This window comes from Sphingomonas sp. BK481 (genome assembly GCF_014194875.1).
GTDB classification, from domain to species: domain Bacteria; phylum Pseudomonadota; class Alphaproteobacteria; order Sphingomonadales; family Sphingomonadaceae; genus Sphingomonas; species Sphingomonas aerolata.
The window spans coordinates 1-115,343 of record NZ_JACIAP010000004.1; the positions used below are offsets into that span (position 1 = coordinate 1).

105 protein-coding genes and 6 tRNA genes (1 of these 111 running past the window's edge) are annotated in these 115,343 nt (G+C 67.0%); 57 read left to right on the forward strand and 54 right to left on the reverse strand.

The window, feature by feature from the left end; all coding sequences use genetic code 11:
- Nucleotides 1-305: 305 nt before the first annotated feature.
- On the forward strand, nt 306-1,109 hold the full coding sequence (locus tag FHY04_RS08995; protein ID WP_183936202.1) for a Crp/Fnr family transcriptional regulator: 804 nt from the start codon (nt 306-308) through the stop codon (nt 1,107-1,109).
- A 197-nt stretch (nt 1,110-1,306) separates the two neighbouring features.
- Here the strand turns inward: FHY04_RS08995 and FHY04_RS09000 are convergent, their stop codons facing one another.
- Nucleotides 1,307-4,141 carry a TonB-dependent receptor gene (locus FHY04_RS09000; protein ID WP_260171425.1) on the reverse strand — a complete coding sequence of 945 codons (2,835 nt, stop codon included), beginning with the start codon at nt 4,139-4,141 and terminating at the stop codon, nt 1,307-1,309.
- Between the two features lie 873 nt (nt 4,142-5,014).
- On the opposite strand from FHY04_RS09000, the gene FHY04_RS09005 reads away from it, so the two are divergent.
- The 4 genes from FHY04_RS09005 to FHY04_RS09020 all read left to right on the forward strand — a co-directional run bounded on the left by FHY04_RS09005 (nt 5,015) and on the right by FHY04_RS09020 (nt 8,544).
- Nucleotides 5,015-5,665, forward strand: coding sequence for a carbonic anhydrase (locus FHY04_RS09005; RefSeq protein ID WP_031394264.1), 651 nt, complete (start codon nt 5,015-5,017; stop codon nt 5,663-5,665).
- Between the two features lie 170 nt (nt 5,666-5,835).
- On the forward strand, nt 5,836-6,636 hold the full coding sequence (locus tag FHY04_RS09010; RefSeq protein WP_183936203.1) for a class I SAM-dependent methyltransferase: 801 nt from the start codon (nt 5,836-5,838) through the stop codon (nt 6,634-6,636).
- Between the two features lie 70 nt (nt 6,637-6,706).
- Nucleotides 6,707-7,765 (forward strand): sensor histidine kinase, encoded by a 1,059-nt coding sequence (locus FHY04_RS09015; RefSeq protein WP_183936204.1) that lies wholly within the window; start codon nt 6,707-6,709, stop codon nt 7,763-7,765.
- Nucleotides 7,766-7,851: 86 nt separating this feature from the next.
- Entirely contained in the window at nt 7,852-8,544 is a 693-nt protein-coding gene (locus FHY04_RS09020; RefSeq protein ID WP_260171426.1) for a dienelactone hydrolase family protein, read from the forward strand.
- 54 nt (nt 8,545-8,598) lie between these two features.
- On the opposite strand, the gene FHY04_RS09025 is transcribed toward FHY04_RS09020, so the two are convergent.
- The gene (locus FHY04_RS09025) at nt 8,599-9,495 is read right to left on the reverse strand and encodes an ROK family protein (RefSeq protein ID WP_183936206.1); all 897 of its coding nucleotides are present in this window, start codon (nt 9,493-9,495) and stop codon (nt 8,599-8,601) included.
- 71 nt (nt 9,496-9,566) lie between these two features.
- Complete coding sequence (locus tag FHY04_RS09030) at nt 9,567-10,796, reverse strand: ROK family transcriptional regulator (RefSeq protein WP_183936207.1); 1,230 nt, start codon at nt 10,794-10,796, stop codon at nt 9,567-9,569.
- A 263-nt stretch (nt 10,797-11,059) separates the two neighbouring features.
- On the opposite strand from FHY04_RS09030, the gene FHY04_RS09035 reads away from it, so the two are divergent.
- Both FHY04_RS09035 and FHY04_RS09040 read left to right on the forward strand, forming a co-directional pair.
- A complete protein-coding gene (locus FHY04_RS09035) occupies nt 11,060-11,569 on the forward strand; it encodes a DUF697 domain-containing protein (protein ID WP_052149412.1) in 510 nt (169 codons plus the stop codon).
- Between the two features lie 37 nt (nt 11,570-11,606).
- Nucleotides 11,607-11,906, forward strand: coding sequence for a hypothetical protein (locus FHY04_RS09040; protein WP_056675025.1), 300 nt, complete (start codon nt 11,607-11,609; stop codon nt 11,904-11,906).
- Nucleotides 11,907-11,975: 69 nt separating this feature from the next.
- Here FHY04_RS09040 and FHY04_RS09045 read toward each other — a convergent pair whose 3' ends face one another.
- The 7 genes from FHY04_RS09045 to FHY04_RS09075 form a co-directional block, all read right to left on the reverse strand.
- On the reverse strand, nt 11,976-12,926 hold the full coding sequence (locus FHY04_RS09045; protein ID WP_244649069.1) for a D-alanyl-D-alanine carboxypeptidase family protein: 951 nt from the start codon (nt 12,924-12,926) through the stop codon (nt 11,976-11,978).
- Nucleotides 12,927-12,931: 5 nt separating this feature from the next.
- Nucleotides 12,932-13,285: a hypothetical protein gene (locus tag FHY04_RS09050; protein WP_183936208.1), complete on the reverse strand. Its 354-nt coding sequence runs from the start codon at nt 13,283-13,285 to the stop codon at nt 12,932-12,934.
- An 11-nt stretch (nt 13,286-13,296) separates the two neighbouring features.
- Nucleotides 13,297-14,874, reverse strand: coding sequence for a murein L,D-transpeptidase (locus tag FHY04_RS09055; protein ID WP_260171427.1), 1,578 nt, complete (start codon nt 14,872-14,874; stop codon nt 13,297-13,299).
- A gap of 145 nt (nt 14,875-15,019) precedes the next feature.
- Nucleotides 15,020-16,651 (reverse strand): M28 family peptidase, encoded by a 1,632-nt coding sequence (locus tag FHY04_RS09060; protein ID WP_183936209.1) that lies wholly within the window; start codon nt 16,649-16,651, stop codon nt 15,020-15,022.
- An 83-nt stretch (nt 16,652-16,734) separates the two neighbouring features.
- A complete protein-coding gene (locus FHY04_RS09065; protein WP_183936210.1) occupies nt 16,735-17,547 on the reverse strand; it encodes a DUF1206 domain-containing protein in 813 nt (270 codons plus the stop codon).
- A gap of 139 nt (nt 17,548-17,686) precedes the next feature.
- Nucleotides 17,687-18,532, reverse strand: coding sequence for an EAL domain-containing protein (locus tag FHY04_RS09070; RefSeq protein WP_311724298.1), 846 nt, complete (start codon nt 18,530-18,532; stop codon nt 17,687-17,689).
- A 167-nt stretch (nt 18,533-18,699) separates the two neighbouring features.
- Nucleotides 18,700-20,208, reverse strand: a complete 1,509-nt coding sequence (locus FHY04_RS09075; RefSeq protein WP_183936211.1) for a YifB family Mg chelatase-like AAA ATPase — start codon at nt 20,206-20,208, stop codon at nt 18,700-18,702.
- 137 nt (nt 20,209-20,345) lie between these two features.
- Here FHY04_RS09075 and FHY04_RS09080 point away from each other — a divergent pair, with 137 nt between their 5' ends.
- The 8 genes from FHY04_RS09080 (at nt 20,346) to dapE (ending at nt 26,009) form a co-directional block, all read left to right on the forward strand.
- Nucleotides 20,346-20,663 (forward strand): hypothetical protein, encoded by a 318-nt coding sequence (locus FHY04_RS09080; RefSeq protein WP_311724300.1) that lies wholly within the window; start codon nt 20,346-20,348, stop codon nt 20,661-20,663.
- Nucleotides 20,664-20,750: 87 nt separating this feature from the next.
- Nucleotides 20,751-20,885 carry a 50S ribosomal protein L34 gene (gene rpmH, locus FHY04_RS09085; protein ID WP_031393806.1) on the forward strand — a complete coding sequence of 45 codons (135 nt, stop codon included), beginning with the start codon at nt 20,751-20,753 and terminating at the stop codon, nt 20,883-20,885.
- Between the two features lie 5 nt (nt 20,886-20,890).
- Nucleotides 20,891-21,310 carry a ribonuclease P protein component gene (rnpA, locus tag FHY04_RS09090; RefSeq protein WP_409349156.1) on the forward strand — a complete coding sequence of 140 codons (420 nt, stop codon included), beginning with the start codon at nt 20,891-20,893 and terminating at the stop codon, nt 21,308-21,310.
- A 196-nt stretch (nt 21,311-21,506) separates the two neighbouring features.
- A complete protein-coding gene (gene yidD, locus FHY04_RS09095) occupies nt 21,507-21,755 on the forward strand; it encodes a membrane protein insertion efficiency factor YidD (RefSeq protein ID WP_159512503.1) in 249 nt (82 codons plus the stop codon).
- Nucleotides 21,752-23,461: a membrane protein insertase YidC gene (gene yidC / locus FHY04_RS09100; protein WP_183936213.1), complete on the forward strand. Its 1,710-nt coding sequence runs from the start codon at nt 21,752-21,754 to the stop codon at nt 23,459-23,461. Before yidD ends, yidC begins: the two co-directional genes overlap by 4 nt.
- Nucleotides 23,462-23,487: 26 nt before the next feature.
- The gene (yihA, locus tag FHY04_RS09105; protein ID WP_031393803.1) at nt 23,488-24,150 is read left to right on the forward strand and encodes a ribosome biogenesis GTP-binding protein YihA/YsxC; all 663 of its coding nucleotides are present in this window, start codon (nt 23,488-23,490) and stop codon (nt 24,148-24,150) included.
- Between the two features lie 66 nt (nt 24,151-24,216).
- Entirely contained in the window at nt 24,217-24,891 is a 675-nt protein-coding gene (locus tag FHY04_RS09110) for a glutathione S-transferase (RefSeq protein ID WP_183936214.1), read from the forward strand.
- Nucleotides 24,888-26,009 (forward strand): succinyl-diaminopimelate desuccinylase, encoded by a 1,122-nt coding sequence (gene dapE / locus FHY04_RS09115; RefSeq protein WP_183936215.1) that lies wholly within the window; start codon nt 24,888-24,890, stop codon nt 26,007-26,009. The genes FHY04_RS09110 and dapE overlap by 4 nt, the downstream gene beginning before the upstream one ends.
- 13 nt (nt 26,010-26,022) lie before the next feature.
- Here the strand turns inward: dapE and FHY04_RS09120 are convergent, their stop codons facing one another.
- Genes FHY04_RS09120 through FHY04_RS09130 form a run of 3 tightly spaced genes read right to left on the reverse strand, consistent with a single transcriptional unit; the run spans nt 26,023 to nt 28,581 of the window.
- The gene (locus FHY04_RS09120; RefSeq protein WP_183936216.1) at nt 26,023-26,592 is read right to left on the reverse strand and encodes a Smr/MutS family protein; all 570 of its coding nucleotides are present in this window, start codon (nt 26,590-26,592) and stop codon (nt 26,023-26,025) included.
- The gene (locus FHY04_RS09125; RefSeq protein WP_311724308.1) at nt 26,567-27,937 is read right to left on the reverse strand and encodes an MltA domain-containing protein; all 1,371 of its coding nucleotides are present in this window, start codon (nt 27,935-27,937) and stop codon (nt 26,567-26,569) included. Before FHY04_RS09125 ends, FHY04_RS09120 begins: the two co-directional genes overlap by 26 nt.
- The gene (locus tag FHY04_RS09130; protein WP_183936217.1) at nt 27,934-28,581 is read right to left on the reverse strand and encodes a Tim44/TimA family putative adaptor protein; all 648 of its coding nucleotides are present in this window, start codon (nt 28,579-28,581) and stop codon (nt 27,934-27,936) included. The genes FHY04_RS09125 and FHY04_RS09130 overlap by 4 nt, the downstream gene beginning before the upstream one ends.
- Before the next feature lie 184 nt (nt 28,582-28,765).
- Between FHY04_RS09130 and secB the strand changes: the two genes are divergently transcribed.
- The 3 genes from secB to trpS are packed head-to-tail and all read left to right on the forward strand — an operon-like array spanning nt 28,766 to nt 31,881.
- On the forward strand, nt 28,766-29,275 hold the full coding sequence (gene secB / locus FHY04_RS09135) for a protein-export chaperone SecB (protein ID WP_031394740.1): 510 nt from the start codon (nt 28,766-28,768) through the stop codon (nt 29,273-29,275).
- 23 nt (nt 29,276-29,298) lie between these two features.
- Nucleotides 29,299-30,864, forward strand: a complete 1,566-nt coding sequence (gene murJ, locus FHY04_RS09140) for a murein biosynthesis integral membrane protein MurJ (protein ID WP_183936218.1) — start codon at nt 29,299-29,301, stop codon at nt 30,862-30,864.
- Between the two features lie 9 nt (nt 30,865-30,873).
- On the forward strand, nt 30,874-31,881 hold the full coding sequence (trpS, locus tag FHY04_RS09145; RefSeq protein ID WP_056675004.1) for a tryptophan--tRNA ligase: 1,008 nt from the start codon (nt 30,874-30,876) through the stop codon (nt 31,879-31,881).
- Between the two features lie 156 nt (nt 31,882-32,037).
- On the opposite strand, the gene dnaA is transcribed toward trpS, so the two are convergent.
- From dnaA to mutM, 3 genes are all read right to left on the reverse strand, one after another.
- Nucleotides 32,038-33,498, reverse strand: coding sequence for a chromosomal replication initiator protein DnaA (gene dnaA, locus FHY04_RS09150; protein ID WP_311724311.1), 1,461 nt, complete (start codon nt 33,496-33,498; stop codon nt 32,038-32,040).
- 461 nt (nt 33,499-33,959) lie between these two features.
- Complete coding sequence (gene rpsT / locus FHY04_RS09155) at nt 33,960-34,223, reverse strand: 30S ribosomal protein S20 (protein ID WP_031394736.1); 264 nt, start codon at nt 34,221-34,223, stop codon at nt 33,960-33,962.
- 107 nt (nt 34,224-34,330) lie between these two features.
- Entirely contained in the window at nt 34,331-35,146 is an 816-nt protein-coding gene (mutM, locus tag FHY04_RS09160; protein ID WP_183936220.1) for a bifunctional DNA-formamidopyrimidine glycosylase/DNA-(apurinic or apyrimidinic site) lyase, read from the reverse strand.
- Nucleotides 35,147-35,202: 56 nt separating this feature from the next.
- Here mutM and FHY04_RS09165 point away from each other — a divergent pair, with 56 nt between their 5' ends.
- From FHY04_RS09165 to FHY04_RS09195, 7 genes are all read left to right on the forward strand, one after another.
- Nucleotides 35,203-35,982, forward strand: coding sequence for a class I SAM-dependent methyltransferase (locus FHY04_RS09165; RefSeq protein ID WP_183936221.1), 780 nt, complete (start codon nt 35,203-35,205; stop codon nt 35,980-35,982).
- 241 nt (nt 35,983-36,223) lie between these two features.
- A complete protein-coding gene (ubiB, locus tag FHY04_RS09170) occupies nt 36,224-37,756 on the forward strand; it encodes a 2-polyprenylphenol 6-hydroxylase (protein WP_159512496.1) in 1,533 nt (510 codons plus the stop codon).
- A gap of 13 nt (nt 37,757-37,769) precedes the next feature.
- The gene (locus FHY04_RS09175) at nt 37,770-38,891 is read left to right on the forward strand and encodes a hypothetical protein (protein WP_183936222.1); all 1,122 of its coding nucleotides are present in this window, start codon (nt 37,770-37,772) and stop codon (nt 38,889-38,891) included.
- A gap of 10 nt (nt 38,892-38,901) precedes the next feature.
- A complete protein-coding gene (gene coaBC / locus FHY04_RS09180; protein WP_183936223.1) occupies nt 38,902-40,095 on the forward strand; it encodes a bifunctional phosphopantothenoylcysteine decarboxylase/phosphopantothenate--cysteine ligase CoaBC in 1,194 nt (397 codons plus the stop codon).
- A 10-nt stretch (nt 40,096-40,105) separates the two neighbouring features.
- Complete coding sequence (dut, locus tag FHY04_RS09185) at nt 40,106-40,546, forward strand: dUTP diphosphatase (RefSeq protein WP_183936224.1); 441 nt, start codon at nt 40,106-40,108, stop codon at nt 40,544-40,546.
- Nucleotides 40,543-41,058: a hypothetical protein gene (locus FHY04_RS09190; RefSeq protein WP_183936225.1), complete on the forward strand. Its 516-nt coding sequence runs from the start codon at nt 40,543-40,545 to the stop codon at nt 41,056-41,058. Before dut ends, FHY04_RS09190 begins: the two co-directional genes overlap by 4 nt.
- Nucleotides 41,055-41,810 carry a molybdopterin-synthase adenylyltransferase MoeB gene (locus tag FHY04_RS09195; protein ID WP_183936226.1) on the forward strand — a complete coding sequence of 252 codons (756 nt, stop codon included), beginning with the start codon at nt 41,055-41,057 and terminating at the stop codon, nt 41,808-41,810. Before FHY04_RS09190 ends, FHY04_RS09195 begins: the two co-directional genes overlap by 4 nt.
- Nucleotides 41,811-41,867: 57 nt before the next feature.
- On the opposite strand, the gene galU is transcribed toward FHY04_RS09195, so the two are convergent.
- Nucleotides 41,868-42,737 (reverse strand): UTP--glucose-1-phosphate uridylyltransferase GalU, encoded by an 870-nt coding sequence (gene galU, locus FHY04_RS09200; RefSeq protein WP_031394718.1) that lies wholly within the window; start codon nt 42,735-42,737, stop codon nt 41,868-41,870.
- 124 nt (nt 42,738-42,861) lie between these two features.
- On the opposite strand from galU, the gene wecB reads away from it, so the two are divergent.
- Complete coding sequence (wecB, locus tag FHY04_RS09205; protein WP_183936227.1) at nt 42,862-44,013, forward strand: non-hydrolyzing UDP-N-acetylglucosamine 2-epimerase; 1,152 nt, start codon at nt 42,862-42,864, stop codon at nt 44,011-44,013.
- 12 nt (nt 44,014-44,025) lie between these two features.
- Complete coding sequence (wecC, locus tag FHY04_RS09210) at nt 44,026-45,321, forward strand: UDP-N-acetyl-D-mannosamine dehydrogenase (protein WP_183936228.1); 1,296 nt, start codon at nt 44,026-44,028, stop codon at nt 45,319-45,321.
- Here wecC and FHY04_RS09215 read toward each other — a convergent pair.
- Entirely contained in the window at nt 45,318-46,400 is a 1,083-nt protein-coding gene (locus tag FHY04_RS09215) for a M48 family metallopeptidase (RefSeq protein ID WP_183936229.1), read from the reverse strand. The two genes, wecC and FHY04_RS09215, sit on opposite strands and share 4 nt — an antisense overlap.
- Before the next feature lie 92 nt (nt 46,401-46,492).
- Here FHY04_RS09215 and FHY04_RS09220 point away from each other — a divergent pair, with 92 nt between their 5' ends.
- Together FHY04_RS09220 and FHY04_RS09225 are read left to right on the forward strand one after the other, a co-directional pair.
- Nucleotides 46,493-47,293 (forward strand): metallophosphoesterase family protein, encoded by an 801-nt coding sequence (locus tag FHY04_RS09220; protein WP_183936230.1) that lies wholly within the window; start codon nt 46,493-46,495, stop codon nt 47,291-47,293.
- 169 nt (nt 47,294-47,462) lie between these two features.
- The gene (locus FHY04_RS09225) at nt 47,463-47,708 is read left to right on the forward strand and encodes a hypothetical protein (RefSeq protein WP_183936231.1); all 246 of its coding nucleotides are present in this window, start codon (nt 47,463-47,465) and stop codon (nt 47,706-47,708) included.
- Between the two features lie 455 nt (nt 47,709-48,163).
- Here FHY04_RS09225 and FHY04_RS09230 read toward each other — a convergent pair whose 3' ends face one another.
- Both FHY04_RS09230 and rpsU read right to left on the reverse strand, forming a co-directional pair.
- Nucleotides 48,164-48,733: an FKBP-type peptidyl-prolyl cis-trans isomerase gene (locus tag FHY04_RS09230; protein WP_031394634.1), complete on the reverse strand. Its 570-nt coding sequence runs from the start codon at nt 48,731-48,733 to the stop codon at nt 48,164-48,166.
- Nucleotides 48,734-48,866: 133 nt separating this feature from the next.
- Nucleotides 48,867-49,073: a 30S ribosomal protein S21 gene (gene rpsU / locus FHY04_RS09235; protein WP_031394635.1), complete on the reverse strand. Its 207-nt coding sequence runs from the start codon at nt 49,071-49,073 to the stop codon at nt 48,867-48,869.
- A 186-nt stretch (nt 49,074-49,259) separates the two neighbouring features.
- Here rpsU and cysS point away from each other — a divergent pair, with 186 nt between their 5' ends.
- A complete protein-coding gene (gene cysS, locus FHY04_RS09240; protein WP_183936232.1) occupies nt 49,260-50,714 on the forward strand; it encodes a cysteine--tRNA ligase in 1,455 nt (484 codons plus the stop codon).
- Between the two features lie 62 nt (nt 50,715-50,776).
- Complete coding sequence (locus tag FHY04_RS09245) at nt 50,777-51,715, forward strand: D-2-hydroxyacid dehydrogenase (protein ID WP_183936233.1); 939 nt, start codon at nt 50,777-50,779, stop codon at nt 51,713-51,715.
- A gap of 37 nt (nt 51,716-51,752) precedes the next feature.
- Here FHY04_RS09245 and FHY04_RS09250 read toward each other — a convergent pair whose 3' ends face one another.
- Entirely contained in the window at nt 51,753-51,908 is a 156-nt protein-coding gene (locus FHY04_RS09250) for a hypothetical protein (RefSeq protein WP_183936458.1), read from the reverse strand.
- Nucleotides 51,909-52,116: 208 nt separating this feature from the next.
- Between FHY04_RS09250 and FHY04_RS09255 the strand changes: the two genes are divergently transcribed.
- The 6 genes from FHY04_RS09255 to FHY04_RS09280 all read left to right on the forward strand — a co-directional run bounded on the left by FHY04_RS09255 (nt 52,117) and on the right by FHY04_RS09280 (nt 57,262).
- Nucleotides 52,117-53,490 carry a class II 3-deoxy-7-phosphoheptulonate synthase gene (locus FHY04_RS09255; protein ID WP_031441317.1) on the forward strand — a complete coding sequence of 458 codons (1,374 nt, stop codon included), beginning with the start codon at nt 52,117-52,119 and terminating at the stop codon, nt 53,488-53,490.
- 113 nt (nt 53,491-53,603) lie between these two features.
- Nucleotides 53,604-53,678: transfer RNA gene (locus FHY04_RS09260), tRNA-Glu, on the forward strand.
- Nucleotides 53,679-53,842: 164 nt separating this feature from the next.
- Nucleotides 53,843-54,418 (forward strand): GNAT family N-acetyltransferase, encoded by a 576-nt coding sequence (locus FHY04_RS09265; protein WP_183936234.1) that lies wholly within the window; start codon nt 53,843-53,845, stop codon nt 54,416-54,418.
- Nucleotides 54,419-54,605: 187 nt separating this feature from the next.
- Nucleotides 54,606-56,153 carry a PAS domain S-box protein gene (locus FHY04_RS09270; RefSeq protein ID WP_260171429.1) on the forward strand — a complete coding sequence of 516 codons (1,548 nt, stop codon included), beginning with the start codon at nt 54,606-54,608 and terminating at the stop codon, nt 56,151-56,153.
- Nucleotides 56,146-56,778 carry a response regulator transcription factor gene (locus FHY04_RS09275; protein WP_183936235.1) on the forward strand — a complete coding sequence of 211 codons (633 nt, stop codon included), beginning with the start codon at nt 56,146-56,148 and terminating at the stop codon, nt 56,776-56,778. The genes FHY04_RS09270 and FHY04_RS09275 overlap by 8 nt, the downstream gene beginning before the upstream one ends.
- Before the next feature lie 70 nt (nt 56,779-56,848).
- Nucleotides 56,849-57,262, forward strand: a complete 414-nt coding sequence (locus tag FHY04_RS09280; RefSeq protein ID WP_183936236.1) for a response regulator — start codon at nt 56,849-56,851, stop codon at nt 57,260-57,262.
- Nucleotides 57,263-57,285: 23 nt separating this feature from the next.
- On the opposite strand, the gene FHY04_RS09285 is transcribed toward FHY04_RS09280, so the two are convergent.
- The 6 genes from FHY04_RS09285 to FHY04_RS09310 all read right to left on the reverse strand — a co-directional run bounded on the left by FHY04_RS09285 (nt 57,286) and on the right by FHY04_RS09310 (nt 62,291).
- The gene (locus tag FHY04_RS09285; RefSeq protein WP_183936237.1) at nt 57,286-58,332 is read right to left on the reverse strand and encodes an acetate/propionate family kinase; all 1,047 of its coding nucleotides are present in this window, start codon (nt 58,330-58,332) and stop codon (nt 57,286-57,288) included.
- Nucleotides 58,320-60,716: a phosphoketolase gene (locus tag FHY04_RS09290; protein WP_260171430.1), complete on the reverse strand. Its 2,397-nt coding sequence runs from the start codon at nt 60,714-60,716 to the stop codon at nt 58,320-58,322. Before FHY04_RS09290 ends, FHY04_RS09285 begins: the two co-directional genes overlap by 13 nt.
- Before the next feature lie 79 nt (nt 60,717-60,795).
- Complete coding sequence (locus FHY04_RS09295; RefSeq protein ID WP_183936239.1) at nt 60,796-61,479, reverse strand: NAD(P)H-dependent oxidoreductase; 684 nt, start codon at nt 61,477-61,479, stop codon at nt 60,796-60,798.
- 286 nt (nt 61,480-61,765) lie between these two features.
- Nucleotides 61,766-61,842: transfer RNA gene (locus tag FHY04_RS09300), tRNA-Pro, on the reverse strand.
- Between the two features lie 230 nt (nt 61,843-62,072).
- Nucleotides 62,073-62,149 (reverse strand) — tRNA-Arg (locus tag FHY04_RS09305).
- Between the two features lie 65 nt (nt 62,150-62,214).
- Nucleotides 62,215-62,291, reverse strand: a tRNA-Arg gene (locus tag FHY04_RS09310).
- Nucleotides 62,292-62,385: 94 nt separating this feature from the next.
- On the opposite strand from FHY04_RS09310, the gene FHY04_RS09315 reads away from it, so the two are divergent.
- Nucleotides 62,386-62,901: a hypothetical protein gene (locus FHY04_RS09315; protein WP_183936240.1), complete on the forward strand. Its 516-nt coding sequence runs from the start codon at nt 62,386-62,388 to the stop codon at nt 62,899-62,901.
- Between the two features lie 16 nt (nt 62,902-62,917).
- Here the strand turns inward: FHY04_RS09315 and FHY04_RS09320 are convergent, their stop codons facing one another.
- The 3 genes from FHY04_RS09320 to hemB are packed head-to-tail and all read right to left on the reverse strand — an operon-like array spanning nt 62,918 to nt 66,654.
- A complete protein-coding gene (locus FHY04_RS09320; protein WP_260171431.1) occupies nt 62,918-65,131 on the reverse strand; it encodes a spermidine synthase in 2,214 nt (737 codons plus the stop codon).
- The gene (locus FHY04_RS09325) at nt 65,124-65,669 is read right to left on the reverse strand and encodes a GNAT family N-acetyltransferase (RefSeq protein WP_183936241.1); all 546 of its coding nucleotides are present in this window, start codon (nt 65,667-65,669) and stop codon (nt 65,124-65,126) included. Before FHY04_RS09325 ends, FHY04_RS09320 begins: the two co-directional genes overlap by 8 nt.
- Nucleotides 65,662-66,654, reverse strand: coding sequence for a porphobilinogen synthase (gene hemB / locus FHY04_RS09330; RefSeq protein ID WP_031396015.1), 993 nt, complete (start codon nt 66,652-66,654; stop codon nt 65,662-65,664). The genes FHY04_RS09325 and hemB overlap by 8 nt, the downstream gene beginning before the upstream one ends.
- 118 nt (nt 66,655-66,772) lie before the next feature.
- Here hemB and FHY04_RS09335 point away from each other — a divergent pair, with 118 nt between their 5' ends.
- Entirely contained in the window at nt 66,773-67,720 is a 948-nt protein-coding gene (locus FHY04_RS09335; RefSeq protein WP_183936242.1) for a diacylglycerol kinase family protein, read from the forward strand.
- Between the two features lie 8 nt (nt 67,721-67,728).
- Here FHY04_RS09335 and FHY04_RS09340 read toward each other — a convergent pair whose 3' ends face one another.
- The 7 genes from FHY04_RS09340 to FHY04_RS09370 form a co-directional block, all read right to left on the reverse strand.
- Nucleotides 67,729-69,198, reverse strand: a complete 1,470-nt coding sequence (locus FHY04_RS09340; protein WP_183936243.1) for an MATE family efflux transporter — start codon at nt 69,196-69,198, stop codon at nt 67,729-67,731.
- A 115-nt stretch (nt 69,199-69,313) separates the two neighbouring features.
- Nucleotides 69,314-72,115, reverse strand: a complete 2,802-nt coding sequence (locus FHY04_RS09345) for a valine--tRNA ligase (protein ID WP_183936244.1) — start codon at nt 72,113-72,115, stop codon at nt 69,314-69,316.
- A 39-nt stretch (nt 72,116-72,154) separates the two neighbouring features.
- Nucleotides 72,155-73,756, reverse strand: coding sequence for a histidine kinase famiy protein (locus tag FHY04_RS09350; protein ID WP_183936245.1), 1,602 nt, complete (start codon nt 73,754-73,756; stop codon nt 72,155-72,157).
- A 148-nt stretch (nt 73,757-73,904) separates the two neighbouring features.
- On the reverse strand, nt 73,905-74,504 hold the full coding sequence (locus FHY04_RS09355) for a DUF2497 domain-containing protein (RefSeq protein WP_183936246.1): 600 nt from the start codon (nt 74,502-74,504) through the stop codon (nt 73,905-73,907).
- 35 nt (nt 74,505-74,539) lie between these two features.
- Nucleotides 74,540-76,069 carry a TolC family outer membrane protein gene (locus FHY04_RS09360; protein WP_056406288.1) on the reverse strand — a complete coding sequence of 510 codons (1,530 nt, stop codon included), beginning with the start codon at nt 76,067-76,069 and terminating at the stop codon, nt 74,540-74,542.
- Between the two features lie 8 nt (nt 76,070-76,077).
- Complete coding sequence (locus FHY04_RS09365) at nt 76,078-76,707, reverse strand: protein-L-isoaspartate O-methyltransferase (protein ID WP_107046053.1); 630 nt, start codon at nt 76,705-76,707, stop codon at nt 76,078-76,080.
- Nucleotides 76,708-77,046: 339 nt separating this feature from the next.
- Nucleotides 77,047-78,132 (reverse strand): AraC family transcriptional regulator, encoded by a 1,086-nt coding sequence (locus FHY04_RS09370; protein WP_183936247.1) that lies wholly within the window; start codon nt 78,130-78,132, stop codon nt 77,047-77,049.
- 170 nt (nt 78,133-78,302) lie between these two features.
- On the opposite strand from FHY04_RS09370, the gene FHY04_RS09375 reads away from it, so the two are divergent.
- Nucleotides 78,303-78,376 (forward strand) — tRNA-Cys (locus FHY04_RS09375).
- Nucleotides 78,377-78,789: 413 nt separating this feature from the next.
- Nucleotides 78,790-79,713: a cellulase family glycosylhydrolase gene (locus FHY04_RS09380; protein ID WP_183936248.1), complete on the forward strand. Its 924-nt coding sequence runs from the start codon at nt 78,790-78,792 to the stop codon at nt 79,711-79,713.
- A gap of 209 nt (nt 79,714-79,922) precedes the next feature.
- Here FHY04_RS09380 and FHY04_RS09385 read toward each other — a convergent pair whose 3' ends face one another.
- From FHY04_RS09385 to FHY04_RS09395, 3 genes are all read right to left on the reverse strand, one after another.
- The gene (locus tag FHY04_RS09385; protein ID WP_183936249.1) at nt 79,923-81,176 is read right to left on the reverse strand and encodes a glycosyltransferase; all 1,254 of its coding nucleotides are present in this window, start codon (nt 81,174-81,176) and stop codon (nt 79,923-79,925) included.
- A gap of 268 nt (nt 81,177-81,444) precedes the next feature.
- On the reverse strand, nt 81,445-81,765 hold the full coding sequence (locus FHY04_RS09390) for a hypothetical protein (RefSeq protein WP_183936250.1): 321 nt from the start codon (nt 81,763-81,765) through the stop codon (nt 81,445-81,447).
- A gap of 203 nt (nt 81,766-81,968) precedes the next feature.
- Nucleotides 81,969-82,058: transfer RNA gene (locus tag FHY04_RS09395), tRNA-Ser, on the reverse strand.
- 145 nt (nt 82,059-82,203) lie between these two features.
- On the opposite strand from FHY04_RS09395, the gene hspQ reads away from it, so the two are divergent.
- The 4 genes from hspQ (at nt 82,204) to FHY04_RS09415 (ending at nt 84,186) form a co-directional block, all read left to right on the forward strand.
- Entirely contained in the window at nt 82,204-82,638 is a 435-nt protein-coding gene (hspQ, locus tag FHY04_RS09400; protein WP_081874363.1) for a heat shock protein HspQ, read from the forward strand.
- Nucleotides 82,639-82,810: 172 nt separating this feature from the next.
- Complete coding sequence (gene rplU, locus FHY04_RS09405; RefSeq protein ID WP_031393729.1) at nt 82,811-83,155, forward strand: 50S ribosomal protein L21; 345 nt, start codon at nt 82,811-82,813, stop codon at nt 83,153-83,155.
- Nucleotides 83,156-83,168: 13 nt separating this feature from the next.
- Nucleotides 83,169-83,459 (forward strand): 50S ribosomal protein L27, encoded by a 291-nt coding sequence (gene rpmA / locus FHY04_RS09410; protein WP_031393730.1) that lies wholly within the window; start codon nt 83,169-83,171, stop codon nt 83,457-83,459.
- 175 nt (nt 83,460-83,634) lie between these two features.
- Nucleotides 83,635-84,186 (forward strand): GNAT family N-acetyltransferase, encoded by a 552-nt coding sequence (locus FHY04_RS09415; protein ID WP_183936251.1) that lies wholly within the window; start codon nt 83,635-83,637, stop codon nt 84,184-84,186.
- Between the two features lie 201 nt (nt 84,187-84,387).
- On the opposite strand, the gene FHY04_RS09420 is transcribed toward FHY04_RS09415, so the two are convergent.
- Nucleotides 84,388-85,287: a metal-dependent hydrolase gene (locus tag FHY04_RS09420; protein WP_183936252.1), complete on the reverse strand. Its 900-nt coding sequence runs from the start codon at nt 85,285-85,287 to the stop codon at nt 84,388-84,390.
- 33 nt (nt 85,288-85,320) lie between these two features.
- Between FHY04_RS09420 and FHY04_RS09425 the strand changes: the two genes are divergently transcribed.
- The 10 genes from FHY04_RS09425 to FHY04_RS09470 all read left to right on the forward strand — a co-directional run bounded on the left by FHY04_RS09425 (nt 85,321) and on the right by FHY04_RS09470 (nt 96,597).
- Nucleotides 85,321-85,920: a TetR/AcrR family transcriptional regulator gene (locus FHY04_RS09425; protein WP_031441339.1), complete on the forward strand. Its 600-nt coding sequence runs from the start codon at nt 85,321-85,323 to the stop codon at nt 85,918-85,920.
- A 66-nt stretch (nt 85,921-85,986) separates the two neighbouring features.
- Entirely contained in the window at nt 85,987-87,033 is a 1,047-nt protein-coding gene (gene obgE / locus FHY04_RS09430; protein WP_037529084.1) for a GTPase ObgE, read from the forward strand.
- Between the two features lie 187 nt (nt 87,034-87,220).
- Nucleotides 87,221-88,321, forward strand: coding sequence for a glutamate 5-kinase (proB, locus tag FHY04_RS09435; RefSeq protein WP_183936253.1), 1,101 nt, complete (start codon nt 87,221-87,223; stop codon nt 88,319-88,321).
- A 34-nt stretch (nt 88,322-88,355) separates the two neighbouring features.
- Nucleotides 88,356-89,255 carry an NAD(P)-dependent oxidoreductase gene (locus FHY04_RS09440; protein ID WP_107931347.1) on the forward strand — a complete coding sequence of 300 codons (900 nt, stop codon included), beginning with the start codon at nt 88,356-88,358 and terminating at the stop codon, nt 89,253-89,255.
- A gap of 58 nt (nt 89,256-89,313) precedes the next feature.
- The gene (locus FHY04_RS09445; protein WP_031394130.1) at nt 89,314-89,559 is read left to right on the forward strand and encodes an acyl carrier protein; all 246 of its coding nucleotides are present in this window, start codon (nt 89,314-89,316) and stop codon (nt 89,557-89,559) included.
- Nucleotides 89,560-89,694: 135 nt separating this feature from the next.
- The gene (spt, locus tag FHY04_RS09450) at nt 89,695-90,957 is read left to right on the forward strand and encodes a serine palmitoyltransferase (RefSeq protein ID WP_183936254.1); all 1,263 of its coding nucleotides are present in this window, start codon (nt 89,695-89,697) and stop codon (nt 90,955-90,957) included.
- 124 nt (nt 90,958-91,081) lie between these two features.
- On the forward strand, nt 91,082-92,971 hold the full coding sequence (locus FHY04_RS09455) for an ATP-binding protein (RefSeq protein WP_183936433.1): 1,890 nt from the start codon (nt 91,082-91,084) through the stop codon (nt 92,969-92,971).
- A 115-nt stretch (nt 92,972-93,086) separates the two neighbouring features.
- A complete protein-coding gene (gene lptF, locus FHY04_RS09460) occupies nt 93,087-94,280 on the forward strand; it encodes an LPS export ABC transporter permease LptF (RefSeq protein WP_031394134.1) in 1,194 nt (397 codons plus the stop codon).
- Nucleotides 94,277-95,374 carry an LPS export ABC transporter permease LptG gene (gene lptG, locus FHY04_RS09465; RefSeq protein ID WP_031394135.1) on the forward strand — a complete coding sequence of 366 codons (1,098 nt, stop codon included), beginning with the start codon at nt 94,277-94,279 and terminating at the stop codon, nt 95,372-95,374. The genes lptF and lptG overlap by 4 nt, the downstream gene beginning before the upstream one ends.
- Nucleotides 95,375-95,442: 68 nt before the next feature.
- Nucleotides 95,443-96,597 carry a GNAT family N-acetyltransferase gene (locus tag FHY04_RS09470; protein WP_183936255.1) on the forward strand — a complete coding sequence of 385 codons (1,155 nt, stop codon included), beginning with the start codon at nt 95,443-95,445 and terminating at the stop codon, nt 96,595-96,597.
- A gap of 43 nt (nt 96,598-96,640) precedes the next feature.
- Here FHY04_RS09470 and FHY04_RS09475 read toward each other — a convergent pair whose 3' ends face one another.
- From FHY04_RS09475 to FHY04_RS09515, 9 genes are all read right to left on the reverse strand, one after another.
- Nucleotides 96,641-97,033: a response regulator gene (locus tag FHY04_RS09475; RefSeq protein WP_031394137.1), complete on the reverse strand. Its 393-nt coding sequence runs from the start codon at nt 97,031-97,033 to the stop codon at nt 96,641-96,643.
- Nucleotides 97,034-97,097: 64 nt separating this feature from the next.
- Nucleotides 97,098-99,572, reverse strand: a complete 2,475-nt coding sequence (locus tag FHY04_RS09480) for an ATP-binding protein (protein ID WP_183936256.1) — start codon at nt 99,570-99,572, stop codon at nt 97,098-97,100.
- Nucleotides 99,573-100,862 carry an EAL domain-containing protein gene (locus FHY04_RS09485; protein WP_260171432.1) on the reverse strand — a complete coding sequence of 430 codons (1,290 nt, stop codon included), beginning with the start codon at nt 100,860-100,862 and terminating at the stop codon, nt 99,573-99,575. It abuts the gene before it with no gap.
- A 725-nt stretch (nt 100,863-101,587) separates the two neighbouring features.
- Nucleotides 101,588-105,844: a translocation/assembly module TamB domain-containing protein gene (locus FHY04_RS09490; protein ID WP_183936257.1), complete on the reverse strand. Its 4,257-nt coding sequence runs from the start codon at nt 105,842-105,844 to the stop codon at nt 101,588-101,590.
- On the reverse strand, nt 105,844-108,015 hold the full coding sequence (locus FHY04_RS09495) for a BamA/TamA family outer membrane protein (RefSeq protein ID WP_183936258.1): 2,172 nt from the start codon (nt 108,013-108,015) through the stop codon (nt 105,844-105,846). Before FHY04_RS09495 ends, FHY04_RS09490 begins: the two co-directional genes overlap by 1 nt.
- A 100-nt stretch (nt 108,016-108,115) precedes the next feature.
- On the reverse strand, nt 108,116-108,559 hold the full coding sequence (locus FHY04_RS09500) for a hypothetical protein (protein WP_052380969.1): 444 nt from the start codon (nt 108,557-108,559) through the stop codon (nt 108,116-108,118).
- Nucleotides 108,556-109,329, reverse strand: coding sequence for an A24 family peptidase (locus FHY04_RS09505; protein ID WP_260171433.1), 774 nt, complete (start codon nt 109,327-109,329; stop codon nt 108,556-108,558). The genes FHY04_RS09500 and FHY04_RS09505 overlap by 4 nt, the downstream gene beginning before the upstream one ends.
- A gap of 61 nt (nt 109,330-109,390) precedes the next feature.
- A complete protein-coding gene (locus FHY04_RS09510; RefSeq protein ID WP_183936259.1) occupies nt 109,391-109,858 on the reverse strand; it encodes a GNAT family N-acetyltransferase in 468 nt (155 codons plus the stop codon).
- 32 nt (nt 109,859-109,890) lie between these two features.
- A complete protein-coding gene (locus FHY04_RS09515; protein WP_183936260.1) occupies nt 109,891-110,382 on the reverse strand; it encodes an SH3 domain-containing protein in 492 nt (163 codons plus the stop codon).
- Between the two features lie 162 nt (nt 110,383-110,544).
- On the opposite strand from FHY04_RS09515, the gene FHY04_RS09520 reads away from it, so the two are divergent.
- Nucleotides 110,545-111,567 (forward strand): D-glycerate dehydrogenase, encoded by a 1,023-nt coding sequence (locus FHY04_RS09520; protein ID WP_183936261.1) that lies wholly within the window; start codon nt 110,545-110,547, stop codon nt 111,565-111,567.
- A 91-nt stretch (nt 111,568-111,658) separates the two neighbouring features.
- A complete protein-coding gene (locus FHY04_RS09525; RefSeq protein ID WP_031395371.1) occupies nt 111,659-111,850 on the forward strand; it encodes a hypothetical protein in 192 nt (63 codons plus the stop codon).
- Nucleotides 111,851-111,897: 47 nt separating this feature from the next.
- Here FHY04_RS09525 and FHY04_RS09530 read toward each other — a convergent pair whose 3' ends face one another.
- From FHY04_RS09530 to FHY04_RS09545, 4 genes are all read right to left on the reverse strand, one after another.
- Nucleotides 111,898-112,146, reverse strand: a complete 249-nt coding sequence (locus FHY04_RS09530) for a hypothetical protein (RefSeq protein ID WP_197977766.1) — start codon at nt 112,144-112,146, stop codon at nt 111,898-111,900.
- Between the two features lie 122 nt (nt 112,147-112,268).
- Complete coding sequence (locus FHY04_RS09535) at nt 112,269-112,895, reverse strand: LysE family translocator (protein WP_031441353.1); 627 nt, start codon at nt 112,893-112,895, stop codon at nt 112,269-112,271.
- 25 nt (nt 112,896-112,920) lie between these two features.
- On the reverse strand, nt 112,921-114,324 hold the full coding sequence (locus FHY04_RS09540) for a nitronate monooxygenase (RefSeq protein WP_183936262.1): 1,404 nt from the start codon (nt 114,322-114,324) through the stop codon (nt 112,921-112,923).
- Between the two features lie 68 nt (nt 114,325-114,392).
- A protein-coding gene (locus tag FHY04_RS09545) for a glycosyltransferase family 4 protein (RefSeq protein ID WP_183936263.1) crosses the window boundary here: on the reverse strand, nt 114,393-115,343 show its 3' portion. 186 nt of this gene lie beyond the right edge of the window; the window shows 951 of its 1,137 coding nt (coding positions 187-1,137); its start codon lies off the right edge, out of view — the gene reads right to left on this strand; its stop codon occupies nt 114,393-114,395.

A 115,343-nucleotide genomic window follows, 5' to 3' on the forward strand; every position in this document is an offset into this window, starting at 1 on the left:
GCAACCAGACCGTGTGGCCGTTCGCTGCGGTGACACCCCTCTAGGCCCACTCCCCAACCCCGTCAAATGCAAATTTCACTTTTATGGCAATTTTTGCGCCCTGGCGCGTTCTGCGCCCCCAACGGCGCGGAACAGGGTCCGGCCGGCGATATTGTACGAGCCCGGCCGCAGGAACGACGCGATCCAAGTGCGTTGCCACTGAGCGGGATCAGGATATTCCATAAGTCGAGCGATTCGAACGGTGAGCCGAGCGCATCACACACTTCCTCGGTCATCCCCCTCAGAGGCGTTCTCGTTCCTACTTGATGACCAGCGTCTTATCCGAACATCGCCCCGGCAGCACCTCAGGCCCACGCGCGTCTTTTGCGACGCGGAGTCCCGCGGCGGACAAGCTCGTCCGGAAGCTGCGCGACCGGCACCCCCTGTCGGCTGCCGAGGAGGTCGCGCTTAACACGTTGCTTGCAGCCAAAGCCGGGCCAATTTCCGGACGGACGGTGTTGCTCGACCGGGGAACGCGTCCAAGCGGGATCCATGTCCTGCTTGACGGTTGGGCGTGCCGCTACACGTTGCTCGCCGATGGGCGCCGCCGGATCGTCGCCTTTTATCTTCCGGGCGATGTCTGTGATTTCGACGTCTTCCTGCTGGCGGGGATGGACCAAACGATCGCCGCGATCACCCCTGCACGCGTCGCGGTGGTCGATGCCCCGATGCTGGCCGGGCTTGCGATCGACCATCCGCCCCTGACGCAGGCCCTGTGGTGGGAATCGCTGACCGCCGCCGCGATCCAGCGCGCCTGGACGCTCAATGTCGGGCAACGCAGTGCCAAACAGCGAATCGCACATCTGTTGTGCGAGCTATATCTGCGAATGGACCGGGTTGGGCTCGTACAGGACGGCAGCTGTGCGCTGCCGTTGACCCAGTTCCATCTGGGGGATGCCTGTGCGCTGACGTCCATCCACACCAATCGTGCGCTTCAAGAGCTGCGCCGTGACGGCTTGCTGTCGCTCGAGGCCCGACGCCTGACGATCCACGACTGGCCGGCGCTGGTCGATTTGGCCGCGTTCGCCCCCGCCTATCTCCAACTGTCCAAGCAGCCCGGTACCTCGTGATAGTGCGGCCCTTGGCTGAACAGCGGCCCGGGTGGTGGTCTGCTTCTTCATAGACGTCCAGCTAAGGCGGCGTTACCGCTCCAGCGTGCCACGCCACCCCGTTAAGCCATTAACGCCCGCTCGCCACAGAGCCGTCTGCAGACAGGCGGTCTCCGGGCGAGCGAGACTAGACGCGGCCTATTTAACGGCCGCCAGACCTACAGCCGGAAGGACAGCGACGCGACATAGGTCCGCCCGTTCTTGTAGAAGGCCGTGGGCCGATCGGGCGTCGCGTTATACTGGCGATAGGTCTCGTCGAGCAGGTTCTGCGCGTTGAGCGACAGCGTGACCTGCTTGGTCAGGTTGAACCCTGCCGACAGATCGAGCTGGTTATACGCGGCGACCATTTCGCGCGAGCCGAGACGGCCAATCGTGCGGAAATACTTCGTCCGGTAATTGTAGCTCAACCGCGCCTGGAACGGTCCGCTTTCGAAATAGGGGATCACGTTGACGGTGTGCTTCGACAGATAGGGAAGGTTGAGATCGGCGCCCGACGCGTCGGTCGAGGAGGTCGTGCTGTCCTGATAGGTATAATTCGCCTGGAGCCCGAACCCGCCCCAGATCTCGCTCTGCCCGGAAACGAGGATCCCGTTCACCTTCGCCTTGCCGCCGTTGATCGGCTGCGAAACGCTGTAATTGTTCTCCAGCCGCCCGGTCAGCGAATTGAACAGCGTCACCCCCTCGGTCCGGGTCGTGATGATGTAGTTGCTGATGTCGCGACGGAAGGCCTCGACCGCGAGCAGGCTGCCCGGACGCGGGTAGAATTCCGCGGTCAGCTCGTAATTGGTCGACTCATACGGCTTCAGATTGGGATTGCCGCCACCCGCATCGCGCGTCGTATCGTTTTGCGAGATCGATGCCGCCAGATCCTGATAGCGTGGCCGCGAGATCACCTTGGCGACCGCACCGCGGAAGATGAGCGACGAACTCGCCTCATAGGCGATATTGAAGCTCGGCAGGAACTTCAAATAGTCGGTCGATGTCGTCGTCGGGGTCGGCACGGGGTTGGGGTTGGCCGCGGTCGACAGCGTCAGCGCATAGTCCGACACGTCCTTGGTATAGACCAGCCGGCCGCCGATATTGCCGCGAAAGCCGCTCTGCTCGAAATTGAGCTGCGCATAGCTCGCCGCGACGGTTTCCTTGACCCGGGTCGACGCGCCGATCTTGCGGATCAGCGGCGAATTGATCGCATTCGCCAGGATGTCGATCACCGACTGTTCGGACAGGTTCAGATACTGAGTCGCGTTGCCCAACCCGCCGCTGCCGCTGAATGTGCCGTCCGGGGTCGACGCAGTCGGCACGTTGAGCTGCGATGCGAGCTGGGACGTGGTGAGATAGGTGTTGATGCCGCGGCCGTCGATGCGGTTGACATGGTCGGTGACGCGCGCGCCGAGCATCAGCTGCGTGAACGGCCCGAACGAAACCGGGATCGTCGCATCATAGCCGCCGAAGATGTCGCGATCGGTCGTCACGCTATAATCGAGTCCGCCGATCTGCGCGGCGTTCAACTGCGTGCCGCCGACCAGCACCGGGCTGCCCTCGATCTGTGCGGGATTGTTGTTCGGGTTGGTGAAGTAGTTTGCAGGGTTGGTCGGGTCGCCGGTGAAGTTGACCGTCGCCGTATCGTTGGTGAAGGCATAGCTGAACGGCAGTCTGGTCTGCACGTTGAACAGATATTCGGGATTGCGCCCGCCCCTCGCCCGGCTCCAGCCACCCGCGAACGACACCTTGGCGCCGTCATCGCCTTCCCAATCCGCGAACAGGTTCAGATTATCGGTGGTCAGCTTGGTCTTGCGGACGAGCGTGTCGAGCTGCGCGCTCTGGCTCGTGGCAGCACCGAAGGTCGCGGCGTTGACGACCCCGTTGCTGATATTGGCCGACTGCAGCACGTTACCCGTCCAGGCCCCGGGAATGGTGTACATCGACTGGCTGTAATTGTCGTAATTGCCGTTGATGTGCAGGCCGTTGAGCGTCAGCGTCAGCTCCGAGCTGGGGCGGTACTGCACGGTGCCGGACACGCTCTTGCGCTCGCGCGTCTGCTGGAAATAGGCATAGTTGATGCCGAACGGCGAAGCGGCCTTGTAGAGATCCGCAATTGTTCCGCCGGTGATGGTCGCACCCGGGCTCTTCAGGCTGAGCGTGCCGTCCTGCGCGCGGTTGACGAACGGGCTGTTATAGGTGCCGTCCGCATTCGCCGCGGCATTGTCATAGCCGAAGAATTCCACGCCGGCGCGCGTCAGGCTCTGCTTGTCATAGGTCGCGGCGACCAACACACCGAACGTCTCCGCATCGTTTTTCCAGCTGTACAGCCCCGAGCCGCGGACATTGCCCTTGTCCGAACGGTCGTTGTACGAATAGCCGCCCGACGCGAAAATCGAATTGGCCTTGAGCTCGAGCGGCCGGCGGGTGCGGACGATGACGGTGCCGCCAAGGCTACCCTCCTCGATCCGCGGCTCGGGCGACTTGTACACCTCCAGCCGGTCGACGAGTTCGGGCGCGAGCAACGAATAGTTGAAGGTGCGGCTCGACGGGTCATTGTCGTTGCCGCCCCAATCCGCCGACGCGAGCGCATGACCGTCGAGCAGCATCCGGTTCAGCGCGGGATCGGTACCAAGGATGGCGACCTTCTCGCCCTCGCCGAAGCGCCGATCGATGCTCACGCCCGGGATGTGCGACAGCGATTCAGCGACGTTGCGGTCGGGAAACTTGCCGATCGCTTCGGCGCTAATCACGTCGACCACGGCATTGGCCTCGCGCTTGACCGCGATCGCGCTGCGCAGGCTGCCGCGGATACCGGTGACGACGATGTCGCTGTCCGCGTCTCCCGAGGGGGCGGCCTGCGTGGGGGGTGTCTGCGCGGATGCGGGCTGCTCGGCGGCGGCTGGCGGGGCCGACGACGGCGCGGTCTGTGCACCCGCAGGCGCGATCAGCCCGGCGATCGCGCTGGCGACCACGCCGGTGGATGCGAGCAACATCTGCTTAGGAAAAACCATTGGTCAAAGCCCCTTTTCATAGGCGCCATCGCGCCATCCCGATGCAGCCCATGCCTGCACCCGTAAATCCCGCGAATCGCCCGGTATTCTTTTGGTAGCCAGGTCGATGTCTAGGCGTCGCTACCTATATCAAATTCATTTTCCGAATCTAATGCGAAAATTACCTTTTTATTACCAATTCTGGGAGGGACGCATTTCAGTCCGGCGATTGCCCCGTGGCTGCGGACCTGACATCAGCGAGACCCGGGCCGAATCCGTTCGACAAGGCAAGACGCGTCAGCGCATCAATCCGCCCATATACTCCACGCCTCCAAAGATGGTGTGAGGCGCGGATCAACGGCACATTCTTTCGCCTTTCGAGGGACTTACCCGCGCTTACTGACAGGCGCTAGCGCATCATGACCCCGGAAGCCGACGCCAGGGCCGACCGCAGCGGATCGAATACTCACTTAGGCTCGAGTAGTATTCGCTGGCGAACTGCAAATAAGGGCAACATTCCATACCAAAGTAGGATATTTGGGGTGTTCAACGAGCCATGCGGTTCGCGCACAGCGGATCGCGCTACCACCCCTAGCGTAAGCGCTGATCAGGCGAGCGCGGAACATCCGCGTTGCGAGATGCTGCGCGCGGCAGCGCACTGTCTATGGCGCCGGAGCCCCTGCCCATGGCATAGGGCCTGATCAACCCCATGGTCGCGCAATTCATCCGTGTGGGGGGCGTGCCTACGATTCCCCCGCACCTGCGCCACTCGCGGGGCAGATCGCTCGCCCTATCGCAGGATCGGCAGTGTTGCGGGCTTCCCGGGGAACCGCTCGCATGACAAGGGGTTTCTGAAATTGGCCGTTTTGGCCGTATCCCGGGAGACGATACACAATGACTGATTTTGCCGATCTTGTAGATGGATACCAGCGGTTTCGGACGTCTGACTGGCGCCGCCAGCATGACCGTTGGGAGAAATTGAAAGTCGGACAGGAACCGCGCGTCATGGTGATCGCCTGTTCGGACAGCCGGGTCGAACCCGCGCAGATCTTCGACACGTTGCCTGGTGAGATGTTCGTCGTCCGCAATGTCGCCAACCTTGTTCCGCCGTTCGAGACGGGTGGCGGCTATCACGGCGTTTCTGCCGCGGTGGAATTTGCGGTCACGCAGCTCAAGGTCGGCGAGATCGTCGTACTCGGCCATGGCCAGTGCGGCGGCTGCAAGGCGGCGCTCGCAGGCACGTTCGACAAGGCAGAGCGCGGCCAGGGTGGCTTCATCAGTGACTGGGTGCATCTGCTCGACGGCGCACGCGAGTCCGTCGCCAAGGATCATGCCGATCTGAAGTCTGAAGAGGCTCGCGAGGCGATGGAGCAGGCTGCCGTTCGGACGTCGATTGAAAATCTGCGGACCTTCCCGTTCGTCCGCGATGCAGAGGCTGCCGGCGATCTCGAGATCCGCGGCGCGGTGTTTGCGATCGACGACGGCATTCTGCGCGTGATGGACGAGGATGGCGGGTTCACGCCGGCTCAGCCCCGCGCGGACTGATGCCGAGGCCGGGCCGGCGAAAGTCTCGTCGGCCCGGCGCATCTTTACTTCAAACCTTATCTGCTGGCCGCTGCGAGCTCTCGCAAATGGTCAGGGGAGACCGAGACTGTAGGCGGGTTGCGGCCCGTCAGATTAGGGCGCTATGTTGCTGGCTTCTGACTGGAGGTCCTATGACGCGCCTTGCCTTGGTTATCGCTGCCGGTCTGTCGGCCGCCACAGCGGCATATGCCGCACCCGATCCCGCGCCGAGCGCCGCCCTGGTCGCGGCAACCAAAGCCGGGACGCGAACGCCCGCGACGATCGCGCGTGACGCCTTCCGCCATCCCGCTCAGACGCTCGCGTTTTTCGGTGTGAAGCCTGGTGACACGGTCGTCGAGATCTGGCCCAGCGGCGGCTGGTATACAGAGATCCTTGCGCCCTATCTCGCGGCCCGCGGCACGCTTTATGCCGCCGCGCCGACCGAGAAGGGTCTCGCAGCTGTCCGGGCCAAGCGGCAGGCGATGCCCGAAGCCTATCGCGCGCTGCGCTATGCCATGTTCCCGGCAGTCGCCGGCCAGCCGACCGTTCCCGCAGGCTCGGCGGACGTCGTGCTGACCTTCCGCAACGTGCACAACTGGCGGTTCGGGGCCGCCGATCAGACCCAGGCCGCGTTCGACCAGATGTTCGCGATGCTGAAGCCCGGCGGCACGCTTGGCCTTGTCGAACACCATCTGCCCGAAGCGTCGGGCAAGATCGAGGAAGGCAAGAGCGGCTATATGAAGCGGTCGTCGGTTATCGCCTATGCCACCAAGGCAGGATTCAAGCTGGCAGGCGAGAGTGCGGTCAATGCGAACCCGAAGGATACGCATGACTATCCCAAGGGCGTGTGGACCCTGCCGCCCAATTACGCCGAGGGCGATGTTGGCCGCGCGCGCTATACCGCGATCGGCGAAAGCGACCGGATGACGCTCAAGTTCGTCAAACCCCGTTGATCGCCGCGCAGAGTGTCGCCCGTCGCATCCAAGATTTGGAAGCGGCGGGCTACGCTGTTACGACACCCGTGTGACCGCCACCCCACTCCGTTTCCTCGAACGTCTGCCGCTGCTATGGGATCGCCGCGCCATCGCGTACGGCGTTGCGGTCGCCCTCTCCATCGCCGCCTGCGCGATCCGGATCGGCGTCGATCACCTGCTGCCGCCCGGTTTTCCGTTCCTGACCTTCTTCCCGGCGGTCATCATCTCGTCCTTCCTGCTCGGGCGCGGTCCCGGTTCAGCGGCTGCACTGTTGTGCGGTGTGCTGGCCTGGTATTATTTCATCGCGCCACGCCAAGGGTTCACACTCGGCGTCGATACCGCGGTAGCACTGCTCTTCTATGCCGCAGTAGCTGCCGTCGACATCGCGCTGGTCCACTGGATGCAGCAGGCCAATCACCGGCTGCGCGACGAGCGCGAACGCAACGCCGACCTTGCGCTGCGCAGCGGGCTGCTGGCTGATCGGACCGAAGTGCTGTTCCGCGAATTGCAGCACCGCGTATCGAATAATCTCCAGATGATCGGGGCCGTCCTGGCGTTGCAGAAGCGCGGTATCGCCGACCCCGCCGCGGCTCTCGCGCTCGACAATGCGGCGACCAAGATCACGCTGATCGGCCGGATCCAGCGGCAGCTCTACGATACCAGCGGATCGCTGATCGCGCTCGACCAGTTCCTCCACCAACTGACTGCCGACGTGATCGAGGCGGGCGGCAATCCCGGTATCGTCCACTCCGTTTCCGCACCGCCCGGCGTCATGCTCCCCCCTGACGCGCTGATCCCCGTTGCGCTGATCATGGCGGAGGCGATCGCCAACGCGATCGAGCATGGGCTGGTGGGACGCGATCATGGCAGCATCCGGGTCGATCTCGTCCAGACCACCACGGGGTTGCAACTCTGCGTGACCGACGACGGCGCCGGATTGCCCGAGGGATTCGATATGCGCGGCTCGACGAGCCTCGGTCTGAAGATCGCCACCACGCTAGCGCGACAGCTCGGTGGCAGCTTCGACGTCAGAAGCGCCGATCCGGTCGGCGCACAGAGCGTGCTGACCATCCCCCATTCCCCCGCAGGACAGCCCCCTACCCCATGATCATCCGCAGCGACGAATTCATCGATATCCCTCGCATCGCCAGCGGCACTCCTTCGGATGATGCCATGCCGTCACCAGGCGGCGTCATGCGCACGCACCTGTTCCGCCCCGCGGTCGAGGGACGCTATCCCGGCGTTCTACTGTTCTCGGAAATCTACCAGGTCACGGATCCGATCCGCCGACTCGCCGCCTATGTCGCCGGCCACGGCTTCTGTGTCGCGGTGCCCGAGGTCTATCATGAGTATGAGCGACCCGGGACGGTGCTGCGCTACGACGTGGCCGGCACCGATCGCGGCAACGCGCTGAAGGTCACGAAACCGGTTCACGCCTTCGACGCGGATGCGGTCGCGGCGCTCGACGGCCTCGCCATGCACCCCGCCTGTACCGGGCGGCTCGCGACGATGGGCGTCTGCCTGGGGGGACATCTTGCCTACCGCGCCGCACTCGATCCCCGCGTCTCAGCAGCGGCGTGCTTTTACGCGACCGACATCCACAGCGGCACGCTGGGTGAAGGCAAGCAGGATGACAGTCTGGCGCGCATGGAGGAGCTGAAGGCGGAAACGCTGTTCATCTGGGGGCGGCAGGACCCGCATGTCCCGTTTGCCGCGCGCGAGACGATCCGCGCACGGCTGGAGGCGGTCGGCGCCAATTATGGCTGGCTCGAGGTCAACGGCCAGCACGCGTTTCTGCGTGACGAGGGACCACGCTATGATCCCGCCCTGTTCACCCAGACGCTGAACGCGGTCATCGCTCTATTTAACCGCACCCTAGCCGGATGACGGCGCACCGCCGGTCAGCCGGCTAGGCGCCTCGCGGGCTCCGACGCAGGAGGCTCAGCGCGGCCACAACCGCGCTGCGCCGCGCACGCCCGAGGAATCACCCCAACGGGCCGGCACCACCTGCCCCTTCCAGTCGCCACCGAAGCTGTAGCGATCGATCACCGCGGGAAGCCGGGCGTAGATCGCCTCGACATTCGACATGCCGCCGCCGAACACGAAGACGTCCGGGTCGACGATATTGGCGATCATCGCCAGCGCGCGTCCGAGCCGATCGACATAGGTGTCGAGCGATGCGACCGCGTCGGCTTCGCCGTGTCGCGCGGCCTCGACGATCGCGGCGCCGTCGAGCATCTGCCCGGACCGGGCGGCATGCTCCTGCCGGAAACCGGTCCCCGATATCAGCATGTCGAGGCACCCGCTTTGTCCGCACCAGCAGGACGGACCGGGATATTCCGCCGCGGTCATCCATGGAAGCGGAACATGGCCCCATTCGCCGCCCATGCCGTTCGCGCCCTCGACGATGTGCCCGTCGACGACCAGTCCGCCTCCGACGCCGGTCCCGACGATCACCGCAAAGGCGGACCGCGCCCCCGCTGCCGCCCCGTCGACCGCCTCGGACAGCGCCATGCAATTCGCGTCATTGGCCATCCGGACCTGACGGCCGAGCGCAGTCTCCAGATCCTCGCGAAAGGCGCGGCCGTTGAGGAAGGTGGCGTTCGAGTTGCGCATCAGCCCGTCGCGCGGACTGATCGATCCGGGCGTACCGACCCCGATCGAGCCCATGGCGCCCGCCTCGCTCTCGGCGCGAGCGATCAGCTCGCCGATCGTCCCGATGGCGTCGTCGTAATTTCCCGGGTTCGGGCTGCGCACGCGGGCGAGGAACTGGCCGTCGGCGTCAAGGGCCGCTGCCTCGATCTTCGTGCCGCCGACATCGATACCGATCTGGATCACTGCATCTCTCTCTGACTTTGGTTTGGAGGCACCCTGCCCGCGAGAAATATAAAGTCAATTTGCTTTAACAATCAGCCCTTAATCAGGATGGCGTCCGACGGCAGGATCCGGTCGAGAAACGGCAGGATCGCAGCGCCCACGGCGGGCGCATCGCGCGACAGTGTGGCGCGCCGGATCGGTGCACGCGCCGGGATCGTCGGCGCCGCCGCGATCAGCTTGCGCGTCGTTTCCGACGCCAGTCGGTCGAGCACCAAGTCGGGGAGACGTCCGCCGATCAGCACCGCGGCCGGGTTGATCAGGCAGTTGACGGCGGTCAGCGCAGGCACGAGGGCGCTCGCGCACTCGTCGACCCATGCACTCAATGTGCTGCCGAACTGCTCGGCAAGCTCCAGCGCCGGGTCGAACGGCGTGGTCAGGCCCGCCTGTTCGAGCCGCGCGGCAAGTGCGGACAAGGACACCACGTCCTGAAGCACCTGTCCCGGCATGCCCGCCAGCGGCAGAAAGCCGAGCTCCCCGCTGCGGGCGTCGGCGCCGCGATAATAGGATCCGTCGATGACGACCCCGCCCCCAAGCCCTGCGCTGACCAGAATGTAGAAGAAGCTCGCATGGTCGAGCCCGCCACCGAACTGCGCCTCGCCGATCGCCGCCGCCGCCGCGTCATTATCGATATGGACCGACCAGGGAACGACACCGGCGAGCAGCGCCTGGAGGTCGACAGCACCCCAGCATTCATAGCCCGCCGGACGATGCGGCAACGCCACCTGCCCCAGATCGTCGGGCAGTGCCACGCCGACGCCGAGGATGCGATCGGCGCGCAGCACGTCCGATCGCCGGATCTCCGCGATCTCCTTGCCGACGATACCAATGATGTCGTCGGGCATCGCGAACGCGATCTGCTGTGTGAACCGGGACCGGACCTGCCCCGCCAGATCGAGCGATACGAGCGTGACGTTATCACGGTCGATGTTCAGCCCGATCGCGAAGCATCCATCGGGGTTGATCCGCAACCGCACCGCCGGCTGGCCGCGTCCGCCCTTGCGGCGCCCGGCATCGACGATGAGATCGGCCTCGAACAGGCGCCCGGTGATATTCGCGATCGTCGGCGCGGTGAGGTTGGTCATCGTCGCGATCTCGGTCCGTGTGATGTCCGGATTTCGACGGATGACCTGGAGCACGACGCGCTGGTTATAGTCGCCGGCCCGTTCGAGATTGGTGCCCGACAGGCTTGGGCCGAGCCGCACCGCGCGTTCCTCCGCAGTCACCCCGCCACCGGCATGCGGCTCGAAATCCGAGAAATCCACGGCTTGCTCCCTCCCCGGAACGTCGAGGCGCGCATCGATGTGACTTCGCGCGCCGCCCCGTCAGTCGTGCGTGCCGACGGCCCCAAATGCGATCCTATAGTCCGACATCCACCCCAGCCGGTCAATTGAATATGCCAAGTTGGTTATATCTCCGCACCGGCCCGGCACGGCAGCCTGCAGCCGGCCCCGAACAAGCCACGTCGCGCAGTTGCAAAGCCTGTGGTATCGCGCCGCAATTCAACCATTTGGAAAGATCGACATCGATGATTACACGGCTCGAAGATCTGGAGCGGGTCCGCGCCGAAAGCCGGTCGCTTGTCACCCGGCGATCCTTGATGTCGGCGGGCGCCGCGGTCGTTCCGATTCCGGGCGTCGACCTGGTCGCCGATGTCGGCCTGTTGACGACCCTGCTGCCGAAGATCAGCGAAATGTTCCAGCTCGATCACGAACAGGTGCAAAAGCTCGAGCCGCATCTCGCGCAGCAGGTGCTGGTGATGGCGTCGAGCATGGGTAACAACGTGATCGGCCGCATGGTCACCAAACGGGTGGTCGCCGCGCTGCTGCGGCGCGTCGGTGCGCGGGTCGCGGCGGGATCACTTGCCAAATATGTACCGTTCGTCGGTTCTGCCTTCGCCGCCACGATCAGCTTCGGCGCGATGAAGCTGGTCGGCAACGCGCATATCGAGGATTGCTACAAGACGGCGCTGGCCTTGCTGCCCGCGTCGGGGCAAATCGCTCCGGTCTCGACCCCGGCGGGCGGTATCGCACGCTGACCCGGCGCACGCAGCGCCCCACGAAGAGGACCGACACATGGCGAAACAATATTGGGCACAGTTGATCGACTTCGAAGAGGAGATGCAGTCCGCGTGCATCTCCGGCGCGACCGATCACGAGGATGCCGCCGAGACGCTCATCTCCGACTTTGTTGGGCAGATGGGTGGAGAAATCACCAAGGGCGCTGTGCGCGTCTGGGTGCAGGGCGAAAACCGCGAGAAGGTCTATGACTGGACCGTCGACCTGATCATCCCAGAGGATGACGGCACGCACGGCGGCGACGAGGATGAAGAGATCGAGGTCGAGGCCGAGATCGAGTTGATCGAACGCACCTGACGCCCCCGCGCCAATCAGGCACCCCGTGCACCGTGGCGTACGGGGTGCCCTGGCTTGAGCCGCAACAGATTAGCTCGGGGCGCCCTCGCCGCCGTTGAACCCGCGCTCGAGAATCTGCGCGACCAGCCGATCGCGTGAGCGTGCGGTTCGCTCGCCCAGGACGACGGCGATCAGTCGGCGGTTGCCGCGCTTGGCCGATGCCGCCAGATTGAACCCGGCCTCGACCGTATAGCCCGTCTTGATGCCGTCGAGCCCGTCGAAGGCGCCGAGCATGTGATTATGGTTCTGCAACTGCCGTCCCGCCCAGCGAAACGACCGGGTGCTGAAATAGGCATAGCGATCCGCATGCTGGTCGATCAGCGCCTTGGACAACATGGCCATGTCGGTGGCGGTCGTGAGATTGGCGCCGGGCAATCCAGTGACGTTGGTGAACGACGTCCGCCGCATGCCGAGCGTCCGCGCCTTTGCGGTCATCCGCCGCGCGAAGCCGGCTTCGCTGCCACCCAGTTTTTCGGAAAGTGCCACCGCCACGTCATTGGCCGAACTCACCGCGATCGCCCGGATCGCTTCGCCGACGGTCAGCCCGGCACCGGGTCGCAGACCGAGCCGTGACGGCGGCTGGTTTGCCGCAGCGCGTGAGAATTTGACGGTGTCGGACAGCTGCAGCTTGTTCGCGTCGAGCGCGTCGAACGCGAGGAACAGCGTCATCATCTTGGTCAGCGACGCGGGTCGACGGACCAGATTGGCCCCTTGCGCATATAATACCCGGCCGTCGCGCGCGTCGATCAGGATGGCCGACACGGTCCGCGCCGCCGCGGGCGATGGCGCGGCGAGCACGGGTTCAGCCAAAGCCGGAACCGCCATTGCCGTCCCGGGAATCGCGGCCAGCGGCACCGGCGCGGCGCGGCTCGCCACCCCGGCGGGCGACGCCGTCGATACCGCAGACGACATGGGCAGAACCAGCGTGGCCAGCGCCGCCAGCACTGCCGGGATACGGCGCTGATAGGCGCCGGTCGGCATCGGCCTCACTGCGGCTCCATCTCGTTCGTGGCGGGCACGTCATCGGTGGGTTCGCTCGCGCTGCTGCCATCGCGGCGGACGCGCGCAGTCATGCCCGTCGCATCGGCATCGTCCTGCATCTGAACGTCCGGCGCGATTTCCGGAGCGGGAGGGGCTTCGGCCTTGACCTCCGCAGGGGCGGGCGCAGGCGCTTCCTCGACCACCGCCGGCGCCTCGGCTTCGGCGGGGGCCTCTTCCTCATACGCGCTGTTTTCTGTCACGGGTGCGGTGTCCGGCTCCGACGGGGAACAGCCGCCGAGCGCGGTCGCCAACAGGCTCGCGCCGAGCGCGAAGCGGATCGCATATGCCTTGGTCATCATGGTCATGTCCCTCATCGTGCTGCCATCGCCTGCGCCGCCGACCGTGCCTCGATCTTGGAGGCCAGTGTCGAATCCCAGCTATAGGGATCCGCGCGGAAGTTCATCTGGCCGTTACCACTGGCGAATGCCGTCCAATAGAGGAGATAGACCGATACGGGCTTGCTAAGCCGCGCCCGCACCGTCGCGCCCTTATCGACCGTCGCCGCGACCGTCTCGGGGGTCCATTGCGGATCACCCGCCAGCAGGAGGTTGGCAAGCTCGGCGGGCTTTTCGAGCCGGACGCACCCATGGCTCGCCAGACGGCTGAAGCTCGCAAACTTCGCGCGTGACGGGGTGTCGTGCAGATACACCGAATAGGGATTGTCGAAATCGAACTTGTACCGCCCCAGCGCGCTCTGCGTACCAGCGGCCTGCTGCAGCCGCGTGCCGCCGATCACCTTGAAGCCGTTGCGCTTCAGGTATCCCGGATTGGCCTTTTCCTTCGGCCAGAGCTCGCGTGTCGCGATCGAGGTCGGGACGTTCCAGGGCGGATTGATCACGACGCTGTGAATCGTCGAGGTCAGCATCGGCGTCTCGTCACCCGGTCGCCCGGTGACCGCGCGCATCGACGTGATCGGCCGGTCGCCGTCGAATACCGTCAGGACCGCGGCGGCAATATTCACCTGAATGCGATCCTTGGGCAGTTCCTGCGGCAGCCAGCGCCAGCGTTCCATGTTCGCCATGATCTGGCGGACGCGATCGGTCGCCGAGACGTTCAGCGCACCCAGCGTCTGCCCCGACACGATCCCGCTCGGATTGAGCCCGTAGCGCCGCTGCGCGCGACGTACCCCCTCGAGCAGCGCAGCGTCGAACCGGTCACCACCAGTCGATACGTCCTTGTCCTCGACCGCAAGCCGCTGGCGGAGCGCAGTCACACGCGGGCCCGTCGCGCCGATCGTCATATCCGGGCCACTCGCCAGCATGGACCAACCGCCCGCCGCAGCGATCGCGCGATAGCGCTCGAGCCCGGCCTTGAGCCCGTCATACCCTGAATAGGGTGGCGGCAACGCAGCGAACCACGCGGCGATCCGGTCACGCTTCACCGCATCGGCAAAGCCCGGCAGCGGATCGAAGGCCGGCGGGCGCATGCCCCAGTCCCGCTGGAAGTCGGCTTCGGACAAGCGCCCGGCATGGACGGCGCGGGCATGGTCGAGCGCTTCGCGGACCAATGTGTCATTGTCGACGTCGAGTACGAGCGACGGCCGCGCGAACGCGAGCCCCTGCCCCATCGTGTCCGACGCAAGCAGCTTCTGCAGCTGCTTGACCTGGGCAACGGACAGCACCGGCATGCGAACGGTAGGAACCACTGGCGGCACCGCCATGCGCGGCGTCATCGCCTGCGCCGGAAGCGCAGGCTGGACGGCCGGCGGGTTCGATGGGGCGACGGGCCTTTGCGGCTGGGTCTGGAACAGTTGCGGCGGCACCAGCTGCTCCTGCGCCGCTCGGGCCGAAACGGCGTCGACCGGGAGCAACAGGGCCACCACCGCGGCACCGCTCAGCATCGTGCCGAACCAGGGGGCGTTCGTCTTTGTCTTTGAAAGGCTTTGCATAGCGTCCCTATAGCGATCGCGTCCTGCGTCGCACGGGCAATATCGCCCTAGCCTGAATAAAGCCCGGACGACGCGATATTTCCCGCCGCCTCGCCGAATATCGCAGGGCCCAACGCCCCCTTCGGCCTGGGCGCGGCCGTGCCCGTCATTTGCGCGCCGCCCGAGTCGCGTCGCGCTCCGCCGCGAACGGCTCGGACGCGTTCCAGACTGGCCATGCCGTCCCCTCGGCGACCTCGCGGCCCAGCGCATAGGCGACGCTACCCTCCTGCGCGGCGCCAGTCATGTCCCAGCGCGCGTCGAACTCGTCGCAGGTCTGGTGATAGCATCGTGCGTTGAACCGATCGCGCATCGCCTCGCCTGCCTTCGTCCCGCCCGTCACCAGATCGCGGCCCGCGCGGAAATACACCCCCGGCACGCCCTTCTGCGCCAGCGCGTAATGGTCCGAGCGGTAATACCAGCCCGCCTCGGTATTCTCCTCGGGCACGATCCGCAGCCCCTGCGCCGCCGCAACCCGCGTGAGGTCACGCTCCATCGGCGTTCGCCCGACGCCGATCAGTTCGAGATCGCGGGTTCGCCCCAGCACGACATGCGGGTCGAGACTGAACTGTGCTGCGGTCATCGCGAGCGGCAGGACCGGATGGTCGGCGTACCAGCTTGCACCAAGCAGCCCCTTTTCTTCCGCAGTCCACAGCGCGAACACGACCGAACGCCGCGGCCGGGCGGCGCCCGCATAGGCGTGCGCGATCTCGAGCAGCGTCGCGGTGCCGGTCCCGTTGTCGATCGCACCGTTGCGGATCCGGTCCGCGGGCGGATCGAACGCGTTCTCCCCATAGGCATCCCAATGCGCGCCATAGAGAATGCTGCCCGCCGCGGGATCGGTGCCCGGAAGAACGCCGACGACATTGTGGCTCGCGACATGTTCCATCCGCGTTTCGACGCGCGCCGACAGGGTCGCCCCCTTCAACGTGATCGCGGCAAAGTCTGCGCGCTGTGCGGCAGCCTTTGCCGTGGCATAATCCATGCCCGCCTGCCCCAGCAGGCGGATCCCGATGTCGTTGCGCAGATTGCCGCGCACTCCGAATGCCGCAGGCACCGTCCCCGTGTCGAGCGCATAGCCCGGTACCGCGTCGCCGTTCGCGATCTGCAGCCAGGGATAGCTTGCCGGAAACGTCTCGTGGATCGTCAGGAACGCCGCCGCGCCGCGCTTCTGCGCCTCGTTCAGCTTGGTCCGTGCGGCTGGGCTCGAGGCGCGTCCGCCAAATCCCAGGTCCCGCCCCGCCTCGACATCGGGATCGCCGGCCAAGGCGACGACGATCTTGCCGCGCACATCGACCCCGCGATACGGATCATAGCCGAGCGTCGGCTCGACCACGCCATAGCCGACAAAGACGATATCGGCATGGTCGAGCGCGGTCGTGCCGACGATCCGCGACGATGCCGCGATCTCGATCCCCGGTCGTAATGGCACCGACTGGTTGCCGAGTTGCAGCGTGAGGGTTGCGGCATCGCGGGTCCAGCGCAGCAGGGGCACACGCTGCCGATAGCTGGCGCCGACAATGGGCTGCAACCCGAGTTGCTTGAAGCGTTGCTCGAGGAATTCGAGCGTGACCGCCTCGCCCGCCTGGGTGGGTCCGCGCCCGTGAAACGCATCCGCGCTCAGTGTCTTGACGTCCGCCTTGATCCGGTCCGGCGACAGGATGGGCGGCCGTGGATCAGCGGCGATGGCGGCGGTGGTGGCCGAGACGGTGAGCAGCAGCAGCGGCAGGAGGCGTTTCATCGGCTCAACCTGCCTAAGATGCGTCGCACGCACAAGCGACCGAATGAGATCGCGCGCTATTCCCGTGCCTTAGGCTGCGACGTTCAACCAGGCAGACGAACCTGAACGCGGCGAAAGCGCGCTTCGACAAAGCTGTAGACGCCGAACAGTCCCAGCCCGACGCCCGTCGCGGCCAACAGCCATTTGCCCCCCGGTTGGTCCTGCAGCATCGCCAGCGCGTCGGCCATGCCGCCGGCTTCGGTGGCATGCGCATTCCATGCCGCGACCGCGAAGAAGCCGGCAATTATGGTGAAGACGACCGCGCGCGCGCTATAGCCCAGCCGCCCCATCGTGCAGACATAGGAAGGCAGCGAGCCGTCATTGTGCAGGTCCTTGACGAAATCGCCCTTCCAAGCCTTCTTCGCCTGCATCACAGCCGCGGTGAGGATACCGATTGCGACTACGGCAACCAGCACGCGGCCGAACGGCACCGAAAGCAGCCAGCCTGTCCAGTCGCGGGCGCTCTCGTCACCCGGGGACTGCCCGCCACCGCCCGTCCTTGGTTGCCAGGCGAGACGTGCCGCACTCCAGGCAAGGATGAGGTGGGCGATCCCGCTGACGACGTGCCCGATCCGGGTCAGGGCGCCCTTCGCGTCGCGCATGATCTGCTCCGGATCGGCGATCGCTTCGGTCAGCCGCCACACCGCATAGCCGAGCAGACCCGCGGCAATGACGGCCAGCAGGACGGCACCGAGCTGCTCGTCCGCTAGCGATCCAATCGCACCCTGATTGTCGGCGATCGTCCCGCCGCGCATTGCGGCATCGACCGCAAACCAGGCCACTAGGCAATAAACCAGCCCGCGCGCGGCGAACCCAAGACGTGCGAGTTGCGTCGCACGGACATCCGAGATGGTCACCGCAAATCCCCCTGGATCATATTGATCGTTACGCCGGCTAAACCCGCCGTGCGCAGCGACGTTCCGCCGGCGGTCACGACATCGCCGCGGCGACGCGGATCGGCGCAGCCCGGTACCGCGCCCGGGCCGCACCGGACCGTCAGGCGTGGACCACCTCTGCGGCGTCCGCGAAGGGGACCGGAAGGCGCGCAATCGCGGGACGCGCGATCAGGTAGCCCTGGCACAACCGTACCCCGAGCGCGCGCAACGCCGCCAGTTCGCCCGAAGTCTCGATCCCCTCGGCGATCGGGATGATGCCAAGTTCGTCGCACAACGCGATGACCGCGGCGACGATCGACCGCTTCACGGCGGACCCGTCGATCCCGCGGACCAGTGCCATGTCGATTTTGATGACATCGGGATTAAGTTCGGCGAGCAGCCCCAGCCCCGCATAGCCCGCGCCGAAATCGTCGATCGCGGTCACGAACCCTTGCGCACGGTACGCCTCGATGATCCGCCGTACATGCGGCACGTCGCGCATGCGCTCGTTCTCGGTGAATTCGAACATCAGGTTGCGCTTGTCGAAGCCGACCCGCGCCGCGGCCCCTAGCGTCGCCCGGATACAGGCATTGGGTTCATAGACCGCGTTCGGCATGAAATTGATCGACAGCTTCACGTCCTCGCCCGGCGTGAACAGCGCGCCAGCCATCTCCACCGCGCGCACACGGCAAGCCTGATCGAACCCGTAGATCATGTCCCCCGACACCCTGTCGAGGATCGCCCCCGCGCCCGCACCGTCGGTGCCGCGAACCAGCGCTTCATAGGCCCAGACCCGCTCCGTCGCGATGTTGACGATCGGCTGGAACGCCATCGTGAAATCGAACGGGAGCACGCTGCCGGTGCCACAGGCACCGCACGTCACACGGGTCGCCGTCTCGACTGGTGCGATCGCGTCTGCTGGAGCGCGGGCTGCAGCCCGGAATGGGGCGGGGTCGATAAATGTCACTGTCGCTCCTTACCGCGCTCTATCGGGGCCGGACGGGCATAAGGACCGGCGCGACGCCACCTCACTCCAAACTCGGTGAGGTCATTGTTAATCTACAACAATTAACAGAGTGAGTAGTACTAGCTTATTATCATAGATCAAGTATCTTGTAGACGTGAAAACATGCGTCAATTGGTTGGCGGACGGCGGCGATAGCTCAGCGCTTCGGCGACATGGATACGCGCTACGTGATCGGCGCCGGCCAGATCCGCGATCGTCCGCGCGACGCGCAGTATCCGGGTATAACCCCGCGCGGTCAGCCGCATCGCCTCCGCCGCCTGCACGAGCAGACGCTGTCCTGGCGGATCGGGGGTAGCGACCGATTCGAGCAACGGACCGTCCGCCTCGGCATTCGTCCGCACGGGATGATCACGATAGCGCTCCGTCTGCACCCTGCGGGCGGCGGCCACTCGCACTGCCACCGCTGCCGATCCCTCGCCGGCCTGGGGCAGGACGAGATCCGCCGCCGTGACCGCTGCCACGTCGATGTGCAGGTCGATTCGGTCGAGCAGCGGCCCGGACACCCTGGCCTGATAGTCCGCGGCGCAGCGCGGTGCCCGCGCACAGGCAAGGCCGGCATCGCCGAGATGACCGCAACGACACGGATTCATCGCCGCGATCAGTTGGACGCGCGCGGGGAAGGTCACATGCGCATTGGCGCGCGCGACGCTGATCGTTCCCGTCTCGAGCGGCTGGCGCAGCGAATCGAGCACCGCCCGCTGGAATTCGGGCAATTCGTCGAGGAACAGCACACCCAGATGCGCCAGACTAACCTCCCCGGGCTTCACCTTCAGGCCTCCCCCGGTCAGCGCGGCCATCGACGCCGAGTGATGCGGGCTGCGGAACGGCCGGGTCCGGGTCAGCCGCCCCCCCGACAGCATGCCCGCGACCGACTGGACCATCGACACTTCGAGCGCCTCGGCGGGGTCGAGCGGCGGCAGGATCCCCGGCAGGCACGCCGCCATCAGCGATTTGCCCGACCCCGGCGGACCACACATCAATAGATTATGCCCACCCGCCGCAGCGACCTCCAGCGCACGCTTGGCGGTCTCCTGCCCGCGAACCTGCGCAAGGTCAGGCCCGGCCGGCGCGACATCGACCTCGCCAGGCTGGGGCGCGCGCAGCAGGCCATGGCCTTTGAAATGGTTGATCAGCGCGAGCAGGTCGGGGGCGGCGACCACCTCGATCGACCCGGCCCAGGCCGCTTCCGATCCTTGCGAGGCCGGGCAGATCAGCCCCTTACCCTCGTTCGACGCATGCAGCGCGGCGAGCAGGACACCGGGCGACGCGGTGATCCGCGCATCGAGGCCGAGCTCGCCGACGACGACATAATCGGCGAGCATTTCCGCATCGATCACCCCCATCGCCGCCAGCAATGCGAGCGCGAAAGGAAGATCGAAATGCGATCCTTCTTTTGGCAGATCGGCCGGCGACAGGTTCACCGCGATCCGTTTCGGCGGCAATGCCAGCCCCATCCCCGCGATCGCGCCGCGGACCCGCTCGCGGCTTTCGCCGACCGCCTTGTCCGCCAGCCCGACGAGGTTGAACGCAGGAAGTCCCGGAATCAGCTGAACTTGTACTTCGACGGCGCGCGCTTCCAGCCCGAGATACGCCACCGTCGACACGATCGCCGCCATGAAAATCCCCCGCCGCGTCGCTCGTCATGGCGGATCGCCACCGTCACGCCCTATTCATACCGGATTTGACCATTGGGCAATGGCGAGCGGCACGGTGCCGTCTTGCCAACCTAACACACCGGTCCCAAATGCCTCGCGTGAACGCCGTCCGCTCCTCGACCTATCGTCTCGTCCAGCTGCTGTGCGGCGGGATGATGATCCTCACCGCGCCCCTGCTGACACCGGTGCCCGGACCGGCGGGCGTCTTCGTGTTCGCCGGCGGCATGGTCCTGGTGCTGCGCAACTCGCCACGGGCACGGCGACGCTGGGGCCGGCTCAAGCGCCGCTGGCCGCGGGGCGGCCATTTCGTCGACCGGATGATGCGCCGCCGCAGCGCGTTGCGACGGCACGCGCGCGATCGTGCCGCCGCGGTTTCGCAGCGAGGCGATTCAGCGAAGACGCAGCGGGTGAATTGACTTGTCCCCCTAGTTTGCCTAAGCGCCCACCCATCAAGGCCGTCCCCGTGGCGGCCGTTTTCTATTTGATGACCTAGGGAATGACCAATGAAGCGGACCTTTCAGCCGAGCAACCTGGTACGTGCACGCCGTCACGGCTTCCGCGCACGGATGGCCACGGTCGGCGGCCGGGCAGTGATCCACGCCCGCCGCGCCCGCGGTCGCAAGAAGCTGTCGGCCTAACCGTCGTGGCCGGCGATGCCGGCCTGACGATCATGTCGAAACGCCGCGATTTTCTCGCGGCGAATTCGGGGAAGCGCGCACCGATGCCGGGATTCGTCCTGCTCATGCGCCCCCGCGATGACGGTGACGAGACGATGCGAATCGGCTTCACCGTCACCAAGAAGATCGGCAACGCCGTTGTCCGTAACCGCATGAAACGGCGGTTGCGGGCTTTGACGCGTGAGCTGTTGGCGGAGCGCGGTGTCGCGGGCGCTGATCATGTACTGATCGGCCGCAATGGCGGCATCGAGCGCGACTATGCGCTGTTGCGAACCGAGCTCGGCAAGGCTTTCCGCAAGGTCACGCCGCCAGCAGCAGCAGCGGCTGCTTTAGCGGATACCACCACCCCGGCGAAGGCCGGGGCCCAGGTGGGAAAGCCCACTTAATGCACCGCGGCCACTCGTCACTAGCTTCCCCCAACTGGGCCCCGGCCTACGCCGGGGTGGTCCGCGGTTTGGAGTGGCGCGGTGCCGAAGGCGCGATCTTGCCCCGCTTCTTGGTCCCCCGCGAACGCGGGAGTCCAGTCTGGATTCCCGCATTCGCGGGGAAACAGTTTTGGGGTGCACTGGTCCCGGCCGCATCGTGCTAGCCCGCATCCTCATCCTCGTCGCGCGCGGCTGGCAACTCGGTCCTTCACTGGTCCTGCCGTCGAGCTGTCGCTACGATCCTTCCTGTTCCGCCTATGCAATCGAGGCCGTTGGGCGCTATGGCGCGCGCAAGGGGGGCTGGTTGGCGGCGAAGCGCATCGCGCGCTGCCATCCGTGGGGCGGGTACGGACCCGACCCAGTCCCAGAGCTGAAGCCTGAGAAATTGAAAGACGCCGCCCTGTGAAAGACGACAAGCAGAATTTCGTGCTGTTCGCGGTTATCGCGGCGCTCATCCTGTTCGGATGGCCGATGATCCAGGGCAAGTTCTTCCCAACGGCCAATCCACCGGTGACGAAAATCGAAGGCGGCAAGACCAAGCCCGTCGCGAACCCCGCCGCCGATCCGGCCGCCGATGGTGCCGCCGCAGTGCGCGATCGCGCCGCGGTCATCGCCGAGACGCCGCGCGTCCGTATCGAAACCCCGCGGGTGTCCGGCTCGATCAACCTGAAGGGTGCGCGGATCGATGATCTCGTTCTCAAGGGCTATGACGAGACCGTCGCGAAGGATTCTCCGCCGATCCGTCTGCTTTCACCGGCCGGTGCACCCGACGCCTATTTCGCGAGCTTCGGCTGGCGCGCGCAGGGGCTTGCTCCGCCTGCCGCTGACGCCGTCTGGACCGCGTCGGGCGCGACGACACTGACGCCCACGACTCCGGTTACGCTCGATGCGACCAACGCCACGGGCCAGCGCTTCCGCATCCAGATCGCGGTCGACGGCGATTACATGTTCACGGTCCGCCAGACCGTGCTCAACGCTGGCGCCGCGCCCGTCCCCGTTGCCACCTATGGCCTCGTCAACCGTGTCGGCATCTCCAAGGATCCGTCGTCGATGACGATCCATGTCGGGCCGATGTCGGTCGACAATGGCGGCGCGCATTACCGGCCGAACTATGACGACATCGACGAGGCTCCGCAGAAGTTCACGACCACCGGCGGCTGGCTCGGCTTCACCGACAAATACTGGCTGACCGCGCTCGTTCCCGACCAGGGCCAGGCGTTTGACGGCCAGTTCCGCGCGGGCGCCAACAAGGCCTATCAGGCAGACTATGCGCTGCAGCCCAAGCTCGTCGCCCCCGGCCAGGCGGTGACCCAGACGTCGCGCTTCTTTGCGGGCGCGAAGGAGGTCCGGCTGCTCGATCGCTATACCGATCAGGCGGGCGGCGTCGCCAAGCTCGATTATGCAATCGACTGGGGCTGGTTCCGGATCGTCGAGAAACCGATCTTCTATTATCTCGACTGGCTGTACCGCACGGTCGGTAATTTCGGCGTCGCGATCATCCTGCTGACGGTGACGATCCGCGGCCTGCTCTTCCCGATCGCACAGCGCCAGTTCAAGTCGATGGCCGCAATGCGGGCTGTCCAGCCCAAGACCAAGGCGCTGCAGGAGAAGTACAAGGACGACAAGGTCCGCATGCAGCAGGAGGTCATGGCGCTGTACAAGGCCGAGAAGGTCAACCCGCTCGCGGGTTGCGCGCCGACGCTGCTGCAGATCCCGATCATGTACGCGCTGTACAAGGTGCTGATGCTGACGATTGAAATGCGTCACCAGCCGTTCGTCGCGTGGATCAAGGATCTGTCCGCGCCCGACCCGCTGACGCCGCTCAACCTTTTCGGTCTGCTGCCGTTCACCCCGCCACACATGATCGCGATCGGCATCGTCCCGATCATTCTCGGCATCAGCATGTACTTCCAGTTCAAGCTGAACCCGACGCCGATGGACGACACGCAGAAGCAGGTCTTCAAGCTGCTGCCATGGGTGCTGATGTTTGTGATGGCGCCGTTCGCCGTCGGTCTTCAGGTCTACTGGATTACGTCGAACTGCCTGACGATCCTTCAGCAGAAGCTCCTCTACGCCCGACATCCGGGCCTGCAAGCACCGGTGACCAAGTGAACGACCTTCCGAATGCCGGCCCGAATCTGGGTCCCGACCTCGAGCAGACCGACGCGCCGTTCACCGCGGAGCAGCTCGAGCATGCGCGCAAGCTGTTCGCCGGCCATGTCGGCTTCCTGAAATCGGCACCGACGCTCGAATTCCTGCCCGATGCGTCGGTGCCGGAGGTAGCGTTTGCCGGGCGGTCGAACGTCGGCAAGTCGTCATTGCTCAATGCGCTGACCGGGCGCAATTCGATGGCGCGTACGTCGAACACGCCCGGACGCACGCAGGAACTGAACTTCTTCGAGGTCGGCGCGCCGCTCGCCTTCCGCCTCGTCGACATGCCCGGCTACGGCTTTGCCAAGGCGCCCAAGGATGTCGTCAAGAAGTGGCGCTTCCTGATCAACGACTTCCTTCGCGGCCGCGACGTGCTCAAGCGCGCGCTCGTGCTGATCGACTCGCGTCACGGCATCAAGGACGTCGACCGCGAGATCCTCGAGATGCTTGACAAGGCTGCAGTCAGCTATCGCATGGTGCTGACCAAGGCGGACAAGATCAAGGCGTCGGAACTCGTCGAGGTCACCGAACGCACGGCCGTCGAGGCCCGCAAGCGTCCCGCCGCGCATCCCGACATCCTCGTGACGTCGAGTGAATACGGCATGGGCATCCCCGAACTGCGCGCGGCGGTCGTCGAAGCGGTTAGCTGACCCCCGTGCATCCGGTGAGGGCGGCAGAGATTGCTCTCGCCGCTCCCGCCCGCTAGTCCACGGGACATGAAACTCGTCATTGGCAACAAGGCCTATTCGTCCTGGTCGCTTCGCGGCTGGCTCGCCTGCAAGCAGTCCGGGCTGCCCTTCGACGAGGTCGTCGTCCCGCTCTACGATGCGGCATGGGAAAAGCGGCGCCAGGGCGATGAGTTCGCCCCCTCGTCGGGCAAGGTGCCGATCCTCTGGGATGGCGAGGCGGTCGTATGGGACAGCCTGGCGATCGTCGACTATCTCGCCGACAAGGTGGGTCGCGACCGCTTCTGGCCCGAAGACGAAGCGGCCCGCGCCATGGCCCGCTCGATGGCGGCCGAAATGCATTCGAGCTTCGCCGCGCTGCGCAAGAAGCACAGCATGAACGTCCGTCAGATCTTCCCGGCGCAGCGCCCCGACGACGATGTCCTGGTCGATCTTCAGAGGATCATGGAGCTCTGGGCACAGGCGCGTGCGCGCTTTGGGGGCGGCGGCGATTTCCTGTTCGGTACGTTCGGCGCCGCCGACATCATGTACGCGCCCGTCGTCACGCGGATCGTCACCTATCAGCTGCCGATCGCCCGGTTCGCGCAGGGCTATATGCAGGCGATGTTCGATCACCCCTTCATGCAGGACTGGATCGCCGGTGCGCAGGAAGAGGACTGGGTGATCGAACAATATGAGCAGCCGGCACCGAGCGCGCTGCGGTGATCGATCCGCTGGCGCTGGCGCAGGCGCTGCTGGCCGAAGACAGCGTCACGCCAGCGCGGGGCCGCGTGTTCGACGTGCTGGAGGCGGCGCTGACGCCGATCGGCTTTGACGTCGACCGCTTCACGATCGGCGAAGCGCCCGACGGTCCGGTCGAGAACATGCTCGCGGTCCGGACCGGATCGGGGCCACACCTGGCATTTGCGGGGCATCTGGACGTCGTCCCCCCGGGCGAGGGGTGGCAGGGCTCGCCCTGGTCGGCGGAGGTTCGCGACGGCCTGCTCTACGGGCGCGGCGCGGTCGACATGAAGGGCGCGATCGCCGCCTTTGCCGCTGCCGCCAGCCGGACCGACGCGGGCACCGTGTCACTGATCATCACCGGGGACGAGGAAGGTCCTGCCACCTTCGGGACGCGCGCGCTGATCGACCGGATGGCGTCACGGGGCATCCGTCCCGACCAGTGCATCGTCGGCGAGCCGACCTCCACCGCCGCGCTCGGCGACACGATCAAGATCGGCCGGCGCGGCTCGGTCAATATCTGGATCAGCGTCCCCGGGCGGCAGGGTCATGTCGCCTATCCGCATCTCGCCGACAACCCCATCCCACGGCTGGTCGCGATCCTTGCCGAGATCGAAACCGTCGCGCTCGACCAGGGCAATGCGTGGTTCCAGCCGTCGAACATCGAGGTCACCGATATCGCGGTCGGCAATCCCGCGCATAATGTCATCCCGGCCGCGGCGTCGGCGCGGCTCAGCATCCGGTTCAACGACACGCATAGCGGCGACGCGCTCATTGCCCGGATCGGCGCACTTGCGGCTCGGCATGATCCAGCAGCGGTCGTCACCGGTCGCGTGTCGGGTGAATCCTTTCTGACGGAACCCGGGCCGTTGTCGACGCTGATGTCCGACGCGATCACCGCGGTGACGCGCGTCGTCCCAGACCTGTCGACGACGGGCGGCACGTCCGACGCGCGGTTTCTGGCGAAGCTGTGCCCGGTGGTCGAATTCGGGCTGATCAATGCGACGATGCACAAGGTCGACGAGGCGGTTGCGGTCGAAGACCTGTACCGCCTGACCGACATCTATGCCGATGCCATCGTCCGCGCGGTCGAGCGGGGATAGCGCGGGACGGGTATCAGCCCAGGTCGCGGCTGCGACGCAGGATGATGTAGAGCGCCCCTGCCCCGCCATGCCGGGGATGCGCGCCGCGTACCGCGACGATCCCGCCGGCATGACGCGAGATCGACAGCCAGTCGATGACCGCCGCACGGATCGCGCCGCGCGCATGCGGCCGTTCGCTCTCGGGGCGGGGTGGCTTGCCCGTCACCAGCAACAGCACGCGGTCGCCGCGGGCGATCGCGCGGGACAGGCCGGTGTCGAGGATCGCGTGCGCGGAGGCGAGCGTGTGGCCGTGGAGGTCGATCGAGCTGTCGGGACTGACGGCGCCGCGCAGCAGTCGCTTGTCCCAGCCGCCGTCGAGCGTGTTCGCCGGTGACAAGGTTCGTGCCGCCGCCTTCAGCGGCGCAGCGCCGGGTGGGGGCGGCAGCGTTGGCAGGCGGATGCCCTTGGTCGGCTTCACCTTGCGTGTCGTCGCGACGGGCGCGGCTAACGGCACGACCGAGGGCACCGCGCGCATTGGGCGCACGGTCTGCATCACGCGCGCCCAGAGGTGCGCCTCGTCAGGGTTGAGCGGACGACCCGTCATAGCGCGCCCCGTTCGCGGTTGCGGCGTTGAGCCGTGCGGTGGTGCCGATCGGGAGCAGCAGGAACGCGGTGCCGCGTCCCGCCATGCCGCCCGCGGTCGCCTCGGCAGCGGCGCCGGCGCCCCAGAAGGTGTCGAACCGGTTGCTGCCCTTGATCGCGCCACCGGTATCCTGGACGATCCACAGCCCGGTCGCGTCCTGCCGATCGAGCGACAGGATCACGGGCGCGCCGAGCGGCACGAACTTGACGTCCGCCGCCGCGCTCACCTGACCGGTCACGGGATAGCCCATCGCACCCTGTGGCGCGCCGTCGAGTTCGCGGAAGAACACGAAGCTCTTGTTCTCGCGCATGATCGCCTGCCCCTCGACGGGGTGATCGTGGAGCCACCGCACGATGCCCTGCATCGACGTCTGGCCAGGCTGCAACAGCCCGCGCGTCTTCATCAGCGCGCCGATGCCGGTATAGTCGCGGCCGTTCTGCGTGTCGTAGCCGATCCGCAGGATCGACCCGTCGGGCAGGCGAAGCCGCCCCGACCCCTGGATCTGCAGAAAGAAGAGCTCGACCGGATCCTTCGCCCAGGCCAGGATCGGCGCGGTCTCGGCGAGCGCGCCCTGCTCGATCGCGGTGCGGTCATAATAAGGAATGAAGTTCGAGCCCGACACGCGGCCGCGGATCTTCTTACCTTTCAGCGATGTCGAAAACGCGCCGAGATCGACGTCGATAAGATCGCGCGGGCGACCATAGACCGGCGCATAGCCGTCGCGACGTTCGAGCGAGCCGGCGATCTCGGGCTCGTAATAGCCCGTTGCGAAGGCCTTGCCGTCGCCGACCTGGACCGCCTCGAACCACTGGGTGAAGAATGCGCGCGCGCCACCGGGCCCGGTCGCCTGCGCCGCGGCGCAGGCCGGCTGCCAATCGGCACCGCGGGTCAGCCCCGATTGGTCGGAACGACGCTGCAGTCCGGGGCAGCTTGTGACGAAGGCGAGACGTGCAGCCTCGGCCTGCGCATCGCTGATCGGCAGCGTTGCGAGCGACGGCCCCGGTGTTACGCCGGCCGTGACCGCGCTTACCGGGGCGAGCGCACCGGGGAGTGGCGGGGCGACGGGAACAGCCGCCAGCGGAACCGCCCCGACGATGCGGGCGGGTATCTGGATGCCGCGAATGTTGCGAATGTTGTCACTGTTTGGGGCAAATTGACCCCGGGGCGGCTTTCCGGCGGTGGTCGCCGGCGATGCGCTGCCCGGCGAGGACGGGCGGTCGGTCGGTGCCGCGACACCGCCGACGCACCCGCTGAGTGCCAGGGCTAGCGCGAACGAACCGCCAATCCCCCTGATCGCGCGCGTCACGCCTCGTCGGTGTCCGCGAGCTTCCAGTTCGGGCCGGCGCTTTTCAGCGTCCGGACGAACGTCCAGATGTCATGCGTCTCGACCGCGTCGGTCAGTGACCCGGCGATGACTTCGCCCGCCTCGTTGCGCGTGATCGCGGCGATGTCCGCATCGAAGCGCACCGAGATTCGGGCTTCGCGGCCCGAAACCGACGCATCGGCGATCACCGCGCGTTCGATCGTCACCAGACGATTGTCGAGCGTCTCCCCCGCTGCCTCGCGCGCCGCGATCGCCTCGACGAACGCGGTGCGGACATCGTCCTCGGCCAGATCGGCGAGCGTATCGGCATCGCCCTTCCAGAAGGCCTCCAGCGTCATGCGGTAGGCCGCCTGCGCGCCTTCGAGGAACTGGTTGACGTCGAAGCCGGGCTCGACGGCGATGATCGAGCGCAGGCCGGGTTCGGCGCGCGCGTCGATGTTGCGGTTCGCGATCGTCCGCTGTTCGGTGGCCGCATCGATCGTGCGCGGGATCGTGACGGGTATGGACCGCTCCTCTGCCGCACGCGGCAGGGGCTGCTGTTCATGACCGGTCCGCTTTCCGAGCACGCTATAAAGACGCATCGCCAGGAACCCTGCGACCATCGCGAGAAGTACTACGTAAAACAACCGTGCCTCCGATCTTCGTCCCAACATAGGGCAACGGCGTCTCTTTTCAAACCCGCCTAGGATTCAGTGAGATCCGTAGCCGTTGAAACACCCGTCGGGCACTGCTACGCGCACTGCCTCAAGACACGAACGCGCGACCCGTCCGCTTCGGTCCCACCTCATTTATACGAAGGATTCGCAGATCATGGACGACCAGAACGGCATGTCGATCGCGGATCAGCCGCTTGCCAATGGTGCCGACGAAGCGCCCGCCGCCGGCCTGATCTCGCAGTACGTCAAGGATCTCTCGTTCGAGAACCCCAACGCGCCCGCAGTCTATCAGAACCAGACCCCGCCCGCGATCGACGTCCAGTTCAACATCGGCGCGGCGCAGGTCGGCGACGAGGTGCACGAGGTCGTGCTGAAGATCGACGTCCGCGCCGAGACCGACGGCCAGGTCGCCTTCATCGTCGACCTGTCCTTTGCGGGCCTGTTCGGGCTGCGCAACATCCCGGCCGAGCATGTCCAGCCCTTCCTGCTGGGCGAGGCCCCGCGCCTGCTGTTCCCGTTCGCACGCCGCGTGCTGTCGGATGCGGTGCGTGACGGCGGCTTCCCGCCGCTGCTGCTCGAGCCGATCGATTTCGCGCAGCTCTATCTCCAGCAGTCGGAGCAGCAGGGCATCCAGCCGAACGTCGGCGATTTCGGCCAGGCGTGAAGCCCAGACCGGAGGGCGCATAGGTGAACCTGACCAAGGCGCTGGGATCGGTTGGCGGGCTGACGCTCGCCAGCCGCATCCTGGGGCTGGTGCGCGATTCGCTGTTCGCGCGGTTCGTCGGCGCGGGGTTCGCATCGGATGCTTATCTTATCGCCTTTCGCCTCCCGAACATGTTCCGCGCGCTGTTCGCGGAAGGCGCGTTCTCGGCCGCATTCATCCCGATGTTCAACCGCAAGGTCGGCGACAAGGATGGCCGCGGCCTGCCCGACGGCATCGCCTTTGCCGAGGACGCCTTGTCGGTCTTGCTGCCGGTGCTGATCGGCATGACGGTGCTGCTCGAGCTTGCCGCCTGGCCCGTCACCTGGCTGCTGACCTTCGGGTTCAACGGGGCGAGCGCCGAGCGCTTCGCCTATGTCGTCCACCTGTCGCGGATCATGTTGCCCTATCTGCTGCTGATCAGCCTCGTCTCGCTGCTCGGCGGCATCCTCAATTCGCTGCATAAATTCTGGATCAACGCCGCGGCGCCGATCCTGCTCAACGCGACGCTGATCGCCGCGCTGCTGCTGTTCCACGAGCGGCTGCCGCTGATGACCGCGCGCAACCAGGCGATCGCGGTCACGGTGTCGGGCGCGCTCCAGCTGCTCTGGCTGATCTACGCCTGCCGCAGATCGGGCGTCGTGCTCCGGCTGAAGCGACCACAGCTCAATCCCGAGGTGAAGCGGCTGATGTCGCTGATCTGGCCTGCCGCCGCGGGTGCGGGCGCGGTGCAGATCAACCTCGTCGTCTCGACCGCACTCGCCGCCGCGCTGCTTCCCGCGGGCTCGGTCTCGTACATCTATTTCGCGGACCGGCTGAACCAGCTGCCGCTCGGGCTGATCGGCATCGGTCTCGGCACCGTCCTGCTCCCCACCATCTCGCGCCAGCTCGGTCGCGGCGAGGAGACGGAGGCGATGGCGACGCAGAACCGCGGCATGGAGCTCGCTCTGTTCCTGACGTTGCCCGCGACGGTGGCGCTGATCGTCTGCGGCGTGCCGATCGTCGGTGCATTGTTCCAGCACGGCAAGTTCGCGCTCGACGACAGCATCCTCACCGCGCAGGCGCTCGCCGCCTTCTCGATCGGGCTGCCGTCCTACATCCTCGTGAAGGTGCTGACGCCGGGCTATTATGCGCGGTCCGACACGAAGACGCCGGTGCGCTATGCGACGATGTCGATGGTCGTGAACCTCGTCCTCAACCTCGCCTTCATCAAGCCGCTCGGCCATATGGGTCCGCCGCTCGCCACCGCGATCGCGAGCACGGTGAACGTCGCGATGCTGTATCGGACGCTCGTCCGTCGCGGGCATTTCATCCCCGATGCGCGGCTGGTGCGGCGGACGTGGCGGCTGCTGGTCGCCGCGCTGATCATGGGCGGCGTGATGTATTTCCTCAACGACCTGTTTCAGCCGTTCGTCACGGGCAGCGGGACCGAGCGCTGGGGGGCGATGCTCGTGCTGGTCGCGACCGGCGGGGTCGTCTATGCGATCGCCACCCTGCTCACCGGCGCGTTCCGGCTGGGCGACATCTCCACGCTCCTGCGTCGTTCCAAATAAGGTTTTCCCATGCGCGTCGTCTCCGGCATCAAGCCTACCGGTAATCTCCATCTCGGCAATTACCTGGGGGCGGTGAAGCAATGGGTGGCGTTGCAGGACGACGTCGTCGCGCAGGGCGGGGAGTCGATGTTCTTCATCGCCGACCTGCATGCGCCGACCGAATGGATCGCGCCGGCCGAACTTTCGTCACACACACTCGAGGTTGCCGCGACGATGATCGCGGCGGGCGTCGATCCGGCCAAGTCGATCCTGTTCAACCAGGCGCGCGTGCCCGCGCACAGCGAGATGGCCTGGCTGCTCAATACCGTCGCGCGCGTCGGCTGGCTGAACCGCATGACGCAGTTCAAGGACAAGGCGGGCAAGAACCGCGAGGGCGCGAGCGTCGGGCTGTATGACTATCCGGTGCTGATGGCGGCGGACGTGCTGCTCTACAATGCGACCCACGTGCCGGTCGGCGAGGACCAGAAGCAGCATCTCGAGCTCGCGCGCGATATCGCGACCAAGTTCAACGGCGATTACGGCGTCGACCTGTTCACGCTCCCCGCGCCGCTGATCAGCAAGGCGGCGCCGCGGATCATGTCGTTGCGCGATGCGTCGGCCAAGATGTCCAAGTCGAACCCGTCCGAGCAATCGGTGGTCAAGCTGATCGACAGCGACGACACGATCGCCGACAAGTTCCGCAAGGCGAAGACCGATCCCGACCTGCTGCCCGCGACCGTCGACGAGCTCGGCGACCGGGCGGAGGCGCGCAACCTGCTGACGATCTATGCCGCGCTGGCGGACAGCGACGTCGCGACCGTGCTGGGCGAATATGGCGGCAAGGGCTTCGGCGCGTTCAAGCCGGCGCTCGCGGATCTCGCAGTGGCCAAGCTCGGGCCGATTCGTGACGAGATGGTGCGGCTGCTCGACGATCGCAGCGCGGTGACCGCGGTGCTGCGCGACGGCGCGGAGAAGGCGCGCGCGCTGGCGGCGCCGGTGCTGAAGCGTACGCAGGATGCGATGGGGTTGCAGGTCTAAGCTGCCTTGCACCCGTCATACTGACGTCCCTCCCGTCATCCTGACGCCCCCTCCCGTCATCCTGACGAACGTCAGGACCCAGGGTAACAGGCGGTGTGGTTTGTGGCTCTGGGTCCTGACGTTCGTCAGGATGACGGCGTAAGAGGCGGGAGAGCCTCAGCCCTCCAGTTCGCGCATCAGCACACGGACCGCGGCGTCGATGTCGCGGTCCTGGTCGCGCAGTTCGGTAATCTTGCGGACCGCGTGGATGACCGTCGAGTGATCGCGGCCGCCGAACTTGCGTCCGATCTCGGGCAGCGACCGCGTCGTCAGGCGCTTGGCGAGATACATTGCGATCTGCCGCGGCCGCGCGACCGCACGCGCGCGGCGTGCCGAGATCATGTCGAGCGGCTTCAGCTCGAAATGCGCCGTCACCAGTTTCTGGATCTCGTCGATCGTCACGCGCTTCTGTGCGCCGCGCAGCACTTCGCCGAGCGTTGCGATCGCGAACTCAAGGTCGATCGTCTCGCCGGTCAGCTGCGCATAGGCGATGACGCGGTTGAGCGCGCCCTCGAGCTCGCGGATATTGGCGTGGATCCGGCTCGCGATCAGGTCGAGCACGTCGGTCGGCACGCGCAGGTCGGGCAGGTCGACGAGCTTGCGGTCGAGGATCGTCCGGCGCAGCAGCAGGTCGGGCGCCTTGATGTCCGCGACCAGCCCGACCGCCATGCGGCTGATGATCCGCGATTCGACACCCTCGAGCGCCTGCGGACAGCGATCGGCGGAGATCACCAGCCGCTTGCCGGCGGTCATGATCTCGTTGATCGTGTGGAAGAATTCCTCCTGCGTCGCGTCCTTGCCGGCGATGAACTGGAGATCGTCGATCAGCAGCAGGTCGGCGCCGCGCAGCCGGCGCTTGAACGCATGCGTGTCACGCGCGCGCATCGCCGCGACGAAATCATACATGAATCGCTCGGCCGACATGCACAGCACGACCGCGTGCGGGTTGGCCGCGAGGAACGTGTGGCCGATCGCATGCATCAGATGCGTCTTGCCCTGCCCCGTGTTGCTGTGGAGGAACAGCGGGCTGAACCGGACGGGTCCGGGCTCGGCGAGCACCTTGGCGGCGTTGAACGCGACCTTGTTCGACGCATCGACGACGAAGCGGTCGAACGTGTAGCGCGGATCGAGCGGCGGGCGCTCGGGGATGACGGTGTCGTAGGCCGGCGCGGGCTGCGTCGCGGTGGCGGGGGCGGGCTTCAGCGACGGGTCGACGCCGAATTTGACCAGGACCGGCGCGGGTTCCACGGCCGCAGCCGCGGTGGTGCGGTCCAGGGTCTCCGCAGGGGTCGGCATCACCAGCAGCACGGGCTTTGGCCCAGGCCTGCGCGTCTCGATCTGGACGGTGCGGACCTGCGGCAGGATCTGCCGGAATTCGAGTGCGAGCCGGTCCGCATAATGGTTGCGGACCCAGTTGGTCATGAAGGCGGACGGCAAGGCGAGGCGGATCGACTCCTCGTCGTCGCTCGGGATCAGCTCGATCGGCTTCAGCCACTGCTCGAACAGGCGCGCGCCGGCAGACTCGCGCAGGGACGAGCGCACGCGGTCCCAGGCCTTTTCGGCCTCCGAAGCGTGCACGGTCGATCCTTGCCAATTCGTCACGCGCACACTTCTCCGACCCCGCGCGACAGCCGCGCTGGTGATATAGTCCCGACAGAAAATGATCCCCCGTGACGACCCATAGGGTCGCCCGGCATCTTCGCCCTGTTGCTTGCGCAGTGGTGATTCACGTCCGTGATTCACCGCCGCCGTTCGCTCAGTTATGAAGCGATCGGCGAGTCTAGCAAGGCCCGAGCACGTCACATTTTCGAAATAAAGCGGGTTGACTTGATCAAGCCCCGGAAATGCGTCGATATTTTTATAAGTGGCTGTGTTTGGCCAATTTTTACGATTTCGGAGCCGGTGCGGCATGATCCGGCGTCACTCGAATCGCGGGGAATCCGTGGGTTGCGCGAGCGCGCCTTCGGTTCCCTTTGCAGACGCAAAAAACCCGCCGGGAAGATCCCGGCGGGCAATCCGCTCCGGCAATGTCGGGTCGCTTAGGCGAGCCCGGTCACGGCCTTGGTCAGACGCGCGAACTTGCGGCTCGCGGTGTTCTTGTGCAGCACGCCCTTGGCGACGCCACGCTGCAGCTCAGGCTGTGCCGCGGCCAGTGCGGTGGTCGCTGCGCCCTTGTCGCCCGAAGCCAGTGCGGCCTCGACCTTCTTGATGAAGGTACGGATACGGCCAACGCGGTTGCCGTTCACTTCCGCGCGACGGTCGTTGCGACGGATACGCTTTTTCGCCTGCGGCGTGTTCGCCATGAAGCCCTCTGGATGTTCGAATGATAAAAAGGGGCGCCGGATTGCTCCTACGCCCTCTCGAAGCGCGGCTCCTACCCACTCCGCACCGAATCGTCAACCGCGTTCCGTCATGCCTTTTGGCAACGCGCACACCAGAAGGTCGAACGCCCGCCCTCCGTCCTGCGGCGGACCAGCGCGCCGCACGAACAGGGTTCGCCCTCGCGACCATAGACACGCCATTGTTTCGAGAAATAGCCGAGCTCGCCGTCGGGTCGCGCATAGTCGCGCAGACTCGACCCGCCCGCGAGGATCGCGGCGGTCAGCACCGCGCGGATCGCCTCGACCAGCCGTTCGAGTCGCGGCAGCGCGATCCGCCCCGCCGCACGGCTCGGCGCGATCTTCGCCATGTGCAGCGCCTCGCACACATAGATGTTGCCGAGGCCTGCGACGATCCGCTGGTCGAGCAGCATCGCCTTGATCGACGCGCCCCGCCCTTCGAGCGCCGCGAGGAGATAGGCCGCGGTCAGATGGGGGCCGAGCGGTTCGGGCCCCATGGCGAGGAACGGCGGATAGTGCGCGATCGCGTCGCTGGACCAGAGATCGAGAAAGCCGAAGCGTCGCGGGTCGTTCAGCGCCACCGTCCGCCCCGCCGCCGTGCCGATGAGCAGATGGTCGTGCGGCAGGATCGCGCTGGGATCCACCCGCCAGCGTCCCGACATGCCGAGATGGAAGACGAGCGTATCGCCGCGATCGGTGTCGATGAGGCCATATTTGGCGCGCCGCGACAGCCGCGTGACGGTCGCGCCGGTCATGCGCTGCCGCAGGTCGACGGGAATCGCCTTGCGCAGGTCCGCACGGCGCGGTTCGACCGAGGCCAGGCGCTGGCCGAGCAGCACGGGTTCGAGCCCGCGCACGGTGGTTTCGACTTCGGGAAGTTCTGGCACGTTTTCCAGCTAGGTTGCGTTTGCCCGCGCCACAAGGCGCCGCTAGAGCACGGGGCATGAACGACATCGCGCCCGCCCCCGCTCTCATCCCCGGCCCCGCCCCGAAGGCTGACACCGTCTCGTTCGGCTATGAGGACATTCCCGCCACCGAGAAGACCGCGCGCGTCGGCGGCGTGTTTTCGAACGTCGCGAGCAAATATGACCTGATGAACGACGCGATGTCGGGCGGCATGCACCGGCTGTGGAAGGACCGCTTCGTCCGCCGCGTGAAGCCGCGCGAAGGCGAGCAGATCCTCGACATGGCGGGCGGCACCGGCGACATCGCGTTCCGCATGGAGCCGTCGGGCGCATCGATCACGGTCGCCGACATCAATCCGCAGATGCTCGAAGTCGGCATGGAACGCGCGCACAAGCGCGGGCTCGACGGGCTGGTCTGGACCGAGGCGAATGCCGAGACGCTGACCTTCCCCGACAGGTTCTTCGACGCGTACACGATCGCGTTCGGAATCCGGAACGTGACCGACATCCCCAAGGCGCTGCGCGAGGCACACCGCGTGCTGCGGCGTGGCGGGCGCTTCTATTGCCTCGAATTCTCGACCACCGTCTGGCCGGGCTTTGCCGAGGTGTACGATGCCTATTCGCACAAGATGGTCCCGAAGCTCGGGCAACTGCTCGCGCAGGATGCCGACAGCTATCGCTATCTGATCGAGTCGATCCGTCGGTTCCCGGACATGCCCAAGTTCAAGGGCATGATCGCGGATGCGGGTTTCGTGCAGACGAAGGTCGAGCCGTTGCTGGGTGGGCTCGTTGCGATTCATTCGGGTTGGAAGATTTAGTGATCACGCGAAGGCGCGAAGGCGCGAAGAGGGGTTCACGCGGAGACGCGGAGACGCGGAGAGCCAGAGCCGCATTCGCGCGACAGCGCATAATCAACTCTTCGTCGATGATGAAAGGCCGCAGTCGCGGCAGGGTGCACACTCTCCGCGCCTCCGCGCCTCCGCGCGAACCATTTCTGCCTTCTCTTCGCGCCTTCGCGCCTTCGCGTGAACCCATCTCGCTTTCTGCGGTGCCCGGCCTGTGACCGCCTCGACCACCCATGTCTGGCGGCTTCTCAAATGGGGTCGCATCCTCGCCCGGCACGGCGCGCTGCGCGGGATCGAGCGGGATCCCAATACGCCGGCCGCGGTGCGTCGCCTCGCGCGGATCGCCCGGTTCGGTGCGCGCGTGCCGAAGGTGCCGCGCTATGCCGATGCGTTCCAGGCGATCGGCCCCGCCGCGATCAAGCTCGGGCAGACGCTCGCCACCCGCCCCGATCTGGTCGGCGAGGATGCCGCGCAGGATCTGCTGCGGCTGCAGGACCAGTTGTCGCCCGTCCCTTACGAGACGATCGAGGCGGCGATGCTGGCGAGCTTCGGCAAGCCGCTCGAAACGCTGTTCTCGCGGATCGAGCAGGTCCCGGTCGGTGCCGCGTCGATCGCGCAGGTCCACCGCGCGACGACCACCGATGGCCGCCAGGTCGCGGTCAAGGTGCTCCGCCCCGGCGTCGAGGACGACTTCGCGCGTGCGATCGACACCTATAGCTGGGCGGCGGCGCAACTCGAGGCGCTGAGCCCCGAGGCGATGCGTCTGCGGCCGCGCCTGACGATCGAAACGTTCAAGCGCTGGACGCTGCGCGAGCTTAACTTCCGGCGCGAGGCCGCCTCGGCGTCCGAGCTCGCGGACGGCATGACCGCCGAGCCCGATTTCGTCATTCCCGCAATCGACTGGGCCCGATCGACCGCCAAGGTCATGACGATCGAGTGGATCAACGGCATCAAGCTGTCGGATCGTCCCGCGCTGGTTGCGGCGGGCTACGACCTGCCCGGCCTCGCGCAGACCTTGGTCCGCGCGTTCCTGCGCCAAGCGATCGCCGACGGGTTCTTCCATGCCGACATGCACCAGGGAAACCTGTTCGCGCTGCCGGGCAACCGGATCGCGGCGATCGATTTCGGCATCATGGGCCGGATCGACCGGCGCGCACGCGTCTGGCTCGCCGAGATCCTCTACGGGCTGATCACCGGCAACTATAAACGCGTCGCCGAGATCCATTTCGAGGCGGGCTATGTCCCCGCGCACCACGACGTCGCCGAATTCGCCACCGCCTTGCGCGCGGTCGGCGAGCCGATGCGCGGGTTGCCGGTCAAGGACATGTCGATCGGCATGATGCTCGACAGCCTGTTCTCGATCACGCGCGATTTCGACATGGTGACGCAGCCGCATTTGCTGCTGCTGCAGAAGACGATGGTGATGGTCGAGGGCGTGGCGACCAGCCTCGATCCCGACATCAACCTGTGGGAGAGCGCGGAGCCGTTCGTGCGCGACTGGATCCGCGGCGAACTCGGCCCCGAGGCGGCGATCGCCGACCGGATCATCGAGGACGTGCGCACGCTGACCCGGCTGCCCGAACTGGTCCGCCGGATCGAGGCGCATTACCCGGCACCCGGCGGTGCACCGCCGACGATGCCGCTGCGCGAGATCGAGGTCATCCGGATCGGCGGCGGCTGGCGCTATGGCCTCGTCGCGGTGATCGCGGCGATGGCCGGGGTTGCCGCGACGCTGGTCTTCGGATGAGCCTGCACGTCGGATGAGGACGCGGCGGGGCGCCCCCCTGTGGCTGGTCGGCCCGAGCCGGTTTGCCGGCATGTCCCGGTCGCAGGCGCGGCTGGGGCTCGCGCTGTTCGCGATGCTGCTGCTCGCGTGCCTGACCGCGACCAGCGCGCCCGGACCGCGTCCGAGCGAGGCGGGCGTGGCGTCTGCGCCGCTAGGCCAGACCGAGCTGCTGCTCTATCAGAGCGTCGTCGCGAACGTGCGCAGCGGGACGCCCTATTATGTCGCGGCGGCAGAAGCGCACCGCGTCGCGCGCGCCCCGCTCAAGCCCTATACGACGGTCCGGCTGCCGACGCTGGCGGTGGTGCAGGCCGCGGTGCCGCCGCTGCTCGTCACTGCGCTGTTGCCGCTCCTCTGCATTGGCGTGATGGGCGCGTGGATCGTCCGGTTGCGCCCGGCGATGACCGGGCCGATCCCCGTGGGGATCGCGGGGCTGCTGATCCTGACGGGGCTCTACGTGCATCTCGAGCCGCCGCTGGTGGTCTTCCCCGAAGTCTGGGCGGGGGCTCTGATCGCGCTCTCGCTTGCCTTGCGGCGTCCCGGTGAGTGGATCCCCGCGGTCGCGCTCGGCCTGTCGGCAATGCTGATCCGCGAGACCGCGCTGATCTATGTCGTGATCATGGCGGTGATCGCCTGGATCGAGGGTGAGCGCCGCGAGGCCGCCGCATGGGTCGGCGCGACGCTCGTCTTCTTCGTCGCGCTCGCCGCGCATGCGCATGCGGTGACGCTCGTCACCGGTCCGCTCGACCGGAGCGCGCAGGGGGTGAGCGGTCTGGAGGGGTTCGGCTTCTATGTTCAGCTCGTGACGCTGTCGTCGGGCCTCGCGCTGCTGCCGGACTGGCTGGCGGCGGTCCTGATCGCGACCGCGCTGTTCGGGTGGCTGGCGTGGCGCGATCCTGCCGCCGTCCGCGCGCTCGCGACGCTGCTGGGCTATGCGGCGGTGATCGCGCTGGGCGTGCGCAGCGACGACTTCCCATGGGCGCTGATAACCACCCCCGTCCTGCTGGTCGGGATCGTCTTCGCGGTCGATGGCCTGCGCGACATGATCGTCGCGGCGCGCGATACACGACGGATTACGGTGACGCGCGTGATCCGCTAGGAGTCGCGGCATGAAGCGTATTCTCCTGATCGTCGGGGGCGGCATCGCCGCCTACAAGGCGAGCGAACTCGTCCGCCTCCTGCGCAAGCGGGGCCATGCGGTCCGCTGCGTGCTGACCGAGGCGGGGCAGCATTTCGTCACGCCGATGACGCTCGCCGCACTCAGCGAGGACAAGGTCTATACCACCCTGTGGGACCTGAAGGACGAGGCGGAGATGGGACATATCCAGCTCAGCCGTCAGGCCGACCTGATCGTCGTCGCGCCCGCGACCGCGGACCTGATCGCGCGGATGGCGGGCGGGCTCGCCAACGACCTTGCGACGACATTGCTGCTCGCGACCGACAAACCCGTGCTCGCGGCGCCGGCGATGAACGTGCGGATGTGGCTGCACCCCGCGACGGTGCGCAACGTCGCGCAGCTGCGTGCGGACGGCATCACCGTCATGGCGCCCGACGACGGTCCGATGGCGTGCGGTGAATTCGGACCGGGGCGGCTGCCCGAGCCCGACCGGATCGCCGACGCGATCGATGCCGCACTCGAGGCGAAGCCGCAGCGTCTCGCGGGCCGACACATCCTCGTCACCGCAGGGCCGACGCACGAGCCGATCGACCCCGTCCGCTATATCGCCAACCGGTCGTCGGGGCGGCAGGGCTTCGCGATCGCAGGCGCGCTGGCGGCACTTGGCGCGCGGGTGACGCTGGTGGCGGGGCCGGTGACGCTGCCGACCCCCGCCGGCGTGACGCGGATCGACGTCGAGACGGCGCGCGAGATGGCCGATGCGGTCGACCACGCCCTGCCCGTCGATGCCGCGATCATGGTCGCGGCTGTCGCCGACTGGCACGTCGACGCCGCGGTACAGAAGATCAAGAAGGGCGATGCGACGCCGACGCTTTCGCTGTCCGAGAACCCCGACATCCTCGCGACACTCGCGCGCAGCCCGCAGCGACCCGCGCTGCTGATCGGCTTCGCGGCCGAGACCGAACGCGTCGTCGAGCATGCGACCGCCAAGCGTGCGCGCAAGGACGTCGACTGGATTGTCGCCAACGACGTGTCGGGCGACGTGATGGGCGGCGACAGCAACAGCGTCCATATCGTCACGAAGGACGGCGTCGAGAGCTGGCCGCGGCAGGGCAAGGATGCAGTCGCGGCGCAGCTGGCACGGCGCGTCGCCGATGCGCTGGAACCCGCACAGCCGATGCGCTAAACCGCACCGCATGACGATCCGTATAGACCTCAAGAGATTGCCGCATGGCGATGGCCTCCCCCTGCCCGCCTATGCGACCGCCGGTGCCGCTGGCATGGACGTGGTCGCGGCCGAGCCGCTGACGCTTGCACCGGGCGCCCGCGCGGCGGTCGCGACCGGCTTTGCGATCGCGATTCCCGAAGGCTACGAAGTCCAGGTGCGGCCGCGTTCGGGGCTGGCGCTTAAGCACGGCGTCACCTGCCTCAACACGCCCGGGACGATCGATTCGGACTATCGCGGCGAGGTGAAGGTCATCCTCGCCAATCTCGGCGATGCCCCCTTCGACATCGCCCGCGGCGACCGGATCGCGCAGCTCGTTCCTGCGGCGGTGGTGCGCGCGAGCGTCGGCGAGGTCGAGACGCTCGACGACACGGTGCGCGGGCATGGAGGATTCGGGTCGACCGGACGATGATCGCGCTGCTTCTTCTGGCAGCATCGCTGGGCAGCGCGCAGGCCCCGGCCGCCGACGTGCAGACCGCACCGGCGCTGCCCGTGCCGCGAATCATCCCCCCGCCCGTCGTTCCGACCCTGCCCCCCGCGCCTACGCCGTCCGCGCCGCCGCAAATGACGGGTGGCGTCCCGCTGCCGCCACAGGACTGGAGCGCGCTGCCGGTGTTGCGGCTGCGGCGCGCGGTCGCCCCGTCGCTGGATGCCAGCACGTTCGTCCAGCGCGAGGTGCTGGCCGGGCGGTGCGGTGGCGCGACGCGGACGCCGCAGGGCTGGGTCCTGAACCTCGACCTCGCGCTGCTCGCCGCGGCGGATGGCCGGGTGCGACGGGTCACGCCGCGCGCGATCGACTGCCCGACCGTCGAGCAGTTCGCCGCCGGACTGCTGCTGGGCGCGGCGCGCAACAATGTCGATCTGCGCGGCGCCGCCACCGACAGCTGGTACCGCACGACGATGGTGTTCGCGTGGAAGGCATGACGCTCTCCGACGACGAACTCGCGCGCTATGCCCGGCACATCGTTCTTCGCGAATTCGGCGGCACCGGTCAGCTCCGCCTGAAAGCGGCGACCGCGGTGGTGATCGGCGCCGGCGGCATCGGCTCGCCAGCGATCCAGTATCTCGCGGCCGCCGGGATCGGGCGCCTCGTGCTGATCGACGACGACGCGGTCGAGACGTCGAACCTGCAGCGTCAGACGATCTTCCGCACCGAAGACCAGGGTCTCGCCAAGGTCGAGGCCGCCGCCGCGGCGCTACGCCGGATCAATCCGAACGTCACCGTCGACACGCACCGCCTGAGGGTCGACCAGGGCAATATCGGCGCGCTGATCGCGAGCGCGGACGTGGTGCTCGACGGCTGCGACAATTTCGCGACGCGGTTCGTCGTCGCCGATGCGGCGCATGCGGCGCGGATCCCGCTGGTCTCGGCGGCGGTCGGCCAGTTCGAAGGCCAGCTCGGCGTGTATCGCGGCTGGGAGCCCGACCGGCCCTGCTATCGCTGTTTCGTCGGCGAGAATCCCGAGCGTGCCGAGACGAGCTGTGCGGAGGACGGCATCCTCGGCCCCGTCACGGGCGTGGTCGGCAGCTTGGCCGCTCTGGAAGTGATTCGTGCGGTCGCGCCGTTCGGCGACGACGTCGCGGGGCAGCTGTTGCTGATCGACCTGCTGTCGCTCCGCTTCCGGACGATCCGGCTGCCCAAGGACCCCGGCTGCCCCTGCTGCGGCGGCGGCTGATCCGAAAACGAGCGGGGCGGATGGCTGAACCCACCCGCCCCGCATCTTGCAGGCCGTTCAGCCCAGCAGCGTCTTGGCAAACGCGCGGACGACCGGTCCGATATCGTCGCGTGCGAGCGCGAGCGCGAGGTTGGCCTGGATATAGCCCGCCTTGTCGCCGCAATCGTAGCGCTGGCCATCAAAGGTGAAGCCGTGGAACGGCTGGTTGCCGATCAGCTGCGCCATCGCGTCGGTCAGCTGGATCTCGCCGCCGGCGCCCTTTTCCTGCCCTTCGAGGATGCGCATCACTTCGGGCTGGAGGATGTAGCGGCCCGGGATCATCAGGTTCGACGGCGAGGTGCCCTTGGCGGGCTTCTCGATCAGCGCGGTGACCTCGGTCAGGCGACCGTCGGTCGCGCCGGGCGAGATGATGCCGTATTTGTCGGTTTCCGAATCGGCGACCTCGAGCGCGCCGATGACGTTGCCGCCGACCTTGTTATACGCCTCGACCATCTGCTTCATGAAGCCGGGCTTGCCGACCATCAGCTCGTCGGGGAGCAGCACTGCGAACGGCTCGTCGCCGACGATCTCGCGCGCGCACCAGACCGCATGGCCGAGACCCAGCGGCTCCTGCTGACGGACATAGACGGGCGAGCCGGGCCGCTGGCGGATGCCGTCGAGCACGGTCAGCGACTTGCCGCGCGCGCGCATCGTCGCCTCGAGCTCGTAGGAAATGTCGAAATGATCCTCGAGCGCGCCCTTGCCGCGGCCGGTGACGAAGATGATCTGCTCGATCCCCGCTTCCAGCGCCTCTTCGACGGCATATTGGATCAGCGGCTTGTCGACGACGGTCAGCATCTCCTTGGGCATCGACTTGGTCGCCGGAAGGAATCGCGTGCCAAGCCCAGCAACGGGGAATACGGCCTTGCGCAGCGGTTTGATCGTCATTCAGTAGTCCCTTGTATCGTTGCGGGTGCAGATCGTTGCGGGTGCATAATGCCGCCGAACGGACTCGGCAAATCAACTGCGGCGGTTAGCGCGTCATTAAAGACGTGGGGTGTAGGCGGGTTCCATGTCAAAAATACTCGTCATCTTCGGGACGCGCCCCGAAGCGATCAAACTCTTCCCGGTCATCCGGGCGTTGCAGACGCAGCCGGGGCTGGTCGTCAGGACCTGCGTGACTGCGCAGCATCGCGGGCTGCTCGACCAGGTGCTCGCGATCGCGGGGCTCTCCCCCGATATCGATCTCGACCTGATGGAGCCGGGCCAGACGCTCGATCGGCTGACCGCCCGGCTGCTGGTCGGGCTGGGCGATGTGATGGACGCCGAGCAGCCCGACATGGTCGTCGTCCAGGGCGACACCGCGACCGCGATGACCGGCGCGCTCGCCGCCTATTACCGCAAGGTCCCGGTCGCGCATGTCGAGGCGGGGCTGCGCTCGGGCGACATCCATCATCCTTGGCCCGAGGAAGTGAACCGGCGGATCGTCGCGCCGATCGCCGCCTTGCACTTCGCACCGACCCAGACCGCCGCGGACGCGTTGCTGCGCGAGAATATCGCCCCCTCGACGATCCACGTCACGGGCAACACGGTGATCGACGCGCTGCACTGGACCCATGCGCGGGTGGCGGCGGATCCGGCGCTCGGCGCCGCGCTCGACCCGGTCGTGGCGGATACTGCGGGCAAGCGGATCATCCTCGTCACGACCCACCGGCGCGAGAATTTCGGCGACGCGATGGCCGGGATCGCGCGGGCAATCGCGCGGATCGCGGCGCGCGATGACGTCGCGGTCGTCTTTCCCGTGCATCCCAACCCGAATGTCGTCGCGGTGATGGACCGCATCCTCGGCGACCAGCCCGATATCGCGCGGATCGCGCCGCTCGATTACCCGAGCTTCGTCCGCGCGCTGGGGCTTGCCGAGATCGTCCTGACCGATTCGGGCGGCGTGCAGGAGGAAGCGCCTGCGCTCGGCAAGCCGGTGCTGGTAATGCGCGAGACGACCGAGCGCCCCGAGGGCGTCGAGGCGGGTACCGCAAGGCTGGTCGGGACGTCGGAGGACCGCATCGTTTCCGAAATCTTCACGCTGCTCGACGACAAAGCAGCCTATTCCGCGATGGCGCGCGCGCACAATCCGTTCGGCGACGGCCACGCCGCAGCCCGGATCGCCGAGACCATCGCGCAGACCATGGCCCAGGCGGTCGCCAGCGCACCGGCCCATCGTTGAGGATCATCCGTCATGCTTTCCGATACTGAACTGAACGTCGTCGTCATGGGACTGGGCTATATCGGCCTGCCCACCGCGGCGATCATCGCGCGGACCGGCGCGCGCGTGCTCGGTGTCGACGTGACCGAACGCGTCGTCGAGACGATCAATTCGGGGCGCGTGCATATCGAGGAGGTCGATCTCGACGGTCTGGTCTCGGGCGTGGTCGCGCGCGGTACGCTGCGCGCGGCGATGACGGTCGAGTCCGCCGACGTCTTCGTGATCGCGGTGCCGACCCCGTTCGACGCCGCGCACGCGCCCGACATCAGCTATGTCCTGGGGGCCGCGACGACGATCGCGCCTGTGCTGAAGCCCGGCGATACCGTCATCCTCGAATCGACCTCCCCCGTCGGGACGACCGAGAAGGTCCGCGACCTGCTGGCGACCTTGCGCCCCGATCTGCGCGTGCCCGGGCGGACCCGGGACCAGGCCGATATCGCGATCGCCTATTGCCCCGAACGCGTGCTGCCGGGACGGATCCTGGTCGAGCTGATCGACAATGACCGTGTCATCGGCGGGATCACGCCGCGCTGTGCGCGCAAGGCGCTGACCTTCTACCGCCGGTTCGTGCGCGGCGCGTGCGTCACGACGACCGCGCGCGCCGCGGAGATGACGAAGCTGACCGAGAATGCGTTTCGCGACGTCAACATCGCGTTCGCCAACGAGCTGTCGCTGATCGCCGACACGATGAACGTCGATGTCTGGGAGGTGATCCGCCTCGCCAACCGCCACCCGCGCGTCAACATCCTGCAGCCCGGGCCCGGTGTCGGCGGGCATTGCATCGCGGTCGACCCCTGGTTCCTCGTCCATGCCGCGCCCGACCAGACGCCGCTGATCCGCACCGCACGCGAGGTGAATGACGGCAAGACCGATCACGTCATCGCGCAGGTCGCCGCGATGATCGCGGCGGATCCGACCGCGCCGGTCGCGTGCCTGGGCCTCGCGTTCAAGGCCAATATCGACGATTTCCGCGAGAGCCCGGCGATGAAGGTCGCGCTGGCGGTCGCGAATCGCTTCGGGGATCGCGTCCGGATCGTCGAGCCCTATGCCAGCACGCTGCCACCAGGCTTTGCCGGCACCGGCGCGACCCTGATCGACGTCGACACCGCGATCGAGACCTGCCCGATCATGGTCGTGCTGGTCGATCACGACGTCTTCCGCTCTATCCCGCTCGAGGAGCGTGGCGAGAAGACGGTGCTCGATACGCGGGGGATCTGGCCCGACCAGCCGCGCGGCCCGGCGCAGCCGGCGGCGCGACTGGCCGGCTAGCGGAGCGGCTGGGTCCGCAGCGCGAGGACATCGGCGGGCAGGATCGGCCGTTCGGGGCGGCGGGCAATGTCCTGGACGACCGCGTCGAGCGCGGTCGCCCGCGCCTTGGACGAGGCGTGGGTGCGGCTGCGGAAGAGGCCGCCGTCGATCGTGCCCCCCTTCTCGCGCCAGAATTGCGGCGCCGAACGCGGATCATAGCCGGCATTGGCGAGCAGATAGACGCTGAGCCGATCCGCCTCGTCCTCGGTCTGGCGGATCAGCCGGCCGTTGCGGCCGAGTTCCGCCATCAGCCCACGACTGATCTTCGCCGCGTCGAGCCGGTCGCGGTGGCGCAGGATGTTGTGCGCCAGCTCGTGCGCGACGATCACCGCGATCTCGGCATCGCTATAGCCTTCGAAATATTTCTCGCCGATCTGGACGACCGCGCCGTCCGCGCTCGCATCGAGGCCGCTGCCGAGCAGGATCTCGAATCGCGAGCGGCAGCCCGCCACGGCGGGGATCGAGACGGTGGCCGCGCGCCCGTCACGCAGGACCGTCATCGCGATCGGTGCGCCGGGCGGCTGCGCTGCGATCAGGGCCTCGGCAGCGTCGCGGTCGGCGGGGGTTTCCGCGGCGTCCGCGGCACCGATCCCGGGTTGCCGCTTGCCCGCGAGCAGCTGGATCGAATCGCCCGACCGGACGCCCGCGCGCGCGGCCGGTCCGTCGGCGACCACCGCCTCGACCCCCAGCCGCGTTTCGAACCCGAACACGCCGATCGCATTCGGCCTGGCCTCCGCACTATATTGGTTGAGCGCATGGATCGGCATGCCGATCTGCGGCTGAAGACGATCGCACAGCGCCGCATTGGCGGAGGTCAGCCGGTACCCGATCGTCGCAAGCCGCAGATCCGCGGCGCGCAACGCTTCGAAGAACGCCTTGGGCGGGGCGTCGGCGGGCACTGCAGCCGGGGCGGCGGTGGCGCCGGCGACGGAGACGGACGGCGGCGGAACCGCGGAGGCCGCACCTGCGCTTAGCAGGACTGCGGGCAGGAGACGCATGACGATCGACATGCGGCCCTGATAGACGGCTTTCAGCCGCACGCCATCCACCCTCGCGCAGGAGTCGACGAACCGCGCCGCGTTGCGACGGCGCGCCCGAGCCTCTATGTGCGGTGCCAACGGATATAGACTTTATGATTTCAAGATTCTTTCGTCCCAAGGCACCGCGGCCCGCGGAGCGGTCCTCGTCGATCCCCGAAGGCCGGCGCGTCTATGCGGTCGGCGACATCCATGGCTGTGCCGATCTGCTCGACGACCTGATCGCGCAGATCGACGCGGACGATGCGGCGCGCGGCGCGGCGGAGACGACGGTCATCTTCCTGGGCGATATCGTCGATCGGGGTCCGGCCTCGGCCGCGGTGGTCGATCGGCTGATCACCTATGCCGCGGCGCGCCCCGACGTGCGGTTCCTGCAGGGCAATCACGAGGAGATCTTCCTCGGCGCACTTGACGGCGAGCCCAAGGCGCTACGCCTCTTCTGCCGGATCGGCGGTCGCGAGACGGTGCTGAGCTATGGCATGGACGCGGCGGAATATGAGCGGCTCGATTACGAGGAGCTGGTGCAGCGTCTCGCGCAGCTGGTGCCCGAGGCGCATCGCACGTTCCTGGCCGGCTTCGAGGATCTGATCACGATCGGCGACTATGCGTTCGTGCATGCGGGCGTCCGTCCGGGAACGCCGCTTGAGGACCAGCGCGGTTCGGATCTGCGCTGGATCCGCGACCCGTTTCTCGATCATCGCAGCCCGCTCGACAAGATGATCGTCCATGGCCACACGGTGATCGAAGAGGTCCAGACGATGGCGCATCGTATCGGCATAGATACGGGCGCCTATGCGACCGGTCGGCTGACTGCGCTGGGGATCGAGGGCGATCGCACATGGACGTTGCAGACGGCACCCCGCCCCGGCTCGTCGGAAAATTCTCTCGAATCCTGAAAACTATGCCTTCTCGTCCTACTACAATAGGGTATACCCCCAGGGCGATCAGGGCATGTTGCCCGCTCGCAACAGTATGGAACTCTTCCGTACCGTTCCAGTTACCTCGGTTGCGCAAGGTCGGGTTTCGTGCCAGAGACTGACGCGACGAGCACAAAGGGAGTTCATCATGCGTCTTGGGAAGTATCTCCTGACCGCAGCAGCAGCCACGATGGCAGTTGCTCCGGCCATGGCAGCGCCGGTTAATTCGGCAGCAAGCCTTTCGGTTGCGAAGTCGGCTCGCGCCGGTTCGGTTACCGCGAAGAAGAACAAGGTTGCAGGCGGCGGCATCATCGTTGCAGTCCTCGCAGCAGCAGCCGTTGTCGGCGGCATCGTTATCGTTGCCGATAACGACGACGACAGCGACAGCAACTAAGCATAGGCTCAGTTCTGGAAAATAGCGGTCTTCGGGCCGCTATTTTTTTGCCTGCCGCAGATCGGTCCGGGGCGGATGCGGCGAAACTCCATCACCGCTCCCCGTCTTGCACCGCTGCGCAAGCCACCGCGTGCCACCGCGTGCCACTGGGATCGACGATAGATTGCGATGATCCGCGGGACTGAGGCCTGCACACGAACTCCGGCGGTCGAGCATGATCCACCATGCCGCCGTCATGCCGGATGGTGTTTGACCCCTGACGCGGCGCGCCCACCCTTGGCCAAGGCAGGCGGGCGCGAGATGACCCGAGGCGTCACCGGGTGCGTCGGCCGAACCCTGCATGATCCGCGTCACGCCGACATAACAAGGCCGCCCGCGACGATCAGTCACGGACGGCCCTGTATCATGATGCCGAGTCCGGCAGGTCTCGGGCGGCGAACCGCCCGAAGACGCGATCAGCGCGGCTGCGGTACCGCGCCGCCGGCGCCCGGCGCACCCTGCTGCATCTGCATCTGCTGCTGCGCCTGCATCTGCTGGACGACGCTCTGCGGCAGGAAGTCGAGCAGTTCGACGTCGAACACGAGCGTCGAGTTGGCCGGGATCGGTCCGCTGGCCTTGTCGCCATAGCCGAGCGAGGGCTTCAGCCAGAAACGGTACTTGCCGCCCTTGGGCATCAACTTGAGCGCTTCGGAGAAGCCCGGAACGACGCCCGTGACGGGCAGCGGCGTAGGCTGCTGCGACTTGTCGAAGGTGGTGCCGTTGAGGAGCTTGCCCTCGTAATTCACCAGCGCGACATCGGCATCGGTCGGCTTGGCGGCACCGGGCTTGCCCGGCGTCAGAATCTTGTACTGGAGGCCCGACGCGGTCGTGACGACGCCCTTGGCGCGCCCGTTGCGGGTCAGCGGATCGTCACCCTGGCGCGCGAGCGCGACGGCGCCGATCAGCGCGAGCGCGATGCCCAGCCACAGATAGATGAGATAGCTGCGCTTGGTCGGCTGCAGCGGAACGGCGGTGACGGTCGACATCGGACAAACCCCGGGTCATCTGGTCACGCCGGAGCGCCGCGCGTGCCGTAGAATTCGTAATCGGAGCCGCGGTGACGCGGCCCCCAAAACCCTGGCTGCGCATGCAGCCGAGGGTTCCTACTGCAGGCGAAGCTTAGCGTGCGCCGTCGCGCTCGGCGCGCTTGCGCTCGAGCTTGCGCGAACGACGGATCGCAGCCGCACGCTCGCGAGCGCGCTTTTCCGACGGCTTCTCGTAGTGGCGGCGCAACTTCATCTCGCGATACACGCCTTCACGCTGCAGCTTCTTCTTGAGCGCGCGAAGGGCCTGGTCGACGTTGTTGTCGCGGACGATGATTTGCATAAACCCGTTAAGCTCCGGTCGAATAGATACGAATGGATAGTGCCGTCGCGAACAAGTCCGCGCCGCATGAACGGGAGCCCCTAACAGCGTGTGCCCGCTGTTTCAAGCCAAACCCGCCCGGTCAGTGTCGGGGTTCACGTCGGGAGGCGGTTTGCGGGCCTGCAAAGCCAGCGCTAAGAGCCGCGCATGACCACGCACGCCCTGACCCTGTATAACAGCCTGACGCGCCGCCTCGAGCCGTTTGCGCCGATCGAGCCCGCCAATGTCGGGCTCTATTCCTGCGGACCGACCGTCTACAACTATGCGCATATCGGCAATCTGCGCGCCTATGTCTTTACCGACACGCTGTCGCGGACGCTGACGTGGAAGGGCTTTGGGCTCACGCACATCGTCAACATCACCGATGTCGGCCACCTGACCTCGGATGCCGATGCGGGCGACGACAAGATGGAGGCCGCCGCGCGCGCCAGCGGGCAGGATATCTGGGCGATCGCAAGACATTACACCGAAGCCTTCAAACGCAACCTGATCGACCTCCACATCCGCACGCCGACGCGTTTCCCGCTCGCGACCGACCATATCGCGGAGATGATCGCCTTTGCCGAGGCCATTGCGCCGGAGCATTGCTACCGGCTCGAGGACGGGCTGTATTTCGATACCAGCACGGTCCCGGATTATGGCCGGCTTGCCCGGTCGAACGACGATGCCGGCGAGAGCCGGATCGATCCGGTCGCGGGCAAGCGCCACCCGCAGGATTTCGCGATCTGGCGGACATCGGCCCCCGGCGAGATGCGCCAGATGGAATGGGACTCGCCCTGGGGACGCGGTGCGCCTGGCTGGCATCTCGAATGCTCGGTGATGAGCCAGAAATATCTGGGCCCGCAGTTCGACATCCACACCGGCGGGATCGACCACCGGGAGATCCACCACCCGAACGAGATTGCACAGAATCAGGCGCGTTGCGGGTGTGCGGAGACCGGGGCGAACCTCTGGATGCACAACAACTTTCTCGTCGAACGCTCGGGAAAGATGTCGAAATCCGGCGGCGAGTTCACAACGCTCCAGACGCTTATCGATCGCGGTTTCCACCCGCTCGCCTATCGACTGATGTGCCTTCAGGCGCAGTATCGCAGCGAGCTCGAATTCTCCTGGGACAATCTGGCGGCCGCGACGACCCGGCTGAAGCGGCTGGCGCTCACCGTGCAGGCGTTGCGCGACCGGGCGGCATCCAGCGATCCCGCCAAACCCGCGGCCGACACCGTCCGCGCGCTGCTCGCCGGCTACCGCGACCGACTCGACATCGCGGTCTGCGACGACCTTGCGACGCCGCGCGCCTTGCCGGTCCTCGACGAAATGCTCGCGGACAAGCGGCTGTCGCCCGCGGACCGACTCGCCGCGCTGGCCGATTTCGATGCGGTTCTGGGACTCGATCTTGCAGCCCTGCGCCGCGAGGATCTGCGCGTTCGTCCGGCCTCGGCCACGCTCGATGCAACAGCCGTCGACGAACGCCTTGCCGAGCGCCGCGCCGCGCGGGCCGCCAAGGACTTCCCCCGGTCGGACGCGATCCGCGACGACCTCGCCAGCGCCGGGGTCGAGGTGATGGACGGTGATCCGCTCGGCTGGGACTGGCGGATCGGCTGACACGCGGCGAAAAACGACTCGGCGCTTTGGCGTCGCACACGAAGCGCGGTACAGACACGGGGATGAAAGCCGTCCTCCCCGCCGCCGCCCGCCCGCTGCTCGAACCGCATCTGCCGTCCGATCTCGACGTCGAATGGTTTGCAACGCCGGGCGAGGCGAATGCGGCGATCGGCGATGCGGAGATCGCCTGGGTCGACATGCAGCCGACTCACCTAGTGGCGGACGCGATTCGCGCCGCCGGGCCGCAGCTGAAATGGGTGTCGACCATCTATGCGGGCCTCGACGCCTTCCCTCTCGCTTTGCTCCGCGACCGGGGCGTGATCCTGACCAACGGTGCGGGCATCAACGCGGTCGCGGTCGCGGAATATGCGGTGATGGGGATACTCGTCGCTGCCAAGCGCCTCGACACCGTCCTCCGCGCGCAGGCCGAGCATGCCTGGCTGAAGGACGCGCCGGGCAAGGTCGAGCTGGCCGACACGCGTGCGCTGGTCATCGGCTATGGCACGATCGGCGCAATGATCGGCGATCGGCTCGCGGCCTTTGGCGTCGACGTGACCGGCGTGACCCGGACCGGGCGCGACGGGACACTAACTCCCGATGCATGGCGCGACCGTCTCAGGGAGTTCGACTGGGTGGTGCTTGCCGCGCCCTCGACCGATGCGACCAAGACGCTGATCGGCAGCGGTGAGCTTGCCGCGATGAAGGGCAGCGGCTGGCTGATCAACATCGCGCGCGGCGACATGATCGATGACGAGGCGTTGCTCGCCGCCCTGCGTTCGGGACAGATTGGCGGGGCGTTCCTCGATCCGACGCATCCCGAACCGTTGCCGGCCGATCACCCCTTATGGTCCGCGCCGAACACGATCCTGACGATGCATCTGTCAGGTCGCAGCCAGACTAGGATGTTCCAGCGCGGCGCGGCGCTGTTCCTCGACAATCTGCAGGCGTTTCGCGCGGGGTCTGCGATGCGAAACGTCGCCGATCTCGGCGCGGGCTATTGAACGAGACCGTCGGTGGCAGGCACCGACGGTCGCACGATCAGCTGCGCGCGGTGCCGTTGTTCGGGCTGTTATAGTCCTTGATCCCGCGACGGCGGCGCTTGTCGCGACGGCGGCGCTTCATCGTCATGATCAGGACGGGCACGCCGATCGCGACACCGACGCCAACGATCGAAAATGCAATGATAATTCGCAAGGGAAGATCCATCGTCGCCCTGTGCCAAACCTGCCCGACATTGAGAAGTGCTTTCTATACAATCTCGGGCAACCTTTGACCGACCGGCTCGCTGCAATCAGCCAAGCCCGGCATCCGGTACTCGTCCGCCGGCAAGCTTTACTTGATTGCGCCAAAAGCCGATTCGGCGCATGGCCGCGCCTCGAATTCACCAATCGGACGAACAATTATGGCCGCGAACTGGGCCCCCGACAGCTGGACCACGCACGAAGCCCGCCAGCTCCCCTCGTATCCCGACGCCGGCGCGCTCGACGCGGCGACTGCACAGCTTGCGACGTTTCCGCCGCTCGTCTTCGCGGGCGAGGCGCGCAACCTGACCGCGAGCCTCGCCGAGGTTGCGGCGGGCAAGGCGTTCCTGCTCCAGGGCGGCGACTGCGCCGAGAGCTTTGCCGAGCACAGCGCGAACAACATCCGCGATACCTTCCGCGTCATCCTGCAGATGGCGGTCGTGCTGACCTTCGCGTCCAAGCTGCCGGTCGTGAAGCTCGGCCGCATGGCGGGCCAGTTCGCCAAGCCGCGCTCGGCCAATACCGAGACGATCGGCGGCGTCGAGCTGCCGAGCTATCGCGGCGACAACGTCAACGACATCGCCTTCACCGCCGAGTCGCGCGCGCCCGATCCGCAGCGGATGATCCGCGCGTATTCGCAGTCGGCGGCGACGCTCAACCTGCTCCGCGCCTTCGCGCAGGGTGGCTATGCGAATCTGCATCAGGTGCATCGCTGGACGCACGACTTCATGGGACGCAGCCCCTGGTCGAAGAAATATGCCGAGACGGCGGACCGGATCGGCGAGGCGCTCGAGTTCATGGCGGCCTGCGGGATCGATCCCGAAACCGTGCCGCAGCTCGCCCAGACCAATTTCTACACCAGCCACGAGGCGTTGCTGCTGCAATATGAGCAGGCGCTGACCCGGCAGGATTCGCTGACCGGCGATTGGTACGACACGAGCGCACATTTCCTGTGGATCGGCGACCGGACGCGATTCGAGGGGTCGAGCCATGTCGAATATCTGCGCGGCATCGGCAATCCGATCGGCATCAAATGCGGCCCGAGCCTCGAGCCGGATGCGTTGCTGCGGATGCTCGACACGCTCAATCCCGCGCGCATCCCCGGCCGGATGACGCTGATCACGCGCTATGGCTATGATTCGATCGAGGCCGCGCTGCCCAAGCTCGTCCGTGCGGTGACCCGCGCAGGCCACCCCGTCGTCTGGTCGTGCGACCCGATGCACGGGAACGTCGTGAAGGCGGCCAATGGCTACAAGACCCGCCCGTTCGAGCGCATCCTTGCCGAGGTCCGCGGCTTCTTCGCGGTGCACCGCGCCGAGGGCACGCATGCCGGCGGCATCCATATCGAGATGACCGGGCAGAACGTCACCGAATGCACCGGCGGTGCGGTCGACGTCACCGAGCAGAGCCTGGCGGACCGGTATCACACGCATTGCGATCCGCGCCTGAACGCCAGCCAAAGCCTTGAGATGGCGTTTCTTCTCGCCGAAATGCTCAACGCCGAAATGGCCGAGCGCAAGAAGGTCGCCGCCTGACGACGACGACCGCCGAGGCGGTCCGGCGGCAAAACGTGCACGTCGCGCGATTTTGCCGCCGCACCGCCTTGACGCCCGCGCCCCGCTTCCGTAAGAGCGCGGCTCGACTACACGGCCCCTTCGTCTAGCGGTTAGGACGACGCCCTCTCACGGCGTAAGCACGAGTTCGATTCTCGTAGGGGTCACCAAGTCTACCCATCCTGACATCGCTGGAACGTAGCGCGCTGCGCCGTTCGTCGTGCGCGGCGACCGTGTCGCTACGTGTTTCCCGACGGTGCAGCGACGGGCGAGCGGGCGCTACCCGGGGCCGTCCTCATTTTCGAGGGCGCGCACCCCGTGGAAGGATCCCAGCATGGCCGATGCCGCCCGCAACACTGATTCGCCAGATACCCTCCCCGCGCCGGCCACCGACTGGAGCGCGGATCTGACGACCAGGACCGGCTACGCGTTTTACGTCCGCCCGATCACGCCGGATGACGAAGCGGCGCTGGCTGACTTCTTCACGCATGTCGGCAAGGAGGATCTGCGCTTTCGCTTCCTCAGCGCGATCAACCATGTCGGGCACGAACAGCTGCTCGCGCTGCTGCGCGTCGATCACGAGCATAGCGAGCATTTCCTCGCCTGTGAGATCGGGAGCGGCCGGATCCTTGCGACCGCGATGCTGGTCGGCGATGACGACGGGCTGCGCGCGGAGGTCGCGGTCGCGATCCGCAGCGATTTCAAGCGGCGCGGGATCAGCTGGGTCCTGCTCGATCACGTCGCTATGTTCGCGCGGGCCAAGGGCCTCCGCACGCTCGAATCGATCGAGAGCCGCGACAATCACCAGGCGATCGACATGGAGCGCGAGCGGGGCTGGACGGCAGCCCCCTGCCCTGGCGATCCCTCCGCGATGATCCTGCGACTGACGCTGGCATCGCCGCCCGCCTGACCCGGTCGGACGCTGGGGTGCGATCGACCGGCGGTGGCCGGTGCGGCGGTTCTGGTCTATCGTGCAGGCCGGTTCCGTACCGGCGACCATGATCTTGGCCGCCGGCGTATCGGATCCGACCGCCGGACAAGGCCCAGAGCCCGATGAACCGCACGCGCCCAGCCCGACCAGCCGCCGCCCCGCCCGCATGATCGCGCATCCGTCCGACATGGGCGACGCGGCTGCCGGACGTCCCGCCGTGCTGGCGGAGGAACTCGGCCTGCTGATCGACGCAGCGACGACCTATGCGATCTACATGCTCGACCCGCAGGGGCGCGTGACGATCTGGAACCGGGGCGCCGAGCGGATCAAGGGATGGACCGAGGCCGAGATCATCGGCCGCGATGCCGCGATCTTCTACCCGGCCGAAGACGTCGCGGCGGGCAAGCCGCGCGCCGATCTTGAGCGCGCGCATGCCGGTGGCCGGATCGAGGAGGAAAGCTGGCGGGTCCGCAAGGACGGATCGGAATTTCTCGCGAGCGTGACGATCACCGCGTTGCACGACGACGCGGGCGCGCTGCGCGGCTTTGGCAAGGTGATCCGCGACATCACCGACGAGAAGGCGGCGGAGGCCGCGATCCTGCGCCGCGAGCATCATCTGCGCTCGATCCTGAACACCGTTCCCGATGCGATGATCGTGATGAACGAACACGGCGTCGTGGTATCGTTCAGCGCCGCCGCCGCGCTCGTCTTCGGCTATGAGACGGACGAGGTGATCGGCCGCAACGTCGCGATGCTGATGCCGCCCGCGAATGCCGCTGTGCATGACGCGCATCTGCACACCTACCGGCGGACCGGGGTGCGGCATGTCATCGGCAATGTCCGGCTCGAACACGGGCTGCGCAAGAATGGCGAGGTCTTTCCGATCGAGCTCGCGGTCGGCGAGGCGTCGATCGCGGGCGAGCGGATCTTCACCGGCTTCATCCGCGACATCAGCCAGCGCCAGGCGACCGAGCGCCGGCTGAAGGAGCTGCAGGCCGAGCTGGTCCACGTCTCGCGGGTCAGCGCGATGGGCACGATGGCATCGACGCTCGCGCATGAGATCAACCAGCCGCTGACCGCGATCGCCAATTATCTGGAGGCGACGCGGGACATGATCGGCGACGCGCCGTCGCCGCTGCTGGCGGAGATCGCCGAGGCGCTCGAGCTCGCGGCGGCGCAGTCGCTGCGCGCCGGCACGATCGTTCGGCGGCTGCGCGCGTTCGTCGAGGGCGGCGACACCGCGCTGCGGGTCGAACCGCTCGCCGCACTCGTCGAGGAGGCGATCAGCCTGGGGCTGCTGGGCGCGCACGAGGCGGGGATCACGGTCACCACCGATATCCGCCAGGGCGCCGATCTGGTGCGGGTCGACCGCATCCAGATCCAGCAGGTCCTGGTCAATCTGATCCGCAACGCCATCCAGTCGATGGCCTGCGCACCCGACAAGCGGCTGACGATCGCGACGCTGGCGGATCGCGAAGGCTGGGTGCGGATCAGCGTGGCCGATACCGGTGCGGGCATCGATCCGGCGATCCGCGAGCGCCTGTTCGACGCGTTCGCGACGACCAAGAGCGACGGCATGGGCCTTGGCCTGTCGATCTGTCGGACGATCGTCGAGGCGCATGGCGGCCGGATCTGGGTCGAACCGACATGCCCCGCCGGTACCGCCTTCCACTTCACGATACCGCTCGCCACACAGGATGTTGTCGATGGATGAGACCAGCCGAGTCGTGCACGTCGTCGACGACGATCCCGCGATCCGCCAGTCGGTCGGCTTCCTGCTGCGCAAGGCGGGCTATGCGGTCGAGACGCATGTGTCGGGCACGCATTTCCTCAAGCACGTCACGCGCGAGGCGCGTGGCTGCGTCCTGCTCGACGTGCGGATGCCCGATATCGACGGGCTCGAGGTCCAGGCGACGCTGGCGCAGCGCGGCATAGCCCTGCCCGTGATCATGCTGACCGGGCACGGCGACGTCGCGCTCGCGGTGCGTGCGATCAAGGCGGGGGCGATCGAGTTCCTGGAAAAGCCGTTCGAGCGCGCGACGCTGCTCGCGGCGATCGAGATCGCGCTCGCCAAGGCCGCACGGATCGGCCGCGACCAGCTCGCCGCGGCCGAGGCCAGCGTCCTGCTCGCGGCGCTGACCCCGCGCGAGCGCGACGTGCTGGACGGGATGGTCCTGGGCCGGCCGAACAAGCTGATCGCCTTCGATCTCGACATCGCGACGCGGACGGTCGAGGTCCACCGCGCCAATCTGATGGAAAAGCTGATGGCGCGCAGCCTGTCGGACGTGCTGCGCATCGCCTTTGCCGCGGGTCTGGGCGAGACGGCCGACCCGGCCTGAGCGCCCCCCGTGTTTTACGTACAGACCGGGTCCGCAGGTCCTGTCATCGAAGGTCCGACAAGGATCGACGATGACCCCACCGGCCCCGTTTCTGCCTACCAGCCCGGGCATCTCGCTAGTCGACGGCAATCCCGCGCGACGCCGTGCGCGGCAGATCCTGCTGCTCTCCGAACGCTACCGGGTACGGTCCTATGCAAGCTGTGCGGCCCTGGTGTCCGATCCGGCATCGCGCGACCATGCGTGCATCATCCTCGACCTCTCCGATCCCCGGCTCGCGGGGCAGGATGACGACGGAATGGCGGCGCTTGCCGCGATGCGGGGCCTGGGCTGGGCTGGGCGGGCGATCCTGATCGACGGGCGGGCGCCGTCGCCGGAGCTGCTCGCCGCGGCGGCCCGGCACGGTGACCGGATCCTCGACCGCGCGACGACTGACGGTGCCCTGCTCGCGGCGATCGCGGCCGCCATGCTGACGCTCACCGGGTAAGGACGCCGCGCGGATCGATGCGGTCAGCGTAAGGGTCGGACGATCGTCGTCTGGCTCAGCCGGGCGGCGTGACGGGCGATCTCGTCGTCCTCGCGCGAGGCGACGATCCGGATCTCCAAGCCCGGCAGCCATGCCAGGCCGGTGCCGATCGCCTGCTGGGTCGCGCGGTCATGTTCGCCGATCCCGCCGGTCAGCACCAGCAGGTCGATCCCCCCGAGCGTCGCGGCCATCGCCGCGATCTGCTTGCAGACCGATCGCTCGAACATCCGGATCGCGAGGTCGGCGTCGGGATTGCTCCCGGCCGCCGCGCGCAACACGCGCATGTCCCCCGACAGTCCCGAGATCCCCGCCATTCCCGAATCGTGATCGATCATCGTCGCCAGCGCCCCGGCGTCGAGCCCGGTCTCGCGCAGCAGGTACAGCAGGATGCCGGGGTCGATATCCCCCGTCCGAGTCGCCATCGTCACCCCGCCCGACGGCGTCAGCCCCATGCTGGTATCGACCGATCGCCCGTCGCGCACCGCGGTGACGCTCGCCCCGTTGCCGAGATGCGCGATGACGAGTCGTGACGGGACGCCGTCGCCGAGCTGCGCCAGGATCGATTCGCACGACAGGCCGTGAAAGCCGTACCGCCGCACCCCGCTCGCGCGGTAGTGGCGCGGGATCGGCAGGACCTGCGCGACGTCGGGCAGATCGGCATGGAACGCGGTGTCGAAACAGGCGACCTGCGGCAGCCCCGGGTAGCGCGCTTGAGCGGCCGCGATCAGCGCGAGGGCCGCGGGACCATGGAGCGGCGCGAACGCACAGGCCGCGACCAGATCCGCGGTCACCGCATCGTCGATCAGGCAATGCGCGGTACGATGCGGGCCGCCATGGACGATCCGGTGGCCGATCGCGCTTGGCGCCGGGCTGTCCCGCAACGCGGCGTCGAGCGCGTCGAGGACCGAAGCGTGACCGTCGGCGGTCTCGATCGTCCCGCCGACGAGCAACGCGGGGTCCGGGTCGACGGCGTAGAGCCCGTATTTCACCGTCGACGACCCGCTGTTCAGCGCGAGGATCAGCGCGCCCATTGCCAGTCGCGCACCTCCGGCAGATCGTCGCCCTGTTCGGCGATGTACAGCTTGTGCCGTTCCATCGTCGTCCAGTAGCGCGCGGTCTCGCGCGGGACGCGGTCGCGGAACCGCGGGATCCGCTCGATCGCGTCGAGCGCGAGCCGGTACCGGTCGAGATCGTTCAGCACGACCATGTCGAACGGCGTCGTCGTCGTGCCCATTTCCTTGTAGCCGCGGACATGGATGTTGGCGTGGTTGGCGCGGCGGTAGGTCAGCTTGTGGATCATCGCCGGGTAGCCGTGGAACGCGAAGATCACCGGTGTGTCGCGCGTAAACAGCGCGTCGAATTCGCGCTCGTCGAGCCCGTGCGTATGTTCGGATCGCGGCTGCAGCACCATGAGGTCGACGACATTGACCACCCGGATCCGGATGTCGGGGACATAGGCACGCAGCAGTGTCACCGCCGCCAGCGTCTCGAGCGTCGGAACGTCGCCCGCACACGCCATCACCACATCGGGCTCCGCATCGTCGCCCGCCCAGTCCCAGATCCCGGCGCCCGCGGTGCAGTGCCGCACCGCCGCGTCGATCCCCAGCCATTGCCATTCGGGCTGCTTGCCCGCGATGATCACGTTCACATAGCTGCGGCTGCGCAGGCAATGGTCGCCGACCGACAACAGGCAATTGGCATCGGGGGGCAGATAGATCCGCGTGACCTCCGCGGTCTTGTTGGCGACATGATCAATGAACCCCGGATCCTGATGCGACAGGCCATTGTGATCCTGTCGCCAGACATGCGACGTCAGCAGATAGTTTAGCGACGCGATCGGCCGCCGCCACGGGATGCCGCGCGTCACCTTCAACCATTTGGCATGCTGGTTGACCATCGAATCGACGATGTGGACGAACGCCTCGTAACAGGAAAACAGCCCGTGGCGTCCGGTGAGCAGATAGCCCTCGAGCCAGCCCTGGCACAGATGCTCGCTCAGCACCTCCATCACGCGGCCGTCCGGGGTCAGATGCTCGTCGACCGCCTCGACCTCAGCCATCCAGACCTTGCCCGACACGTCATAGACATCGGCGAGACGGTTCGACGCAGTCTCGTCTGGCCCGAACAGGCGGAAGTTCACGCTCGGCATGTTGAGCTTCATCACGTCGCGCAGATACCCGCCGAACACCCGCGTCGCCTCGGCCATGACCGTGCCCGGCGCGTCGACCGGTACGGCATGCGCGCGGAAGTCGGGGAGCGACAGCGGCACCATCGTCTCGCCGCCATTGGCATGCGGGTTCGACCCCATCCGCCGATGCCCGGTCGGTGCGAGCGAGGCATAGATGTCGAGGAACTTCCCCGTCGCGTCGAACAGCTCCTCAGGGCGGTAGCTGCGCATCCACGCCTCGAGCAGCCGGAGATGCTCGGGGTCCTTGAAGTCGGCGATCGGGACCTGATGCGCGCGCCATGTGCCCTCGACCGGCTTGCCGTCGACGGTCTTCGGGCCGGTCCATCCCTTGGGCGTGCGGAACACGATCATCGGCCAGCGCGGGCGATCGGGCGTCGCGCCGGGGATGCGTGCCGCGGCCTGGATCGCCTGGATCTTCGCCAGCGCGGTGTCGAGCGCGGCGGCGAGCTGCTGGTGGACGAGCGCGGGGTCGCTGCCGCCGACATAGAGCGGCTCATGCCCATAGCCGCGCAGCAACGCGTCGAGCTCGTCCTCGTCGATCCGCGCGAGGATCGTGGGGTTGGCGATCTTGAACCCGTTGAGGTGCAGGATCGGCAGGACCGCGCCGTCGCGCGCGGGGTTGAGGAACTTGTTCGAATGCCAGCTCGCCGCCAGCGCCCCCGTCTCCGCCTCGCCGTCGCCGATCACGCAGGCGACCAGCAGGTCCGGATTGTCGAACGCCGCGCCATAGGCATGCGCCAGCGAATAGCCGAGCTCGCCGCCCTCGTGGATCGACCCCGGCGTCTCGGGCGCGACGTGGCTGGGGATGCCGCCCGGCCAGGAGAATTGCCGGAACAGCCGGTGCATACCCGACCGGCTGCGCTCGATCGCGGGATAGCGCTCGGTATAGGAGCCCTCGAGATAGGTGTGGGCCACCAGCCCCGGCCCGCCATGCCCCGGCCCGATGATGTTGATCATGTCGAGGTCGTGCGCGACGATCAGCCGGTTGAGATGGACGTAGAGGAAGTTGAGCCCCGGCGTCGTGCCCCAGTGGCCGAGCAGCCGCGGCTTGACGTCGGCGATCGTCAGCGGACGTTCGAGCAGCGCGTTGTCACGCAGATAGATCTGACCGACCGACAGATAATTGGCGGCGCGCCAATAGGCGTCCATCCGGTGCAGGTCATCGGGCGACAATGGATCGGCGGGTGCCACGACATGCGGCGGTGCCTTGTGGGCCAGACCGGTCAAGAGTGCGGCGCCCATGGACGAGCGGCGGGGATCGCGGGCGGTATGGGACGCATGTCGATAGTCCTTTGATGGGGGCGCATCAGCCGGCGAGCCGGCTGGTCAGCGAAGGGTCGCGCAGCAGCGCTTCGTCGCCGAACGCCAGTTGCGCGCAGGTGCGGTTCGCCTGAGCGGTGACGGCGTTGAGATGCTGGCCGGCGACCTGCGGATCGAGATGTCTGGTGATATTGGCGAATCGACGCTGCTCCTGCGACCGCATGCCGAAGGCGTGGACCAGATACTGGTCGACCAGGGTCGTCAGCCCCGCCCCTAGCCCCTGATCGTCGAGCCAGATCCGGCTGCCCGCCGCGGTCGTGAAGCTCAGCAGCCGCTTGCCGCCGAGCAGCAGGCTGCGCGCACGCTGCTGGACCGCGACAGGCTCGATCCCTGCGCCGAACACGCGCTCGATATAGCCCTTCATCATCGCCGGCGGGGATCCGAACCAGAGCGGGTAGACGAGGACGAACACGTCGCAGCCCGCGATCGCCGCGCGTTCGTCCTGCACGTCCTGCGCGAGAACCGCCGCATCCCTGGTCGGCAATTCCGCCGGTTTGAGCACCGGATCGAAGCCCAGCGCATAGAGATCGCGCAGCACGACGTGCTGGCCGTTCGCGCGCACCGCCTCGCAATAGCGGTGCGCGATCGCGTGGTTGAAGCTCGCAGGATCCGGATGGCACAGGACCACGGCATGCCGAGGCTGGGCCGCAACGGGCTCGTCATCCATCATCGCGCCGACTCCATCCTGCGCCAGCCATCATCCGATCGCGCGCCGCGCCGGAGACGGTCAGGGAGTCGAGGAGTACGGGATCGCCCCGCGCGATCTCAGCCTCGGAAACTACGCACTAGGCAGCGCGCTTTAAGCCTGCGCGCCCCCGCTGGCCCGGAGGCGGCCAGGTCGAAATGCCGCTCGAGCGCGGACACGACGCGACCAAGACGTTGTTGGCCTTAACGGCTTTGATAGTGCTGGATCTACGGCCTGCCGCCTGGGCAAGCGATGATCATGCGGTGCATGATGGTCGGGAAGAGAGGATTCGAACCTCCGGCCCCTGCCTCCCGAAGACAGTGCTCTACCAGGCTGAGCTACTCCCCGACGGAGTCCGATCGTTACGCCCTTGGGGGACCGACCGGTGACTGGAGGGGCGCCTATACCCAGCACTTCGCAGCTGTGCAAGCGGCCGCAGCAAATAGTTTTCGGGGGATGACGAAAAGCACGGGGGCATTGCGTGATGCGGCGGGACAGATGCGTCGCGACGTCAATGCAGTGCGGATATGATAGGAGATGACCGCTGCCGGCATCGTGCCGCGGCACGTTGTGGACGATGGTGCACCCAGAGCGATTCGAACGCCCGACCCTCAGATTCGTAGTCTGATGCTCTATCCAGCTGAGCTATGGGTGCATCGCCATGCCATATTCGGCCGGCCCGTGTCTGGCCGTCTGGCCCCGCCGCGAGGCAGGAAATCCTGGTGCACCCAGAGCGATTCGAACGCCCGACCCTCAGATTCGTAGTCTGATGCTCTATCCAGCTGAGCTATGGGTGCACTGGAGGGGCGCTGATAGCAGGCATTTTTCGCGGCGCAAGGGTGTTGCGCGATAAAGTTGTGTACGCCGCGCCGGCGGCATAGAGCGGCGGGCATGAAACAGCCTTCCCGCCCCGCGCTGATCGCCCTTCTTCTCGTGCCCGCCCTGGCGGTCGGCGCCTGCAGCAAGGATACCGCCAGCTATCCCTCGCTCGGGATCCGCCCGACCGAATCGATCGGCTTCGGCGAACCCGCGGGCAAGCCGGTGGTGGTCCAGCCCGATCCGACGCTCGACACCGACATTGCCGCGTTCCGGACGCAGCTCGACCGGATCAGGACGGGCTTTGCGAAGGATGCGGCGAGCACCCAGGCCGCGGCCCGCGCCGCACGCGGCGGTGCGGTCGGCAGCGAGCCGTGGCTGACGGCCCAGACCGCGCTGGCGGGTCTCGACGACTGGCGGGCGCAGACGTCGTTGCTGGTCACCGATATCGAGCGTCGCGCGACCGATCGCGCGGCGACGCTCGCGCCGGCCTATCCCGCGCTCGACGCGGTGCGCGACGCGGCGCAGGCCGAAGCCGAGAAGCAGGGAACGACCATCACGCAGATCCAGGCGAGCCTCCCCGCCGCCTGACGCCGCCCCCCTCAGCCTACCAGAGCCCCTTGAGCAGCGGCAGGATCGTCGAATAATCGTCGGTCCATGCGGCCATGCCGTCACGTGCGACGATCGGCTCCCAGCCCGAATTGCGTTGCCGGAGCAGCGCGATCGCCCGCGGGTCCCGCGACAGCGCGATCCAGTCCGATGGCGAGGGGTGATCGGCGTCGAGCGGCGAAGGACGGTAGAGCAGGAGGACGGCGTGCCACCCCGCCTCGCGCGCGGCGGCCGCGACCACCGGTTCGAGGTCGATATAGCGGTTCGAGATATGGACGAGCAGCAGCCCGTTGCGCGACACCACGCGGCCATAGGTCGCGAACGCCTCGCGCGTCATCAGGTGCATCGGCACCGTATCCGACGAGAAGGCATCGAGCGCGAGCAGGTCGAGGCTTGCGGTCCGCTCCCCCGCCAGCGCGATCCGCGCGTCGCCGATCCGGATCACCGGATCGGGCAGGCAGCGCGACAGATAGCTGAACTGGCCGGTATCGCGTGCGATCCGGACGACCGCCGGGTCGATCTCGTAGAAACGCCACTGCTCGCCCGGGCGGGCGTAGCAGGACAGGGTGCCCGTCCCCAGCCCGACGACACCGACCCGCGCTGCCGGGCCATAGAGCGGGCCGAGCGCCAGCATCGCCTGCCCCACGCCCGATCCGGCGACATAATAGGTGGTCGGCGTCCGCTCGCGCGCGGGCGAACCGCGCAGCTGGATGCCGTGGACGGTGGTGCCGTGATCGAGCTCGCGGACCCCCTCGCCGTCGCGGACCGTGTAGACGCCGAAATAGCTGCGCTCGCGCGCACCCCGCTCGGCGCTGAGTTCCAGCGCGCGATAGCCCCCGAACATCACCAGCGTGCTGGCGAGCACGACGACATAGGGCAGCCGTGCGCCAAGCGTGGCGAGGCCGATCGCGGCGACGATCAGGAAGGCCGCGCCCTGATGCTGGTCGCCGAGTATGCCGTCGGGGTTGCTGATCCGCATCCCGGCCGCCACCGCCATGACGAGGATGATGGCCGCGAGCCCAAGATGGCGCCGTACCGCCGGCCCCGACCAGACCGCGCGAAACGTCGCCATCAGGTACATCTGCGGCACCAGCACGCCCGCGGCCAGGATCAGCAGCGGATATTCATAGGTCCAGTCGAAGATCACGGGGGCCAGCAACGCCGCGAACACCCCGCCCAGCACGCCGCCGACCGACATCGCCAGATAAAAGCCCGTCAGCCGGTCGGGGGCCGGACGGCGGCGATACATGGCAGTGTGGAGCGCGACCGAGACCATGAACAGCAAGGTCAGCGCGATCGTCGCGCTGAACACCGGCTTGTCGTTGAACCCGCCCATGATCACCCCGCCGAACAGCAGGATCGTCACCGGCGCGATCCGGGTCAGCAGGTCGGCGAGCGTGCGGTCCTGCGCGAAGGCGATGGTGAAGCTGAGCAGATAGAGCCCGAGCGGCAGCACCCAGAGCAGCGGCATCGCGACGATATCGGTGGTGATATAGGTCGAGGTGGCGAGCATTAGCCCCGACGGCACCAGCGCGAGCGCGATCCAGTGGAGGATCCGCGCCGCGCCCGGCGCCGGGCTGGTCACGGCGACATGCTCGGCCGACGCGGTGCGCGGCAGCCGCGTCGCGCAGAGCGCCACCAGCAGGACGAGCACCGCGTACCCTGCGGTCCACAACAGGCTCTGCCCGTGGATCGCCAGCAGCGGCTCGACGACCAGCGGATAGGCGATCAGCCCGGCGAAGCTGCCGAGATTGGACGCAGCATAGAGCGCATAGGGATCCGCGCCGCCGCTCGACGCGCTGAACCAGCGCTGGATCAGCGGCGCCTGGGCCGACACCGCGAAGAACAGCGGCCCGATCGACAGGCCGAGCAGCCAGGGCACCCACACCGCAGGCTGTGCATCGGCGGGCAGATCGAGCGCGAACAGCCCGATCGGCAGCCACAAAGCTGCGACCGCGAGCACGCCGAGATGGATGACCGCCTGCGCGCGCGGCTTCACGCGCCCGAGCCAGTGTGCATAGGCATAGCCGCCGAGCAGCAGCGCCTGATAGACGAGCATCGCCGAGTTCCACACGGCAGGCGCGCCACCGAGCCGCGGCAGCGCCATGCGCGCGACCATCGGCTGGACGAGGAACAGCAGGAACGACCCTGCCAGGATCGTCGCGACGAACAGGACGCGGCACCACCGCGCCATCGGGGAAGGATCAGACATTGGTGGGGCGATGGATCCGATAGAGGACGTGCCGGCGCAGCGGGTCGGTGGCGGCGAGATCGGGATGGTCGAAATCGCCGTCCTCGACATGGGTCATGCCCAGCCGCTCCATCAGCGCGCGGCTGCGCATGTTGGCGGGGACCGTGATGGCGACGATATGCCCGACGGGCAGATGGGCCCAGCCCCAGGCGAGGCTCGCCGCCGCGGCTTCGGACGCATAGCCCTGCCCCCAGGCATGACGCGCGAGACGCCAGCCGATCTCGATCGCGCCGTCGATCGGCGGCTTGCCCGGCACCAGACCGCAAAAGCCGAGAAACGCGGCGTCCGCCTTGCGTTCGATCGCCCAGAAGCAATGCCCCGACGCGCGTTGCCGCTCGACCATCCGGCCGACCGCCGCCTGCGTCTCGGCGAGCGTCGCCGGCGGCCCGAGAAAGCGCATCACATCGGGGTCAACCCCCATCGCCGCAAAGGGCTCGACGTCCGCGTCCCGCCACGCGCGCAGGATGAGACGCTCGGTCTCGAGCCTGAACTCATCCATTCAGGAGCCGGGCCGCGTGCGCCGCGTGATAGGTCAGCACGCCCGAACAGCCGGCGCGCTTGAACGCCATCAGCGTCTCGAGCACCAGCGCGTCGCGGTCGCCCGCACCGGCGGCGGCCGACGCCTCGATCATCGCATATTCGCCCGACACCTGATAGGCAAAGACCGGCACCTCGAACGCCTGACGGACGCGGACGATGATGTCGAGATAGGGCAGGCCCGGCTTGACCATCACCGTGTCCGCGCCCTCGGCGAGATCCATCGCGACCTCGCGCAGCGCCTCCTCGGCATTGGCGTTGTCCATCTGGTACGTCTTCTTGTCGCCCTTCAGCAGCCCGCGGCTGCCGACCGCATCGCGGAACGGGCCGTAAAAGGCGCTCGCATATTTGGCGGCATAGGACATGATCTGGACGTTGTGATGCGACTCCGCCTCGAGCGCGGTGCGGATCATGCCGATCCGGCCGTCCATCATGTCGCTGGGCGCGATGATGTCCGCGCCCGCCGCCGCCTGGTTCAGCGCCTGCGCGACGAGCATCTCCGCGGTGGTGTCGTTGACGACATAGCCCGCGGCGTCGACCAGCCCGTCATGGCCGTGGCTGGTATAGGGGTCGAGCGCGACGTCGGTCAGCACGCCGACCTCGGGCACCGCATCCTTGAGCGCACGGATGGCCTGGCACATCAGATTGTCGGGGTTGAGCGCCTCGCGGCCATCCTCGGTACGACGCTCGGGCTGGGTGTAGGGAAACAGCGCGATGCACGGGATGCCGAGGTCACGCGCCTCGCGACCGCGCGCGACGATCTGGTCGACCGACCAGCGCGAAACGCCGGGCAGGCTGGCGATCGGTTGCTCGACGCCCTCCCCCTCGACGACGAACAGCGGCCAGATCAGATCGGCCGGCGTGAGGACGGTCTCGGCATGGAGCCGGCGGCTCCAGTCGGACGAGCGGGTGCGGCGCAGGCGCAGCGCGGGATAGCTTGCGGACATGGCGCGGCTTTTGCGGGATGGACGCCGCGCAGGCAAGCGTTACGGTCGGCGTGAACGAAACCGATCGCTGCCGATTCGGCCTCGGGGACGCATTTCCCTTTCGCGCGTTGGGCCTCGCATGACCGCCACCACCACAGCTTCGATCCAGGCCTCCGATACCGGACCGGCGCGCGATCGGCCGATCCGCTCTGCCGCGCTCGTGGTGAACGCGAAGTCGCGTAAAGGACAGGCGCTGTTCAAGCGCGCCTGCGCGGCGATGTCGGGGCTTCCCTATGAGGTCGACGCGCATGCGGTCGAGAACCCCGAGGATCTGGAACCCACCGTCCGCCGGGCGCTCGCCGCCAAGCCCGATCTGTTGATCCTGGGCGGCGGCGACGGTACGATCAGCGGGCTTGTCGACCTGATGGTCGGGCACGACGTCATCCTCGGCGTGCTCCCGCTCGGGACCGCGAACAGCTTTGCGCGGACGCTGGGCATTCCGCTGACGATCGAAGGCGCGGTCGAGGTCATCCGGACGGGTGCGCCGCGGCGAATCGATCTCGGCATGATCGACGGCGATTATTTCGCCAATTGCGCGGCGATGGGGATCAGCCCGAAGATCGCCGAGACGGTCCCGCACGGCCTCAAGAAGGTGCTGGGCCGGGTCGGCTATCTCGGCTGGGCGGCGTATCAGTTCATGCGCTTCCGCCCGTTCACGCTGATCGTCGGCGAGGGCCCGGACGCGGTGCGGATGCGCGTCGTCGAGGTGCGTATCTCGAACGGTCCCTATCATGGCGGGACCGAGCTGGTCGACGCGGCGGCGGTCGATTCGGGCGAGATCGTCGTGCAGGCGGTGATGGGCAAGATGAAGCGGCGACTGGTGCAGAACTGGGTCGCCAGCGTGTTTCGCCACGAATCGCGCCACGAGGAGGTCCGCGACTTCCGCGGCAAGAGCATGCGCGTCGACACGATCCCCAAGCTGCCGATCTCGATCGATGGCGAGGTGCTCGCCAAGACCCCGGTGACCGCCAGGATCGCCGCCGGGATCATCCAGGTCATGGCCCCGGTGACGCCGCCCCAGTCCTAGGGTGGCGCTCAGCCGACCGGCATCGACCGGCTGGCGGGCTCGCAATCCGCCTTGGCTGCCTCGCCTGCGTCTTGCGCGGCGAGCTCGGTCACGATCCGGCCTTTGCGCCAGCCGCCATGCAGATAATAGCCGATCGTCAGCAGCATCGAGGCGAGCGACCCTGCGGGAAAGCTCCACCAGATCGCATCCGCGCCGATCATCGGCTCTAGCGCATAGGCGAGCCCGAACCGCACCGGCCCCATCGCGACTGCTAGGATAAGCAAGGGGCCGACCACCGCGCCGTTCGCGCGGACCGTCGCCGACAGCACCATCGACACGCCGAACAGGATGAAGCTCCACCCCGCGATCAGGTTGATCCGCGTCGCGATGCCGATCGCGCCGGTATCCTGCCCGAGGAACAGCCACAGCACGTGCCGGTCGAGCAGCGTCAGCAGCGCGACCAGCCCGCCGGTCAGCGCCAGGTTCATCATCAGCCCGGCGCGCGTGATCCGGTCGACCCGGTCCCAGCGCCCCGCACCGATATTCTGCGCCGCCATCGCGCTGACCGCCGCGCCGACCGCCATCGCGGGCATCTGCACATAGGTCCAGAGCTGGTTGGCGGCGCCATAGGCGGCGGTCGTCGTGGTGCCGTGCCGATTGACCAGCCCGATCATCGCCAGCGCCGAGGTCGAGACGACGAGCATCTGCAACCCCATCGGGACACCCTTCACGACGATGGTCTTCAGCAGCGCACGATCGGGCAGGATATAGCGCAGCTCCGCGCCGCGCAGCCGGATCGGCACGTCCCTGGCATAGATATAGGCGAGCAAGGCGACGAACGAGACCGTGTTGGCGATCAGCGTCGCCAGCGCGGATCCCTCGATCCCGAGCGCGGGGATCGGCCCCCAGCCGCGGATCAACAGCGGGTTGAGCGCGACGTCGACGACCGATCCGAGCGCCATGAACTTCAGCGGGGTCAGCGAATCGCCGGTGCCGCGCAGCGCCATCGTCAGCAGCACGGTCAGGAACCCCGCGGGCATCGCGACGAAGATCACGCGCAGATAGGCGAGCGCGAGCGGATAGACCTCGGCAGGCGTCGCCAGCAGGCGCAGGATCGCCGGTGCGACCAGCCAGCCGATCGCCACCGTCAGCACCGAGATGATCGTGAACAGCCCGAACGACGTGCCGAGCACGCGGCGCACCGCATCGATGTCGCGGCGGCCCATGTTCTGGCCGATCAGGATCGTCGACGCCATGCCGAAGCCGAACACCGCGGCGACCAGCAGGAACATGATGATGTTCGCGTTGGTCGTCGCCGCCAGCGCGCGCTCGCCGAGAAACTGGCCGATCCACACCGCGTTGATCGAACCGTTGAGCGATTGCAGGACCGACGATCCGAGCGTCGGCAGCGCGAACGCCAGCAACGTCTTGCCGATCGGCCCCGTGGTCAGGTCGCGCTGGCCGGTCCTTGGTGCAGCCGTGTCCGTCGCATCAGGCATCGCAGTCGGGTCCCCTCCCCTTTGCATATGGGGTCAGGACCGACCCTGACCCCGCATGCTCGCAGCACGCGTTACGCACGCCCCGGCCCCGTCCCGCTCATCGGACGGGGTCAGGTCAGCCCAGCCGTCCCAGCGCCGCCTGCAGCCGCGCGGCTTCGGCGGCCTTGTCGGCATGGTCCGCCTTGGCCTTCTCGACCGCTTCGGGCTTGGCACGCTCGACGAAGCTCGCATTACCGAGCCTCCCTGCGAGCGCGTCGCGCTCCTTCTCCGCCGCCGCGATCGCCTTGGTCAGGCGGGTGCGTTCGGCGTCGAGATCGATCACGCCCTCGAGCGGCAGGACGAAGGTCGCCTCGTCGACCACGACCTGCGCCGCGCCGCCGGCGGCTTCGCCCTCGGCGTGCGTGACGCGCGCGAGGCGTGCAAGCGCGGGCGCCTGGCGTTCGAGACGCGCCAGCGTCGCCGCGTCGGCGTCACGGACGTGCAGCGGCAGACGCGCCCCCGGCGGCACGTTCAGCTCGTTGCGCGCGGTACGGATCTCGCCGACGAGCCGGATCAGCCAGTCGACCTCCCTGCTCGCCTCGGGATCGAGCGAGCGCGCATCCGCCATCGGCCACTGCGCGACGATCAGGTCGTGATCGCGCGGGCCCATCGCGTGCCACAGTTCCTCGGTGATGAACGGCATGAACGGATGGAGCAGCACCAGAATCTGGTCGAGCACCCAGCCCGCGACCGCCTTGGATTCGTCGTCGATCTGGCCGCGGACGTCATCGACCATCTGCGGCTTGATGAGTTCGAGATACCAGTCGCAGAACCGGCTCCACGCGAACTGGTAGATCGCGTTGGCGGCGCCGTCGAAGCGGTAGTCGGCGAGCGCGAGGTCGACCTGTTGTACGGTCGCGATCGTCTCGGCGATGATCCACTTGTTGACCGCGAGCTCCGCGCGCGGCGCCTCCAGCGTCGTGCTGGCGACGATGCCGTTGGCCTGTGCAAAGCGCGCCGCGTTCCACAGCTTGGTCGCAAAGTTGCGATAGCCCTCGACGCGCTTCTCATCCATCTTGATGTCGCGGCCCTGGCTTTCCATCGCCGCCATGAAGAAGCGCAGCGCATCGGCGCCATACTGGTCGATCAGCCCGAGCGGGTTGACGACATTGCCCTTCGACTTGGACATCTTCGCACCGTCCGCCGCGCGGACGAGGCCGTGCAGGTAGAGCGTGCGGAACGGCACGTCCTTCATGAAGTGCAGCCCCTGCATCATCATCCGCGCGTTCCAGAAGAACAGGATGTCGAAGCCGGAGATCAGCACGTCGTTGGGATAGCGGCCGCCAAGCTGAGACGCGGGGGCAAGCCCCTCCCCTTCAGGGGAGGGGTTGGGGTGGGGCATCGCCTCACGCGCGTCGGTCTCGATGAGATGGGACGGCCCCACCCCTTGCCCCTCCCCTGAAGGGGAGGGGTAAGAAGACCCGTCCCAGCCTAGCGTTGCGAAGGGCCAGAGTGCGGAGGAGAACCACGTGTCGAGGACGTCGGGATCACGCGTCAACGCGACGCCGGCGCCGGCGAGCGCCTGCGCTTCGGCCTCCGTCTCAGCCACGTACGGCGTACCGTCGGGCCCGAACCACGCCGGGATCTGATGCCCCCACCACAGCTGGCGCGACACGCACCAGGGCTGGATGTTCTCCATCCAGTTGAAGAACGTCTTCTCCCAGGTTTTCGGCACGATATCGATCGCACCGACGCGCACCGCCTCGATCGCGGGCTGGGCGAGCGTCTTGGCGTCGACATACCATTGGTCGGTCAGCCACGGCTCGATCACCACGCCTGAGCGATCGCCATAGGGCGTCTGGATCGTACGCGGCTCGGCGTCGTGCTCGACGCCGTCCTTGTCGACATGCGCGATCAGGAAACCCTCGGTCTTCAACTGGGCGACGACGGATTTCCGCGCCTCCGCGGTCGTTAGCCCGAGCAGCTCGGCAGGGATCAGCCCGTCGGACACCTGCACGACGCGCGCCTTGGCATCGAGCATGTTGAGCATCGCGCCCGCGGCCATGCCGGCGCGCTTGCCGACCTCGAAATCGTTGAAGTCATGCCCCGGCGTGATCTTCACCGCGCCCGATCCGAGCTCGGGATCGGCATGGTCGTCGGCGATGATCGGGATCAGCCGCCCGGTGATCGGCAGCTTCACCTGCTTGCCGATCAGCGCGGTGTAGCGCGCGTCCGCGCCGTTCACCGCGACCGCCATGTCGGCGAGCATCGTCTCGGGGCGCGTCGTCGCGACCTCGATGAACCCCGATCCGTCTGCGAGCGGATAGCGCAGGTGCCAGAAGCTGCCCTTGATCTCGCGCGTCTCGACCTCGAGGTCGCTGATCGCGGTGCCGAGGCCTGGATCCCAGTTCACGAGGCGCTTGTCGCGGTAAAGCAGCCCCTGCTTGTGCAGGTCGACGAACACCTTGAGGACGGCCTTCGAAAAGCCCTCGTCCATCGTGAAGCGTTCGTTCGCCCAGTCCATCGAGCAGCCGAGCCGGCGGAGCTGCTGCGTGATCTCGCCGCCGCTCTCTTCCTTCCACGCCCAGACCTTGGCGATGAAGTCCTCGCGCGAGAGGTCGGTGCGCTTCTGCGGCGGGGTCATCGCGCCCATCTGGCGCTCGACCACCATCTGCGTCGCGATGCCCGCGTGATCGGTGCCGACCACCCAGAGCGCGTCCTTGCCCTTGAGGCGTGCATGGCGCGTCAGGATGTCCTGCAGCGTGTTGTCGAGCGCATGGCCGATATGCAGGCTGCCGGTGACGTTGGGCGGCGGGTTGACGATCGTCCAGGGTTCCGCGTTCGGGCGGTCGGGGCGGAACTGGCCGCTGGCCTCCCAATGCGCATACCAGCGCGATTCGATGGAGGCGGGGTCGAAGGTTTTGGGAAGCTCGCTCATACCCCGTGCCTTAGCGAGCGTGTCCGGGCTAGACCAGCCTCACGTCCGCGCCCCCGGCTTGTCGAGCACCGCCCGGATCCGGTCGTTCAACTCATTCCGCCGATAGGGTTTGCGGATCAGTTCGAACGACCGGCTGCCCTCGTCGATCGCCTCGTCGGCAAAGCCCGTCGTCAGCAGCACCGCGGTATGCGGATAGTCGCGCCGCACCGACTGGGCCAGGGTGACGCCGTTCATGCCGCCGGGCATCAGGATATCGGTGAACAGCAGGCGGAACTCCGAATCCTGGCGGAGCATGTCGAGCGCGGCGCGCGCGCTGTTGACCAGGACGACGTCATAGCCGAGATCCTCGAGGATCGTCCGGCCCAGCTCGCCCACTTCGCGCTGATCCTCGACCATCAGCACGCGCTCGGCACCGCCTGCATGCGGTGCGATCGGCCCCGCGGTCTTGCGCTCGACCGCGCCGCTCGCGCGCGGGAAGTAGAGCGAGAATTCGGCACCGCCCCCGCTGAGGTTGCGCACCGTGGCGAGGCCGCCCGACTGGCGGACGAAGCCGTAGACCATCGCGAGGCCCAGCCCGGCGCCCTTGCCCATCTCCTTCGTCGTGAAGAAGGGTTCGAAGATCTTGTCGACCGTGCCGGGGTCGATCCCCGGCCCGTTGTCGCGAATGCTCAGCACGACATATTCGCCGGGCTCGAGCCTCGCGACACCGCCATCCTCGGGAAGGACGGCGTTGCGCGTCGTGATCGTGATCGCCCCCGTGCCGTCGAGCGCGTCGCGGGCATTGGCGATGATGTTGAGCAGCGCCATCTCGGCCTGCACCGGATCGACGCGGCAATTCCACAGATCGGCCGCCAGGTCGCGCTTCAGCGTGATCCCGCTGCCGATGCTGCGGTCGAGAATCGGCCGGAAATCGCCCAGCAGCTGGTTGAGGTTCATCAGCCGGTCGCGCAATTCCTGCTTGCGCGCGAAGGCGAGCAGCTGTTGCGTGAGCGTCGCCGCGCGCGAGGCCGAGGTCGAGATCGCATCGACCGCCCGTCGCGCCGATCGATCGCTTGCGGCGATCCGCGCGTCGAGGATGTCGGCATAGCCCTGGATGACCTGCAGCAGATTGTTGAAGTCGTGCGCGATTCCCCCGGTCAGCTTGCCGACCGCCTCCATCCGCTGCGCCTCGTGAAGCGCCTCCTCCGCCTCGCGGCGGCGCGAGATGTCCAGCTGGCTCGCGAAGAAATAGCGCAGTTCGCCGTCGTCGCCGAACACGGGCGAGACGTAGAGCGCGTTCCAGAAGGTCGAGCCGTTCTTGCGATAGTTGAGCATCTCGACCGAGACTTCCTCACGCTTGGCAATCGCGGCGCGTAATTCGCCGACGACCGTGCGGTCGGTCTCGGGGCCCTGCAGGAAGCGGCAGTTGTAGCCGAGGATCTCGTCCTGCGAATAGCCGGTCATGAACGAGAAGGCGTCGTTGCAGAAGATGATCGGGTTGTCGGGCCGATGCGGGTCGGTGACCACCATCGGCATCCGCGTGGTCCTTACCGCCGCGAAGAAGATGTCGCTGCTGGCATCGGCCGGCGCGATATCGCCCCGGACGCCCTGAGCGGCGAGACGGGCGGGGATTTCAGGCGCGGACACACTGTGATCGGACATTTGCCAACAACCATAGCGGAACCGTCACGGTTCCGCTCGTCGTGACATTACAGTCGTTTGGACCGAGATCCGGCGAGCATCGTCCGATCGTCGCCGGCCGACCAGGTCCCGATACAGGCCGCAGCGCGAAACGCTGCGGCCGGCCCGGTCAGGGCTGCTGGTTCATGATCTTGGCGATCTCGCGCGCGACCATGTCCTCGACCATGTCGGGCAGGTTCGCGTCGATCCATTCGCGCAGCATAGGGCGCAGCATCTCGCGGACCAGACCCTCGAGCGTGCCGTCGCTGCTTCCTTCGGGCTTGACCATCATCCGCGTCAGCGCCTCGAGCGGCGCACGCGTCGCTGCCGCGGTTTCGCGCGACATGATCGGCTGGGCCGGCTCTTCTGCAGGCTGCGGGGCATGCTGTTGGGGCGCATGCGAGGCTGTGGGTGCGACATGAGGCTGGGGCTGGCTCCGCGGCGGCGCCTGGCGTGGTTCCGGCGCGGCGTCGACCGAGGTCAGCACCGGCGATTTCGGCGGGCGGGGGGTGCGGTCAACCATCGGCATCGGGTCGCTCAGTTCGAGGATTTCATCGTCGTCGATCGCGTCGTCGTCGTAATCGGCCGCGTAATCGGTGGCCGCCGATGCGGGCATCGCCCGCTGGTGACGCCGCTGGCGACTGGGCATGCCGTCGCCTTCTTCGGCAATGATGCGTTTGATCGACGAGAGGATTTCCTCCATCGACGGCTCCGCGCTGATATCCCCCATACGGACCATTCCAAACCCCGTCGCCCCACGCGCCCCTATTGGCGGCTCGGCGCATCCTTACCTGTCGTCAATGCCGGGTTCCTGTCAACCGGGCTGTCGAGCAACGGGTCAAGTTCACGGCGCACGGCGGCGTCCTGCGTGGGCGACTGGACGGTACGCGTCGCGACCGGCACCGGCTCGCCGTCACCGCCCCAGTCCCAGATCTTCTTGTGGACGCGGTCGTAATTGGCGACCGGATCGTACAGCACGCCGCCGTCGAGCCCGAGATCGCGCGCCTCCGCCTGTCCCATCGCCGCGAGCAGCGCGAAGCCCGCGACATAGGCGTCGCGACGCGCCGTCACGAGCGTGACCTGGCTGTTGAGCAGCTCCTGCTCGGCGTTGAGGATGTCGAGGATCGTGCGCGTCCCGACGCTGTTTTCCGCCCTGACACCCTCGAGGCTCAGCTTGTTCGCGTTGACCGCGGTTTCGGACGACTGGATCACCTGTTCCGACGAACGCCAGACGGCATAGGCCGAGCGTGCCTGCGCGATCACATTGCGCTCGGCTGCGGTGACATTCTCGATCGCGCGGCTTTGAAACGCCTCGGCCTGGCGGACCTGCGCGGCGGGACGACCGCCCTGGAACAGCGGCATCGTCAGCGACAGGCCCGCCTGTACCGCCTTGTTCGCATTGGGAAAGGTGTTGATGCTGCCGTCGGTCGTCGACGCCGATCCAAGATAGTTGGTGTAGCTGGCGCCGCCGGTCGCACTGATCTGCGGCAGGCGGCTCGCCCGCGCGACACCGACATCGTACCGCGTCGCGTCGCGTTCCTTCGCCGCCGCGATCAGCACGGGATTATTGTCGATCGCCACCGTCACCGCCAGGGCGGGGCTGTCGGGCAGATGCGGCAGGGTCGGCGGCGTATCGAGCGTGCCGGCGGGCGTGCCGACAAAGCGGATATAGTTTTCCCGGCTGGTGATCAGCTGCGCCTCGGCCGACTGGAGCTGCGCCCGCGCGAGCGCGAGCCGCGCCTCGGACTGGGCGACATCGGTGCGGGTCAGGTCGCCGACCTGGAACCGGTCGCGGCTGGCCTGGAGGTTGATGTCGAGCACGCGAACATTCTGCGTGTTCAGGCCGACGATCGCCTCGTCGCGGATCACGTCCATATAGGCGCCGACGACGTTGGTGAACAGATCGGCCTCGGTACCGCGCAGCGTTGCGCGGCCCGCCTCGACCCGCGTCTTGGCCGCGGCGACCGAGTTGCGCACCTGCCCGCCCTGGTAGAGCGGCACGGAGACGTTCGCGCGTGCCACGACCTGACGCGGCAAGGCGATGAAGCTGTTCGCCGCGGTCACGACGAACTCGGTGTAATCGCCGGTCGCATTCGCCGAGGGCAACCCGGAGGCGCGCGCGATCGGGACATTCTCGTCGGTCGCGCGCAGCGTCGCGCGCTGCGCGGTGATCGTCGGGTTGGTCGTATAGGCCTTGACCAGCGCCTCGCGGAGCGTCTCCGCATGGACCGGTGCAGCGCTGTATAGCAGCGCAACACCCGAGAGCAGACGGCGGACTAAAGCGGCGCGCGGCATGATGTGCCTCAGAACTTGAAGGGTTTGGGTGTTTCGAAACCCGGCAGCGTCACACACTCGACATCGACGAACGCCGCCAGTGCAAAGCCGCCATCGGTCTTTCGTCCCGATGCGAGCCGGGTCACGCCGCGATCCGCGATCCCGGCGACGATGCGGCCGCCCGACCGGATCTGCGCCACCAGCGTGTCGGGGATCGCCTCGACCGCGCCGTCAATGACGAGCACGTCATAGGGCGCGCCCGCGGCATGGCCCTGTGCCATCGGCCCCTCGACCAGTTCGACCGTCGGCGTGGCGCCCAGCGCGTCGCGCGCGGTGCCAAGCAAGGACGCATCGCTGTCGACCGCGACCACCGTACCGACGATCTCGGCGAGAACCGCGGCAGTGTAGCCCGTCGCAGCGCCGATCAGCAGGACCCGGTCGGTGGCGGTCAGATAGGCCTCGGTGAGCAACCGCCCGGTCGCCATCGGCAGGTTGGCGTAACGGCCACCGCCGAGCGGGATCGGTGCGTCGCGATAGGCGATCGACCGGACATCGTCAGGCACGAACGCCTCGCGCGGCACCCGCGCCATCGCCGCGACGACGCGCTGGTCACTGACCGCGTTGGTGCGCAGCTGGCTGGCCACCATGGCGTGACGCATGACCGCGAAATCGGGACTGCCGTCGGACGTGCCGACAGCCGCACGCGTGCGGGTAGTGGAGTTCGTATCGATGCTGATCGTCGTCATGGCCCATCCTGTCGCACAGCTGTTTTAGTTGCGCAATACACTTGTTCGCTTGCGTCAATCTCTACCGTGCCGCCAGCGTCGCGCCAAGCGACCTGTCGCGAATCGCGCGAGACGGCCCGGCTCGGAACGGCACAGAGGTCGGAATGGCACAGGGGCCGGATGCCGGGACTAGGGCGCCCCGCCCGCCCGTGTGACACCGAAATGCCGCGGGCGGGACGCCGAGGGCGCACGCAGAATGCGGCAACACCTCGCTCAGGCGCCTAGCACGGGCGCGCCCTGATCGGGCATCGGAATTTCCGCCGGGTCGATGACGGGCGTGGGCGTGGAATCGGGGGCGGGATCGATTCTGGGTGCCCGGCGGGCCGGCACCGCGCTGATGATCCGCTCGCTGGTTTCGGCGGGAACCTGCAACGCCTGGGTCGGCGCGCCGAGCACCGCGGCGCGCGCGCGGACGCTCGCGTCGAGGAACGGCGTGCTCATCGCCATGAACCGCCGCGGCGTCATCCCGAGAAACGTGCCGGCGTCGCGCAGGAAATGCGACACGTCGAAATAGCTCGGGTCGATCGCCGAATAATCGGTGCCGCCGGGCGTCCGGAATACGCGCAGGAACGAGCGCAGGAACCGCGCGCGCCGCAGCAGCATCTTGGGGGTGAAGCCGAAATGACGCACCGCCAGCCGCCGCAGCGTGTCCGGGCTGATCGCCAGCTTGGCCGCGACCGCGGCGACGTCATCGCCGCCGTCCTGCCCGATCAGCCGGGTAAGCTGACGGATCGTCGCGGATTCGCGGTGCGGCGGCCCGAGCAGATCACACAGGATGGCATCGAGGATCGGCGCGACCTGGTCGTCGCGCTCGGCCGCCCGCAGTGCGGTCGTCAGACGCTGGGTCGCCACCGGCCCGAGCGCCTCGGCAAGCGGCACGATCCGGTCGCGATACTCCGCCGCCGACCGGGTGAACAAGCGGCTCCAGGCCAGCGCGCTGACCCCGAACCCGATCATGATGCCGCCATTGGTCGTCGCCTTCAGCGCGGTGCCCGTCGGGCCGTACAGCGTCGCTGCCGGCAGGGGCCCGAAGGTCCGCCGGCCGATCGCCACGCTGATCGGTCCCGCCTCGAACGCGAACCGGACATTGGCCGTCCCCGGCAGGAAGCGGTTGACCTGGCCGATGCTGGCCGGACCGGTCGCGCGATAGACATGGTAGCCGGTGATGAGGTCGGTGAGCGCGTCGCAGGGCTGGTCATATCGGATCGCCATGCCCGCGGGCATCGCGAAGATATCGGGCGCCAGCCCTGCGCGGTTCGTTCCCCCGGACACCTGCATCACGTCCAAAAGAAACTCCATATGAAGCCAGGGATTGGACCGTATCGTGCCCAATCCATCGCCGGCGTGCAAGCCGTCCCCCAACCCGGCACCGCACCGCCGTGGCACACCCCGCGACTATTTTAGCCCACAAACGCGATCGCCCGGTTGACCCGCCGCACAAAAGCCCGCATTTGCGCGCTCCGCATCGAGGCCCGATGGCGGAGTGGTGACGTAGAGGACTGCAAATCCTCGCACCCGGGTTCGATTCCCGGTCGGGCCTCCAGTTTCATATCCTAATCGTCGCCACATCAAGCGATGCACTGCGGCGTTCGCGTTCGGCGGTGTGATGTGCGCGGATCTGGACGGCGCTTCGCCAGGCATGAGCTCTATCCAGGGACACTTCCCCGCGATAACGCGGCCCTCGCGGCGTCAGACCCCGGCCCCTGATCGACGCCAGGCATCCCGACATTCGATGATAGGGAGGCGGATCCGAAGCGCGACCGATTCGCTTTCACCCTTATTCGCCAGGCACATGTCATGACCCGACCATCGATCGCCGCCGGCCTTGTCGGCCTTGCCATCGCGGCCGCCGGACTGGGCTGTCCGGCCTCGGCCGCGCCCTCCCCGCAACGCATGCAGCCGCCCCCCGCACCTCAAAAGGCAAACGCGCCCGTGAGGTCCAGCGCGAGCGCCAACGTGCGTATCAGGGGCCCCGTCTTCGGCGTGAACATTGCCGGGTGCAGCTTTGTCGCCGACGGTACGCTCTGCCCGACGCCGGCGTCGGTCCGCGCCTATCTCGACAAGGGATTCACGATGGTCCGCCTGCCGTTCAAGGGACCGCAGATGGCGGACCCCGCGATCCGCAGGAAATTGGTGGCAGCGACGCGCGCCGCGCTCGACCGCGGTGCCTATGTCGTGCTCGATCGTCACGACTATAGCTGGCCATCGGTATCCGAACAGGTTGCGTTCTGGACGTCGCTGATGGCGAGCATGCCGCGGTCCGACCGGATCATCATCGACCCGATGAACGAGCCGAGGCATTTCGACGACCCGGTGCTGACCAACGACTGGGATCAATGGGCGCGCGATACCAACCAGATCATCGCGGGCCTGCGCGCCGCGGGGATCCGCAATGTCATCGCGCCGGAATATCCCGGGTCCTCCGCCACCTTCCGGCTCCGCAAGCGCGAGGACGCCGCCAAGCCGTCCGAAAGCGCGCTGGTCGCACTCGACCGCGCGGGCGGGCTGAAGGATCCGCTAGGCCTGACCATCATCAACGGGCACCGCTATTTCGACAAGGGGTCGAGCGGAACCCAGCCAAGCTGCACGGGGACGCCGGGTTATGACAATTTCGCGTCCGAGCTGCGGGCGCGCGGGTTGAAGGGGATCATCACCGAATCGGCGTTCGGACGCGCCGGGGCGATACCGCCGAGCTGCGAGGCGGCAGGCGCAGCGGCGATCGCCTATCTCAAGACCAATGCCGACACAGTCGTCGGCGTGACCTGGTGGGGCGGTGGCGCGGCCTGGAACGAGCGGTATCTGTTCAAGATCGAGCCGAAAAAGGGCAGTTTCGGCCCCAAGCACAAGGACGCCTATCTCGACCGCCTGCTCGGCCGCTGACCCCGCGCGGTTGTGGCCGGGCGGGATAGAGGCGGACGAACGAACCCCGACCTCGGGACGGCGGCATCACCGCTGGTGCGGCCGTCTCCCGAAGGAGAAGCGCGATTGGGCGTACGCGCACTTCTTGCATTGCCGCACCCAAGTCTCGCCACCGGCCTCATCCACTGAAACAACGCGCCATTCGCCGAGGCGATGCCAGCAGATGAGCATCAGGACACCGCTTCCGCCATGCGTACCGGCTCCGTCGCCGGAACGATGCCCGCTAGCGTGAACGCAATCTGCTCGAGTCTGGTATCAAGCTCCCGATTGTCGAATTCGCGCTCAATCTTGGCGCGTGCCGCCACCCGCATGCTCGCCAGATCCACCTCCCCCGATTCGATTGTCGTTATGATGTCGGCGATCTGTCCGGCATTGCGCTCCTCGACCAGAAAGCCCTCGACGCCGTCGTCGATGAGTTCCGGGATGCCGCTATGCCAAGTGGAGACGGTGATGACGCCGAGCGCCATGGCCTCCATCAGCGACACGGGAATGCCTTCCATGTCGCCATTGTCGGCGACGACGGACGGCAGCAGGAACACGTCGGACCGCTTGAGCTCCGCAAGCACCTCGCGGTGCGGGATCTTGCCGAGGAACGTCACGCGGGCAGGACAGGCCGCAGCAGCCTCGCGCAGTTCCTTCTCCAGCGGCCCGTAGCCGATGATCGACAGATGCGAGTCGCCCGGCGCCGCGCACATGGCGTTGATCGCGTAGATCAGCCCCTTTTTCTGGACGAAGCGCGCCGTCGTCAGCAGCCGCAATGGCCCGGCAGCGCCGCGACGTGGCTGCGGCATCGGAAAGTCGCTGACGTCGACCCCCATCCGGTGGACCGTGATCATCGCCGGGTCAGCACCCCAGCCGATCAGCTTCTTCTTCCACAATTCACTGATCGGAAGCAGTGCTTCGGTCTGAGTGAAGAGGCGGCGGTAATGCGGCAGGAATTTTTTGACGAGACTATGTTCGGTCACGTCAAGACCATGAAAGACAGTGGCGATCGGGCCCGAGATCAGACCGGCGTCGCGCAAATACATGGCCCGCACGCCCGCGGGACCGAAATGCGCGATGATGGCATCGAAATGACCAAGTCCCTGTTCGCCGACACTGAGAATATCGACGATCGGCGCGACGATTCCATCGCGCAAACCAGTAAGTCCTGCGCGAATTCGCCGTCGGCTCTTGCCGGATTGCGCGCCAAGCAGAAGTCGAGCCGACTTTTTCAGCAATTGCGCGATCGGCGATGAGCCTCCTGTATTCGCGCGAACGGAGACGATACGCGCGGCACCGGATAGTGGATCATCGACAGAAAGATCATGCTGGCCGGTAATGATCGTAACCTGATGCCCGAGGTCGATCATACCCCTGATCTGACGAACGACGAACGTTTCCGAAAGAACGGGATAGTTCGAAAGAAAGAAAGCAATCTTCATGACGTGCCGCCCGGTATATTGAACGAATGATGTAACCGGACTGGCGACGCCACTGGGCAATGCAGCATTGCTTACGAGCGCCGTCGATGCGGTTCACGCCGAGCCAGCACATAGGCGAGTTCAAGCAATTCAACGCCTAGGCGGATACAGAAGAATTTCTCCACGGAAAATTGCGGGTCTATCGGCGATCCCTGTACTTTATCGGGACTTGTTGCCGTCGGGCCACGCTTCCGGCGTTGCTTTGGCGATACCGGGCCGCACGTCCGGTCTACGCGCGCTGGATCAGGTGCAGGATGACACGCCAGAACGGATAGGACGCGCATTGCGGCCAGGTGTGCGGGCACAGGCCCTCGACGTGCCAGCGCACGGCGAGGATCGCCAGCGTCGTCGCGATCGCGGTGGCGAGCGCGGTCAGCCAGCGTGCTTTCAGACCGATCCGCGGTTTGACACCCCATTCGAGCAGTGCCGCCAGCAGCCAGAATGCCGCGATCTGCCAGCGGGAATAGGTATCGAGCAGCATGAACCGCGAAAGGACGGCCAGGGCCACCAGTCCGGCCGCCAGCAGGATGTTCAGAAGGAACGTACGCATCGCGGTCTCGATCTGGAGGGGCCTTGGCCGGGACGGGCATGGGAGACAACGCACCCCCTCCCCGACTGTCGTCCCGCGCCTGCTACTCTGAGCACATGCATGCGCTGTCCACAGCAGCGGATCATCGGACGATAGCTATAGAGAGGTGCGCGGCCCCGGCGCGAGGGTCAGGGATCTCTGTGATCCACATGGCGCAAGGTAAATGGCGGAGAGGGTGGGATTCGAACCCACGGTACCCTCGCGGGTACGCCGCATTTCGAGTGCGGTACGTTCGACCACTCTGCCACCTCTCCGCAAGGTCATCCGAAGAGCTGCAAGCAGCGCCTCCGATCGGTCGAGGGCGGGCCTCTAAATCAGACCTCGCCGCAGTGCAAGAGGGTTTTTGCAATCACGAGCGGCCCGGCTTGTGCGTCGCGAAACAGCGCTTAAATTGTCGGCATGCCCCGCCACGACATCCCCATCGACCCCGCCACCCCCGACATCGCCGCGTCCGATGCCCTCTCGTCCGAGCCGGCACCGGCTGCGGCGGTCGAGGTCGTTGCCCCGCCGATCGTCCATGCGAATTTCTCGATCGGCGACATCGTCCGGCACCGCCTGTTCGATTTCCGCGGGGTCGTGTTCGACGTGGATCCGGTCTTTGCCAATACCGATGAATGGTATGAGGCGATTCCCGAACAGATGCGGCCGAAGAAGGACCAGCCCTTCTACCATCTGCTCGCCGAGAATCGCGAGTCGAGCTACGTCGCCTATGTCAGCCAGCAGAATCTGGTGTCCGACGCGGGCGACGAGCCGGTCGATCATCCGGGTATCGCCGGATTGTTCACCGACTTTGCCGATGGTCGCTACACGCTGCGCGCCGTCCACCGGCACTGATCGCCTGCCGGGCACAGCGTCCTGACGCGGCTCCGGCCAGGGCCTGCGATGTTTTAGCCCCCCGCAATGGCCCTTCTTGGTTGACATCGTCACGCCCCTCGCTTAGCTCCCCGGCTTCTCCCGGCGGACCCTGCGTTCGTGGGGCACATGTATTTGGAAAGTGACAAGGGCCATGTTCGCAGTCGTGCGCACGGGCGGCAAGCAGTATCGCGTCGCCGCCGGAGATAAGATCGTCGTCGAAAAGATCGAGGGCGATGCAGGTGCGTCGGTGACGCTGGGTGATGTGCTGTTGGCGGGCGAAGGCTCGGAACTGCGCTCGGTCGAGGGTTTCACCGTCGCTGCAGAGATCATCGCTCAGGCGAAGGCGGACAAGGTCATCGTCTTCAAGAAGCGTCGTCGTCACAACTATCGTCGCAAGAACGGCCATCGCCAGCAGCACACGATCCTGAAGATCGTGTCCGTCGGCGGCCAGACCGCCAAGCAGACCGAGGCTGACGCCCCGGCCGCTCAGGCATAAGGAGTAGCTTCAGATGGCACATAAGAAAGCAGGCGGCTCTTCGCGCAACGGTCGCGATTCAGCCGGTCGTCGTCTCGGCGTGAAGAAGTTCGGTGGCCAGGCATGCGTTGCCGGCAACATCCTCGTGCGCCAGCGCGGGACGAAGTTCTACCCGGGCACCAATGTCGGCATCGGCACGGACCATACGCTGTTCGCGCTGGTCGATGGCCGCGTCGTATTCAGCCAGGGCAAACTTGGTCGCAAGTTCTGCTCGGTCGAGCTGGCAGCGAATGATGCCGCCGACATGGCAGTTGCAGCCGAATAACATCGGGTAACCATCCGGGTTGCCCACCAGGGTGACCCGGGTCGCGAAAGCGAACCTGAACAAGGGAGACGGGTCACCCCGGCTCCCTTTTTTATTGCTCCCTCCCCTTGGCTGTCGCCGTCCCGTCATCCTGACGTGGCATGCGCGCAGCCGACGACGCGAGAGGAAGAGAGCAATGTTCGCGCGCACGAAGAGACTGACCTTGAGGCCCGGCTGGCCCGAGGATGCGCCTGCGCTGACGCAGGCGATCGGGCACGAAGCCGTGATCGCCAAGCTGACGCGGGCACCCTGGCCCTATTCACTCGGCGACGCGGCGGCCTTTCTGGCGCAGCCGCGCGGCGAGCATCAGCCGCGCTTCCTGATCGATGCGCTCGACCCCGGCGCGCCGCGGCTGGTTGGCGGCATCGATATCCATGCATCGCCGGACGGGTATGGCCATGAGCTCGGCTATTGGGTGACGCCCGATGCCTGGGGACGCGGCTATGCGACCGAGGCAGGCGAGGCGGTGATCGCGATCGCCCGCCATGCGCTCGGGCTCCGGCGGCTCGAGGCGTTCCATTTCGTCGACAATCCCGCGTCCGGCCGCGTGCTGGCCAAGCTCGGCTTCCGGCCGACCGGGCGGGTCGAGCCTCGGGCGTCGCGCGGGCGTGGCGGCGAGGCTCAGGCCGTGCTGTTCGAGCTGGTGCTCGATGAGGACCGATGTGCGCCGATGCCGATGGCGGCGTGATTCGCGCATCCCGACCTTGAAATTGCACCACCCCGGCGGAGGCCGGGGTCCAGTTGGGGGACGTCGCTGACTACGGTCATCGCGTCGTTACTACGACCTTTCCAACTGGGCCCCGGCCTTCGCCGGGGTGGAATGCCTGGCGATGATTCGCCCTACATACTTCGCGGGAGAGCCCGGGAGAGGAAAGGCTGTGTCCGTGACTCAGGCCACCACCGCCGCCCGCCTCTCGACCGGGAGCACCGCCGCCTCATAATCGCTTTCGGCCAGCGCGATCAGCGCGCGGTCGTCGTGTTTCCAGGGATGGAAGCCGGGCAGGAAATAGGCGGCCCACACGCCCGCTATCTTGCGCGCCATCCCCGGATTGCCGAACGCATACCACGCCATCCGCGCCCAGATCCGCGGGCCCGTGAGCCCGTCCTGCCGCAGCAATTCGGTCATGCCGCGCGCCCGCCCCGTGAAGAAGCGCCACGTGGTGATCAGCATCACCAGCGACTTGACCCGCCAGCGGGTAAACCGCGGCCAGTCGCGGGTCGCATGCAGCCAGGTGTCATAGGCGACGCCCTTATGCTCGATCTCCTCGGCGGCGTGCCATTGCCACAGCGCCGCCGCCTGCTGGTCGCCGCCGGCGAGGTGCCGGGGGTTCGCGATCAGTTCATGCGCGAGCATCGCGGTGAAATGCTCGAGCGCGGTTGTCGCGGCGAGGCTCGCGATCGGCGGGCGCCCCTTGGTCAGCGCGAGCGCGGCGTCGACATCGGCGATCAGCGGCGTGACGTCATACCCTTGGTCGGTGACGTGGCGGTTGAACGCGACATGCTCGCGGGTGTGGATCACCTCCTGCTTGATGAACGCGTTGATCTCGGCGGTCAGCTTGGGCGGCGTACCGTCGCGAAACCGGCGGACGCTGTCGACGAAATAGCCCTCGCCCTTTGGGAAAGTGACCGACAAGGCGTTGTAAAAGGCCGTCGCGATCGGATCATCGTTCAGCCACCACCGGCGAATCGGCGAGCCCCGGCCAAAACGACGATCGCGCGGCGTGATCGTCAGATCGACGGGTGTGGTTGCTTTCGCCACGGAAACCTCCAAACAGAGACAGATTGTCATTACTGACACAGCTGTAAGTAGGTTTTTCATTTCGTGACGTCAACACCCCGCAAGCGCCTCTCCCCGACCGAATCGCGTGACGCCGCAGTCGAGGCCGCGCGCGCGCTCCTGGTCGAAAGCGGTCCCGGCGCGGTCACGTTGAAGGCGGTTGCAGGCCGGATCGGGCGGACGCACGCCAATCTGCTCCACCATTTCGGCTCGGCCGAGGCGCTGCAGACCGCACTGATCACGCGGATGGCGGCGGACATCGTCGGCACGATCGGCGCCGCAGTGCTGCGCGTGCGCGCGGGCGAGCTGGATCCGCGCGAAGTAGTCGAGATGACGTTCGACGCATTCGGCAAGGGCGGCGCGGGCGCGCTGGCGAGCTGGATGATCCTGTCGGGCAACACCGACGCGCTCGACCCGATTCTCACCGCGATCCACGATCTGGTCGACGAACTTGCCGAGGGCGACATGCCCGGCGACCAGCCGATCCAGGACCAGACTCTGACGCTGGTCCTGATGGCGCTGGGCGACGCGTTGATGGGCGCGCCGATGGCCCGCGCGCTCGGCCTGCCCGCGACCAGGGCGCGCGAACTCGCGCTCGACGCGCTGCTCGCGAGCAAGGACGCCGCCGCCTGCCCGTCGGCCTGAGCAACTCCGACCAGGGCCCGAGTCGCAGAGGCTGGCGATTTTCGCCAATTTCGCTATGGGGCGGCGATGCATTTTCTAGACCAAGCCAAGATCTACGTACGTTCGGGTGAGGGCGGCCCCGGTGCCGTCAGCTTCCGCCGCGAGAAATTCATCGAATATGGCGGCCCCGATGGCGGCAATGGCGGCAAGGGCGGCGACATCGTGTTCGAATGCATCGCCGGCCTGAACACGCTGATCGACTTTCGCTACACACAGCATTTCCGTGCCCCGCGCGGCTCGGGCGGCTCGGGCTCGAACCGCACCGGCGCGGGCGGCGAGGACCTTGTGATCCGCGTCCCGCTCGGCACGCAGGTGCTGTCGGAGGACAAGGAAGAGGTGCTGATCGACTTCACGCAAGTCGGCCAGCGCGAAGTGCTGTTCCGCGGCGGCGATGGCGGCCGTGGCAACGCCAGCTACAAGACGTCGACCAACCGCGCCCCGCGCCAGCACGGCACCGGCTGGCCGTTCGGCGAGGCCTGGGTCTGGCTGCGACTGAAGCTGCTCGCCGATGCGGGTCTCGTCGGCCTGCCGAATGCGGGCAAGTCGACCTTCATCAACCAGGTCACGAACGCGCAGGCCAAGGTCGGCGAATATGCCTTCACGACCACGCGGCCGCAGCTGGGCGTGGTCCGCCACAAGCAGCGCGAATTCGTCGTCGCGGATATTCCCGGGCTGATCCAGGGTGCGGCCGAGGGCGCAGGCATCGGCGACCGGTTCCTCGGGCATATCGAACGGTGCCGCGTGCTGCTGCATCTGGTGGATGCGAACGACGCGGATGTCGGCGAATCCTACCGGATCGTCCGCGACGAGCTGGCCAATTACGGCGAGGGCCTGACCGACAAGAAGGTGATCGTCGCGCTGAACAAGACCGACATGCTTGATGCCGAGCTGATCGCGGCGCTGTCGGCCGAACTGGCCGAGGCCAGCGGTGCCGAGGTGATGGCGATGTCCGGCGCGAGTGGTGCCGGCGTAGAGGCCGTGCTCGACAAGCTGATCGGCGAGATCGGGCCCGCACCGGGTGCGCCGAAGGACCTGGCGGAGGGCGAAGAGCCGGTCGCATGGTCGCCGCTGTAGCGTTCAAAACCGCTCCGTAGCCCGATCATGTACGCCATCGTCATCCCCGCGCAGGCGGGGATCCATAGCCTCAGGGGTATGCGATTCGGTGGTGAGGCCAGCCAATATGGGTTCCCGCCGCCGCGGGAATGACGATAGGGTGTTGCAGGCTATGACGACCTATGGGGAGGACCTACCGGGTCGACCAATGATGTTTCCGCCGTCCTCCTGTCCCCGCCTGATCGTGAAGATCGGTTCGGCACTGCTTGTCGATCCCGACGGCAGCGTCCGGCGCGACTGGCTCGCCGGGCTCGTCGCTGACATCGCCGCGCGCACCGGTGCCGGGCAGCAGGTCGCGATCGTGTCATCCGGGGCAATCGCGCTCGGCGCGCGGCGGCTTGGCCTCGCCAAGGGCGGCCGCGCGAGTCTCGAGGACGCGCAGGCCGCCGCCGCCACCGGCCAGATCGCGCTGAGCCAGGTCTGGGCCGAGCTGCTCGCCGCGCAAGGCCTGAACGCGGCGCAGATGCTGGTGACGCTCGACGATCTCGAGGACCGCCGCCGCTATCTCAACGCCGCCGCGACGCTCAACCGGCTCCTGTCGCTCGGGGTCGTGCCGGTGATCAACGAGAATGACAGCGTCGCGACCGCCGAAATCCGCTTCGGCGACAATGACCGGCTCGCGGCGCGGGTCGCGCAGGCCGCGGGGGCGCAGGGTGTGATTCTGCTCTCCGACGTCGACGGACTCTATACCGCCAATCCGCATGTCGACCCCGCCGCCACCCACATCGCCGACGTCCCGCGGATCGACACGGTCGCCGCGATGGCGGACGACGGCTCGGGGTCCGGAATGGGATCGGGCGGCATGGCATCCAAGATAGCCGCCGCGCGAATCGCCACGGCGGCAGGCATTCCACTCGTGATCGCCTCGGGCCGGATCGACCATCCACTCTCCACCCCTGCCCGCCACACGATCTTCAGCGCCGAACGCACGTCCTCTGCGCGGAAAGCCTGGCTGGCGGGCGGACTGACTGCAAAGGGCACGATCCGTGTCGACGCGGGCGCCGCCGCCGCGCTCGGCCAGGGGCGCAGCCTGCTGGCCGCGGGTGCGACGGGGCTCGACGGGAGCTTCGTGCGCGGCGATCTGGTGACGATCGAGGGGCCGGCCGGCATCGTCGCGCGCGGTCTCGCCGAATATGACGCGGCGGACACCGCGCGTCTGCTCGGCCGCCATAGCGACGATCACGCCGCGATCCTCGGCTATGCGCCACGCTCGGCGCTCGTCCATCGCAATCATCTGGCGCTCGTATGACTGCCGCGCAAACGTCGATCTGGAGCGAGCCGTCATGATCCTGGCCATCACCGGCGGTACCGGGTTCGTCGGCAGCCACCTGATCGACCATGCGCTGGAGACGGGGCACACGATCCGCGCGCTCGCCCGCAAGCCGCAGGCCAAGCGGATCGGCGTGACCTGGATCGAAGGCGCGCTCGATCGCCCGAAGAGCCTGGCGACGCTGGTCGAGGGCGCAGACGTGGTGATCCACGTCGCCGGCGTGGTCAATGCCGCCGATCGCGCGGGCTTTGCCGAGGGCAATATCGCCGGCACCCAGGCGATCGTCGACGCGACGCGGTCGGCGGGTATCCGCCGCTTCGTCCAGGTCTCGTCGCTGGCGGCGCGCGCGCCGGCACTGTCCAACTATGGCTGGTCGAAGGCCGAGGCGGAGACGTGCGTTGCCGCCTCGGGGCTCGACTGGACGATCGTCCGCCCGCCGGCGATCTTCGGTCCGCGCGATCACGACCTGCTCGACGTGTTCAAGGCGGCGCGGTCGGGGTATGTGCCGATGCCCCCTGCCGGCACGCGCGTCTCTCTGCTCTATGTCGAGGATCTGACCGCGCTGCTGCTCGCGCTGGCCGAGATCCCGGTCGCGCCGGCGATCATGGAACCCGACGATGGCACGCCCAAGGGCTGGGACAATCGCGACTTCGCGCGCGCGATCGGCGTCGCGGTCGGCAAATCGGTGAGGCCGCTGTCGATGCCGCGCGTGATCCTGTCGCTGGCGTCCGCTGCCGACCGTCTCGTCCGGCGCGGCAAGGCCAAGCTGACGCGCGACCGGGTCCGCTATTTCTGCCATCCCGACTGGGTCTCGCACACGCCGCCGCCGGCCACGCTCTGGACGCCCTCGGTCCCGACCCCGCAGGCGCTGGCGCAAACCGCGGCGTGGTATCGCGCGGCGGGGCTGCTATAGCGCCGAAAAGCCGCCGCAATTCGCTGTCAGGATTGCGTCGACACCCGGAAGGAAGAGCATGAGCGACCGTCAGCAGATCTACGACACCGTCACCGCGCAGATCGAGCCGTTCAATAAGAAGGGCGTCGCGCTGAGCGATGCGACGACCTTCCAGGGCGATCTCGAATGGGACAGCCTGACCGTCATGGATTTCGTTGCCGCAATCGAGGATGAATTCGACATCATCATCACGATGAACATGCAGGCCGAGATCGAGACCGTCGGCCAGCTGGTCGATGCGGTCGCGAAGTTGAAGGCCGCCTGAGCCAATGCTCGCCCCTGCCCCTCGCCCATAACCCCCGTTCGTGCTGAGCGTAGTCGAAGCACATGAGACACAGGCCCTTCGACTTCGCTCAGGGCGAACGGCAAGGGGCGATACCGTCCTGATCTGGAACCGAACATGACCGAAGCCGCGACCACCGCCCACGCCCTCCCCGTCGATCCCCCCGAGGTCGCGCCCGAACGCGATCTGATGAGCAAGTTCGACGGGCTGATCGCCGAACGCGAGGCGCTGGTGAAGTCCGGCGTGCGCAATCCGTTCACGATCGTGATGGACGAGGTCAAGTCGCCGACCCAGGCGGTGATCCGCGGCAAGGACACGATCCTGCTCGGTACCTACAACTATATGGGGATGACGTTCGACCCCGACGTCATCCAGGCGGGCAAGGACGCGCTCGAGAAATTCGGGTCGGGCACCAATGGCAGCCGGATGCTCAACGGCACGTTCCACGACCATATCGACGTCGAACAGGCTCTGCGCGAGTTCTACGACATGAGCGGCGCGATCGTGTTCTCGACCGGATACATGGCCAATCTCGGGATCATCTCGACGCTCGCCGGCAAGGGCGAGTACGTCATCCTCGACGCCGACAGCCATGCGTCGATCTATGACGGCTGCAAGCAGGGCAATGCCGAGATCGTCCGCTTCCGCCACAACGACGTGGCCGATCTCGACAAGCGGCTCGGCCGCCTGCCCAAGGAGGCCGGCAAGCTGGTGGTGCTCGAAGGCGTCTATTCGATGCTCGGCGACATCGCCCCGCTCAAGGAGATGGTCGCGGTCGCCAAGAAGCATGGTTGCATGGTGCTGGTCGACGAGGCGCATTCGATGGGCTTTTTCGGCCCCAATGGCCGCGGCGTGTACGAGGAGATGGGGCTGACCGATCAGGTCGATTTCGTCGTCGGCACCTTCTCGAAATCGGTCGGGACGGTCGGTGGGTTCGTCGTGTCGAACCACCCGAAGTTCGAGATGGTCCGCTTCGCCTGCCGCCCGTACATCTTCACCGCCTCCCTCCCCCCCTCGGTCGTCGCCACCGCCGCGACGTCGATCCGCAAGCTCATGACCGCGCACGACAAGCGTGCGCAGCTCTGGAAGAATGCACGCGCGATGCATGCGGGCCTCAAGGCGATGGGCTTCAAGCTCGGCACCGAGACGTCGGATTCGGCGATCATCGCGATCATCCTGACCGACCAGGAACAGGCGATCGCGATCTGGCAGTCGCTGCTCGAGGGCGGGCTGTACGTGAACATGGCGCGCCCGCCGGCGACGCCTGCGGGCACGTTCCTGCTGCGCTGTTCGCTGTGCGCCGAACATACCGACGCGCAAGTCGAGACGATCCTCTCCATGTTCCGCGACGCGGGTCGCGCCGTCGGCGTGATCGGCTAGCAGCCGGCCGCTGTCATTGCGTCGGGAGCAATACGCACGCTATCGTCGCGGGGTGACGCAGGACGAGGCCGACGCGGCAGCCCTTGGGGGCGGTGCGACCTGGCGGACCATCACGCTCATCGTGATGGCGCTGCTGGGCGCCGCCGTTCTGGTCGGGCTCATCGCCACGCTGAGCAGCGCGAACCGCCAGCGCGACAGTGCGTTGCGGCTGCAGGCGCACAGCTATGACGTGATGATCCTCGCGCGCACGCTGTCGAGCACGATCGCCCGGTCCGAAGCGTCGCTCGGCCGCTATGTGATCAGCGGCGACCGACAGCTGGGCCGGCTCTATTTCGAGGAATGGGTCCTGGCCGGGACGCAGCTCAACCGGCTCGAGCGGCTGACCTACGACAATGGCGAACAGCGCGGGCACATCGCCGAACTGCGCCAGGCCTATGAGGACCGCGGCCGCGAGCTGTCGATGACCGCGCTCAGCACCAATTACGGCAAGAATTCGCAGGCGTTCGCGCGCTATTACCAGGGCCGCAACGCTCCGACGCTGATCGCGATCAACCGGACGCTCGACCGGCTCATCGCGCGCGAGCGGGCGCTGCTCGACAACCGGACGTCGCGGGCGATGGCATCGGTCGAACGTTCGAGCTCGATCGCGGGCGTGCTCGCGGTGTTCGGGATGCTGATCGTGCTCGGCGCGATCGGGCTGGGCTGGTTCACGATCCGCGCGGTCAGCGACCGGGCAGTCGCGCAGGCGGACGCGGACATGGAACGCAGCCGCGCCGAGGAACTGTCCGCCGCGGTCGAACAGGCGACGGCCGAGCTGCGCGTACAGGACGCCAAGTTGCGCCAGGTCCAGAAGATGGACGCGGTCGGCAGGCTGACCGGCGGCATTGCGCATGATTTCAACAACATGCTTGCCGTCATTCTGGGCGGGCTGGAACTGGCGCTGCGCAACATCGCGCGCGATCCGGCGACCGCGCGGCGGCACATCGAGAGCGCGACCGACGGCGCTACCCGCGCCGCCGCGCTGACCCGCCGGCTGCTCGCCTTCAGCCGCGAGGATTCGCTGAAACCCGAGACTATGGGGGTTGCAGGGCTGGTCGAGGGCATGTCCGACCTGCTCGACCGCACATTGGGCGATGCGATCACGCTGCACGTGGTAGACGCCTCCGAGGGCTGGCGGGTCCGCGCGGATCGCGTCCAGCTCGAAAATGCGGTGCTCAACCTTGCGGTCAACGCGCGCGACGCGATGAACGGCCGCGGCACGATGATCGTGACCACCGGCGCCGCGGTGCTGGCCGCGGGCGCGATCGGCGACTGCCCGGCCGGCGACTTTGCCACCATCACGGTCGCAGACGATGGCAGCGGCATGTCGCCGGACGTCGCCGAGCGCGTGTTCGAGCCGTTCTTCACCACCAAGGAAACCGGCAAGGGCACGGGCCTTGGCCTCAGCCAGATCTTCGGCCTCGTCCGGCAGCTGGGCGGCGAGATCGCGATCGCCAGCGTGGTCGGCGAAGGGACGACGGTGACGCTCTATCTGCCCCGCGACACCAGGGATCCCGCGATCGAGCCGCAACCCGTCCTGCCGTTTGCGGACCTGCCAGAGCCGGTGCAGCCCGTCGCGCCGATGGGGCTGAACGTGCTGGTGGTCGAGGATGATCCGCGCGTGCTCGCCGCCACGATCGGTGCACTCGAGGAGCTTGGCCATCATCCGGTCGCCTGTGACGACCCGACCCATGCGGCGGCGATGCTCGCGCGTCACGGCGCGATCGACCTGATCATTTCCGACGTGCTGATGCCGCGCCAGACGGGGCCCGAGATGATCGCGGCATTGCGGCCGCTGTTCCCCGACATCGCGATCCTGTTCGTCACGGGCTTTGCGGGTGAAGCCGCGACGAGCGAATTCGGTGAGCATGAGGTGTTGCGCAAACCCTTCACGCTGAGCGGCCTGGAACGCGCGGTCGCGGCGGCGATGGGCACCGATCGCCCCACCCCGCCCCGCCAGATGGCGGCCGAATAGACCGTGACAGGCCCGCCCCGTCCGCCCTATATCCCTGACCCTATATCCCGCGCGAAAAGCTGATATAGACCCGCCCCACGCCTCGCGTTCGAGGCGCTCGCAGAGCCCCCGCTTCATGAAATCCATCGATCGCTACATGGCCCGGCTGATCGCGGTCCCGCTCTTTTCGACGCTGATCATCGCGGCGATGCTGCTCGTGCTCGACCGGATGCGCCGGCTGTTCGATTTCGTCGCGACCGAGGGCGGACCGATCAGCGTCGTCTGGCGGATGCTCGCCAATCTGCTGCCCGAATATCTCGGCCTCGGGATTCCGATTGGGCTGCTGCTCGGCATCCTGCTCGCGTTCCGCAAGCTCGCGACGACGTCGGAACTCGACGTTCTGCGCAGCGTCGGGATGAGCTATACCCGGCTGCTGCGGGTGCCCTATATGTTCGCCATCGTGCTGGCGATCGCGAACCTGCTGATCGTCGGCTATCTCCAGCCGATCGCCCGCTATTATTACGAGGGGCTCCGCTTCGAGCTGCGCACGGGCGCGCTCGGCGCGTCGATCAAGGTCGGTGAGTTCACGCATCTGGGCGACCGGATGACGCTGCGGATCGAGCAGAGCCGCGACAAGGGGCGCGAGCTGTCGGGCATCTTCGTCCATGCGCAGACGCCCAAGAACGACTGGATCGGCGTCACCGCGGAGAAGGGACGCTTCCTCGCGACCGACGATCCCAACGTCATCATCTTCCGTCTCGCCAACGGCACGCTGATCCACGAACGGCCCGAGTTCAAGACGCCGCGCGTGCTGACCTTCAGCAGCCATGACCTGCCGATCAACCTGCCCAAGTTCGAGAGCTTCCGCGTCCGCGGCGGGCGCAACCTCGAATTCACGCTGCCCGAACTCGCGCGTGCAGGGCATGAGGCGGCGACGCCCGAGCTGCGCGATGCGAGCCGGTCCGAATTCCACTTCCGGCTGGCGGAGGTGGCGATGATGTTCCTGCTGCCGATGCTTGCGGTGGCGCTCGGCGTGCCCGCGAAACGATCGACGTCCGGTCTCGGCGTCTTCCTGTCGATCGTGATGATCGTCACCTATCACAAGGTGAACCAATATGCGGCGGACGTCGGCGAGCTTGGCCGGATCGACCCGCTGATCGCGCTCTGGGTGCCGTTCACGGTGTTCGCAGGGCTGATCCTGTGGATGTACTACACCATCGCCTATGTGCCCGGCGGCGAACCGATCGGTGCGCTCGAGCGCGGCGTCGGCCGGATCGGCAAGGCGATCACCAGCCGGCTGCCCGGGCGCCGCAAAGAGAAGACGGCATGAGCAGGATCACGATCTTTCCGTCGCGCACGGTCGCGGTCTATATGGGCCGGCTGTTCATGACGCGGACGTTCAGCATCCTCGCGGCGCTGGTGCTCGTGCTCCAGGCGCTCGACCTGCTGAGCGAGTCGGGCAACATCCTGGCGCAGGCGGGGAATGGCGACGCCCAGGTCTGGCAATATGTCAGCCTGCGCGCACCGCAGATCATCGCCTTCGCGCTGCCCTTCTCGGTGCTGCTCGGCACCATCCTGACGCTGATCACGATGAACCAGAACAGCGAGATCATCGCGCTCAAGGCGTCGGGGCTGTCCGCGCATCAGGTGCTCGCCCCGCTGCTGATCGCCAGCCTGGTCGTCGCGATCGTCAGCTTCAGCTTCAACGACCGCGTCGTGTCGCGCGCCACCGCCACCCTGTCGCAGTGGCAGAAGGTCAATTACGGCGCGATGCCGATCGACCGTGGCGACCGTGCCAATGTCTGGGTCCGCGACGGCGACGACCTGATCCAGGTGAACCAGACGCGCGGCAAGGGCGCGGGCACGCGGCTCGGCGGGGTGACGCTCTATGATCGTGCTGGTGGAAGCCTCGTCTCGATCATCCGCGCCCCCAATGGCAAGCGCGTCGCCGGGGGCTGGGAGATCGGCCCCGCGACGCGGTTCGACGTCGCCAGCGGCACGCTGACCACGCTCGGGTCGGTGGTCGTCGGGCGCGATGTCCGGCCCGACCAGTTCACGCTCGCGAGCGTCGACGCCGACAGCCTGTCCTTCGGCGCGCTGAAGGCGGCGATCGGCGATCTGGCCGACGCGGGGCGCCCGACCAAGGCCCTCGAGGGATCGCTCTGGCACAAGCTGTCGGGACCGCTCTCCTCGGTGCTGATGCCGCTGCTCGGCGCGGTCGCGGCGTTCGGTATCGCCCGCTCGGGCAAGCTGTTCGTCCGCGCGGTGATAGGCATGGGGCTGGGCTTTGCCTATTTCGTCGCGGACAATTTCGCGCTCGCGATGGGCAATCTCGGCGCCTATCCGCCGTTCCTCGCTGCCTGGGCGCCCTTCCTCCTGTTCTTCCTGATCGGCGAGGCTGTCCTGTTCCGGACCGAGGAATAGCCGCTGTACGAACCGCTTGATCGTCGATATCCGCAGCGGCTGACGACGCAGCGCTGAGGGGCGAGCCAATGGCCGGTACGATAACGATCCGCAAGGTCGAGACGAAGCGTGATCGCAAGGTCTTTGTCGACGTGCCCTTCGGCCTCTATCGCGACGATCCGCACTGGGTCCCGCCGCTCAAGACCGAGGCTCTCGGACTGATCACGCCTGAAAAGAATGGCTGGTTCAGCCATGCCAAGGCGCAACTGTTCCTCGCCGAGGAGAATGGCCGGGTCGTCGGTCGCATCTCGGCGCATATCGACACGCTCGCGCTCACCATGCCCGCCGAACAGGGCTTTGGTCCCGGCGTCGGCCAATGGGGGCTGATGGAGGCGGAGAGCGAGGCCGTATTCCAAGCTTTGCTCGCCGCGGCCGAGGATTGGCTGCGGGCGCAGGGCATGACGCGGATGCTCGGCCCGATCAGCATGTCGATCTGGGAGGAGCCAGGGCTCCTCATCGAAGGCTATGATCACGCGCCGACGATCATGATGGGGCATGCACGCCCCGAATATCGCGACTGGGTCGAGCGGTCGGGCCAGGTCCCAGTCAAGCGGCTGATGACCTATGAAGTCGACGTCACGCGGCAATTCCCGCCGATCGTCCAGCGGATCATCAAGTCCGGCGAGAAGAACCCGCGCATCGTCATTCGCGAGGTCGACAAGTCGCGGTTCGAGGACGAGGCCGCGATCATCCTCGCCATCCTCAACGATGCCTGGTCGAGCAACTGGGGGTTCGTTCCGCTAACGCCCCCCGAGATCAAGGATGTCGGGGTCAAGCTCAAGCCGATCGTCTTCAACGACCTGATCCGGATCGCCGAAGTCGACGGCAAGCCCGTCGCGTTCATGATCACGCTGCCCGACCTGAACGAGGCGATCAAGCCGCTGCGCGGGTCGCTTTTGCCGTTCGGTTGGGCCAAGCTGTTGCTGTGGCTGCGCAAGCCAAAGGTGAAGACGGTCCGCGTCCCGCTGATGGGCGTCGTCCGGGAGCTGCAGTCGTCACGCATGGCAAGCCAACTCGCCTTCATGATGATCGAATATATCCGCCGTTCCGCCTCCCAGGATTATGGCGCGACCCGCGCCGAGATCGGCTGGATCCTCGACGACAATCAGGGGATGCGCTCGATCGCCGAGACGATCGAGAGCCGCATGAACAAGGTCTACCAGGTCTACGAAAAGACGCTCTAGCCCAACCGTCGGCCCTGCCTGCACTTATCCGGCGGCGGGCGGATCAGCCGATCAGCCCGTCGCCCTGTGCCTCACGCGCGAGGATCCGGCCGATCGCGTCGAACAGCGAATCCATCGCGACCGGCTTGAAGATCACATCGTCGGCGCCCGCGGAAAGACAGCGCTGGCGGAGGTCGGGGGCGACGTCCGCGGTCACGACGATGATCGGGACCATGCCCTTGGCGTCGGACCGCGCGCGGATGTGGCGGATCGCGGTGATCCCGTCCATGCCCGGCATGCGCAGGTCGACCAGCACCATCTCGAAATCCTGCTCGTCGAGGATTTCGAGGCCACGCTCGGCGCTTTCCGCCTCGACCATCGTCGCGCCGGCCACGTCGAGCATGTCGCCCACCACGCGGCGGTTCATGCGATCGTCCTCGATGAACAAGATGTTCAACATATCCTCCGTGACGGTTCGACCGGGAGAGGCGCGCTGTCCGTCATTGCTAGGCGTTTACGCATCAAGCCGCCCGCGAGACAAGATCGGGAATTGCGTTGTTTTTAACTACCGGCGACGCGAAGATCGCTTCGACCAGATCCGCACCCGATACAGGCTTCGCAACGATGCGTGTAATGGCAGTCGTGAGCAATGCCGGATCGTCGAGCCGATCGGCGGGCCACAACAGCGTCGTCGCGGCATCACCTGCCGCCCGCGTCAGCTGCTCCAGCGCCGGCCCCAGATCGCCACCGGCGCGCAACGTCGCATCGTCGATCACGATGTTCGCGACGACCGTCTGCGCCAGCAGTGTAACAGCCTCGTCGATCGAGGCGGCGGTCAGGACGATGTCGCAATGCGGCGTCACCAGGGTCCGGAACATGCTGCGCATGATGGGATTGCGGTCGATGATCAACGTCGCCGCGCCGGTTCCCTGATCGGCGCCCAGGTCGCCGAGCGCGATCGCCTCCGCATGGACCAGCGGCAGGCTGAGCGTGAACGTGGCGCCCTGCCCTTCGCGGCTGGTAACCGTGACGTCGCCGTTCATCGCGCGCGCGAGGTTGCGACAGATCGACAGGCCGAGCCCGGTGCCGCCGAACTGCCGCGTCGTTCCGGCATCTGCCTGCCGGAAGGATTCGAAGATCTCGTCGAGCTTGTTCGCCGGAATGCCGATGCCCGAATCGGATACGTCGAGCCACAGCCGGTCTTCGCCGGTCCGCAACGCTACCGTCACCGCGCCCACGCGAGTGAATTTCAGCGCGTTCGACAACAGGTTGAACACGATCTGCCGCACCCGCGCGGCGTCGCCCATGATCCGGGCGGGGCAGTCGGCCATGTCGAGCGTGAACGACAGCCCCTTCGACCGGGCCTGCTCCTCCCACATTTGCGCAGCATCGGTCACCGTGGCGCACAGATCGAACGGCGCGAACTCGATCGTCAGGTTGCCGGTTTCCATCTTGGCGATGTCGAGAATGTCGTCGACCAGCGCGCGCATCGTCGCCCCCGCGCCGCGCACGATGCCGAGGCGATCGCGCAGGTCGGGCGTGAGGCGCGAGTCGGCGAGCATGACCTCGGTCATGCCCAAGATCCCGTTCAGCGGCGTGCGGATCTCGTGGCTGGTCGTGGCCAGGAACTCGGTCTTCGCCGCAAGCGCCTTGCCGAGCGCCGCGTTGGTGATCGCGAGGTCGTCATTCGCGGCGCGCACCTTGTCGCGACTGCGGCGAATCGTCACCAGCCCCAGCGCGAGCAGGCCGATGATGATCGAAACCGCCGCGATCGCGCCGATGAACATCAGCCGCTGCGTCTTTGCCCGGTCCTTCTCGTACCGCACGCTGCGCTCGAGCTCATCGGCGCGCAGTTTGGAAATCTTGAGTTCCTGGTTCGCGAAGTCGAATCGCGCCGCCAGCAAGGCCGTGCTCATATTCGTGGCGAGTGTGGTAGCCTGATCATCCAGACGCTTCTGCGCCTCGAGATGGACGAGCGCGTCGAGGGGCCGGTCGAGGGCCTTATAGATCGCATAGGCAACCTGATGCCCCTCCCGATACGACAGGTTGGTCTTCGTCAGATCGACGCCCGCAAAACGCTGCGTGATGAGCGCGAGCGCGCGCGGCAAATTCCCCTGTTGGAGGGCGACTTCGGCGGCGATCGGCAGCAGCTGAACCCGCCAGACTGCGGCCTCCGACTGCATGGCAAGGCGCTGGCTGGCAGCGATCGCCTTTGCCGCGGCTGCGGTCTTGCCCGCCTTTAGCAATACATGCGCGATATTCCCCTGGATGCGGGACTGCAGCAGCGGGCTCTTCATCTGCTCGGCGAGCGCCAGTGCCTTGCGATACTGTGCGACAGACTGGTCGTAACGGCCAAGATCCTGATAGCAGGAGCCCCGGTTATTGTAGATCGCCACCAGCAGGCCCGGGTCGCCATGGTAGACGTCGAGCGCCTGGCTGAGATATTTGAGGGCGGACTCGCTGTCATTGCCATCGCCGTACAGCGTGGCGATCAGCATGAGCGCCTTGGCACGGTTGCGCATGTCCCCAAGCGTGCGGAAGATATTGTGCGCGGCCTGATAGTCCGCCAGCGCCGACGCCAACTCCGCGCGAGTCGCATGAACGCCCCCGCGGGATAGAAGGATCTCGGCATTCAGCGCCGAACCAGGATCCAGCCTAACCACCGTTGCCAGAGCGTTGTGGATCAGCACGGCGGCGCGATCGTCGCGATCGATCCGCAGCGCCGCTTCCCCCTGCAGCCAGCGCGCGGTCGCGACGGCCAGCTGCCGCCTTTCGGGATCCGCTATGGCGGCGGCGGCCTGTTCGGCTGTCGATGCCCTGCGGATGGCCTCACCTGGATCGGTCTGCACCAGCGACTTGGCGTTCCCGATGGCGATATCGAACCGGACCTGCGGCAGCGGCTCTGCCCCGGCTGCCGCGGGCACTGCGCTGACGGCGAGAAGGATCGCCGGCAGCCCATGCCAAAGGCTTAGCCGCCGCCGACCCAGCTGGTTCACTCAGCCGGTCTTCCGGACGGCCGCGATCCGCGTGAGCGGTGACCGCACGTCGCGGGCGATTGCCAGATGACGCTCTTCCGCGAGGAACGGCAGCAGAGCGTCGATACCGATCGGGCGACTCACCAGAAATCCCTGAATCATGTCGCACCCCATGACCGACAATAGCGCCATCGCCGAGGGCGTTTCGACCCCTTCTGCGACGACTTCCATTTCGAGCGCGTGCGCGAGGTCGATCGTTGACCGGACGATCAGCGGATCGCGGTTCGAACTGGTGAGTTGCGTGACGAAGAGCTTGTCGATCTTGAGCTCGCTGGCGGGAAGCTGCTTGAGATAGGCGAGCGACGACAGGCCGGCACCATAATCGTCGATCGCGATCACGATGCCGATATCCGCGAAGATCTGCAAATTCCGGATCGCGCTTTCCGGATCGCGAATCACCGACGTCTCGGTGATCTCGAAGCCGAGACGCGCACCGCTCGACGTGATCATCTCGCACGCCTGCCGCACGAATCGCGCATCGGCGAGCAAGACGCCGGCGATATTGATGAAGATCGGCAGTTCATGACCATGCGCCGCCAGGATCCGCTGGTCGCCGATCACCTGCTCGATCGTCCATAGCGTGAGCGCAACGATGTCGCGGCTCTCCTCCGCGATCGAGATGAAGTCGCTCGGCAGTACGAGGCCGCGCTGCGGATGGCGCCAGCGGACCAGCGCCTCGACACTGACGATCTCCTGCCGACGCAGATGGACCTTGGGTTGATATTGGAGGAACAGCTGGTCGCCGCCGATCGCCTTGTGCAGCTCGCGCGCCAGCATCAGCCGGTCGAGCGACGCGCTGGCCGCCGATACGTCGCGCGCGATCGGTCCGCGCTCGACCCGGGCATCGGCAAGCGCGAGCTCGGCTTCCTCGATCAGGCGGACCTCGTCGTGCTGCGGTGCGCGGACCGATGCGCCGCCCAGCGTCAGGTCGACGTGATAAAGTTCGCCGTCGATGTCGAACGGCGTGGTGAAGGCATGTGCGATCAGCTCGAGCGCGAGGTCGAGCTCGTTCTGCTGATCCGCCAGAAGCGCGATGTCGATCAGATCACGCGCTGCTATTTCTGTACGCGATTGCGGCAGAACCGCCGCGATCCGCAGCGCGATATCGCCGACCAGCGTGTCCGCGCGCGCGCGTCCGACATGGCGGCGAAGCATTGCGAAATTCGCGACCTCGGCGAGGATGACGAATTGCCAGCCATGAAAGGCCACGGGCAGGCACGACATAGTCGCGGGATCCGACACGTCAGTCATGCGACAGCCTCGCAGACGCATAACCGCCGCGATGCGAGTCGCACGTGCAGCCGAAAGGAATATGCGAGAGGTCGATCATCCCTAAACGCTAGCTGCCGATACTGAAGATAGCGTTAAGCCTCCCATGCTGGCACGTAAACGTGGTTAACGATTAATAAACCATGTTGAATTCAAGTTAACGCCCGGTTAACTTCCCCTTGCGTCCTAACGGGCGTGAACAAGGGAGAAAAAAGTGCTGAAGCTCATTCTTTCGCTCATCTACGGCGACCACATGCGCCCCTGGTAAACAGGTGCCGGCCCGGCGTTTTTGGAAAAACCCGCGTATCGCGGGCAAGCTTCCATTGGCGCCGGGCCACTTTGAATGCCATTCAATTATAGTGTTTTAAGACCCGTTATGGCCTGAAGCCGACGGGTAGACGCCGACGGGCCAACCCCACGGCCGTCTGGATATGTGACCGGTCGCTACCGCTGCAGCGCGCGCATGACGCCGCCCGGCTGCACCATACAGACAAGATGGGCGGCGCATCCGCACCAAGGCGCAGGGCGAAGCAGCCCGCCTGCAAAACCAGCAACACAATATATGGATCGGCGTAGCGCGCCCGCGTTCGCAATCAGGCAGACCTGTGTCTGGCTGCGAGGATCGCGCGGCGAGCTTTACGCGCCGCGCCTCGCGTCTGGGAAGATCCCGTGGCGGGCGTGATTCGCGCCGCCACGGGATGATGCGATCAATAATCCTTCGAGTATTTCACGCTGGCGTTGGTCCCGCCCTGCGCGCCGGCCGACGAGAGCAGGCTGAGCGCCTTGGTCAGGGCAATCTCGAGCTGGGTCGAGGTGAAGCCCTTGGCGTCGGTGACGATCTCCACATAGATGTTGTCGGTCAGGTACTTGCCTGCCGCAAGGCTGGTGCCGCGCCCGCTGGCCTCGTCCGCGCCAAGCACGCGGAGACGATCGAAGCCGGTCGCCGAACGCAGCTTGCCGAGCGGATTCAGACCGCCACCCGACCCGCGCAGCGAATTGAGCGCGGACGCCAGCTGGATCGCCTCGGTCGCCGAGAGATTCTCGGGGTTGGTCCCGAACAACAGCCGGCTCAGCACCTCGTCCTGCGGCAGCGCCGGGGTCGAGGTGAAGGCGATCTGCGGGCGCTGGCCGGTACCCGTGACGTTGATGACGACGGTGATGTTGTTCGTGGTCGTCGTCGCCTGGATGTTGATGTCCGGATCGGTCAGCGCCCCGCCACGGAAGCGGATCGTGCCGCGATTGACCTCGAACCGCTTGCCCGCGAACGAATAGGTCCCGCGGACGATGTCGAGCCCACCGGTGACAACCGGCGCGGTCGACGTGCCGGTGATCCGCATGTCCATCTCCCATTCCGATTCGAGACCCATGCCGGACACGAACAGCTGGTTCGGCGCACGCACCCGGAGGTCGAGCTTGATGACGCTCGGCGGCGCGGGCCGCGCGGGACGATCGGTCGGCAGCGCGGGCCGGATCTCGCTCTTGCGGCGGATACCGGTCAGCTCGGCGACTTCCGCCTGACCCTGGCGGATGATCTCGTAACGCGCCTCCGGGATCTGCAGGTCACCCTTGAGCAGTCCGCCATCGCGGCCATAGGTGAACCGCACCGACCCGGTCGTCGTCGCACTTAGCGCGTCGCTCTTCGCGAGCTGTGCATTGTCGAGCGTCGCGCGCAGATCGATCGGGAAGCCGCTGTCCGCGGCAAGCCCGACGCTGCCCTGGGCCTGGACGCTGCCATTGCCAGCACGAGCCCGCAACTGCGTCAGTTCAAGCCGGTCGTTATTGAACCGCGCGTTGATCGCCATCTGCGAAAGCCGCGTGCCGTAGACCTCATTGTCATAGGTCAGCGAATCGGCCCGCACGATACCGTTCAGACGCGGGGCTTGGACACGCCCGGAGAAGTCCGCCGCGATCGCGATCGGCCCTGACAGCTGCTGGTTGGGCAGCGCGGCCAGGCTGAACAGCACTGCCGATGGCCCGTTATAGCGGATGCCACCCGACAGCGGTGCCGCCATGAGCCGTTCGGACCAGGACGCGCCAGCGCCCAGCGGCCGGAGATTGGCGACCATGCGCCCCACCACCGTCGGCCCGCGCCGAACCAGCGCGCGACCGGTCCCGCCATCGGCATTCAGCGTGCCGGCGAACACGATGTCGACCGGATCGGACACCGCCGCGATCCCCGTGCGGGTGAAGTTGCTCACCGTCGCACGGACGTTCGCCGTAGGCACCGCAGTGCTGTTGGCCTGGGCGAAGTCGAGGCTGCCCGTCGCCGTGCCACCGATCCCGAGATTCGGCATCAGCGCGCTCAGCACCGACAGGTCGAGCTTGTCGAGCCGCGCCTGTGCGTTCAACCCGCGGCCATAGCTGCCGGCAAGACGCGCTGCGCCGGCCGCGGTCCCCTGACCGAAGTCGATCCGGGTCGGCGAAAGACGATAGACGCCCTGAGCCGCCTGGATTCGCGCGGGATTGGCGGTGCGGAAGTCGATCCCGTTCGCCTGCCCCTTCAGCGCAACGAGATAGTTCTCGGGGCTCAGCTTCGCATTCATCGCGAGGCGGAATGGTACGCCGCTCGACCCCGTCGCCAGTGCCTGGGCGGTGCCCTTGCCACCGACGTAATTCACCTTTGCGCGCGCGGCGGACAACACGACCTCGCCGTAGCGCATGTCGGCGATCTGGACGTCGGCGATCACTTCGGGCGCCTTGGGGTACAGCACCGCGCTGGCATCGACGATCGCGCGGCCGATCGTGAAATCGACCATGCCCGGAATCTTCGCGCCATAAGCCCGCGCAGCGACATCGGCGCGCTGATACCCGCCCTGGTTGGCGAGACGGACATTGCCCGTCAGCCCCTGCCCCGCGAACTGCAGCGCACCGGCGAACGGCCCTGCCGCACTCTGCACGATCCGGCCGCGTGCAACGATGCCCGCGAAGACCGCACGGCGCACGTCGACCGCCAGCTGCGTGCCCGGCGTGACCAGCACATCGGCGGTGAAGGGGCCGTAATCGGTGCCGCTGCTGGCGACGACGGCATATGCGCCGTTCCGCCCGACGACCCGCGCCTGGAGATTGACCAGCCCGACGCCGACGCCGGGCCGCGGTGCGCGCAGAACGACGACCGGCGCCGTCGCACTGCCCGTTACCCGCGCCGACAGCGGCCCGTAGACGGTCGAATAGGCATCCGCGTTGACGAGAACCGCGCCGGTGGCCGGATCGAACCGCCCCTCGCCGCGCGTCACGCGGAATTGCGGCGCGTTCATCCGCAGGTTGCGGAAGGTCACGATCCCCTCGGGGCTGTAGCCGATATCGGAGCGGACGATCGCGTTTCCGCCGAGGAAGCTGCGCGCGCCTTCGTTGAAGATCTGCGCGGTCTGCGCGACGACGCGCCCGGTGATGCCGAACCCGCCATTGGAGCCCGGCACCAGCTTCGCATCGGTCGTCAGGTTGACGATGCCGATCCCGTCGACGCGGTAGTTGTTGACCCGCCCCTTGAGCGCGCCGGTGTAGCGTCCGGTCGACATGTTGGCGACTACGACCGCGGTCGCATCGATCTTGTCCGAACGGATCTTGAGATTGTCCGACAGAACATTGACGCCGGAGATCGCAAAGTCCCCGTCGATCGCGACGTTGGTCGCAAGGCCGCCAACCGCCGCATTGAGCCCGGTCACGCGACGTGCGCGCGCCTTGATCGGCAGGAGAATGCGGTCGGCATTCACGCGCGCAAGACCCTCGGCATAGAGGTTCTCGACACCCATGTCGCCAAAGGCGATCGTCGCGGCCCGCACCTTGTAGTCGACGGTCGGTGTCGCGAACGCCCCGTCGAGGACGACGCGCGCGGTGACATCGCGACCGCGCAGATTGGGCAGGATCGCTCCCGGGGTCAGAAGCTTCGCGTCGACCGCGAAGTTGGCGAACCGGCTGTTGGCGAGATCGATCAGGCCACCGGCATCGACCGCGAGCGCATCCGACTTCAGCGTCATGCGCGTGTCGGCCTTGCGGTCGTTCAGCGTCGTGTCGATCGCCACGTCGAGCTGCGGCGCGGTCAGGCGCTCGACCGGGCCTTCGAGATACAGGCCGGGGCGGGTCGCGCCGCGAACCTCGATATGGCCGTTCTTCGCGGTCAGGCCGAGATTGGCGAGCTCGCCGCCGCCCAGCGTCGCGACCGCACGGCCGCGCCATGCGGCCCAGCTTCCGCGTCCGTCCACCGTCGCGGTCAACGGTGCCTTGAGCGACCCCATCGTCGCGACCACGCCGCCGACCGGCGCGGTCAGCTTGACGTTGACGTCGAGCTTGTTCTGTTCGGGCACCGCGTCGAGCTTGAGGATGAGGCGGTCACCGCCGGCAATGCCGGGGCCGGCCAGCGCAGCGGCATTGGTCGTCAGCTGCGCGCGCTTGTCGGCGATATGGACCGCGCCGTCGATCTTGAGGATATGCGTCTGGCCCGTCACCGGCTTGCCGATCACGAACCGGTCGATCACCAGCCGGTTCACGTCGATATCGAGATCGGGCAGCAGCGGCGCGTTGGGATCGGTCGGGGTTGCGTTGAGCACCGGACGGCGTTGCAGCGTGACAAGCGGCGTGGTCAGCGACCGGACATCGACATGGTTGCTGGCAAAGGCGAACGGGCGCCAGTCGACGCGCAGCTTCGGGCTGGTGAGGAACACACCGGTCGGGTCCGACACGCGGACGTCGCTGAGCGTCATCGCGCCGTAGATGGATCCGTCAATCCGGCCCACCTTGATGTTAAGGCCGGACGCGGTCGTATAGCCGCCGATCTGATCCGCGACGAGGCGGCGGCCGGGATCGGTGTTGATCCCGAACAGCACGATCAGCACGAGGGCGATCAGCGCCACGATCAGGATCACGATCCCCTTGAGGATCCGCTGCCAGAGCGGCCGCTGGGCCACGACACTGTCGTCAGCCTGATTGATAGGTCCCTGGTCGGCAGGGGGTGCGCCGTTTTCGGCCATCAGAATGCCTGCCCGATCGAGATGTAGAGCGCGACCTTGCCGTCGCCCTCGCGTGGGTTCAGCGGCGTCGCGACGTCGATGCGCATCGGACCGAAGCTGGTGTAGAAGCGACCGCCGATACCCGCGCCGTAGCGCAGGCTCGACAGGTTCGGCGTGCTGCTCTCATAGCTGTTGCCGGCATCGATGAACGGCACGATGCCGAAATCGCCGAACCGGTAGCGCGCCTCGAGCGCGAACTCGTTGAGCGAGCGCCCGCCGACCGGGTCGCCATTGGGATCGAACGGCCCGAGCCGCTGATAGCCATAGCCGCGGACCGATCCGCCGCCGCCGCCATAATAGCGCCGCGAGGGTGCCAGATCGTCGCGCGCGACGCCCTGGATCGTTCCCGCCTGGGCGCGGCCGGCGATCACGATGCTGCTCGACACGGGATAGTAGAAGGTCCCTTCAACCATCGCGCGGACATAGGGTTTGACCGAGCCCTGCACCGATGTTTCGGGGCTGGCGTTGAGCCGCAGGCGGAACCCCTTGGTCGGGTTCAGCAGGCTGTCGGAGCGATCGAACAGCAGCTGTCCGGGCAGCGCGACGATGCCGTAGGTGCGCCGGACGTTTCGCCCCTGCGCGAAGTCATAGACGCTCTCGTTCGTGCCGACGAGTTCGCCGCCATAATAATAGGTGATCGGCTTCTGCCAGATCGGCGTCGAATCATAGCTCCAGCGGATGCCGACGCTCGTCGTGAACGCCTCATAGGCGTCGTAGTTCGAATGATTGGCCCCGGCCGTCAGGCTGAACGTGCGGTCGCGTCGCCCGGCATTGGCGCGGCGGAACGTGCCCGCAAGCCCTTGTTCCTGCGTCCCCGCGATCACCGACGCGAGCAGGCCACCCTCATAGGGAAACAGGTTGCGATGCTGCCAGGTCCCCTCGGCGCGGAAGCCCTGCCCCGTCGAGAAGCCGACATTGCCGCCCAGCGTGCGCGCCGGGCCCTTTTCCTGCCGGACCAGCAGGTCGACCTGCTCGGTGCCGTCGGGGTTGGTGCGGCCGGTGCGCTGCGGCACCACCGAGACGCTCTGGAACAGGCTCGTCGCGACCAGCGCGTCGCGCAGGTCGTCGGTCATCCGGTTGTCGTAGAGCTGCCCCGCCTCGAACCGCGTAAAGACGTTCAGATGCTCGATGTCGAACACTGCGTCGCCTTCGGTGCGCAACTGCCCGAACGAAGCGCGCGGACCCGTATCGACGGGCAGCGTATAGGCACCGGTCGGGACCTGCGCCTCGTCGTCGAGCAGGATGTCGCGCTCGCCGACCTTGACGAAGGGATAGCCCATCTGCGGCAGCATTAGCGAGACATTGGCCTCCGCCCCCTGGATCCGGTCCGCCTGGATCGGATCGCCGACCTTCAGCGGCAACTGGCTGCGCACCAGATCCGGCGGAATGGTCTGCGCGGTCTTCACGTCGATCGAGCCGAGCGTGTAGAGCCGCCCCGGCTGTGCGCTGACGATCGCCTTCAGCCGGCCGGGCTTTTCGGGCACGGTTTCGATCGTCGAGACTGCGGTCGCGTCATAATAGCCGAGCGACTTCAGCAGCCGGACGACCAGCGCCTCGTCTTCCTTCGCGCGCGCCGAAACCTGCGTCGTGTTCGCCGCCTTGCCGCCACCCTTCAGCGCCGACAGGGCCTTGTAGCGCGCCTCGAGCCCGTCGCCCGCATCCGCCAGACCCTTGATCTCCGCATCATAGCGGATCTCGGGCGCATCCTTGTCCTTGATGTCCGCAGCGGTCGCCAGCGGTGCCGTGTCGTAGCTCGCGAGTGCAGGAAGCGGCACGACCAGCTGGGGATCTTCGGGACCGATGGGGGGCAATACGGCGCCCGACGCGGTCGTCGCGGGGGTCACATCCGTCGCGGGGGTCACGGGCGCCGTCTCGCTCGCCATCGGCTCGAGCGGTGCGTTGATGTCGTTCGAAAGCGGCGGCAGCGCCTGGTTGAATTCCGCGTCGGGAACGATCGGGGCGTTGCCCTTGGGATCGGCGACACCTGTGTCGGATCGCTGCTCGGCCGTGGGTGCGTCGGGTCCCTTTGCGGGCGCGGTACCGGGCTTTGCGAGCTGGGCTTCGCCGGGAGCGGCCACACTCGCCGCCAGAGCGATCGCGAGCCAATAGTGCCGTCTTGTCGAACTCGTCACAGGAAACACGATCCCCTTTCGAAGGGCGACCGCGTTCGATTCATCCCCGTTAATCCCTCGCAACGCACGAAACTTGGGTTGGTTTCCGTCATCCGGCGATTCACACGCAGCCGATCATGCCGGCCACCGGAAGGACGATGGTGTCACGGCCCGGCCGCTCAAGCCGTAGCGTCGCATTGGGCACCATCGCGCCGGACGCCAGGTCCTCGCGCGTGACGATCGTCATGTCGAGCGCGACGGTCAGATCGCCACCGCGATAGGTCGTCACCCCGGCAAAGCCGTAGCCACCCGGCCCGGCCTCGTCGACTCGCGCGTAATCGACCGGCTTGCCGTCGACCGCGAGACGCAACCGAGCCGAGTCGGCGGTCGCCATCGCCACCAGCGCGCGGTCGCCCGTCGACCAGAGATACGCCGCGCATCCCCGTGCGGGCATCGCCTGCTTGCCGATCGGACCGAGCGTCGCGGGAGCCTTGGTGGTGTCGCCGGGCACCGTCTTGGCGGGCGTGGCGGCCTGCACGGCCGCGGCGATAAGCAATAGCATCATCCGCCCGACGCTATCATGAAGAGCCAGGCCGGATAAGCCGCGATCGCCAGCAATGCGCCGAACGGCATCGCGGTCTGCCCGGTCACGGGTTTGCCGCCGACGCGCATCGTCAGCACCGCGCCCAGCCCGACCATGCTGGCGATCAGCAACACGGCGGGCAGCATCTGCCAGCCGAGCCACAGCCCGATCGCACCGAACAGCTTGGGATCGCCGCCGCCCATCCCGTCATGCCCACGGATCCGACGATAGCCGGCCGCGATCGCCCAGAGCAGGGCGAACCCCGCGACCCCGCCGATAAGCCGGTCGACTCCGTCAGGCGCCAGTCCGGCGACACCGCCCGCCGCGCCGCCGAGCGCAAGCAAGAGGGTCAGACGGTCGGGCAGCCAGAAGGCGACGAGGTCGAGCGCGGCGAGCGCCAGCAACAGCCAGCCAAAGACCGCGCCCCACAAGGCGGCCTGCCCCGGCGCGACGAGCCCGGCGGCAACGCCGATCGCCAGCCCGCACGCCTCGATCCGCCAGTGCAACGGATCGATCTGCGCACCGCAAGACCGACACCGGCCGCGCAGCAGCAGTGCACTGACCAGCGGGACGAGATCGATCGCGGTCAGCGTCCGCCCGCAGGCGTCGCACGCCGACCGCCCGCGAACGACCGACCGGTCCTGCGGCCAGCGAATCACCAGCGCGGCGATGAAGCTGCCGACGATCGCACCGAGCACGCCCAGCGCCGCCGCGGCGATCATCGGGCTCGGCACGGGCATGGCGTCGATCATCCGCCGCGCGTGCCGGGCACGTCCCGCGCCGTCAAGCCGATCCCGGCCGGCGCTGCCGCCGTCAGAGATCCAGCGTGTAATATCGGCTGAACCGCGACGGCGGATAGGACCCGAACCGCTTACAGCGGACAAAGCCCGCGCGTTCGTAAAGCGCGCGCGCCGCGGCATAGGCGGCGTTGCTCCCGGTCTCGAGGCTGATCCGCGTCGCGCCCATGTCTCTGGCATGGCTGGTCGCATGATCGAGCAGCGCCGCCCCGACCCCGCGGCGTACATGGTCGGGATGCGTCCGCATCGATTTCAGCTCGCAATGACCCGCGTCGAGCCGCTTCACCGCGACGATCCCGAGCAGCGTCGAATCGCCCCCCGCCCCGTCCCAGGCCGACCACACCACCACCGACGGATCTCGCAGCCCGGCGAGGTCGAGGGCAAAGACACAGCCCGGCGGCGAATTGGCATGCGCGGCGCGCTGGTGCAGCGCGACCAGATCGACGACCGCGTCGCGCGTCAGATCTTCGCGCTCTATCCGCATGACGCGATCCGGGTGCGACGGCGCGTCATCGCTCAGGGCAGCGCTTCGTCCGCATCGATTCCCCACAGCGCGTCGACGCGCACGAAACCGGCCTGTCCCTTGATGTCCATCTTGCACCAGCCATTGCCGCACTGGCTCAGCCGACCGACGACGCCGGGGGCCGCGCGCCATTGCAGGCGTCCGCTTTCGCTCGGGCGGTCGAGGATCGCGATCGGGGTCGTGCCGCGCACGATCGCGGTGCGCGTGCTGCTCATCAGATTGGCCTGCATCCAGCCTTCGGTGCCGTCCGGATCGGCGATCTTGCGCCATTCCTTGTGGATCGCGATCACGCGCACCGGCAGGTCGGCACGCTGATACAGCCAGCTGGCGGGATAGGCGCGGGCCGGCCCGGTCCGCAACCGCGCGCGCCCCGCCGAGATCGAGGCATAATAGGGGAGCTTGCGCACCGGATCCGCGGCGGCGGCAGGCTCGGTGCCCAGCGCCGCCGTGACGAGGGCGGCGAGCCCGAAGGCGAGAATGCGCATGCTGATGTCCTGTTGCCGACGCGGTTCGTGTCCGGCCAAGCTCTATCGCCACCGCGGCGGCGGTTTCAACTGCTAAGCGCGCGCGCCGCCGTTCCACGGATCGCAGCGCGGTTTTGCCGCTCCATCGTTGACGCCGTGGATGACGTTCGCCAAGCCACAGTCATGCCCGATCCACGCCCCGATAGCTGGCCCGACACCCGGCGCTGCCCCAACCCCAAGGTGATCGTCACGCGCGAACTCGCCGATGCGGTCATGGACCGTATGGCGGCGCTGTTCGACACGACCAACAACCACGGCGATGCCAAGCTCAGCCGCGACCAGCTGGCCGCCGCGATGGCCGATTGCGACGTGTTGGTCCCGACCGTCACCGACGATATCGACGCCGCGCTGATCGCCGGCGCGGGCGATCGCCTCCGCCTGATCGCCAATTACGGCGCGGGCGTGAACCATATCGACCTGAAGGCGGCGCGCGCGCGCGGGATCATCGTCACCAACACGCCGGGGGTGCTGACCGAAGACACTGCGGACATGACGATGTCGCTGATCCTGTCGGTGCCGCGGCGGCTGGCGGAGGGCGAGAAGCTCGTTCGTTCGGGCGCATGGACCGGCTGGAGCCCCGGCGGGATGCTCGGCCACCGGATCGGCGGCAAGGCACTCGGCATCGTCGGGATGGGCCGGATCGGACAGGCGGTCGCGCGCCGCGCCGCCGCATTCGGCCTCTCGATCCACTATCACAATCGCCGCCGCCTGCCCGTCGCGCTCGAACAGGCGCTCGGGGCGACGTGGCACGCCTCGCTCGACGAGCTGCTCGGCGCGGTCGACATCGTGACGATCCACACCCCGCTCAACGCCGACAGCCGCGACATGATCGACGCGCGGCGGATCGCGCTGATGCGCCCGCACGTCTTCCTCATCAACGCCTCGCGCGGCGGCGTGGTCGACGAGACCGCGCTGGTCGACGCGCTCGAGGCGGGCCGGCTCGCCGGTGCCGGGCTCGATGTCTGGCGCCACGAGCCGCAGATCGATCCGCGACTGCTCGCGCTCGATAACGTCGTGATGCTCCCGCACATGGGATCGGCGACGTTCGAGGGGCGGATCGCGACCGGCGAGAAGGTGATCCAGAACATCCGGATGTGGGCCGATGGCCACCGTCCGCCCGATCAGGTGCTCGAAGGCTGGGCCTGACGGTCCCTCACCCGTCCCCGCGCCTGTGCCCGGAACCGATTCCGCAGTGCGGCATTTGTTGGATACCCCCGGAGAGAAAGAGGAGTATCCCATGAAGAAGATTGCTGTTTCCGCGCTGCTGATCGCGTCCGCCGTGTCGATGAGCGCCTGCTCGACGCTCAAGGGCGCAGGCATCGGTGCTGCGGGCGGTGCGGGTGTCGCCGCGGCGACGGGCGGTAGTGTCGAAAAGGGCGCAGCGGTCGGTGGTGCCGGCGGCGCGGTGGTCGGCACGGTCGCCGACTGAAACGTCTGGCGCGCGCGGGCCTGACGGTCCGCGCGTCGCCCCTCAAATCACCGTGCGCGGATCCAGCCGGTCCGCTGGACGCTGCCCGTCAGGACCTTCGACCCGAACGCCTTGGCGACGGTCGCGGCATCCGCAATGTTCATCAGGACGATCCGTGTTCCGCCCGACGGCAGCGATTCGATCGCGCTGATCTCGGCCTTGTGCTTGGCGCACATCGCGACGGCCTGGGCCTCGGTGACGCGTACGTTCATCGCACGCGAAATGGGCGCTACATCGGCGCTGGGCGTGGTGGTCATCTGATAATCCCGGCAGGGAGCGGGAGCGCGATACGTCTCTCAGTCGTGGCTTGCCCGAATGAAGCGCCGCAATGCGTCCGGTATGCGCGCTATCCCGCCGATCGGCAACCTCGGCCGCCGTGTCAGACGCGCGTTCCGAGCAGTGCGAGACCGAAGCCGACGAACACCGCCCCCGTCGCGCGGTCGAACGCGCGCCGCAGTGCCGGTCGCGTCAGATGCCGTGCGAGCGTGCGTCCGCTCATCGCATAGACCGCATACCAGAGGCTTTCGACCACCGCGAAGGTGACGACGAGGATCGCGAACTGCGGCCCCTGCGGCGCGGCGCGGTTGACGAACTGCGGCAGGAAGGCGGCTGCGAACAGCAGCAGCTTGGGATTGCTGATGCCGATCACGAACCCGCCGCGGAACAGCCGTGCGGCCGACATCGTGCGCGGCAACGTGTCGGCGCCGAGATCGACCGGCCCGCCCGCACCGCGCCACGCCTTGATCCCCAGCACGATCAGATAGGCGACGCCGGCATAACGCAGCGCATCGAACACGCGCGGCCAGGCGGTCAGCAAAGCCGCGACCCCCGCCGCCGATGCGGCGAGGACGAGGACCAGCGCGGTCAGGCACCCCGCCATAGCCGCCAGGCTGCGCCGCGCGCCGAAGGTCATGCTGCGCGTCATGACGTGCAGCATGTTCGGCCCCGGCGTCCCGCACAACAGGATCACCGCGACCAGGAACACCGTCCACGCATGCAGCGTCATGCCTTTGCCCCCTACCCTGACCGACTCAGTCGCCGGTCAGGATCCGATCGACCAGCTGCCCGACGCTCGGCACGAACCCGTTGGAATAGAACGGGTCCTTCTTGAAGTTATACGCCGCATGGCCGGCGAACATCAGGTTCTGGTCGATGTCGCCGCCATGCGCGATATCCTGCAGCGTCTTCTGGATGCAGAAGCTGCGCGGGTCGGCGAGCCGCCCCGTCGAGTTGGTCTCGGTATCCGCCCAGCTCGAGAAGGAGCATTGCGACAGGCAGCCCATGCAGTCCGCCTGGTCCTTGCGGATCATGCCCTTTTCTTCCGGACCGACGAAGACCAGCGTGTTGTCCGGGGTCTTGAGTGCGTCGGTAAAGCCTTCGCCGAACCACTGGCGTGCGCGCAGCAGGTCGTTGCGCGTCACCCAGAAATTCTTGCCCTTCACGCCGACGTCGAGCTGGAAGATGTGGTCGCCCGCCTCCTGCGTCGAAAACGCGATCTGGCGCTCGGACCGCGCCTCGAGGCTGCGCAGGAACGGGTTGCGCACCGCCGAGGAATAGAAACCGGTCGGCGAGAATTTGTGCAGCAGCACATCGCCTTCCTCGATCTTCGTCAGCGCATCCTTCCACCCCTGCGGGATCGGGCTTTCGCGCGTGAGCAGCGGGCGGGTACCGAACTGGAACGCGATCGTGCCGAGCTCGGGATTGTCGATCCAGTCGTTCCAGTCGCGCAGATACCAGACGCCGCCCGCCATCACGATCGGCACGTCGTCCGAAATACCGCCCTCGCGCATCACGTCGCGCAGTTCCTTCACGCGCGGATAGGGATCCTGCGGCTTCAGCGGATCATCGGCATTCGACAGGCCGTTATGCCCGCCCGCGAGCCAGGGATCCTCGTACACGACCGCGGCGAGCCACTGCGCCGCCTTCGAATAGGCGCGCTTCCACAGCGCACGGAACGCCCGCCCCGAACTGACGATCGGCAGATAGCTGACGCCGTAGGACGCGGTGATCTCGCTGAGCTTGTAGGGCATGCCCGCGCCACAGGTGACGCCCGCCACCTTGCCGCGCGTCCGCTCGAGCACGCCGTGCAGGATCCGCTGCGCGCCGCCCATTTCCCACAGCACGTTGATGTTGATCGCGCCCTTGCCGTCGGCGATCTCATAGGCGCGCTCGACCTGCTGGACCGCACCGTCGATCGCATACTGGACGAGCTCCTCATGCCGGTCACGCCGCGTCAGCGCCGCATAGACCTGCGGGATGATCTTGCCCTCTGGATCGTAACTATCGGCATTCACGGCAGAAACCGTGCCGATGCCACCTGCGGCGGCCCAGGCTCCGGCCGACGCATGGTTGGTCGCCGCGACTCCCTTGCCGCCTTCCACCAGCGGCCACACTTCGCGACCGTTATAGACGATAGGCTTCAGGCCCTTGAACACGACGTCACCTCTCCCGGAAAATACGGCCCCCTATATCGCAAGGGCGCAGCGTGCGAGCAAATTAAGACCTAGGTTAGCGCGCCGGGTCTGCCGAGCGCCTCTTCGTACAGCGTACGGTAGCGCGCGATCATCACCGATTCGTCGAATTCAGCCCGCGCCCGCCGCTGATTCGCCGCCCCGATCGACGCGCGCAGCGCCGGATCCGCGACCAGCGCCTGCAACGCATCGCGCAGCCGTACCTCGCTCGGCGCTTCGGTGATGAACGGCAGGTTTTCGGGCGCGACCATCCGCGCGACGTCGCCGACCGGATAGCTCGCGATCGGCAGGCCGGCGGCCATCGCCTCGACCACCGAGATAGGAAACTGCTCGCTGCGCGACGACACAGCGAGGATGTCGAAATGCCCGATAAACCGATACGGCCGATCGAGAAATCCCGGCAGGACGAGCGTGTCGGCCATCCCCATCGCCGCCGCCGCCTGCGCGATCCGCGCGCGCTCGGGCCCCTCGCCGACGATCACCAGCCGCACCCGCCCCGACACGCCGCCGACCGCGCGCACCAGTGCGGTCAGGTCCTTCACCTCGCGCAGACCCGCCAGCGCGCCGATGACGACTTCCTTCGCCTTCGGGACGAACCCCGGGATCGCCTTGGGTTCGGGCTTTTGCGCGTAATAGGCGGTGCCGATGCCGTTCACGATCCGGTGCACCCGCTCGCGCGGCTGTTTCCAGGTCTTCAGCGCAATCGCCTCGAGCACCTCGGACGGTACCGCCAGCGCATGTGCCGCGCCCAGCGCGAGGCGGCGATAGATGTTGCGCTCGATCTTCAGCCCGCCCGCCTCGTCGGCGTTGAACCCGTCCTCGTGATGGACCAGCGGCGGTGCGCCCTTGCCGAACGCGCGGCGCGCCATCGCCCCGTCGATCGCCCCCCAGTTATAGCTCAGCACCAGATCGAACCGCCGCATATATTGCGCGATCGCCTCGTAGCGCGCGACCGACGGCTTGCCCGTCAGCGGCGGCGGGTT

Coding starts and splice junctions, on each gene's coding strand:
- FHY04_RS09335 (WP_183936242.1), top strand. CDS start 66,773: ATGACCGCCACCACCACAGCTTCGATCCAGGCCTCCGATACCGGACCG.
- FHY04_RS09360 (WP_056406288.1), bottom strand. CDS start 76,069: ATGCCGCGCGCCGCTTTAGTCCGCCGTCTGCTCTCGGGTGTTGCGCTG.
- lptF (WP_031394134.1), top strand. CDS start 93,087: ATGAAATCCATCGATCGCTACATGGCCCGGCTGATCGCGGTCCCGCTC.
- rpmH (WP_031393806.1), top strand. CDS start 20,751: ATGAAGCGGACCTTTCAGCCGAGCAACCTGGTACGTGCACGCCGTCAC.
- FHY04_RS09500 (WP_052380969.1), bottom strand. CDS start 108,559: ATGATGCTATTGCTTATCGCCGCGGCCGTGCAGGCCGCCACGCCCGCC.
- FHY04_RS09325 (WP_183936241.1), bottom strand. CDS start 65,669: ATGGATGAGTTCAGGCTCGAGACCGAGCGTCTCATCCTGCGCGCGTGG.
- FHY04_RS09275 (WP_183936235.1), top strand. CDS start 56,146: ATGGATGAGACCAGCCGAGTCGTGCACGTCGTCGACGACGATCCCGCG.
- FHY04_RS09270 (WP_260171429.1), top strand. CDS start 54,606: ATGATCGCGCATCCGTCCGACATGGGCGACGCGGCTGCCGGACGTCCC.
- FHY04_RS09320 (WP_260171431.1), bottom strand. CDS start 65,131: ATGTCTGATCCTTCCCCGATGGCGCGGTGGTGCCGCGTCCTGTTCGTC.
- FHY04_RS09255 (WP_031441317.1), top strand. CDS start 52,117: ATGGCCGCGAACTGGGCCCCCGACAGCTGGACCACGCACGAAGCCCGC.
- FHY04_RS09265 (WP_183936234.1), top strand. CDS start 53,843: ATGGCCGATGCCGCCCGCAACACTGATTCGCCAGATACCCTCCCCGCG.
- FHY04_RS08995 (WP_183936202.1), top strand. CDS start 306: ATGACCAGCGTCTTATCCGAACATCGCCCCGGCAGCACCTCAGGCCCA.
- FHY04_RS09000 (WP_260171425.1), bottom strand. CDS start 4,141: ATGGTTTTTCCTAAGCAGATGTTGCTCGCATCCACCGGCGTGGTCGCC.
- FHY04_RS09350 (WP_183936245.1), bottom strand. CDS start 73,756: ATGTCCGATCACAGTGTGTCCGCGCCTGAAATCCCCGCCCGTCTCGCC.
- galU (WP_031394718.1), bottom strand. CDS start 42,737: ATGACGATCAAACCGCTGCGCAAGGCCGTATTCCCCGTTGCTGGGCTT.
- rpsU (WP_031394635.1), bottom strand. CDS start 49,073: ATGCAAATCATCGTCCGCGACAACAACGTCGACCAGGCCCTTCGCGCG.
- FHY04_RS09340 (WP_183936243.1), bottom strand. CDS start 69,198: ATGCCTGATGCGACGGACACGGCTGCACCAAGGACCGGCCAGCGCGAC.
- FHY04_RS09285 (WP_183936237.1), bottom strand. CDS start 58,332: ATGGGCGCGCTGATCCTCGCGCTGAACAGCGGGTCGTCGACGGTGAAA.
- FHY04_RS09045 (WP_244649069.1), bottom strand. CDS start 12,926: ATGCCGACCGGCGCCTATCAGCGCCGTATCCCGGCAGTGCTGGCGGCG.
- rplU (WP_031393729.1), top strand. CDS start 82,811: ATGTTCGCAGTCGTGCGCACGGGCGGCAAGCAGTATCGCGTCGCCGCC.
- FHY04_RS09455 (WP_183936433.1), top strand. CDS start 91,082: ATGGCGCTGCTGGGCGCCGCCGTTCTGGTCGGGCTCATCGCCACGCTG.
- FHY04_RS09415 (WP_183936251.1), top strand. CDS start 83,635: ATGTTCGCGCGCACGAAGAGACTGACCTTGAGGCCCGGCTGGCCCGAG.
- FHY04_RS09385 (WP_183936249.1), bottom strand. CDS start 81,176: ATGAAGATTGCTTTCTTTCTTTCGAACTATCCCGTTCTTTCGGAAACG.
- FHY04_RS09535 (WP_031441353.1), bottom strand. CDS start 112,895: ATGACGCTGCATGCGTGGACGGTGTTCCTGGTCGCGGTGATCCTGTTG.
- FHY04_RS09525 (WP_031395371.1), top strand. CDS start 111,659: ATGAAGAAGATTGCTGTTTCCGCGCTGCTGATCGCGTCCGCCGTGTCG.
- FHY04_RS09315 (WP_183936240.1), top strand. CDS start 62,386: ATGAAACAGCCTTCCCGCCCCGCGCTGATCGCCCTTCTTCTCGTGCCC.
- trpS (WP_056675004.1), top strand. CDS start 30,874: ATGCGCGTCGTCTCCGGCATCAAGCCTACCGGTAATCTCCATCTCGGC.
- obgE (WP_037529084.1), top strand. CDS start 85,987: ATGCATTTTCTAGACCAAGCCAAGATCTACGTACGTTCGGGTGAGGGC.
- FHY04_RS09440 (WP_107931347.1), top strand. CDS start 88,356: ATGATCCTGGCCATCACCGGCGGTACCGGGTTCGTCGGCAGCCACCTG.
- FHY04_RS09505 (WP_260171433.1), bottom strand. CDS start 109,329: ATGATCGACGCCATGCCCGTGCCGAGCCCGATGATCGCCGCGGCGGCG.
- dut (WP_183936224.1), top strand. CDS start 40,106: ATGACGATCCGTATAGACCTCAAGAGATTGCCGCATGGCGATGGCCTC.
- FHY04_RS09245 (WP_183936233.1), top strand. CDS start 50,777: ATGAAAGCCGTCCTCCCCGCCGCCGCCCGCCCGCTGCTCGAACCGCAT.
- FHY04_RS09165 (WP_183936221.1), top strand. CDS start 35,203: ATGAACGACATCGCGCCCGCCCCCGCTCTCATCCCCGGCCCCGCCCCG.
- FHY04_RS09370 (WP_183936247.1), bottom strand. CDS start 78,132: ATGGAGTTTCTTTTGGACGTGATGCAGGTGTCCGGGGGAACGAACCGC.
- FHY04_RS09420 (WP_183936252.1), bottom strand. CDS start 85,287: ATGACAATCTGTCTCTGTTTGGAGGTTTCCGTGGCGAAAGCAACCACA.
- FHY04_RS09020 (WP_260171426.1), top strand. CDS start 7,852: ATGCGCACGCACCTGTTCCGCCCCGCGGTCGAGGGACGCTATCCCGGC.
- FHY04_RS09365 (WP_107046053.1), bottom strand. CDS start 76,707: ATGCGTCACGCCATGGTGGCCAGCCAGCTGCGCACCAACGCGGTCAGT.
- FHY04_RS09355 (WP_183936246.1), bottom strand. CDS start 74,504: ATGGGGGATATCAGCGCGGAGCCGTCGATGGAGGAAATCCTCTCGTCG.
- wecB (WP_183936227.1), top strand. CDS start 42,862: ATGTCAAAAATACTCGTCATCTTCGGGACGCGCCCCGAAGCGATCAAA.
- FHY04_RS09220 (WP_183936230.1), top strand. CDS start 46,493: ATGATTTCAAGATTCTTTCGTCCCAAGGCACCGCGGCCCGCGGAGCGG.
- FHY04_RS09515 (WP_183936260.1), bottom strand. CDS start 110,382: ATGCGCATTCTCGCCTTCGGGCTCGCCGCCCTCGTCACGGCGGCGCTG.
- FHY04_RS09490 (WP_183936257.1), bottom strand. CDS start 105,844: ATGGCCGAAAACGGCGCACCCCCTGCCGACCAGGGACCTATCAATCAG.
- FHY04_RS09225 (WP_183936231.1), top strand. CDS start 47,463: ATGCGTCTTGGGAAGTATCTCCTGACCGCAGCAGCAGCCACGATGGCA.
- FHY04_RS09005 (WP_031394264.1), top strand. CDS start 5,015: ATGACTGATTTTGCCGATCTTGTAGATGGATACCAGCGGTTTCGGACG.
- FHY04_RS09055 (WP_260171427.1), bottom strand. CDS start 14,874: ATGCAAAGCCTTTCAAAGACAAAGACGAACGCCCCCTGGTTCGGCACG.
- FHY04_RS09035 (WP_052149412.1), top strand. CDS start 11,060: ATGATTACACGGCTCGAAGATCTGGAGCGGGTCCGCGCCGAAAGCCGG.
- hemB (WP_031396015.1), bottom strand. CDS start 66,654: ATGTCCGCAAGCTATCCCGCGCTGCGCCTGCGCCGCACCCGCTCGTCC.
- FHY04_RS09230 (WP_031394634.1), bottom strand. CDS start 48,733: ATGTCGACCGTCACCGCCGTTCCGCTGCAGCCGACCAAGCGCAGCTAT.
- proB (WP_183936253.1), top strand. CDS start 87,221: ATGATGTTTCCGCCGTCCTCCTGTCCCCGCCTGATCGTGAAGATCGGT.
- FHY04_RS09510 (WP_183936259.1), bottom strand. CDS start 109,858: ATGCGGATAGAGCGCGAAGATCTGACGCGCGACGCGGTCGTCGATCTG.
- lptG (WP_031394135.1), top strand. CDS start 94,277: ATGAGCAGGATCACGATCTTTCCGTCGCGCACGGTCGCGGTCTATATG.
- rpmA (WP_031393730.1), top strand. CDS start 83,169: ATGGCACATAAGAAAGCAGGCGGCTCTTCGCGCAACGGTCGCGATTCA.
- FHY04_RS09120 (WP_183936216.1), bottom strand. CDS start 26,592: ATGACGGGTCGTCCGCTCAACCCTGACGAGGCGCACCTCTGGGCGCGC.
- spt (WP_183936254.1), top strand. CDS start 89,695: ATGACCGAAGCCGCGACCACCGCCCACGCCCTCCCCGTCGATCCCCCC.
- FHY04_RS09175 (WP_183936222.1), top strand. CDS start 37,770: ATGAGGACGCGGCGGGGCGCCCCCCTGTGGCTGGTCGGCCCGAGCCGG.
- FHY04_RS09295 (WP_183936239.1), bottom strand. CDS start 61,479: ATGATGGATGACGAGCCCGTTGCGGCCCAGCCTCGGCATGCCGTGGTC.
- FHY04_RS09445 (WP_031394130.1), top strand. CDS start 89,314: ATGAGCGACCGTCAGCAGATCTACGACACCGTCACCGCGCAGATCGAG.
- FHY04_RS09110 (WP_183936214.1), top strand. CDS start 24,217: ATGAAACTCGTCATTGGCAACAAGGCCTATTCGTCCTGGTCGCTTCGC.
- FHY04_RS09195 (WP_183936226.1), top strand. CDS start 41,055: ATGACGCTCTCCGACGACGAACTCGCGCGCTATGCCCGGCACATCGTT.
- wecC (WP_183936228.1), top strand. CDS start 44,026: ATGCTTTCCGATACTGAACTGAACGTCGTCGTCATGGGACTGGGCTAT.
- cysS (WP_183936232.1), top strand. CDS start 49,260: ATGACCACGCACGCCCTGACCCTGTATAACAGCCTGACGCGCCGCCTC.
- hspQ (WP_081874363.1), top strand. CDS start 82,204: ATGCCCCGCCACGACATCCCCATCGACCCCGCCACCCCCGACATCGCC.
- FHY04_RS09060 (WP_183936209.1), bottom strand. CDS start 16,651: ATGAAACGCCTCCTGCCGCTGCTGCTGCTCACCGTCTCGGCCACCACC.
- FHY04_RS09050 (WP_183936208.1), bottom strand. CDS start 13,285: ATGATGACCAAGGCATATGCGATCCGCTTCGCGCTCGGCGCGAGCCTG.
- FHY04_RS09345 (WP_183936244.1), bottom strand. CDS start 72,115: ATGAGCGAGCTTCCCAAAACCTTCGACCCCGCCTCCATCGAATCGCGC.
- FHY04_RS09010 (WP_183936203.1), top strand. CDS start 5,836: ATGACGCGCCTTGCCTTGGTTATCGCTGCCGGTCTGTCGGCCGCCACA.
- coaBC (WP_183936223.1), top strand. CDS start 38,902: ATGAAGCGTATTCTCCTGATCGTCGGGGGCGGCATCGCCGCCTACAAG.
- FHY04_RS09280 (WP_183936236.1), top strand. CDS start 56,849: ATGACCCCACCGGCCCCGTTTCTGCCTACCAGCCCGGGCATCTCGCTA.
- FHY04_RS09075 (WP_183936211.1), bottom strand. CDS start 20,208: ATGGCGGCGATCGTGTCGACGGTGGCGTATCTCGGGCTGGAAGCGCGC.
- FHY04_RS09190 (WP_183936225.1), top strand. CDS start 40,543: ATGATCGCGCTGCTTCTTCTGGCAGCATCGCTGGGCAGCGCGCAGGCC.
- FHY04_RS09470 (WP_183936255.1), top strand. CDS start 95,443: ATGGCCGGTACGATAACGATCCGCAAGGTCGAGACGAAGCGTGATCGC.
- rpsT (WP_031394736.1), bottom strand. CDS start 34,223: ATGGCGAACACGCCGCAGGCGAAAAAGCGTATCCGTCGCAACGACCGT.
- FHY04_RS09530 (WP_197977766.1), bottom strand. CDS start 112,146: ATGACCACCACGCCCAGCGCCGATGTAGCGCCCATTTCGCGTGCGATG.
- FHY04_RS09520 (WP_183936261.1), top strand. CDS start 110,545: ATGCCCGATCCACGCCCCGATAGCTGGCCCGACACCCGGCGCTGCCCC.
- FHY04_RS09485 (WP_260171432.1), bottom strand. CDS start 100,862: ATGACTGACGTGTCGGATCCCGCGACTATGTCGTGCCTGCCCGTGGCC.
- FHY04_RS09390 (WP_183936250.1), bottom strand. CDS start 81,765: ATGCGTACGTTCCTTCTGAACATCCTGCTGGCGGCCGGACTGGTGGCC.
- FHY04_RS09040 (WP_056675025.1), top strand. CDS start 11,607: ATGGCGAAACAATATTGGGCACAGTTGATCGACTTCGAAGAGGAGATG.
- secB (WP_031394740.1), top strand. CDS start 28,766: ATGGACGACCAGAACGGCATGTCGATCGCGGATCAGCCGCTTGCCAAT.